This is a genomic window from Candidatus Avoscillospira sp. LCP25S3_F1 (genome assembly GCF_052117125.1).
In the GTDB taxonomy this organism is placed as follows: domain Bacteria; phylum Bacillota; class Clostridia; order Oscillospirales; family Oscillospiraceae; genus Avoscillospira_A.
This window is the reverse complement of sequence record NZ_JBQKJT010000008.1, coordinates 1-115,343: the sequence shown is the minus strand read 5'-3', so window position 1 is coordinate 115,343 and position 115,343 is coordinate 1. Positions and strand designations below refer to the sequence as shown.

Here is a 115,343-nt window from a genome sequence, read left to right as displayed (position 1 = left end):
TGGCAGGAAGCAGTAGCTTGTTTATGGAATTCTGGACAGGAAAAAGCTCCCGGCACTCGATAATCGGGTGGGGAGCTTTCAATTTTGGTAGCTTAATCATACCACATGACGCCATGTGGAATCAAGTACACACCCCGTGCGAATATCCTGTGTATTTCGTGTGAATATCGTGTGTTTTCCTGCGAACTCTGAATCTACAGGTTGGGACCTGCCACAAAGGCATACATATTGGCCAGATTGGTGACGGCAGCATCCCGCTGTTTTCGGACGGCCCAGACGGAAGTGGACATAGCCTGTGCGGCATCCGGCAGGGATTTCTGCTCAAAGTAACACAGACGGATAACCTCCTGCTCTGGGGTGGACAGCAGGCGCAGATGGTGTTCCAGCCGGTGAAGCGTTCGTTCCATAGGGACCAGACGCTCCACCAATTCCTCTACGGCTTCCATATTGATGCGTTCTGCGGCGTCCTGGTAGCTCATAGCGATGTACAGCGTCTTGTTGGAGATCTCGCCGGTGCCATGGCCCATGCCGTCGGATTTGGCAAAGGCCATGGCTTCCATCATCTCCTGGGGAGAGATGGCGGCGGAATGATTCAATTCGTATCGCAGCAACTCGACCTTGCGGAGCAGTTCGGGATACGACCTCAAAAGGGTTTCCACCTGTTTCCGTACCGTTTCTTGCATAGTGTAACCTCCCATTTTTGTTACGAGCAGCAATCCGTGTGAAATTGTAAAAAAGTGGAAAATATTAGGGAAATGGGGTGTTTTGCTGTCATAACCATAGCAGATGCACACTATTTATTCTGTCGAAACAGGGAAATGAACAGGATTTTCTTTTTTGGAAGAACGGTCAATCACGCGGCCTTTTGAAATCGAAGCCCCCGAGCCCGGATGGCCAGTTCCTGGGACAAAAGCTGCAAGGCGCTGAACTCCTCATCCAGCCCGTCCAGCTCCCGGCGCAGGATCGTCTCATAGTGGCGCTTCTTTTCTTCTAGCGCGTCGATCCGTGCGACCCAGCGTTCCAGAACAGCGGGGCTTTGACTACCGCTCTGGATCAGATAACCGGCACGCTCCTGGTAGTCGGCAATCTCCTTCTTGACGGCGGCATAGAATTCCGCTGTCATCTTTTCCCTCTGCCGGGCATCGTCCAGAATGTAGATGGAATTGGCCAGCACGGGCAGCTGGGTCCGGTTCAGACGGTTGATCTCTGCCAGAAAGTCCTCCAGTACGTCCACCCGGCCCATGGTGTGCCGGGGAACGAAGAATAGGTGGCCGTTGATACTGATCTTGGTGGCCTCCAGGGAACGGATGTAGTTGACGCAGATGGTCTCCACCTGCCGCCGGTTAGCGCACGTCTGATACAGCTCAAACAATTCCTCCGCCCGACGGCAAAGGCCGGTGACATCCACATCGGCATCATAAACCAGATTGTCATAGTGGAACGTACAGCTGTCCCGATCGTAACAGATGTTGGCCAGCTTTTCATATTGGTTGGTCTGCCGGTTTACCGTCTCCTTGACCAGTTCCCGGGAGAGAACGCCCCGGGCGGTGCGGCGGTTATCCCGGCAGTAGACCTGGTAGATCTGGGTCTCGCCGTTGCGCTTGCACACAATGCGCTCCCGCACATCGCCGGTGGCGCTGCGGAAAGCGTCGGCAACGGATAAGCGGCTGCTGCCGCCGTAGTGCAGGCCCATGGCATCACAGAGGGCTGCCAGCTCCTCCCGGTTCACCAGCAGGTTGGACAGGGAAAAATACAGCAGCTTGCCCAGCATATGCTGTTCTTCGCCGGCGGCGGCGCCGAGAACGGATTGAAGGGAAATGGGTTGGTTCATAACATCAGGCTCCTTTTCTTGTTTCATTCCATAAATAGTCATCAATGCCCTTGTACGTCAGGGATGCCTTCGCTGGCCAGAAAATGAGACTGAACCGGGATAATGCAATAATCGGCGGCGGCCAGTGCATTGACAGTCAGAAGCTCGTGCTTCAGACCGCAGTCAATGATGAGATACTCATACTGCGGTGTCAACTTCTCCAGCAACTTTGCCAAGATCAGCTCACACGGCTGTCCATTGTCTCGCAAGGTACTGTACTGGGAAATTTGCAGGACCTGCAGCCGGGCAGCGGCATCTGCCAACCGTTTGTTGGCCGGAATCAAGTCTGCACCGATGGGGGTAGATAGGATACAGGAGTCCAGATATCGGTCCAGATCTTCAGGATAATCAATGGCGGCCAGCAGCAGATTGGCCAGGGTACGCAGCTGTTCGCCGGGAGTGAAGCCCAAGGCGGCGGTGAGATTGCCCTGGGGATCATTGTCCAGCAGGGCCACGGTTTTTCCCTTGGCGGACAGTGCGGCAGCAAGGTTTAAAGCGGTTGTTGTTTTACCAACACCACCTTTGGAGTTTGTGATGGCGATGATGGTTGCTCTGCTCATAAAAGTTGCCTCCTTGATACGGAAAAGAGTGGGGCATATGGTGGTGGGGTACCTATTGGGAGCGTACTACAAAGGAATATTTCTGTCAAAGGATTTTTTAAAATACTTTCTTCACTAAAACGAATTTAGAATTTTTATTTTGGTTTTATCTTACAAATAATGTAAAATCTATGACAAGAAAAACAGCTTGACATTGAGAAAATGTCAAGCTGTTTTTAACTGTGATTGCGTGATGAGGGGGGATCAATCGGAAGGGGAAAACCAATTGTCTGCAATTTCCACGGAACGCTCTGTCATATCGCACCCCAGAAACTGAAGGTCAAAAAATTTTCGCCCAATTCCTTTAAAAATAAAAGTTTTAATTTTTTATTTGCGTTGCAATGGGACTCATTTCCAACAGACTTGTCGATTACTCCACCATTTGCTCCACCAATCGCCATAAGACTTTATAAAATTACATAATGAAATATGGCGAAAAACATTTGGAAAAACAGTGAAAAAACATAAAAATTGGAGTTTTATAGAGATAAACTGCAATATAGGTAATTGCGATTAAGCGACGATACCTAATTTCATTTTATCTTATACCTATCCCAAAACTCTTGATTTACAAGGCTTTCTGCTCTCCTCTAAAATTTGCCTACGCCTTTTTACGCCCTCGCATCAATCAGGCTGGCGTAGCTTGTTTCATGTTGCAATGGATCAGCGTTATGGGTAAAAGTTTATTATTGCATAGGATTCTAAGATTCTCAATATCCATTCGACAGGTATGTTGCTACCGCAGAAATCTGGTTATTTTGGAACTATGGGAAACCAGGCTGTATGATTGACAAATGTACTCTAAAACAATATGATAAAGGTACTTTACAAGGAGGAGCCAAACCATGCGCAAGGAGATGGTCGCACAAGCGGTGGAGTTGACCCGCCAGTGCCTGGAACACTATTGACAGGGAGATGCGGAATTTGTCCTATCCCGGTGTGTGGAGGATGTAGTCTGGATTGCGTCGGCACAATCCCAGTTTCTGGAGGGCATCCAACAGGTGCGGGAGGATTGCCGGATGGCCATGCCGCATTTGCAGCGGTGCCATCTGCTGGGGCAGGAGTTTATTGTAATTCAAAACACGGGTAACGCCTGTACCATTGCAGGGCGGTATCTGACGACAACCGATGCAAGTGAGGATTACTTTTTGCAGGTGCAGCAGCGGTGTACATTTGTATGGGAACTGGTGAAAGGGGAGCTGGTGATCCGCCATCTCCATGTGTCCAATCCTATGGGAGAGCTGAAAATCGACCCGGGAACCACGGTGGTCCGGGAAATGGGTTATATGGCCCGCGAATATATGATGCGTCATTACCGTCGACAGGTTGAGATGCGCCGAATCATGGTGCCGGACCGAAAAGAGGGCGTGACGCACTTCCTGGCGCCGGCGAAGATTGTGTCTGCGGCAGCTGACCGCCGGTTCTGCATCATTCAGACAGCCAAAGGAGAGTCCATCGACGCCCGTATGAGCATTGCGGAATTTTCCCAGGCTGCAGGGGCGGGATTTATGGCAGTACACCGCAGCTATGTGCTCAATGTAGATTATATTACCCAGATTCGGCCCTACTGTGCCGTATTGGCCGATGGACAGGAAGTTCCTATCCCGGTAAAGAAATTCCGGGAAGTACGGGAAAAGTTGGCAGTCCATTACAATACGCCATGCGAGGAAAAATAGAAGAGGCAGCGGCCTCTTCTATTTTTTTTACTAAACAGCGAGTCGATATGCCATAAAATAGAAAAAATCAGACAAATTGCATTTTTCATTACGGTAGAATGGTCATCCGTTCCAAAACTATTGACAACAAATAAGGAAAAATTATAATGAAAATGCGAGGATTTAGGGTATTTTTGTCGAAGAAATGTCCGGCTCTCAAAAAAGGCCAATGACGTGGCCTGTTACGGCAGGAGAAAGCGCGGGGAAACGAACGATGTTCCAAGAGAACATACGGCGCGAACGCCGAAAAAACAAGTGGGCCCGCGCCGCCGGCGATCATGCCACGGTCAGCGCCGCCGGCAACGAACAGACCGGGCAGTATATTGACGATCTGGATTTGGAGATGGCGGAGACCATTCGTTTCAAACCGGCACGGGACAAGGCGCAGCGCCTAAAAAGCGTGCGCCCGTCGGCTTGTGCGCCGTGGGAAGAACAACCGCAGCTGTCCGGTGAAGTGGAATTGACCACGGGTCGGGCAGAGGTGGGCTACGACGCACAGAAGAAGGACACGGTTGTCAGCTTTGTCCGTCATGAGAACGATACCCAGGGGCGGGAGGTTCAGGAGAACCGGGCCAGGGTCCGCAATATGCAGGGCCGGGAGCGGTTCCGCAGCAATGACGACTCCTTCTCCGAAGGGGCCATGGAATTGCGGTGCGATGTTGCCAGAACGCCCAGAACCGTTCTGCGCCGGATGGGGCAGATGTCATCCATGGAGGGGGGAGACACCACCATGGACCGGGTGCTGCCCTTTCAGAAAGTGGGACAGGAGCGGAACCGAGTCCGGCAGCTGCGTCAGATGGAGCACGACAGCCAAGACCAGCGCAGCCAGCTCCATACGGCAGCTTCGGGAATTACGGCCTTTGCAGGCCGCAAGCAGCAGAAGCAGGTAGAATTTCGCAAAAAATTTGCCAAAGCCGTGGAAAAGGCCAGGGAAAACCGGCGAACCGACGACTACCAACTTTACATCCGCAAAAAGTGGGAGGCCATGGGAAGCGCCTCTCCACTGCGGACAATGGAGGCGGAACAGACCCTTCCATGGGAGCAGACGCCGGAAACCACGGCGGATGAAGATATCCTTTTTTACAGCAATCCATCTGAATTTGATCAAGAATAGACAGAAAGGAGTTGAACGGATTCTCGGGCACGGCAGCGCTCCGGCGGTTCCGTGACCTCAGGAATCGAAACTTATGGCGGAATATTTGTCCCCCGGCGTCTATGTGGAGGAATTTGACAGCGGCCCGGCCCCCATGCAGGGTGTGGGTACCAGTACGGCAGGCTTTGTGGGCTTGGCCGAGAAGGGACCGGTTTCCGGTTCACCGGTCTTCGTGTCCAGCGCCTCCGACTTCACTCGGAAGTTCGGCGGTTATCTCCAGAAGAGTGAGTTCGGTGAGTACCGCTATCTGGCCTATGCCGTCAACCACTTCTTTGCCAACGGCGGCGCCCGCGCCTATGTTATGCGCGTGGTTCCCTCCGATGCGGCTGTGGCGGCGGTAAAGTGCGGCGATTTGCTGCAATTTACCGCAAAGAACCCCGGCAGCTGGGGCAACCGGATTGTGGTGAGCGTCACGGCGGCCAGCAAGGCCAAGTCCCAGATTCTTGAAGACGGCGGCGAAGGTCGGTACGTTCTGAAAAATGCCGCGGACTTTTATGTGGGCGATGTGGTGGAACTGAACGGCCCCGACGGCCGGGAGTACGGCATTGTCTCTGCGGTGGAAGGCAACAACGTCACCATGGAGAAGCCGTTCAGCGCGGCTGTGGTGGTAGATACGGCGCTTCTGCCCAAGACCACCGTGCGGACCTGCGAACTCAACCTGGAGCTCCATTGTGAGGATACGGTGGAGAGCTATGAGAGCGTTTCGTTCAACATTACCACCCCTCATTTCATTGAAAAGGTTCTGGCCAAGTCTGAACTGGTGGACGTGACGGCCCGCCACAATGAGGAGCCTGTAGCGCCCATCGATCTGGTGAAAACCGCTTCCGGCTGTGACAAAGACACGGTGAAGCTACAGCTGACCGGCGGCAGCAATGGTACCGCTGCGGCGCTCAGCGACGGCGACTTCATCGGCGAGGACAGGGGTCCCGGTTCCCGTACCGGCATCCAGGCGTTCCTGGACAACAGCGATGTGTCCCTGATGGCGGTACCCGGTATCACCGCTCCCAATGTGCAGCTGTCCCTGGTGGCCCATTGTGAAGGACTGGGCAGCCGCTTTGCCGTGCTGGATATGCCCAAGGATGCCAAGAGCGTCACGGAGATCATGGAGCACCGCAACATCGTGGACAGCGATTACTGTGCCATGTACCATCCCTGGCTGGAGGTATTCGATCCGCTGGACAAGCGCAATATGCTGATTCCGCCCTCCGGCTCTGTGCTGGGCATCTATGCCCGCAGCGACAACACCCGCGGCGTCCACAAGGCTCCGGCCAATGAGACTGTGGCGAACTGCACCGGTCTGGCTGTCACCTACAACACTGCTGAGCAGGATATGCTCAATCCCAACGGCGTTAATCTGATTCGGCGGTTCCCGGGCCAGGGCATCCGCGTGTGGGGCGCCCGCACTGCCAGCTCCAAGCCCCAGTGGAAGTATGTCAACGTCCGCCGTCTGTTCATCTTCCTGGAGGAGTCCATCAAGGCCAATACCAACTGGGTGGTCTTTGAGCCCAACGACGAACTGCTGTGGATTCGTGTCCGCCGCACCATCGAAGTGTTCCTGGAGGGCATGTGGCGCAGCGGCGCCCTGGCCGGCGCCACCACGGCCGATGCGTTCTTTGTCAATATCGGCTCCAACACCATGACCCAGGACGATATCGACAACGGCCGACTGGTCTGCGTCATCGGCGTGGCTCCGGTGAAGCCTGCCGAATTTGTGATCTTCCGTCTGACCCAGAAGACCGGCGAATGAGCCGATCCCACGGGATGCAATGTTTACATAAAAGGAGTTGACGTTTTCAGTGCTTCCTTATAGAAATTTTAGATTCCGTCTGGAAATCGACGGTCTGGACGCCGGCAGTTTCAGCGAGGTCAGCGGCTTCGACGCCACCATGGACGTGGTGGAGTATCGGGCCGGCGACGACCCCGCCATCACGCCCACCAAGCTGCCCGGCCTGATCAAGTACGGCAATATCACCCTGAAATGGGGTGCTTCCGAGACCATGGTGCTCTATGACTGGCTTATCGATATCACCGAGGGTACCATTGAGAAGAAGACCGTCACCCTGACGGCCCTGGATGAGGAGGGCTCTCCCGCCGCCTCCTGGCGCTGCATCAACGCCTGGCCGGTGAAGTACACCGCCCCCGATTTCAACGGTACCTCCTCCGAGGTGGCCATTGAGACCATCGAGTTGGCCCACGAGGGTCTGACCAGAACTGACTGAGCAGGATAATGCCGCGTCCCAACGGTGAGGACCGGGGCGCGGCATCCCTTCTATCTGTCAGTCAAGCAGTATGGACGCGCAGCGGCGCGGTACAGTGAGGAGAACGAAACAGTATGGCCTATCAGACGGAATACCCCTTTACACTGCCCAGAGGATATATGGATGAAACGGGAACGGTTCACCGGGAGGGTACCATGCGGTTTGCCACGGCGGCCGATGAAATTCTGCCTCTGAAGGACCCCCGTGTCCAGCAGAATCCCGCCTACCTCAGTGTGGTATTGATGACGCGGGTAATTACCCGATTGGGGTCCCTGCCCGCCATTGACAACAAAATCATTGAAAAGCTGCCCTCTTCGGACATGGCTTACTTGCAGAATCTGTATCAGCAGATCAACGCCATGGAGCCCATCCGCATTGAGGTCACCTGCCCCGGCTGCGGCGAGAAGTTTAAAGTGGAGGTGCCGCCCCTGGGGGAATCGTAAAAAGCTATCCCCTGGATCGTATCTACGAGGAGATAGCTTTTTTGGGATATTATCTCCACTGGGGCTATGAGGAGTTGATGAACATGGAGCACCGGGAGCGGCTGCGCTTCTGCCGGGAGGTCTCCGGCATCAACGATCAGATGAACCAGCAGACACAGGGCAAAAATATCTTCGACGTTTTTTAAGTAAGGAGGACCCATGGACGTACCGTTTTTTGTCACCCGCAGCGGCCACTATGACCCCATTGTGGCGGTGCGATTTATCGTGATGTTCAACGCGGTGACGCTGGGCTTCCAGAGCGTTTCCGGCATCGGCAGCCAGCGGTCGGTGAGCTATGTCAGCGAGGGTGGGCGCAATGATTATCCCATCCTGCTGCCCAAGCCCCAGACCGAGCCCCACCGCCTGACGTTCAAACGGGGTTACCAGATGCGTAAAGCCAGTATTTTGGGACTGCTGGCAGGCTACACGGGGTCCCAGGCCATTGAGGCCCAGAAGGCTCTGGGCCTGATCCTGGTGCTGGATGAACGCCAGAGCATCAAAGCCATTTACTCTTTTATTTCCCAGGGCGTAGTGGAGTGGGAGGTCAGCGACCTGGATGCCACCCGGTCCACGCCCCTCATTGAAACCTTTACCATTACCCACAGAGGATTGAAGAATATCCCGGTCCCGTCGCTGTTTTAAGCCGCGGACCGGCAGGCGAGAGGGGGTGGCACTATTTCGATCGGACGATTTCAGCCGGTGACCGGCATCCTGACCACGGGGGCTGGGCGGCTCCGTCTGACCGGTGACAACGCCGGATTCTGTGAAGCCATCCTCCGGAAACACAACGCAGCCGCGCCGCTGCGGTTGGAGTCCCTGCGCCATGTTCGGCCCAGGGAGGACGCGGCGGCGGAGCAACTCCACCAGCAGCCGTTGGTGGTCAATTTGCTGATGCAGCTGCGGGCGTATTATGACCAGAATAATACATTTCTGCGCAGTCAGACGGCTCTGCACCTCCAGCTGACCAATCAGCTGCGGCAGGTCCTTTCCACCTCTAACGGGGCGGTGCGGGCCAGGGCCGGGGAGATCGAGCGGGCAATCCGTACCAATCTCTACCGGGAGGGGGAGTTCAGCCGGGCCATGGGCCAGCTGACCCAGGAATTAAAAAAAAACGAAAATAGACCCCCGGAGTGGACGGTAAACGCTTCCCGTTCCGGACCGGCGTTTCCGGCGTCTGGACGGCCATCCGGCCGGACGGTTTCCGGCGCGGCGTCCGGGGATCGGTCACAGACGACACCGTCGCTCCGGGTCTTTGCGTCGCAGGAGACTGGACAGAAAACCGCCCCGGCAATCCAGCCAACCGCCATCGTTCGTACGCCGGCAGTTCCGACGGGGGAACGACTGCAATACCGACAGGACCAAACGCTGCCCCAGGCAGCCGGGAAATCGGCAATCCAGCGCGGAAAGGCGCTCCAACGCCCAACGGCTTCCCAGCCCCAGCTGGGAACGCCGGAACAATTGGAGCGGAAGCAAAAACGGACAAAACAATCGACCCAACCGCAGAAGCAACCGGAGCAACGGGTCCAAGGGCAGGCGCAGCCGGAAAAGCCAGTTCAGCCGCAGAAGCACCCGGAACAATCGGTCCAGCGGCAGACGCAAGCAGAAAAGCCGGACCAGCCGCAGAAGCATTCGGAACAAACGGTCCAAGGACAGACGCAACAGCAAAAGCCAGTCCAACCACAGAAGCAGCCGGAACAACCGGTCCAGGGACAGACGCAACGGCAAAAGCCGACCCAGCCGCGAAAGCAGGCGGAACAACCGGTCCAGCCGCAGACACAAGCGGAAAGGCAAATCCCATCGCCAAAGCAGTCGGAGGGACCAATCCGACAGCAGGAGCGAGTGAAGCAATCCGCCCGACAGACGGAGCGGGCAGACACACCGGTTCGGTGGCAGACGCCGGAACCAGCGTTGCAGCCGGAGACAACATCGATAAAACTGGCGCCGCCGTTGGAACACGACAGCCATCCCGGGTCCGGGGTATCTGTCAGTCATGCGGAACCGCCCCAAATATCGATGGAGCATCCCCAAAGTTCCAAGCTGGAACCGGTATACCGGCAGACGTCCGGGAGGCCGGAGGAATCCGATCAGACCGTGACGGAACACCGGCAGCAGCCGGTTCGGGCGGTTTTGGTATCGCCTGTCACACAGAATTTTCACTGGATGTTGTCCGGCGAATTACCGGGTGCCTCGGCGATAGGGGCTGCTTGGGTACGGCAGTCTATCATATGGAGCGGATTGGAACGCGCTCACTGGCATGGTTCGGCTGGATTGGCAGCACCGTTTCCGGGCAATGCTCAGCCATTGCGGTATCGATTTGCTATAGACCATACCACCGCAATCCCCGACAGGTTGACACAATACCGGCAGCCGAGCATGGGAGTAGTCCCGGCCAACATCGTGCAGCCGGTCCAGTACCGAAATATCCTACAACAAGCGGGTATGCTGCCAAGCGTACCAATGCAATACCGGCAGCCGAGCATGGGAGTAGTCCCGGCCAACATCGTGCAGCCGGTCCAATACCGGAGCACTCTGCGACAAGTAGGGATGCCACCTGGCACACCGATGCAAAACCGGCAGCCGAGCATGGGAGCGGTTCCGGCCAACATCGTGCAACCGGTGCAGTATCGGAACATTCTGCAACGAGCAGGAATTCTTCCTGGCATACCGATGCAATACCGGCATCCGAGCATGGGAGCAATACCGGCCAACATCGTGCAGCCAGTCCAGTATCGGAACATCCTGCAACCAGCGGGAATGCTGCCAAGCGTACCAATGCAATACCGGCAACTGAGCATGGGAGTAGTACCGGCCAGCATCGTGCAGCCGGTGCAGTATCGGAATATCCTGCAACAAGCAGGAATTCTTCCCGGCGTACCGGTGCAAAACCGGCAGCCGAGCACGGAAGCAGTTCCGGCCAGCATTGTACAGCCGGTCCAATATCGGAACATCCTGCAACCAGCGGGAATGCTACCCGGCGTACCGATGCAAAACCGGCAGCTGAGCCCGGGAGCAGTACCGGCCAGCATCGTGCATCCGGTGCAGTACCGTATCAAGGGTACCCGGGAGGCGCTGCGGCAGGTAATTGAGCTGTACACAGGCCAAACGCCGCTCATCATCGAACAGTTTGAACCGGCAAGCTGCCAGGTCTGGCGGCGGGACGGCGCGACGCTGCGGCGTCTGTACGGCGGCAGCCGTCACACAGTCACGGTCCTGATGCCGGAGGCCCAGGGCGGGGCCGACGACTATGCGAAGCTATGGAAAATCATCGAGGCGTTCCGACCGGTGGACGCCATCTGCAACCTGGTGTTCCTGCGCCATGAGATACTGCTGGGACAGCATTGCTATCTGGGCATGAACTCCAGGATTGGCGGCAGCAGGGAGCTGGTGCTGGACGGCACCGCTGCCTCCGGCGCGCCCCATCTGGCCGAATTTGTAACGGGAGGAACAAGCGATGAACAATCTGCAATATAGTACCGGTGAGCGCAACCGCTTTTTCTATGGAAAGCTGATGACGCCCCGGGACTTTGAGGACGAGCAGACGTATTTCAACGACAAGCGCCGTCTGGGCAACCGGATGCTTCACGGTACCGGTGTGGCGGCGGGCCTGGGCGTGCTGCTGGTGGACAATCAGACCTTCTCCCTGGAGGCCGGTATGGCCCTGGACTATCAGGGCCGGGAAATTGTGGTCCCGGACCCCTGTGTCAAGCGCATCAGCACCATCCGGGGCTTTGACACCATCCGGGACAGCGGCGACGTCTATCTGGGCATTGCCTACCGGGAGGAGCCCTGCGAAAGCACCTTTTCCGTGGCGGGTTCCGCCGAGGGCAACGGGATCCGTCAGGAGTTTAACCGCATGCGGGAGGGCTATGAACTGTTCCTCACCACCCGGGAACCCAACCGGGCCCTGTTGGGTGTGGACAGCGTGCTCTATGATCTGTGCCGTCTTTACGATCAGGACGGTATCCGCATCACCCTGCAAATTCCCCGCTATGTGAACACCGACGACGTGTTCCCTGTGCGGGTCCTCTTTGAAAAGCGGGAGGTTTCGGCGCCGGTACGCTTTTCCTTCCGTCTGGAAAGCGATCTGTTCCAGGGCCCCAAGGGGGAGAAGTATGTTCAGGTGGAGTACGTCGAAACCGAGGTGACCACCCAGAAAGAACTGTCCCTGGACTATTCCATGCGCTGCGGCAGGGTGCGGGACGACTATACAGAAATCCGTGTTCCCATCGATTCCTTTGCCCTCTATTTTGGCAGCAATCAGGCCGAGGGCCTGACACAGCCCCTGCGCAAATCGGTGGAGGTGACGGCACGTCCCCTGCGGGAGGTGGTGCTGGAAGCCTACTATACCCGCCACTTTGACGAATTTCTGACGGCCCGGGAGGACCAGGCCATCTATCTGGCAAAATTTCATGTGGTAGCCACGCAGAATACCTTTTTGATTGAAAAGGTTGTGCGCAATCCGTTTCATCAATATCTGGCAAATCCACAGATGTTGGAGCTGCTCCAGCATCTGGACCGGGAGCGGCAGGTGGTGCAGAGTCTGCCCATCGTGCCCGAGACCCGGCGGGAGGAAAACGACCGGCAGCCGGACGCAGTGCGCCGCACTGCCGGCGGCGTAGCCACGGTGATGCTGGGTATGTCCCCCAAGGTGGGAAGAAGCTACTTCTCCCACGAATTTATCCACGGACTCGGCGCAGGGGAACTGTGTGTGAACGTGGCAGTGGAAAACACAGAAAACAACGGCAGCAATGAAACGCTGATCTTTGGCGACGGCGTTTTTACAGCCGAGGAATTTTCCCTGGCGGCCCCGGCCTGTTCGGTGGGCGCCATGGTCAATGTGAAGAAAGGCACCTTGCAGCTGGGACTGAAGCTCCTGGAAAAGACGGGCCAGCAGAGTATCCGTCTGCGCTGGTGGGCCTGGCGTCCCCAGGAGGAGACGGTGGAAAAGGAGGAACTCACCGACGGTGTGACGGTCCTCATCACCCCCAATACGGCCAACGTGGAGCCCTTGCAGCAAATCCGCTTTACCGCCCTGGTAGAGGGCAGCGCCACCCAGGAGGTCTTCTGGAGCGTGGTGGAGAAAAACGGCGGCAGCATCGACCGCAACGGCCTGTATACGGCGCCGCCGACGGAGGGCGTCTATGAGATTCAGGCCCAAAGCGCCAAGTACGGCAATATTCGGGCCAGCGCCTATGTGGTGGTCAGCAAGCAGTAACCGCCCGGCATGGTTCGGGCAAAGCGACGGACAGAGGAGGTGAAGGCGTGGCGGAGATTCAGGCGTGTCCGATGCTGCAATATCTGGGAATGCTGGAGCAGTCCCTGTATCTGACGGCTCAGGTGGCCAAACATCCGGGCAGCGAGGAATTGCTGCTGGTCAACCGCATTCCCCATGACAAGCGGAGCCGGACCTTTTTCCGGGACCTCTACGGGGCGTTTTGCCGCCGAGGCGAGCGGTCCGACTTTCTGGAGCTGTTCAGTATGCAGCAGGAGTTTTACGCCGTGTTTCGCTATTGCGAGGGCCCCAGTCTGTTGGAACGGTACGAGGGCTGTCGGGGCGCGGTGGGTAAACGGCTGCAATTGCTGACCACCGCCCTGTTCCAGGTCTATACGGCGGCGGGGAATCTGCCGGAGCCGGTGGTGTGCAGCCTGTTGCAGCCGGAAAATTTGCTGGTGGACGATGTGGACCGGATTTACCTGCGGTATCTACTCTATCCCGAGTTCTTTCTGGAGGAGAGCGGATGCAGCGTGTGGGAGGAAACCGCCTCCCTGATGCAGTTTCTGCTGGGCAGAGAACTGAAAAAGACGTATCACAAAACCCTGCGCACCATCTATAAAAAATGCGGCGCCGGACTGTATCCCAGTCTGCCGGCAATGATTCATGATTTGGAGCAGGCGGCGGAAGAATTGACGGACACGGGGCCGGTGCAGGCGCTCAAAGCGTATGTGCTGCGGAAAAAGGCCCGTCTGGTCCAGCTGTCCTGGGTAGGTATGGTGACGCTGGTCCTCTGTCTGGTAGTCTATCTGATTACCAGCTTCACGGGACGGCAAACCCTGGAGGCCCGCCCCATCTCCGACATTGGCGCCATCACCTATGTGGCGTCCCAGGAGGAGACGGGGGACAGTCTGCTGCTGACGGACCCGCCGGAGGAGCCGGAGCGGGAGAACGTGACGTTTACCGGCGTGCCGGACCCGTCAACGCCCCTCCGTTCGGAGGATTACATCGTTCAGTCCGGTGATACGCTGGACAGCGTTTGTGTTGCCTATTACGGCTCTGCGGCCTACGGGCCGCTGGTGGCCGGATTCAACGGCATAACGGACGATGGCCCGCTGGAGGCCGGAACCATTCTGCGGATGCCGCTGCGGGATCAGCTGGCCCAGTATCAGAAGGATTGAGCAGCGCCCGGGACGGCGGCGCTGTGCGTAGGACAGAAAAAACGGGGAACCGTCCGGGATGAGGGAAACGAGTATGAAATGGATCAAAATAAGTGTCATTGTGCTCCTCGGCGTGGCGGCAGCCCTGTGGTTTGCCGTCACCGGACAGCGGGTGGCCCTGGACGGTACGGAGGCATTTGCCTTTGATGCCGCCGGCAGTCTGTACCTGCTTTCCGACGAGGGGACGCTGACCCGGGTCTCACCGGATGGCCGGCGGCTGTGGACGGTGCAGTTGGACCGGGAAACGGAAGACGGCGATCTCATGCGGTATGAGGATTTGGTCGTGGACCGCAACGGCAGTCTGTACATTGCCGCACAGGCGTATGAGCGCCGGGTGGACGCCGCCGGAGCCGTACAGGAGATCATTCTGACCGAAGCGGTTCAGACCTGGAACAGCCAGGGCCAGCGGCAGGATGATGTGATGCAGGTGGACAAGTCGGCGCTGTCCCAGTACAGCACGGAGCCGTATATTCGCAAGCTGCAACTACAGGGAGAAACCCTGCTGGCCCTGTGCTGTAATCAGGGAGAATTCTCTGTCATTGCCGCCTACCCCTACGGGGAGGAGGAGCCGACGGTTCTGGCAAACTATGACCTGGGAGACCAGGCGGAAGCGGTGGAGGACTGCGCGGCCCTGTCCGACGGCACACTGGTCTGCGCCGACCGGGGCGGCAGCCTGACGGCGTATATGCCCGACGGCAGCAGTCAATCGTTTACGTCCCTGGTGGGCAGCGGCAGTTTGGTGGGCTGGCTGTCGGCGGATGAAAACGACCGGCTCTATTATCTCGACCGCACCAACGGCGCGTACTATGTGCTGAATCCGGCGGACTATACGGCGGAACGGCTGTATAGCCCCGACTCTGTGGTGGACAGCCAAACGGAGACAGCATTCCGGCAGCTTCGGAACGTCCAGGTTGCCGGATACGGCGGGTTGGAAGCAGTGGCGTTCCGGGGAGAGCAGCCGGTGTGGGTGCGCTTTGGCGACCAGACCGGCGTCATCGACAACATTCACCGGGGATGGAGCGGTCTGGAAGTAGCCAAAGTCCTGGGGGTGTTTCTTGGGACGGTGGCAGTTCTGTCCCTGGCCGGGTGGATTCTTGGCGTGGCGTTCAACCGCTCCCGACTGATTGGCCGGATTTTGCTGCGGTTTCTGCCTGCGGTGCTGGTGGTGCTGGCCTTATTGTCCGCCGCCATGCTGCATCTGCTGACCGCGGAGCGAACGGCGGCCCTCCAGCAAAGTCTGGCAGCGGCAGCCCGTGCAGCGGCAGCGCAGATGGACGGCAATGCGCTGGACTGGAACGAACTGCGGCAGATGGATGCGGCCCAGTGGCAGACGCTGCAAGAGCAGCTGGAACAGGCCGGGCAATACGCGGCACAGATTTCTGGAATGGACGAAGTGGGCGTTCTGCTCTATACCCTGGAGGGGGAGGACGGCTACGGCGTCGGTACGACGCTGGAGCGTGACGCGTTCCGGTGGGCTAAAACCCTGTCGCCCCTGCGGATGGAGTTTTCGGAAGAGACGGCGGAGACGATTCTGAATGGCGCGGACCAGGGCAGCAGTGTCTCCTTTGACCGGGGCGGCGTGACCTATATCAGCTGCTTCCAGCCCATTTTCCAGGCGGACGGACAGACGGCGGGCCTGATGGAGGCCCGGGTTCCTCAGCAAAACGCCCTGACCGCCGTCCTGGACCGGAGCCCGGTTTTTTACGGCGCGATCACGGTGCTGCTGTGCGCGGTGGTGCTGGCAATTTGGCTGCTGCTGGTGCTGCTGGGCGCGTTCCGCCCCCTGAAAGAGCTGCGCCGCTGCATCGGGGAGATCAGCGCCGGCCGCTGGAACGTACAGGCCCGGATCACCTCCGGCGATGAACTGGCGGATATCGGCCTGAGCTTCAACCAGATGACGGAGAAGCTGAACCAGTACATTTCCAATATGGTGCTGCTCAATAATGAGTACATCAAATTTACTCCCCGGGAGCTGTTTCAGCTTCTGGGCAAGACCAAGGTCACCGATTTAAATTTGCGGGACAAGAGCATCCGCGATATGAGCCTGTTGTATGTGCAGTTTAGCCTGAACGGCGCGAAACTGGACAGCGAGGCGTACTTTGACCTGATGAATGAGAATTTTGACAAGGTCTTTGACGTGGTGGACCGGAACCACGGCATCATCGAACATTTTGACGGTTCGGGTATGCTGGCGCTGTTTCCGTGGCAGGTCCAGGACGCGTTGAACACAGCCATTGCCCTCAAGGAAACCATGGCCCGGGAGAACAGCGCTGTGGAGTTGAAAATGCTCATTTCCGCCGACGAATTGCTGGTGGGCGTGGCGGGCAACCGGAAGCGCCAGACCATTACGGCCATTTCCGGCACCATCATGGACCTCTATGCCCTTACCAGTCTGATGGAAGAGATGGGGACCCGCTACAGCATTACGGCCCGAGCCGTGGAACGCATCGACGACAGCTGCTATTTCAACTGCCGGGAAATCGGCGCCGGGGACACCGGGCGTCCCAGTCTCTACGAGTTCCTGGATGGCATGGACCCCTATGAGAAGAAACTGCATCTGGTTACCCGGACGTCCTTTGAAGCGGGCATTCACGCCTATGAACAGGGGAACTATTACGAGGCCCGGAAGCAATTTGCCGACGTGCTGCAAACCAATGAGCGCGACACGGTGGCCATGTACTATCTGATGCGCTGTGATGCCCACCTCCGTGCGGAGGCAGCCCAGGGCCGGTGACCGGGAAGGAGACGCCTTATGAATTTCAATTTCTTCAGCCAGGTCTCCAAGGTTGTCGGGCGGCAGATCACCAACATCACTAAGAAGATCACCCGCGCGGTCCAAATGGCGGCCAAGCCCTTCGTCTATTTGAATACCTACGTCCGCGCACAGGTCAAATCCATGACGCGGCGGCCGTCCAGCATGGAGGATTATGTGCGGTTCGGCGCCATCTACCTGTCCAAGCGGTTTCTGGCCCTCAGCGTGGTGGCCGTCGTTCTGGTGGTGACGGTGTTTTCCACCGTAGTCTATCCCTGGCTGGAAGGGCGGCTCTGGACGCCGACCATTCTGCTCAACAGCCGGAAACTGGCCGGGTATACGGGACCGGCCCGCATTGTTACAGAACAGGGGGTTCTGATCTACGACGGCGACGTGGTTTCCGGCGAGCTGACCGGCGCCGCCACCCAGTATGATACAGAGGGGGCTCTGGTGTATTCAGGCCAGTTCCGCAATGCCGCCTATGACGGCTATGGGTCTTTGTATGTGGATGGGGTTCTGCGGTACGAGGGACAGTTTACCGACAACCTGTACAACGGGGACGGACGGCTGTACGACGAAAGCGGCTCGCTGATTTATCAGGGTAGCTTTTCCCAGGGATTGCGCAGCGGCCGGGGCATGGAATACCGGTCGGAGGATCACACACTGCTGTACTACGGCGATTTTGCCAATGACCTGTGGGAGGGCAGCGGCGTGGTCTATGAAGCTGACGGGACAACGATCTGCTACCGGGGCGATCTGGTGGCCGGCCGGTATGAGGGCAACGGCTCCTATTACGAAAATGGAACGCTGATCTATCAGGGGCAGTTTGCCCAGGGGCTCTACGAGGGCACCGGCACGCTCTACGACGAGCAGGGCAATGTGCTCTATCAGGGTGCGTTTTCCAAGGGGCAGCGGCAGGGCGCGGGTACTGTGTACGACGCGTTGGGCTCGCCGCTCTATACGGGAGAATTTCTCGAAAACAACGTCAACTATATGGGCTATCTGGGAGCCACACCGGAGGATATCGCCGCCGCCTTTGGAACGCCCGGCTATACCGCCGTGGAGGGGACATATCAGATTCTGACTTATTTGAACCTGGGGACCGCGTTTCTCTGCGTCGATGACGGGACAGGCCTTTACACCTGCCAAAATGTCCTGGCAGATGTGGAGGAGGGATTTTTGGATATCACCCGGGACAGCAGTGAGGAGGAAGTGACGGCTCTGTTGGGCCAGCGGTTTTCCACCTTGACACTGGACCTGACGGCGGAGCGCAAGACAGCGGCCAGCCAATTGTCGCTGGCGCTGCCCCAGCAGGGCCGTGTGGATAAATACCTGATGAGCAACTACTACATCAAACTCTATTACGACGCGGCGGGGGAGAAGATTCTGGCCGTGGAGTGCGGCGGCTATTGACCGGGAGGTGAGACCATGCACCGTAAGAAACAACGTAATTGGCTGCTGATGACTGTGAGCCTGGCCGCCGCCCTGTCCATTCTGTCCACAGCAGCGCTGGCGGTGCCGGAGGCGGACGACAGCGCCGCCGGAACCGCCGGAACGGAACAGACGGCGCAGGATGCTCCGGCGGCGGACCAGGGTGGAACGGATGCCGATACATCCAACGGAGCGAGCGGCGGCACATCGTCCGCAACGGAGGATACGCAGACAGAGCCCCCGGCGGAAGAAGAAACCACCACAACACCGTCGGACAATTCGGCTACATCGGGCAGTCAGACGCCGTCAGGCAATCAGACGTCGTCGGGTAGTCAGACGTCGTCGGGTAGTCAGGCGTTGTCGGGTAGTCAGACACCGTCGGGTGAGCCGGGACAGGATGCCCAGGGGGAGCCTACGCTGGAGGAACTGCGGGACGAACTGTTGACCATTCTGGGCAACGGGGAGGACACAACAGCCATCCGGGAAAATATTGACCAGATGATTGCCCTGGGAGACCCGGACGGCACGCTGCGGACGTATCTTGAAAACACGATTCAGCTACAGCAGCTTCAATATGAGACGGAGCAGCTGCAAGCGACGCTGGAGCAGATGGAAGCCGCCAATGGCAATCTGGGGGCCATCGGCACAGCAGTGGCGGCGGCCACCAACCCCGATGAGACGCTGCGCCGGGTGGAAGAGGACCTCAGCGAACCGGCGGCGCAGCTGCTGGAAAGCGCCGGATACGACGGTACCGGCGAGTTGGCGGAGTTGGCGGCCCGGTGCCTGAGCTATCTGGACGAGCGGACTGCCGGGGCGGACAGTACCGATGTGGCGGTCATTCTGCTGTGTGCCGGACTGCGGGACGGCGAGTTCCTCGATACCGCTGGGACGGCCACAGCTCAAGACATTATCACCTCCCGCTTTTCCAATATTTTACGGCGATATCCGGCCATATCCGCCGAGGTGCGGCAGAGCATGGAACAGGAGACGGCGGCCATCGTGGAACGCTCCAACAAGGCCGGAGCCATGAATCCGGGTGTATTGGTGGCGGCGGGAACGCCCCTGAGCCTGACCCGGGCGGTCTTTACTTATGACGATACCATTCTGCTGTCTCTGGACGATGCCGCCGCCTTTTTAGGCGGAACCATTGTGGAAATGGCGGACAACGACACGGTGGTGTTACAGGGCGGCGGCGTGGTGCTGGAGATGACCAAGGGTTCCAGCGACGCCTACTGTAATGACCGGCTGCAAAAAATGGAACAGCCCCTGATCCGGTTCGGTCAGACGTGTTATCTGCCCCTGGATACCCTGCTGGAATGCTGCGGGATGGAGCGGATGACCTTGGGCGGCTATGAACTGTTGTATGCGGCCCCCTGAGCCGGGAAGGAGGAACCAATGGCAACGTATTCTGTAATTTCCGACGTGAGCCGCACCATTGTGGAGCTGCTGCAAGCGGAGCTGGTGCCGGAGCCGGTGGCCCAGCGGGAGCAGATCGGCGTCTGCGACCCCCACGACCGGGGAAATTTTGTGGTGGGTATCCATCTCTACGATATTTCAGAGGCGGGGGAAATGCGGTCCAATGGACCGGTGCTCCAACCTGACGGCTCCCAGCGCAATCCGCCGGTGTCGCTGAATCTGTCCATGATGATCTCCGTGGCCAGCAAGGCGGAAAAGGAGACCCGGACATTGGACGAACAGATGATTATGGGCCGGGTCATCCAGGTATTGGAGGACAACAAGCGTCTGCCGGAGCAGTATATGCCCCAGGCGCTGCGGGCCGCCGGCGAGGTGATCCGCGTCAGCCAGGTACAGATGGAACTGGAGGAAAAGACAAAAATCTGGACCATGTTTTCAGAATCCTATAAACTCAGTGTGTTTTATAAAGTCGGTCCGGTGCAGCTGGAATCCGCCGTGGTCACCAAACCCGCCGCCAGGGTTCAGGAGATTCGGCTGGGCATGGAACAGAAGGAGCGGCGGCCATGAGGACTCTGCACCGTCTGTCCGCGGCGTTTCAGCTGCTGGACAGCTGTCACAAGGAACCGGTCCGGGGCGCGTCTATTCTGGTGGATGGCTGCCGGGTCCCCTGCGTGGCCAGAGGAGATGGCGTGTATCTCTTTTCCGATCTGCCGCCCACGGCCCATACCTTTGTCATTGATGCGCCGGGGTATCAGACCGTGCGGCGGACGTTGCCGCCGGTCCCGGCCCATATCCCGGAGGTGGTGCTGATGCCCTGTGCACCGGACAGCCCCAACCTGTCCAGAATTTCCTGTTTCCGCCTGCGGTTTCTGCTGGGGAAGACGCCTCTGGCTAACAGGGCGGTCCGGGCGGAGCTGCTGACGCCGGTGGGCAGTTTGCGGCTGGTGGAACCGGCGAAGCCGGGAGACCGGGCGCTCACCCTGGCGGGCGGCCATGGGCCGGGTATGGTATACCAGCACTGCTGCGTCTCCACGGAACCGGCGGCGGACCTGCTGATCACCGGCCGGGATGCCGATTCCGGGCGGTACGATCTGTGGGAACCACTGGCACAGCCCTTGCAGGCGGGTACGCTGCTGCGCCCTCTGTGGGACCTGGAGACAGACCGGGACGGTGCGGCCATCCTGCCCGCCGTGGGCCTGTTCCTACAGCGGGAGGAAGTGGAATTTGTATTCCGGTACGGGCAGCGGGAGCAGCGGTTCCGGACCGCACCGCCGTCTCCCAGGAAAGAGGCAACCATTGTATGGACAGCAGAGGAGGAAATGGATGGGTAATCAGGTCTGCATGGGCGCCATGTGTCAGTGTACCTTCGGTGCGGCGCCGTCCAGTCTGGTGGTGACGCCGGAAAACAAGGTACTGACCTCTAATTTACCGGCGGCCACTATTATGGACAATGTGCCTATGAAAAATATCATGCCCTTTGGCATGTGCTCGTCCATGGCCAATCCCACCGTGGCGGCGGCCACGGCGGCAGCCATGGGGGTGCTGACCCCCATGCCCTGTGTGCCGGTGATTCCGGCCCCCTGGGCTCCGGGGTGTCCCACGGTGCTCATTGCCAACAAACCGGCGCTGAACAACAGTTCCAAGCTGATGTGCGCCTATGGCGGCGTCATCAGCATCAACAATCCCGGCCAGATGAAGCATCAGATTCCGTAAGGACACCGAACCGGTGGAGAGAGGAGGAACCCCCGTGGCATCCTGGTACGGTCGGTATTTCGACCCGAAACAGTTCGGCGTACCCTACGGCGCGCCGGAGGAGCACCTGCTGGATTTGATTCGGTGGTGCGAACTGCTGCTGACGGCCTATACGGCCTGTTACGCCCCGGTTTCCGGGACACCGGCGGCAGACCCGGCAGCCGAGGAGCCGTCTGTGCTGCGGGACTTTGACAAGTCCCGGTTCCACATCGACAGTCGGGCGGAGGCCACCGCCCGGCAGGGGCGGTTTCTGGCGGCTCAGTATCTGCGGGAAGTGCTGCGCCTGACCGATTTGGAGTGGTTTGGACTGCTACTGTGGCTGCTTCCGGCCTATGATGAGCGGTTCGGCCTGTGGCTGGGCCAGCTGCGTGGCAACCCCAATCTCCGGCAGCCCGGCTTTGATCTGACGGTAAAGCTGTTCCACTTTGCGGACACAGCGGAGGCGGTGTCCCAGTACCACCGGCAGCGTCGGTCGCTGGAGGAGAAGGCGGAGTTCGCCTTTTTGCAGGCCGATGGCAGCCTGGACCGGCGTGTAGCGGATTTTCTGCTGCAAAACGGCGACGCCCGGTGGCGGGCGTCGGGCGTGGAGCTGTATACGCCCGGGGAGGGAGCGCCCCTGCTGCTGCGGGAGCGGGAGGCAGCGGCGCTGGCGTCGGCCATTGCCGCCGACGGCGACCAGCGGGAGACGCTGTATGTGTGCCTGCGGGGCCAGAACGGTTCCGGCCGGTCCACCCAGGCCCGGCGGGTGGCCCAGCTGCTGGACACGGCGGCGGTGTTTTTTGACTGCGCCCAGGCGGTGCATGGCAAACGGGAGACGTTTTTTGCAGCCCTGCGCACGGCGGGGCGGGCGGCCATTCTGGAACAGGGCATGCTGGTCCTGCGTCGGTTCGACTGTCTTCTGGAAGAGCCGGAGACAGCGGAACAGGTGTTGGACACGGCGGGACGGTTTTCCGGCGTAGTGCTGGTGCTGGCCCAGGAGGACACGGTGACGGCGGAGTTGGAAACCGGACGCCGCTGGCTGGACGTGCCGGTGGAGCCGCCCACCAAAGCCGAGAGCATCGCCCTTTGGGGACAGGCCCTGGGAGCGCTGCCTCTGTCAGAACCGGCAGATGGGGCGGAACTGGCCAACAAGTTCGCCTTTACACCGGGGCAGATCGACGGTACCGCCAAAACGGCGGCGGGAATGGCCCTGCTCCACGGTCCTCTGGACCGGCGGCAGCTGACCCGTGCCGCCTACCGGCAGATTTCCCACAAGCTGGGAGAGCATGCCACATGGATTGACGCCCGCCACACCTGGGACCAGTTGGTGCTGGCAGAGACGGAAAAGGAAATGCTCCATATGGCCTGTGACCAGATCCGCTATCAGCATGTGGTCTATGACCAGTGGGGCTTCGACCAGCGTCTGGCCTACGGCAAGGGCGTCAGTATGCTCTTTGCCGGTCCGCCGGGCACCGGCAAGACCATGGCCGCCCAGGTGGTCGCCAATGACCTGGGGATTGAGATGTACAAGGTGGATTTATCCCGAGTGGTGTCCAAGTACATCGGCGAGACGGAAAAGAACCTGAACCAGGTGTTTGAGGAAGCAAAAAAATCCAATGTGATCCTGTTTTTTGACGAAACGGACGCCATCCTGGGCAAGCGCACGGAGGTCAAGGACTCCCACGACAAAAACGCAAACTTGGAGACGGCGTATCTGCTGCAAAAAATGGAGGAGTACAACGGCATCACCGTCATGACCACCAACTACAAGGAGAACATCGACAGCGCCTTTTTCCGGCGCATCAGTTATGTGATTCAGTTTTCCTTTCCCGATACCAAAGCCAGAAAGGCCATCTGGCAGGGAATATTTCCGGCACAGACGCCCATGGAGCCGGATGTGGACTGGGACTATCTGGCGGAACAGTTTGAGATCACCGGCGGCAGCATCAAGAATATCGCCCTGGTGGCCTCTTTCATGGCGGCGCGTGCCGGAGAGGCCGTGGGGATGCGGCACATTGTCCGTGCCGTCAAGTACGAGTTGACCAAACAGGGCAAAATCATGCGCCGGGAGGATTACGGCGAATACGGCTACCTGCTGCCATGACGGCCCATGGAGACAGGACCGGCAACCAAGAAAGGAGCGGCATGGCAATGGACGAGCAATCTTTGACGTATGGAATGAGCGTGCTGGAGGAGATCCGGGAGGCGCTGGAGCCCATGGGGATGACCTTGGAACCGCTGCCCGCAGAGGAGACAAAGGGGATTCCCACCGGTATCATCCGTATGGGCGACGCGCCTGGAGGCTGGGAGATTTCCTGCAATGTGCTTCCCACCCATCGAGAGAACCTTTCCACCACATTTGTACAGTTCTATCTGCCGCTGACACCGGCCTGTCCAGCCCAGCGGGCGGAGTTGGAGCGGTTTGCCGCTGCCTGCAACAGCCGGTTTCTGCTGGGGACACTGTTGGTCTTCCAGGATTGTCTTTGCATGAAATACACCATGGCCCTGGAACCGGCGATTGTGATGGAGGAAGCCCATCTGCGGACGACGGTGTTTGCCTTCTGCCAGCAGGCAGAGGATATTGCACCCCTGGGACAGGCCATTGGTCAGGGAGCGTTGACAGCAGATGAGGCACTGGCGAAACAGGGCGCGTGAGAGGAGGCGGCGCAGATGTTTGAGCAGGAACGCTTTGAGAGCGATCAGAAATCCAAAAGCCTGTTCCGCTCGCCGGATGGACCGGCAGCCGGAATGAGTCGCTTTCGGGTTTCTTCGCCCCATGACCCGGCAGAGATAGCAGCGGAACAGATGGCCGACAGTGTTGTGGGCGGCGGACTCTTTCGATCCCCGGAAGGGGCGGCGGACGCCGGCGGTGAGGCAGACCTGTCCACCATGGACCTGGCGGGGGCCGGAAGCCCGCTGCCCATGGGGCTGCAAGGTTCCATGGAGCAGTCCTTCGGCGCGGATTTTTCCGGAGTGCGGGTCCATACTGGCGCCGGAGCGGATCGGGCCAGCCGGAGCATTTCGGCACGGGCGTTTACCCGGGGCCAGGATGTCTATTTCCGCAGCGGCGCCTATGAACCGGACAGCCAGCAGGGTCAGCATCTCATTGCCCATGAACTGGCACATGTGGCCGCCGGAGATGGCGGCATCCATCGGGATGACACAGAGCCGGACCCCAAAGTGGAGAACCGGGAGAGAGAGAAAAGGTCTTTGGAAATCCGTACGGAAATTTCCGGAAAGGTGGTAGTGGCGGCCAACAACTCAGTGATGGGAGTCGAGTCCATGCAGGCCATCGCCCAGGAAATCAAGGGCGGTACACTGGGAAAAGCGGATCTGGAAAGCAAGAAAAAAAAGATCGATGAGGCGGAATCCGGCCTGGAGGTATATATTCCCGGCCTGCAGGAACTGATGGATGATTATGTTCAGGCAGAGAAAGAACTGTCCAGCGAGGACGCCGCCAAGGAGAGTTTTGTTTACACGCAGGCCCAGAAGATACTGGACCGGATGAAAGATGTAGCGCCCCAGGTGAACAAGGCCAAAGAGAATGTGGAATGGGGCATCGAGCAGGCGGCGATGAAAGAAAATCCGGCCACCGGTTCGCCGTTTCCCGCAACTGTTGACAATATGCTGTCGGACCCGGCCTGCGGCCAATTCTTCAAGGCGGTGGCCGATGTGCGCAAAGGTACAGCCGGCGTGGAGGACTTGGAGGCGAAGAACAACGACGCATTCAACAGTCGGGCAGGCGCCCATCTGCGGGGAGACGTGGCGGAATCTGCTTTGGACAAAGTGGACCGGCAGGTCGGAAAAGCCGAGGCCGTGAACGGTATTGCCAGCGTTGGCTCGGATATGCTGTCCGGTGCAGCGGACATCAATGAAGAACTCGCCAAACAAGGCAAGGCGTCAGAAAATGAACAATTAGGTACAATCAGTTCCGGAACCGGCCTTGTGACGGGAGCGGTGAGTGCTGGAACCGATACGATTGGCCTTGTGACGGGCAGCAAGGCATTGCATGACCAGGAGGCCGAGCGCAAGCGAAAGATTCAGGCAATGCAGGCCAAGAATACAGCCGCAGGCATTGACACCGGCATTGGCTCAGCGGGGGCTGCGGATCACTTGGCCCGTGTTGGCGTCGCCGGTCAGGGCTTCGGGGCGGTGAGCAGTTTGTCCGGATTTGGTTCCTCTATAGCCGACGAGAAAAACAATAAGAAGGCCGGCGACGTTCTGGGGCACATCAGCAGCTTTTCCGGTGTCACCGGCGATACGCTGGGCTTGGCAGCAGACAGCCAACAAGCCAAGGAGATGCGCCAAAAGGATATGATGGCCAAGAAGAGCATCCAGGCCTTGGGCAAGCAGCTGGAAGGAACGATTCCCGCCGCCAACCGGACGGGACGCAGCCGTTTGATTGGCGACGTATGCGAGCGGGTCAAAGGGAAAAAATTCAATGCCACTGCCAAACCGGATGGAACCGGCGGATTGGCGGGCATGATCGATGCGGCCATGGCCGAAGGAACGGGCACTGCCGCCAATGGTCCCGGCCAGGAGGACCCCAGCAAGCCGGAGTTGACCTCTAAGCAGAAGAATCTGCTTACCAGTATGAAAGTGTTGGAGGCCAGCCGTATGGCCAGCAAGGGGGCGGCATCCGATTCCAGAAAAGACGCCTTGTTCAGCACGCTCGGCCTGATCGGAAGCCTCGCCGGCTTGATCGGAAGCTTCCTCAAGAATAAAGTGATCGGCGCTGTCGTCAGCATGGTAGGCAGTCTGTTTGGTTTGCCGGGCGCTGTACGGGATGCGGTGGGAGTTGCCCAGGACAGCGAAAAAAAGCGACAGGACGCCCGCAATAAGGAACGGGACAGCAAGGTAGCCGCCTGCCAGGGCGCCATGATGCAGATGAGCGCCTTGCCTCCGCTATCGTTGGAGGGCCTTCAGACGGCCAAGCAGGAAAAGCTGCCCCTGTCCGCCGGACAGCTGGAGGCAGCAGAACAATATGCCGCTGTTTTCAATATGATTCAGTCGGCTAATGTGGAAATGACGGATTTTCTGTACGCCATTGAGATGGGCGGATTCGGCGGAAAAAATGCCGGTGGTACCGACAGGACAGTGGATCAGAGTCTCATGGCCATGTATCAGAATCTGACGTTTACCTCTTGAGCGCAAAAAACCCGGACGCCGTACTGCGGCGTCCGGGTTGGATGGAACGTAGGTCAGCGAACCTGTGCCAATTCCTCCAGTGAGAGCGTTTTTCCCGCCACAGGCAGCGGGAATCCGGCGTCCTCCTGGGCGGCCAGGGTTGCTTCGTGGGCCTTGGCCAGCTGATCAAAGGCGGAGATGGGATTTTCCTCTGCCAACTTGGCAAACTCCGGGTCTTCCAGACATTTTTGATTGAACTGATCCAGTACCGTGTTGATTTCCCGGTCGGGAAGTGCCATGGAAACCACTCCTTTCCTGTGCGATTATAGCAGAGGGAACAACGACTTGCAATGAATCAGGTGAGAAAATGAAGAAATTTTGTGTACTGCTTCTGAGTGCGGCGCTGCTGCTGACTGCTGGGAGCTGCGCATCAGCCGCCGCTGCCGGAGCCGATGACAAAACCATGAAAATCGCCGTTCTGGATACCGAAGTGGTTTTTGTGGCGGACGACAGCTACACCAACGGCATTGCCATGGCCATCGAGGACCTGAACGCCCTGTACGGTGGACAGGGCTATACCATCAGCTATGAGTTTTACGAGGACGGCTCGGTGTTTCAGCAGGGGATGAAAGCCCTCAACGCCATTCGTTCCGACCCGGAGATTACCGCCGTGGTGGGAACGTCCTCCCTGAATATTCTGGGTGTGGCGGCCGATGTGCTGGACAGCGCCGGAAAGCTGCTGGTGACCTATTACAGCGCGCCGGACAGCCTGTTTACCAACGGCTATTCCATGGTATTCCGCAACGGGTACGGGGAAAGCGACCTGGGGGCGGCCATCGCCGCCTATGCGGCGGAGCGGGAGGATATCAACCGCATCGCCATCTACCACAGTGACACGGATTACGAGCGGACCATGGCGCGGTCATTCCTGCGGGGCGTGGAGGGAACCGGCATGGAGGTGGTAGACGTGACCACCACCACGCCGCTGCAGCCGGAACTGGACGCCATGCTGGCGCGTTGGGAAGCCCTACAGGTGGATACGGTCTTTGTCAGCCAGTATCTGGCGGAGGACGCCTTCGACATTCTCCGTCTGGTGCGGCACCAAAACCCGGAGATGAACATTCTGGGCGATTTCTCCTTTGACTATACCGACTATCTGCTGGCCGACGGCGATGTGAGCGATGACATCTATATTGCCCAGCCGGTACCGCTGGAGTCCAGTGCAAAAGTGGATGACTTCTATGCGCGGTACCGGGAGAAATACGGCACGGAGCCGACCCAGTGGGCGGTGCAGCTGTATGATTCCGTCCGGATGATCGGCGATACAGCCGTCCGCATCGGCAGCACGGACCCGGCCAAGATTGCCGAAGCCCTGCGGCAGGACGGATACGACGGTGTTGGCGGCTCCCTGGCCTTTGACGCCCAGGGACGGCTGACAGGCCGCTCGCCGCAGATCATGGTATCGGACAATGGAAAGTTTTACTTTGTGGAGGAGTGAGCCCCATGGATGCTGAGCGTATTTTTATCAGACGCCCCACAGAACACGACGGGCCGCAAACCTTCCGACGGCCCCGACTGACGCCGCCCGTCACCTGGCTGGCTGCTGCGGTGCTGCTGCTGGCCGCCGCCGGTGTGTTGGTCTGGTGCTTTGGGGGGACGGTGGTCACCAGCGTGCGGGCCACCGGCGTGGTCTTTCCCCAGTACGGCATCGAACAGGTCAACAGCCAGGTGGACGGCCTGGTGACCTATGTGCAGGTGGAAGTGGGCGACACGGTACAGGCCGGGGACCTCATCGCCATTGTGCCCCAGCAGGAGCTGCTGGAGCAGATCGAAGCGGCCCAGGCGGCCCAGGCGCCCCAGGAAGAACTGGACCGTCTGTACGCGGAGTATCAGACGTCGTCCATGATCTATACTGCGATATCGGGCCGGGTGGTGGACCTGGTCCAGGAAGGCAGCGCCATCTCGGCAGGTGAATTGGTGGCGGGCATTACCAGTTCCGACCGCTATTCCAATGAGGCGGAGATTCGCGCCTATGTCCCATCCACCGTGGCCCAGTCCATCAAAAAGGGCATGGAGGTCCGGGTGTATCCCGGCACGGCGGACGGAGAGGAGTATGGCTACGTCCAGGGACTGGTCAGCGATATCTACGACTATCCCATCACAGAGATGGATATCAGCGAGGCGTTGGGCCGGTTCTATACCAGTGAAATCGTACCCCAGAATGAAAACATTGTGGAAGTCCGTGTGACGCTGCTGGCCGGGTCCGAGGAGCAGACGGGCGCCTGGTCCAGAGCCGAGGGCGGCAAATTGGCCATTGAGACCGGTACCCTCTGTGACCTGGAGGTGATTACCAGCGAGATGACGCCTTGGGCGTACATACGCTCCTGAGGAGAGGAGGGAACAAGGGTGAAAAAGCGTCGGCCCATGAGCCGTGTGGAGCTGATCCTGCAAACCAGCCCCACAGAAAATGCTGCGGCAGCGCTGGCAATGGTATTGTCCTGCTATCAGGGGACGGTACCGGCACGGGAACTGCTGGAACGTCCCATTGCCAGTGCCGCCGATCTGGTGACGGAGGCGCGGAAGCGGGGCATCTATGCCCAGGGCTACCGGATGACTCCGGAGGAACTGGCCCAGGCCCCCATGCCTCTGATTGCCCATTGGAACTTCCACGCCTTTGTGGTGGTCACCGGTGTTCGCCACGGACGGGTGTACCTCTATTCTCCTGAAAATGGGCGGCAGGTGTTGACCCGTCGGGCGTTTGCCGAGGGGTTTACCGGTGTGGCCGTCTGTTTTACCGGGGAGCGGGAATCGGAAACACCCCGGCGTCCCAAATCCCAGGGCCGGCGAATGGGCGGTGCGGCGGGACCGGCGCTGCTGGCGGCGGCACAGCTTTGGAGCATTACCCTCTGTCTGGCCCTGGCGGTGCTGACCCGCGGCATTGCCACGCAGCTGTCTTCGCCGCAGACCGGAAGCGGGCGCGCCATCTGCCTGGGACTGTTGGCGGTGCTGGCGTTGCAGGGAGCGGCGGCCGGTGTGCAGGGAATTGTGCTGCGCCGGTATCGCCGCCGCAGAGAGGAACAGGAATGCGGACAATTTCAGCAGTTTTTGCAGGGGGAAACCAGTACCTTTTTTGAGAAAACCAGCCGTTACCGACTGGATGTGGCGGCCCGGGCCTGCAAGGCCGTACCAGCTGCCGAGGCCCAGTCCATGGCATGCCGGTTGCAGCTGGCGGGCGGTATTGCCTGTCTTGCGGTGGTAGCCATGCAGAATTGGACTGCGGGCCTAGCCGCTGCGGTGGTGGCGGCGGTCTTGGCCGCCGTCTGCCATGGCGGAAGGGAACAGGTGTACAGCGATTTGCAGCTGGCCGACCGGGCCAGATTTCTGGCGGCGGAGGAAGCGGCCGAGGACCTGGAAGCGGCGGAGGAACAGCGGCTCGGCGGACAGACATCGGCCCGGTTTCAGCAATGGGTCAGTCTGGCGGGCGCTGTGGAGCGGCCCAGCGCCATATCCCATCAGAGATGGCTCTGGTGGGTGGCAGCCGGTGTCCAGCTGCTGGCGGTGCTGCTGCTCTGCCTGGCGGAAATGACGGCGGGCCGTGCCGGTATGGCGGACTTGGCGGGCTGCATGGCTTTGACCATCGGCAGCGCCCTTTCCATGGGGGCGTTTCCCCGGCTGTTGGAGCAACAGGCCCGCATCCGCTGGATGAACGAAATGACGGCTTTGGTGCGGGGCCGGGATGAGGAAGCGGCAGCCGATGTTCCGATAACGGCCAACAGTCTGACGCTGCAAAACATTTCGCTGCAGCAGGCCGACGGAGACGCTGTGGTGGCCCGTGGTATCACAGTGACGGTACGCCGGGGAGAAATTCTGATGATAGCGGCGGAGGAAGTGGTGCGCCGGGTTCTGGGCCCAGTGGCGGCAGGATTGGAACGGCCCCGGCAGGGGCAGATTTATCTGGGCGCCACGGAGTTGACGGCCCTGGGGGAGCGGAAACGCTGCCAGATGGTGACGCTGCTGGGCGGCGGTCTCCCCATGCCCCAGGGAACGGTGCGGCAGAACATTGCCGCAGGGCGCACCGATATCACCGACTATGCAGTGGTGGAAGCCGCTTCCGATGCCCTGCTGCATCCGAGCATTCTGCGGCGTCGGCAGGGGTACGACACGCCGGCGGCGACGCTGTCGGCGGGGGAACAGGTGCTGCTGGAGGTGGCCTGTGCCTTTGCAAGGGGGGCGCCCGTTCTCATTGCCGACGGTCTGACGGAACGGCTGGACCCGGAGACGGAACAACAGCTGTTCCGCGCGCTGCGCCGCCGGGGCGTCGGTACGGTCGTGCTGACGGAGGACCCGGCCCGTCTGCGTCTGGGTGATTTGGCCTGCCGTGTGGAGCATGGACAGGTCACGCTGCTGGAGCGAAGCGCGTGGATCGATGGGGAGGTGGTCAGCCGTGCATAAAAGTGGTGTACAGACTGCGGCCGCATTCCATGGCATCGAAGCGCTGTTGACCTACTATCATCTTTCCTACAGCGGACTGCCCCCAACGGTGCAGACGCTGGAAATGGCGGTGGAGGTCCTCAACGAGGAAACGGACCTGGTGCTGAGCCGGACAACGTTGGAGGGGGACTGGTACCGCAACGCCGCCGGACCGTTTCTGCTGGAGAACGAAGAGGGCATCGTTCTGGCGGCGCTGCCGGATTGGTGCGGACGGTATTACTTTCTGGACGAGGGAACCGGACGGCGGGTGTATCTCAATGAGACAAACAGCCGACAGTTCCAACGGCGGGCCTATGGTGCGACGGTGGATTTTCCCGGTGAGCGGCTGAAAACGGGAACGCTGCTGCGGCGATTCCTGGGCGGTCTGAATTGGTTTGAGGGACTGCTGTTGCTCCTGTGGGCTTTGCTGCGGGGGGGCCTGTGTATTCTGATGGCACAGCTGGTGTATCGTGCGCTGTCCAATGGTGGATTGGCTGCCGGACGGTCCGGGCTTTGGCAGATTGCCGTGTCGGTGATGGGTATGCTGCTGTTGTTGGGCCTGCTGAGCGTCAGCGGTCGCCGGATGATCCGGAGGGCCGCCGAGAAGGGTGTGCTGTCGGCCATGCCGGCCGTCGGTATCCGGTTGTATGCCGCTGAACGGCTGGACCATCCGGCGGAGACGGCGTTCCAGCTGGCGACGTTCCGGGCCCATGGGGAGCAGTCCATGGTCTGGCTGATGGCCACCGTTTGGAACGCCATCTCCACAGTGGTGATCGCATCGGCCCTGGCGGACAGTTTTCCGGCGGCCTACAGTATGGGCGTCGGGTTTGCGCTGGTCCTGTATGTTGCCGCTGTTTTGACCTATGCGATGACGGCACGGCAGCCGGAGCCTCAGAACGGCGCGGTGTGCCGCCGGGCATGGTTCCTCCAGGCGGGACCGGCGCGGCGGTTGGGAGTAGAGCAACCCTTCCCCTTGGAAGAACGGTCCCATTGCCTGACGCTTCCGGCGTGGATTGGCGGCGCGGCGGCAGCCGTGTTGCTGCTGCCTCTGCTGTATGCGGCTCTGGGACGGGGAATTTCTCTGGCGCGGCTGGCCAGGACGCTGCTGCTGTACTTACCGGTCATTGTGCTGCCCCTGATGGCGCTGTTGGGAGCGGTCCGCGCGGGACAGGGACTGCGGGCGCTGCGCTGCCTGCTGCCTGCGGCGGTACGGCAGCCCAAAGGCTGTGTAGCCCTGCCGCCGCTGGGGAGCGTTTTGGAATTGAAAGACGTAACATTTTCCTATTCCGACGGTGAGACGCCGCTGCTGCGGGGCGTCAGTCTGCGGCTGCATCCGGGGGAGCTGGTGGGCATTCTTGGTGCCACGGGTGCTGGAAAAACGACGCTGGCAAAACTGATGACCGGCATGCTGCGGCCCACCGGCGGAAACATCTACTACGGCGGCATCGAATTGGAACGGTATAATCGGGCCTCTATGCGCCGCCGGATTGCCGGCTGGCAGGGTATGGACATTCTGTTGACAGACAGGATACCGGACCGGCGAGACGCACGCACCTGCGTGGTGTTTGCCGCCCGGTCCGAAGTCCTGGCAGGCTGCGACCGCGTCCTGCTTCTGACGGACGGCATTTTGAAAGAACTCTCATGGGAACAGCAACCGATCAAGAAAGGCAGTGATTCAGACGAGTAGCACCCCCCATAGCGCTTGTCCCCAGATATGTCATCCGGCCCGGTGGAAGGAATGGGTCTTGGGCCGCTACGGCTTCCGGACCTTCCAACCGGAGGACGGTCCGCTGGTGGACCGGTACAGCCAAACCAGCATTTTCTTTGACCTTTCCTTTACAAATTTCTGGGCCTGGGACAAGGTTTTCCACTACACCTACCGGCTGATTGACGATGCTCTGGCTGTGGTATACATCACCCTGGATCGGGTCCCGGCGGCCATTGTCATGCCCGGCCCATCCCGCCGGATCGTTGGAGCCGTGGACCTGCTGACAGAACTGTTTGCCGCCCTGGGACAGCCCCTGCAAATCGAATATGTACCGGAGGAGTGGGTTCCACTTTACCGACAGCTGAACCGCCCCATGGAGCTGTTTTCAGACCGGGATTGGAGCGACTACGTCTATACTGTATCGGACTTTCTCAACCTGGAGGGCGGCGAGAATCGGGGCAAGCGCCGGGAATTGAAACAGTTTACCAGCCGGGGTGCGGCGGAGTTTCGTCCGCTGAACGTCGAAACCTTTGACGAGGCGCTGACGGTCTTCCAGCGGTGGTGCGGCTGGCACAACTGCACGGATTGCTATTACGGCTGTGAACAACGGGCCTTTGCACGGATTCGGAAGCTCTGGAATTACCGGGAATACTATGGCGGCGTCGTCTATCTGGACGGCGAACCGGTGGCCTTTGCTCTGGGAGAGACGTTGGGAAACTGCGCCTGCTATTCCTTTCAAAAAAATGTGGAAAATTTCCGTGGATTGACGTATTATTTAAGTTATCACTGTGCGCAGCTTCCGGGTCATCCGCCCAGATTGAACTGGTGCGAGGATATGGGTCTGGAGGGGCTGCGGGTCAACAAGCTGCGGTACCGGCCCAGCGAGCTGGTCAGCAAATACACGGTGATTCTGCAAACCTAAACCCTGCGAGAAGGGAGAACGACGCTTGAACGCATTTTGGAGGAAATACAGACTTGCCCTGTGCCTTTTTTTGGCGGTACTCTGTACGGCGGCGGTCCTGACCGGACTCAAGGAGCTGCGGCTGGACCCCCGCAGCCGTACCGTGACCATCGGAGACCCCACTGCAATGCTCTATGGAGCGGGCGATCAAACGTATATTATTGCCGGCGGCAGTACCAGTATTCTGGTGCTGAACGAGGAGGGGCAGTATATTCGGACCATTCCCGGCGGCACGCAGGCTCAGGGATTTTACTATGCCCAGACACTGGCGGCTGACGAAGCGGGCAATCTCTATATCCATGACCGGCTTTTGTCCGACAACGGCAAGGATGTGGCCACAGAACGCATTGCGGTCTATAACAGCCACGGCGGCTTTGTGGACTATCTCTATGAGCAGCCCCATGATCTGGACACCGGCGGAGAAAACCGCAACCGGATTTACGGCATGGTCTGGCAGGACGGCGGTCTCTCCTTTGTGCGGGTGGATCAGGACAGCTTTGCCCTGTGCCGCCTCGATGTGGATACGGGAACGGTGACAGAACAGCAGGTCTATGCGTATCCGTCTGCTTACCGGTATTTGATGTACGCCGCCATTGATGAGACGCAGCAGGTCTATTTCAGCGACAAATACGGCTCTATCTGGCAGGCGGAGCCGTCGGGAGACCATCGCTGCATCTATGACGCGTCCGCCCATGGCAATGAAGACTTTTTCAGCATTGCCGCCAATCTGGCCTGCCTGCCCGACGGCAGCATCTGCTTCAATGACATTGGACAGCGGCAAATCTGCCGGATTTTGCCGGACGGCACGGTGGAGCTGGTAGTGGGCCGGGGCGAACCTCTGGCGGAACTGCCGGAGGCGTTCAATGAGCTGCCCATTTACTCCTATATTGGCGCAACGCCCCAGGGGGGGCTGTCTGCCATTTACTGTGAATACACGTATGATACGGCGTCGGAGGATTATGTCTACGACTACTGCGTCTATGCCAGAGACGCCCAGGGACAGGTGCTGTTGAACACCGCCCAGGTTGAGAAAGCGCCGTCTGTCCAGATCAAGGGGTGGCTGGCGGCTGCCGCAGGGGTGATTTTGGCAGCCTTACTGCTGTATGGCGCTGTGCAGATGGTCCGGGCAGGCTGGCTGGGCAAGACGAACCAGAGAACGCGCATTCAGATGGCAGTGATTCTGGCAGCGGTCCTCAGCGCGGCATTGGCCTCCGTTGTTCTGGTTGGCGATTTGAACCAACGGTATCTGGGGGAACGGACCAGTAAGATGACCAATATGGCGGTGTTGATGGCACGGGATTTACAGCCGGAGGACATCCGCAGCATCGATTCCCCGGAGGATTATAACAGCCCCGCCTATCAGCGCATTGACGCGTCGGTGAAGGAAATCCTGCTCAGCGACCTCAATGACGACGGCACCTACTGCACCATCTATCAGGAGCGCAACGGCATTGTCTGCATCATCTATTCTGACGAAGGCTTGAACAATGTGTTCTACCCCATGAGCGGCGTCTTTGCGGGTTCCTACGAGGCAGAAATTTATGAGACTGGGGAATTGCAGCAGTTTTCGGCATTTTCCAGTGCAGAAGGCCACTATGCGTTTACGCTGGCGCCGATTTTTGATGAATCGGGACAGGTCGTCGCGCTGATGGAAGTTGGCACCGATCTCTATGCCTTTACCGCGGCCAATCAACGGCTGATCCGGGAAACGCTGCTGACCGTGCTGATGATTGTGGTAACCTGCGTACTGCTGTTTTCCGAGGCAACGGTGTTCCTGGACGCGCTGCGCCGCAACCGGCAGGAGCGGAAGCAGGGAATTCTGCGGGATGTGGGCATTATCCGTCCCATCGCGTTTCTGATTTTCTTTGCGGGCAATATGTCCACGGCCTTTTTGCCGGTGTACGGCGTGCAGCTGTGGGATGCCTCCATGGGCATGGGACAGGAATTTGCCTCGGCCATACCGCTGTCGGCAGAGGTTATGATGACGGCGATTTTTTCCCTGTTTGGCGGCTTCCTGGTGGACCGTATGGGAACCAAAAGCCTCATTGCGTCCGGCGGCATCCTGTTTATGGCGGGTCTGGCCCTGTGCGGTCTGGCGCCCAATCTGTGGGTGCTGATCGGCGGAAGCGTGGTTCTTGGCATTGGCGAAGGACTGGTGCTGGTGGCGCTGAATACCTTTATCAGCAACTACGGCGAGGAGGAGCAGCGCAATCGGGGATTCTCCGGCTATAATGCGGCCTATCTGTCCGGCATGAACTGCGGCACCGTGGTCGGTTCCCTGGCTGCCGATCAGTTCGGCTACCGGAATGTGTTTTATATGGCCGTGGCGGTTTCTTTGGCTGCTTTGGTGCTGGCCATCGTCTGCCTGCATAAGCAGACCACCCCGGCAGAAGCGAAGGAACAGGAGGAAAAGGGAATCTCTACGCTGCAATTTCTGCTGCGGCCCAGAGTGTGGATTTTCTTCCTGTTCATGCTGATGCCGTATTTGATCTCCGCTTCGTTCCTCAGCTATTTCTTCCCCATCTTCGGTGAGGAACATGGCCTGAGTACATCGTTTGTGGCTATCGCCTTTTTGATTTCCGGCGTCATTGCCATCTATTTGGGACCGACGCTGACGCGGGTCATTTCCCACCGCTTGGGAGATCGGGGCAGCCTGATTCTGGCCAGCGCCATCTATGTGGGGTCCTTTGCGCTGTTTGCCATACGGCCCTCTGTGGGCGCCTGTTTCGCCATCATTGCCATGCTGGCCGTGGCCGACAGCTTCGGTCTTTCCATGCAGGCCGTCTATTTCAGCGCGCTGCCGGAGGTCCGACTGTACGGCGCAGGCAAGGCCATGGGCCTGAACAGCGCCGTGGAAAGCATCGCCCAGACCGTAGGCCCCATGATTTTTGCTGCTGTGCTGATGATGGGCGTAGAGCGGGGCGTCATGGTCCTGGCTCAGGGCATGGGCGTCATGCTGCTGATCTTTGTGGTGTCGGTGATACTGGACCGCAGAAGGGAGAACGTCCGTGGATAACTATGTGCTTCGCTCCGGCGGACCCTCGGATGCACCCGGAATGCGGCCGCTTTGGCAATCATGCTTCGGCGATACAGAGCCGTTTTTCCGCTGCTATGAGGAACGGGTTTACCGGCCCGACAGAGTGGAATTGGCCGTGCTGGGAGAGGAAATTGTCTCCATGGTCACGGTGATTCCCACGGTGTTGCAGACGGCGGCGGGTATCAGAATTCCGGGAGGCTATGTTTACGGCGTGGCCACACTGCCGGAGCACCGGGAGAAGGGACTGGCATCGCGTCTGCTGCAACGGGCCATGGAGCGCCGATTGGGCCGGGATATGGATTTTTTGTGCCTGGTTCCGGATACGCCGGAGCTGTATGCCTACTACCAACGGACCATGGGAGCACGGACGGCGTTTTATGATCGGGAATTTGTGCTGGAATCCGCCGCGCTGGGAAGCGTTCCGGCGCTTTGCCCGGTGCCGGTTACGGCGGAACCATACCGCACCATTCGCGAATGCCGGTTGGTGGGGACCGACCACTTGGATTGGGACGATACGGCCATCGAATTTCAGGAGGAAATCTGCCGCCAGGGCGGCGGCGGGCTCTACCGGTTTGACGGCAAGGTGGCCGGCTGCGCCGCAGCGCAGTATATTGAGGAGGATACGCTGCTGCTCAATGAACTGCTGGCAGCGGAGGAGGACCTGCCGGGCTGTTTGGCCGGTCTTTTAACCCAACTGCCCGCGCAGCGGATGGTGATTCGGATGCCGGCATTTCTGGGAGCGTCGTTGGGTGGAACAGTCCAGCCCATGGGCTGCATGACCGGAGAGTGTGCGCAGACGGGATATCTTGGCCTGGATTTGGCATAAAAAAATAATTGCAGGATGCAGAGTAATGAAATAAGAGCGCATGGGAAGCGGTTTGCCCTGTGACACCGAGCATCCCAACGGAATATAGCGGAACAGAACAGATGAGGGTAAGCACACGGTTGGAGGTGCTTACCCTCATTATAATTTGTCGCTTCATCTATATTGTATGGAGCGCAGAACAGACAGCGTGAAACTACCCCCGGTGCAGGAAAAACCTGTACCGGGGGTATTCTGTAGGATTCTGTTGTCTGTTTTGGGCCGTTTATGGATCAAACATCGACGGATTCTGTGCGGGAACGCTGTACTTTTTGCAGGAAATCGGCAATGCACAGATCCCAATAAACCCAATCATGCAAGCCGTGACCATCGGTAAACTCGACAGAGAAGCCGTTGTTCCGCAAAGTTTCGGCCAGACGCACGTTCATACCATAGTTGGCCGTATCTTCCAAGCCGCAGTAAATGTGGCAATCGGGTTTCACGGGGGCGTCCTTGTGCAGCTGTGCCAGATAAAACACGTCGTCTTCTGTGTTTTTCAGGTTTTCCACACCGTCCCAGATCAGATCATATCGGAAAAATCCAAATCCCATGGCTTTCATTTTCGGTTCCAGCTCAATGGGGTCCACTGCGCCGGAGAAATCGGCAAAGGCCGCGTATTGCTGCGGGCACCGCAGGGCACATTTCGTGGCGCCGTATCCGCCCATGGAGGGGCCTGCAATGTAGGTATCTTCCCGGCGGCGGCTGATGGGGAAGGTGCTGCACACCATCTGTGGCAGCTCCTCCGTCACAAAGGTAAAATAATCCAGGCCATACCGTGCGTTGGTATAGAAGCCGTTCTGTCCCGAAGGCATGACCACGGCCATACCGGCGGCTTCCGCCAACCGTTCAATGGCGGTGTGCCGCAGCCAGCAGCTGTGGTCATCCAACGCGCCGTGGAGCAGATAGAGACAGGGCCAGCGGCGGCCGGGCTGATAGATGGCATCATACTCCGCATGAAGACAGTCATTATCCGGCAAGGTGGGAATCAGAATGTCCACATCCACATGATTCAGCAGCGTTTTGGAAAAGAAATTGACTCGATTTAAAATCATGGTTTTGTTCCTTTGCAGGGAAAATTATTTGGCCTGCTCCCGATCTGCACGGATCAGGGCGCGGATGGCTTCCACGGCGGTTTCGATGGCGGGGCCGGTTTCCCAAGTTGTATCCGTCAGGCCGGTGGCGTTTTCCCGCTCCCGGTTTCTGCACAGCAGAAGAATGGTGGCTGCACGCATCCGGCGGACGCTGGCCACAACAAACAGCGTGGCGCTCTCCATTTCGCTGCCGATGGCGCCGGCCCGCTTCCAGGCTTTCCACTTGGAGAGCAGCTCATCTTCCGTCGGCATGGTTTCCGGAGCATGTTGGCCGTAGTAACTGTCCTTGCACTCCACAACACCCATGGCGGTTTTGTGGCCCAAACGGGCGGCGGCGTCCTTCAAGGCGCTGACCACTTCAAAATTGGGTACGGCGGGGAACTCAATGGGGGCATACTCCCGGCCCGTACCCTCTTTCCGGATGGCGCCGGTGGGAATGATCAAGGTACCGGGAATCAGTTCCGGATCAACGCCGCCGCAGGTGCCGACGCGGATCAGCGTATTGGCGCCGCACATCTTCAACTCCTCAATACCAATGGCGGTGGAGGGGCCGCCCATGCCGGTGGACATAACGGTGACGGTCTCGCCATCGAGTTCGCCGTTCCAGGTGGTGTACTCCCGGTACGTCTGGACATGATGGGGATTGTCCAGATAGGCGGCGATTTTTTCGACGCGGCCGGGGTCGCCGGGCAGAATCACATAGCGGCCGATTTCACCGGGAGCGCATTTGATGTGGTGCATGGTGTGCTGCGTAGTTTCCATGGTGTAACACTCCTAAACGATATAAATTATATGATGATTCATAGGAGCGAATCGCGAGAATCATCCAATTGCACCCATTATAGCACGGGCTAAAGATATTACAATATAAAATGACAAATTTTCAAGGGATTCCCCTTATTGCACAAAAATAGACAATTACACTTGTGCATAATACGATATTGACGGTTGATATGACCATATGTAGAATGTGAGTATGAATAAATTATTAAATGTTTAGGCGGTTATGACATTGAAACAAAACAAAAAGATAATATGTATTGCAAGGGATATTTTGATCATCGAGCTGGGATTGATGATATCATCTTTGGGGACAGCGTTTTTTTACGCGGCGGATTTGGGGTCCTCGGCCATGGCCACATGCTGTGACGGCCTGCACCTGCTGTTAAACATTTCGTATGGTGATGCCAATACGTTGGGCAACGCGGTTTTGCTGGTTGTGCTGTTCCTGCTCAATCGGTCCTATATCAATATTGGTACAGTATTATGTGTGTTTACCATTGGACCGTGGGTGAATCTGTTTACACCGATGCTGCAGGGAATGGCCCTGTCGCAGCTGCCGTTATCCCTCCGAATTCTCTGCGCCGTAGGCGGAACCATCCTGATGGGGGTGGGGCTGGGATTGTATATGGCGGTCAACCGGGGCTTTGGTGCCTTGGAGGGTATCGTCAAATACGCAAGAGAAAAGTACAATGTACCGGTCCGAACGGCCAAAATCATTCAGGACGTGATTTTAGTGGGAACGGGTATTTTGCTGGGCGCCCAGTGGGGTGTCGGCACAGTGATCGGCATTGTATTTACCGGTCCGGTTCTGCAAAAGGCAACACAGAGTTTTTCGCACTTGCTGGCGGCCAAAGGGGTTACGGCAGCACACAACTGAACCTTGTTTTTTATTCCGCACCGCGGATAAAAATTTATAGAAAGTAATGGAGGAAGAACACTATGAAAAAACTGATTTCGCTTTTTCTTGCACTGGTCATGACGATTTCCTTTGCCGCATGCGGCGGAAAGAACACGGACAAGACCGATTCCCAGGGCGCCACGTCCGACAGCGCTGGGAGTGGAGAGGTGATCGAGGCATTTGGCAAGCCGGCCAATGAAATCGGCGTGACGCTGGTACTCAATACCAACCTGGGTGACCATGCCATCTGCGATCTGTCCAACCAGGGTTTACAGGAAGCCGCAGAGCAATACGGCTTCAATCCCACGGTTGTGGAGCTGGGCGGCGATGTGACGCTGCAGGTTCCCACCATGCAGGAGTATGCAGAGGACCCCGACTGCGATATCATCATCGCGGGTACCAGCAACCTGAAGGAAGCGGTCCAGCAGGTGGCCCAGGAGTATCCCGATCAGATGTTTATTCTGTATGATGCGCAGGACGATCTGGGGCTGGAGAACGTGTTCTCCATGGACCATGCACAGAACGAAGGCGCTTACCTGGCCGGTGTGGCCGCGGCGTTGTTGACCACCAGTGATGCGGAGCTGGCCAACCCCGAGAAGATTGTGGGCTTTGTTGGCGGCGGTCAGAATACCGCCCTGGAGGATTACCTGGTGGGCTACATTCAGGGCGTCCACTCGGTCGATGAGGAAATTGACATTCTCGTTTCCTGGATCGGCGACTTCAAGGATACGGCCAAGGGCATGGAGCTGGCGACGGCACAGGCCGACCAGGGCGCGGACGTGATTTTCTCTGTGGCCGGCGTGGCCGGTCTGGGTACCCTCAGCGGCTGCGCCGAGAGCGGTATCTACTCCATCGGCGTGGACAGCGACCAGTATACCAGTCTGATTGAGACCGATCCCACCACGGCTGCCAACATCTGCACTTCCATGTACAAGCAGGCCAACGTCACGGTCAGCAAGCTGCTGGGCATGGCCCTGGACGGCAGCCTGGAGATGGGCACCTATGTCAAGTGGGGCCTGAAGGAAGGCGTGGTCGGTCTGGCCACGGACAACGACAACTATCAGAAGATCTTTACCGACGAGATGAAGGCCAAGATTGAGGAAGTTCAGACTGCGGCCACCAATGGTGAGCTGGAGATCATTTCCGCCATTGGTCTGGATACGGAGACCCTGCAGGAGCTGCTGGCCACCGCGTCCGCGCAGTAAGCAATCCCCAGTGCATCTGAGGCAATCGGAGCACCTTCTGGAGGTGCTCCGATTCTGATAAAACGGCGTAATGCCGGAAGGCGGCACCGTCGATGGTATCGTTCGTATGTTGCGCCATGCAGATTACTACACTTGGAGGCTATCCATGGAAAAAAATATACTGGTGATGGAAAACATCCGCAAAGTTTACTCAAATGGCTTTATTGCCAATGAAAATGTGACATTGGCCGTTGACGAGGGTGAAATTCATGCGTTGGTCGGCGAAAATGGCGCTGGTAAGAGCACCCTGATGAAGGTTCTGTTCGGCGTGGAAAAGCCGGAGGATGGCCGCATCCTTCTGCATGGAAAGGAAGTTCAGATCGACAATCCCAACGTTGCCATTCAACTGGGAATCGGTATGGTCTATCAGCACTTCATGCTGGTGCCCAGTCTGACGGTGGCCGAAAACCTGATCATTGGAATGGAGCCCCGTAAGGGCCGGTTTTTCTACGACGGGCAAAAGGCTGTGGAACTGGCCATGGAAACGGCCAAGAAATACAATTTTGACATTGACCCCACGGCTCCGGTGTCCAGTCTCTCCGTCGGACAGAAGCAGAAGGTGGAAATTCTGAAGGTTCTGATCCGCGGCGCCCGCATCATCATTCTGGACGAACCCACGGCGGTTCTGACGCCGCAGGAGACAAGGGAACTGTTCATCGAACTGAAAGGTTTGAAGCAGCAGGGATACACCATCATTTTTATTTCCCACAAACTCAACGAGGTCACGGAGCTGTGTGACCGGGTCACCGTCATGCGGGCGGGCAAATCCATCTGCGTCCGGAATATCTGTGAGGCCAGTGAGGCCGATATCTCCCGGATGATGGTGGGCCGTGACGTCATTTTGGAAATTGAAAAGGAACCCAAGCACGTGCAAGAGGTGGTTCTGGACGTCCGAGGCATCACAAAATACCTGAATCAGGATAAAAAGATTTTGGACGATGTTTCATTCCGCGTTCGCCGCGGCGAGATTTTGGGCGTGGCCGGTGTGGAAGGCAATGGACAGAAGGAAATCAGCGAGATTATCACCGGTCTGGACCGCAACTTTGTGGGAGAGGCGTATGTGTGCCATCCGCCGAAAAATGTGCGGGATTGCACAGTGCGGGAACTGCGGGAAAGCGGCGTTGCCCACATTTCCGAGGACCGCATGACGTACGGTATCGTTGGCGACGGCAGCATCTCCGATAATATCATTGCAGACCGGTATTATAAGCCGGAATTTCAAAAGCACCACCTGTTGGACTTTAAGAAGATCTACACGCTGTCGGATGAACTGATTAAAGAGTACAAGGTGAAGTGCGACGGACGGGATCAGCCCATTCGGATGCTGTCCGGCGGCAATATGCAGAAGGTTGTGACGGCCCGTGAATTTACGGCCAATGCCTCTCTGATCGTGGCCAATCAGCCCACCCGCGGCATCGATATCGGTGCCAGCGATTTTATTCGCAGACGGCTGGTGCGGCTGCGGACGGAAGGAGCGGGCGTGCTGCTCATCAGCGCCGACCTCAATGAGGTGCTGGAGGTCAGCGACAGCCTGATGGTCATGCACAACGGCCGCATTGCGGCATACTTTGAAAACGCAAAATCCGTCAGCGAGGACGAGCTCGGTGAGTATATGCTGGGTGTCAAGCACATGTCTGACGAGGAAATCCAGGAGGCGATGTACCGTGCATAAAGCCACCACGAAAAAACTGAGAACTCCAAAAGAAATTGAAAAGATGTTCAACACCATTCGGGTGCTGCTGGCGGTGGTCATTGCCATGCTCTTCGCCTTTATGGTGATTCTGATGATCAGCGACGACCCGGGTACCGCTATGTACAGCTTTGTGGTCGGTCCCTTTACTACCCTGCGCCGCTTCGGTGAGACCATCAGTAAAATGATTCCGCTGCTGTTTACCGGCGCGGCTGTGTGTTTCATCTTCTCGGCCAACCAAACCAATATGGCTGTGGAGGGCGGCTTTACCGTCGGTGCTCTGGGCGCTACCATTGTTGCCGTTTATTTCGATATCGGCAGCAGTGTGCCCCATATTGCGCTGTGCTGCCTGCTGGGCGGTATCTTCGGTATGCTGGCCTGCTTTGTCCCAGCCTATATGTATGTACGCTTCAACTCCAAGCCCATCGTCAGCTCCCTGATGATGAACTATGTGTGTATGTACATTGCCATCGGCCTGATTAACCACGCTATGCGTGACAACACCGCCGGTTTCAGCGCGTCTTACAAGTTTGCAGAGACCGCTATTCTGCCGGTGATTGTCCCCGGTACCCCCATTCATTTTGGCCTGATTCTGTCCATCATTGTCATTGTGTTCAGCTACTTCTATCTGTACCGCAGCAAGAGCGGCTATGAAATCCGCGTTATCGGCCAGAACAGTGAGTTTGCCAGATACTGCGGTATGCCCGTGAAGGCGACCATCATGAAGGCACAGCTGATCGGCGGTTTTCTGGCCGGTGTCGGCGGCGCGGTGGAGGTCCTGGGTATGTACACCCGCTTCCAGTATGCCAGTAATACAAACCTGGGATTTGACGGCATCATGGTCGGCATCATGGCCGCCTATAATCCCAAGCTGGTGCCCATCGCCGCGTTCTTCTATGCGTATATCAAGGAGGGCGCCGCGATTCTGGCCCGCTCTTCCGACATCCCCATCGAATTGGTCAATATCATTCAGGCCATTATCATGATGTTGGTCGTTGCGGAGCGGTTCTTCTACAAGCGGAAGCATATCATGATGGTGCGTGCGGCCGAGCAGCAGCTGATGGCACAGAACGCACAGGAAACGGAGGCGGCAAAAGCATGAGCACAATTCTGGAATCCATTTTTTCGGCCAGCTTTTTATTTTCGGTGATCCGCATCACCACCCCGCTGATGTTCGGCGCCATGGGCGCGCTCATCTGCAAGCAGGGCGGCGTCCTGCACATCGCGTTTGAAGCCAGTATGCTGTTTGCGGCGTTTTTCGGCGTTGCAGCCAGCGCCCTGACCCAGAGCCTGTTTGTGGGCCTGCTGGCCGGGCTGCTGGGTGGTATCATTACCATGCTGTTGTACGGCTATTTTACCATTAAACTCAATGCGGCGGCCGTGCTGACGGGTATTGCCCTCAATACACTGGCGTCGGGCGGCACAGTATTTCTAATGTATATTCTCTGCGGCGAGAAGGGTGCGTCCAATTCGCTGCCCAGCCTGGTGTTCCCCAATGTGGAAATCCCGCTGCTCAAGGACATTCCCGTCCTTGGTGAAGCACTGTCGGGCCACAATATTCTGACCTATGTCGCGCTTATTCTACCGATCTTCGTCTACATTCTGATTTTCCGCACGCCGCTGGGTCTGCGCATCCGTACGGTGGGTGAAAATGAGAACGCAGCGGCAAGCGTGGGCATCAATGTCAACCGCATCAAGTACATCACCCTGACCATTGGCGGCGCCGTCACGGCCCTGGGCGGTATCTTCATGTCCATGGGATACCTGTCCTGGTTCGCCCGGGACATGGTAGCTGGCCGCGGCTTTATGGCCATTGCGGCACAAAACTTGGGCAATGCCAGCGTATTGCCGACGTTCCTCACGTCCATCGGTTTCGGCATCGCCAACGCGTTAGCCGTCACGCTGCAAACCCTGAGCTTGCCGTCGGAGATCTTCCAGGCGCTGCCCTATGTGATCACGCTCATCGGTCTGGCGGTTTACTCCTCCTCCATGGGCAAAAAGGAACGGATTATCAGCACCCAGGGACGCAAAAAGCGCCGCGCCTCTAAAGTCAACTGATTCACGAACCATTGCGCTGTATTCGCGGCGTGCCTGTGGCATACCACGGCACGCCGTGCTTTTTCAGCATTTTTTCCACGCAGACCGGCCCCATGGTTGCGATTGGAGTAAATGGTATGATATACTAACAATAATCAGATGAGAGGAGGGCGATTTGTGTCATATTCCACACAGGCTTCTAATCAAGTCTTTCAGTACATAACGGACCATATCAGCGCCGGCGTATGGAAACCGGGAATGAAGATCGATACGGAAGATCAGCTTTGCCAGACCCTCAGTGTCAGCCGCGCTGCGGTACGTCAGGCTATTGAGCGGCTGAGCAGCTTATCCGTCCTGCGGAAGCAGCAGGGCTCCGGTACGTATGTGAACGGTTTTGATCAGGTATCCCTGATGGGAATGCTCTATTATCCGCCCAGCCGGGAGACCATGATGACCGTTCTGGAATTTCGGCGGATGTTTGACTCCTATAACGCGGAACTGTTTGTTGCCCATGCGTCCCAGGAGGAACTGGACGCGGTGGAAGAAAACTACCGGGAAATGGTCACGCTGAAAGATGACCCGCAGAAATTCCAGAGTTATGAGAGCCAGTTTCACCACCTGTTGGCGATTGGTACCCACAATGTGATCATTCAGCAGATCTCCGTGCTGCTGACGGATCTGCTGACGTGGCACCAGGCTATGCAATATGACAACATCGGCCCGGATAACTCCATCTTATGGCACGGACGCATTCTGGAGGCGCTGCAGGAGCGCAACGGCGAACTGGCCAGCTTATACACCCGAATCCACATCGATAATTCCATCGAATATGTGGAAGCACATATCCATACCAAAGCGTAAACGCAATTTTATGGGGATTCAGCGATCATGCCGGTACGGCAGATCGCTGGGTCCCTTTTTTAAATTCATGTGGACACTTGTCCTGTTTATCCTGTGGGGAGTCGATATACTATGATTCAGGAAATCCTCAATCGAATTGCCGGACAAGCGCAGCTGTCCGAACCGCTTCAGCAGGAATTGCGGGCGTTGTTTCGAACCTTTCCGACGGATTGCGACCGGGGTGTACATCTGCTCCGAAAGCGGGCGGGCCAGGTGCTGGTTTATTTGGAGGACCCGGCGGATTCCGTATTCCTGCTGCTGCGAGGAACGGTCAGCTGCATATCCCCCATGGCAAACGGCGCCCAATACCGGTACGCCCAGTTTGCGCCGCTGTTTTTCCTGGGGGAGTTGGAAGCGTTTTCTGCCTGTCCGGTCTATCGGAGCACCGTTGTCTGCAACAGTGCTTGTACCTTTTTGCTGCTGCCGCGGGAGACGTACCTGTATTGGATGCAGCACGATGTGCAAAGTCTCTATGCCCGGACCTGTGCGATCACCACCAACCTCAGCGCCCAGGCCCGCATGGAGCGGGAGCGGCTGTTCTGCACGGGCCTGCAAAGGCTGGCGGTCCATCTGATAACCAATGGCCGGCAGGAACCGGGCAAACCAACGCGGTACACGCTGCGCCAAACGCTGCAAAGCATTGCCGACAGCATTGGCAGCAGCGTCAAGACGGTTCAACGTGGGCTGACACAGCTGGTTCAATGCGGCGCCATTTGCCGCGAAAGAAACCGGGTTTGTTTCAACGCGGAACAGTACGCCATGCTGCTGGCCCTGGTGTTTCCAGACGAGGCGGCGACGGAGGAGAGTACCCGGTATCCAACCAAAACAGAATCCATGGATAAAGGAGTATGCCGTCATGAATGATTTTGTCTACGAAACTGTAACGTCCACCCATCTGAACTACCACCAGAAGCTGGCGGCCCTGTGCCATGCGGCAGAGGATACGCTGGATGTTCTGGAGATTCCGGAGAAATTCCGCTACTATCAGGACCACGGCGCCTTGTGCGACATGAACGAAGGCCATGCTCCATACCGTCCCCGGTATGTGATGGTGGATTTCGAGAAGTTTGTAAAGAACGGAAGCAAATTTTTGAAGATTGCTCCGCCCAAGACGCTGGATCAGCTGATCTGGAGTCTGGAGGTGCTGTACCAGTACATTCCCTCCATTACCACCAAGCCGGTGTACCTGGGCAATCTGGACACGCTGATTGAACCGTTTCTGGACGGTGTCAGCGACGAGGAAGCTTTGTATCAACTGCGGTACTTCCTGGGCTTCTGCAACCGCGTCATTGCCAACGCCTATTCCCATGCCAACCTGGGGCCCAAGGCGACCCGGGCCGGACGGCTGCTGTTGCAGCTGGAGGCGGAATTGCAGCTGGAAGTCCCAAATTTTTCTCTAAAGTACGACCCGTCCATCACCCCCGATGACTTTGCGGAGCAGGCGGTGCTCTGCTCCTTAAAGTGCGGTAATCCGGCGTTCTGCAACGATGCCATCCACAGAAATACCTATACCTTGGACTATGGCGTTTCCTCCTGCTACAATGTGCTGCCTCTACGGGGCGGTGCGTACACCCTGTCGAGACTGGTGCTGCCGCGGCTGGCAGCTATGGCAACCTCTGTGGAGCACTTTATGGAAACGCTGCTGCCGGAGGCCTGCCAGGCACTGGGCGAATATATGAATGCCCGCATTGCGTTCCTGGTGGAGAAATCCGGATTCTTCCAGTCGGACTTTTTGGTACAGGAAGGTCTGGTGGAGCGGGAACGCTTCGTTGGCATGTACGGCGTGGCCGGTCTGTGTGACTGCGTCAACCGGCTGCTGGCCGACCGGAATCTACGGTATGGCCGCGATGCGGAGGCCGATGATCTGGCTGCCCGCATTATGGCGTATATTGAGGACTTTGTGGCCAAGTTCCCGGCGCGTTACTCTGAGATCGCCGGCGGCCATTTCCTGCTGCACGCACAGGCGGGTCTCGCCACTGATGAGGGTGTGACCTCGGGCGTGCGCATTGTGGTGGGCGACGAACCGGAAAATCTTTTAGACCATTTCCGCCACTCCGCCCGGTTCCATGCTTATTTCCCCACTGGATGCAGCGATATCTTCCCCTTTGACCATACGGCGGAGCGAAATCCGGCCGCCCTGGTGGACATTATAAAAGGTGCGTTCCAGATCGGCGACAAGTACTGTGCGTTCTATGGAGCAGACGGCGATATGGTACGGATTACCGGCTATCTGGTCAAGCGTAGCGACTTGGAAAAGTACGACAGGGGAGAAGTGGTGCTGCAAGATAACGTCATCAACGGCAGCAGCAACTACAAGCTCAATCGGCTGCATGCCAGAAAGGTCCGGTCGGTGGAATGAACAAAGCCCCAGTCAACAAAATTTTGCCCTACAGTGTGGTGGATGGTCCGGGCAACCGGGTGGCCATCTTTTTACAGGGGTGCAATTTGCGCTGTGCGTACTGCCACAATCCGGAGACGCAGACGCTGTGTACAGCCTGCGGCCTCTGCGTGCCGGTTTGTCCCAACGGCGCATTGGAACAAACGGAGACGGGAATCCGCTGGCAGCCGGAACGCTGCTGCAAGTGTGATCGATGCATCCAGACGTGTCCGCAGTTCAGTGATCCGCGGGTCCGGTGGATGACACCGGAGATGATGATGGAGCAGGTGCGTCGCAGCATTCCGTTTATTCGTGGTATCACCGTTTCCGGCGGAGAATGTACGCTGCATCCCGCGTTTCTGACGGAGTTGTTTACACTGGCCCATGGGGAAGGATTGACTTGCCTTCTGGACAGCAACGGAATGTGTGACCTGTCTGCGTCTCCGGCACTGATGCAGGTCTGTGACGGTGTGATGCTGGATGTCAAGGCATGGGACAGCCGCGTGCATCAAGCATTGACTTCCAAGCCGAATGATATGGTCAAAAAGAACCTGCGGTATCTTGCGGCCCGTGGGCTGCTGACAGAACTCCGTGTGGTGAATCTGCCGGGACAGGTGGACGTAGAGGCTGTTTTACGGGGCATTCCGGTGCTTTTGGGCCGGGAAACCGTGGCAGACATTCCACTGAAATTGATCCGGTTTCGTCCTATGGGGGTACGGGGACCGGCGGCGCAGATGTCCTCGCCCACCACGGCAGAAATGGAGCACTGGGCCCAAATAGCGGCCCGAGCGGGCTTCGACCATATCAGTATCCTGTAACTGCAAAACCAATGTGGAAATTGACAGAACAAAGAGGTATGAGATGAACCGCATTTTCTTGTTTGTATTGGACTCTTTCGGCATCGGCGCCCTGCCGGATGCCGCGCAGTTTGGTGACCACGGAGTGCATACGCTGGCCGCGTGCGTATCTTCCGGCGAACTGCACATTCCGAATCTGACTGCCGCCGGATTGGGAAATATCGATGGTGTTGATTGCCTGCCCCAGGTCCAGACGCCGACGGCGGCCTATGGAAGGATGGCCGAAGCCTCCATGGGTAAGGACACGACCATTGGTCATTGGGAGATTGCCGGTATTGTGTCGAAGCAGCCGTTGCCGACGTATCCCAATGGCTTCCCGGAAGAGATTATAGAACCGTTTTGCCAGGCGACCGGCCGGGGTGTTCTGGGCAATATTCCCGCCTCCGGTACGGAAATCATCGCTCAGTACGGTGACGAGCACATTCGTACCGGAAAATTGATTGTGTACACATCGGCGGATTCTGTTTTTCAGATTGCGGCCCATGAAGAAATCCTTCCACCGGAGGAACTCTACCGCTATTGCCGGATTGCGCGGGAGCTGCTGCGAGGCAAGCATGGCGTGGGTCGTGTGATTGCGCGCCCGTTTGTCGGCACGTCCGGAGCATATCGGAGAACCGCCAACCGTCATGATTTTTCGCTGGAGCCGCCGGCAGAAACGATTCTGGACGCACTGCGGGATACGGGGCATGATACCATTGCAGTCGGAAAAATTTTTGATATTTTTGCAGGAAAAGGCATTACGGAGCATGTGTATACATCATCCAACCGCAATGGCATGGAGCTTGCCATGCAGTATGCGCAGAAAGACTTCCACGGACTGTGTTTTGTCAATTTGGTGGATTTTGATATGCTGTTCGGCCATCGGAGAGACCCGGTCGGATACGCCCGCGCCCTGTCGGAATTTGACGCCTGGCTACCCGGTTTCCTGAAACAGATGGGCGAGGAGGACTTGGTAATCCTGACGGCTGATCACGGCTGTGATCCATCGTATCAAGCCACTACCGACCATACCAGAGAGTATGTACCGCTGCTGATGTTTGGGAAAAATGCGGCGGGCAAGCAGCTGGGAACCAGAAGTAGTTTTACAGATGTTGCGGCCACTATTGCAGAGCGATTTGGAATTACTTACGCAACGCCGGGGGAGAGCTTTCTGATAAAATCCTGAGTGTTCCTATTCCAATTGATACCCCAAAAATGAATTCTGAAAAACCTTCGGTGCCATTTCGGCATGGAAGGTTTTTTGGCATCTATAGCTGTTGTATATAATTTGTAAAGATTGACAATCTGTAGTTTTCTTGTCAGGATAACTATTATAATATGGAAGTAAACATGTGTTGCTGTGAATGGGAAAGGGGTTGCAAAAGAGAAAAACTCCGTTATACTACCATATAAAACAGTATGATTCTTATGAAAGGAAGACGATGCCGTGGGAATGAAAACACCAAAATTCCAGTTTCATCGGCCGAACCGGGCGCTGCTGGAAGCGACGCTCCAGGAAGAGGGGCACCGCATGGCGGCGGTGGCGGTCCATTTGGCGTGGCAGCTGGGACTGCTGCGGCAGGAGATCCACGATCTGACCTGGGAGCAGGTGGATTTTACATCCTCTGTGGTCCGCTTGCCGGACCGGGAAATCCCCATGTCACCGAAGCTACAGGTCTATTTGCAGGAATTGCAGATGGAGCGCAGGAACGTCTCCGGTCCGGTGGTGCTTTCCGACAGAGACCGGCGGCAGCCTACAGAACAGCATCTGTCCTTTGTTGTGCGGCGGTTGATGAATGAGATCGGGCAGGAGCAGGTACGGCTGTTGGATTTGCGCTATGACTATACGGAACGTCTGCTGCAAACCCACAGTTGGGAATATGTCAGCCGGGTGGCTGGGATGGATGTCCGGTCTTTGCAGCTCCACTTTTCTCGACCGGATGATTGCTGGTCGGAGCCGGAGGAAGAGGAGACGGCCATTGACGCGCAAAAGTTACAGAAGATCATCGAAAACGAGGGCTACAGCGCGGTTGCCGTAACGCTTCGATTGGCCTGGCAGCTGGGAGTGCCCAAAACCGTGATCCACTCGCTGCAATGGGACATGGTGGACTGGCAGACTGGGACTTTGAATGTGGCAGGGGAAAAGCGTCGCATGCCGCAGGAGCTGTGTTCCTTTTTAAAGGAGCTGGAAGCCAGAAACCGTCAATGGTCGGACTATATTCTAATTTCCGACCGGGCGCATAAGGAGATTGAGCCGTCTCATTTATCTCGCATGGTCCGGGCGGCATTGGTCCGGGGCGGATGCCCGAAGGTGACCATGCCCATGCTGCGGCGGGATTGGGAGATGCAGGCCCGTTGGGCCAAGCCCATCCGTACCTATCTGGAACACCACGGTCGTATGGTACGGCGGGAGGTCATGGAGCTGCTGAATCTATCGGGAAACCATGCCAACCGGGTCATGCAGTGGCTGACAGAACGGGGCGTGGTGGTGACATCGGGCAGAAGCTACTATTTGGCAGGTACGATCGTGCCGCCAGACCAGCAGAAGGAAGTAATTTTGGCTTATCTGGCCAATCATCCGGGGTGCCGGTGCGGCGAGCTTGGAAATCTGCTGGGGCTGGCGCAAAAGCACTGTCTTACCGTGCTGCAAAAGCTGATGGCACAGGGCTTGATCGAACGAAAGAACAACCGATATTATGTCACAGAACCGTAATTTTGTGAAAAACTGTGTTAGTAATGTTTCTTAATATTACAGTTAACATTCATAAAAATAAATCAAATAGATATTTTAAACGAAAAAACCACGTTGTATGACAAAAAGATTAAAAAGGGGGGGCCCCCGTTTACAAGGGGGGCGGGATGTGGTAAACTTTATCATGCAAAGGGACGAGACGTTCCCTGGCAGTCTCCGGCGTAGATACGGGTAGGCTAGCCACGGTATGTATACCGGGCGGCACGGGGACGAATTGTACCTTTGACAATTTTTATAAGGAGGAATTCCTAGAATGAAGAATCTGAAGAAGGTTCTTGCACTGGTTCTGGCTATGAGCACTGTGTTCGGTCTCAGCGCCACTGCCGGTGCAGCAGCTACCGATTTCAACGATTACAATGAAATCGGTAACAAGGAAGCTGTTGAGGTTATGGCCGCTCTGAATGTCATCGGCGGTAACAACAACGGCGACTTCAACCCCGACGGCTACCTGACCCGCGCTGAGATGTGCAAGATGGTGTCCTACGTCATGAACGGCGGCAAGGCTCCCGTTCTGAGCACCAGCGCTACTCCCAGCTACAGCGACATCAAGGGCCACTGGGGTGAGGCTTACATTGAGTATGCCACCAGCATGGGTATTGTTGGCGGTGTCGGCGGCGGCAAGTTCTCCCCCGACAGCAGCCTGACCGGTACTCAGGCCGCTAAGATGATGCTGACCGCTATGGGCTACGACGCCACTGTGTTCGGCTTCGGCGGCACCGGCTGGGACGTCAACGTCAACCGTTACGCCAATGAGGCTGGCCTGTATGACGACCTGTCCGACATGCAGCCCAACCTGCCCATCACCCGTGACCAGGCTGCTCAGCTCATGTACAATGCTATGCAGGCTACCATGATGAAGCGCAGCTGGTCCCTGAACCCCGCTACCGGCGAGCAGACGGAGAGCTACAGCCAGTGGATCATCACCAACAACGATGGCACCACTACTCCTGTTACCCTGCTGAGTGAGAAGTACAATGGCGCCATTCAGATTGGCTACATGAGCGACTTCTCCTATGACTCCGTCAAGAACGAGTGGACCTACACCTTCGACTCCACCACCAACACCTTCGGCGGCAACAGCATCACCGCTCAGAACAAGATCAACAATGGCACCACCCAGAAGTCCAGCGTGGATTACACGGATCTCTTCGGCCAGCAGGTCAAGGTGATCTATAACACCAAGGACCAGAAGGTTACCTACGGTGTCTACGCCAACGACAGCTCTGTTGTTGCTACCGGCGCTACCGGCAATGTTGAAGATGTCAACAACACCGCCAACACTGTCACTGTGTCCGGTAAGGACTACAAGCTGAAGGACAGCGCAAGCAATATCAACGTCTACAACGTTGGTAGCACTGCCTATGCCACCGGCTCCGATACCAGCGTTCTGAAGCTGGCCGGCCTGAAGACCGAGAAGAGCGCTTACGACTTCAAGCTGGTTGACAACACCGGCGACGGCAAGATCGACGCTGCTATCTGCACTCCCATGACGGTTGCCAAGATCAACTATGTGGGCAAGGATACCGTGCAGTTCAGCAACGGCATCGGCTCCGTGAAGATCGACGACCTGACCACCTATAGCGGTTATGCTGCTGGCGATTGGGTTTACTACATTAAGGCTGCCAACTCTTCCACTGAGAAGGATACCATCGTGAAGGCTGATCTCAAGACCGGCACCATCGACGGCGTCCGCGGTGGCGACACTGTTACCGCCTACACCGAGTACCAGATCGGTGGTACTTGGCTGGCTGCCAGCAACGTCAACCCCTACAGCGCCAACATTGTGAAGGCTGAGGTTGGTGACACTGTGGAGTATGTCTCCCTGGGTTCCACCATCTTCTACAGCAAGATCACTGATGTTGCTGCCACCAGCAAGAGCATTGCTATGGTTGTGACCGCTGGTACAACTAGTGCTACTAACGGCCTGACTAACGGCGAGCTGCAGGCTAAGCTGCTGTTCGCTGACGGCACCAGCAAGACTGCCAAGATCACCAAGATTAACGGCGCTTCTGTGGGTACTGCTGATGTGAGTACTCTGAATGACCTGATTGGCACTCTGGTTACCTATCGTCCCGACGGTTCCAGCTATGAGCTGACGACTGTGAGAAACGATTCCAACCCCAGCGACAATGTTAACGATGCCAACCTGGCTGGCTACAAGGCCCTTGTGATCGCGAACCCCGGCTACAACAATGGCAAGGTCAATGGTCAGGAACTGGCTGACGATGCTGTTGTGTACTTCTTCGGCAGCACCGTGGGCGTTGGCGCCAGCAACAAGGCTGATGTCTACACCGGCAAGGAGATCAAGAACACTTGGGGCACCGCTACCAAGGCTCTGACTACTTCCGTTCTGACTCAGGAAGTCAACGGCTTTACCTATGCTAAGGTCGCTGTGATTGTTGATCCCTCTGGCCTGCCCGAGATCACTGCTGGCTCCAACTACGGTTATCTGTCTGCTCAGACCTACCGTACCACTGAGGACAACAAGACCTACCTGAACTTCACCATCCACACCGCTAACGGCGAGCTGAAGGCCAAGGCTGAAAGCACCGACGCTCCCAACACCTATCCGCAGGGCGCTGTCATCACCTATGACGTTGTCTCTGACGGTGTGATCAAGAACGTCAACCTGGCTAACGTTACCACCGGTATGGTCACCGGCTGGGACGGCGACTCCAAGATCGCTTTGGACTACACCTCCAGCGAGGTCAACGCTAAGGACACCACTGTGCTCTATGTTGACTCCGACAAGAAGATCGGCGTTGAGGGCGGCTCCATCCAGAAGGCTGCTGACATGAACGGCGACGGCACTGCTGATCAGGCTAACGTCCGCTACATCCTGGCTGCCAACCATGTTGTGCTGCTGGTTGTTGATGTCAACAACGAGATGAAGGCTAACCCTGTTAGCGCTACCGCTTCTGTCACCACTGAGACTGCTCTGAAGGACGCTCTGAAGTACGACAACATGACCGTTACTGTGAGCGACAATGTCAGCGTGACCGGTGGCCTGCACCTGAATGGCAACACCGTGAGCGTTGCCAGCGGCAAGACCCTGACGGTTGACAACCTGTACCTCGAAGGCGGCAACCTGGCCGGCGCTGGTTCCGTGAATGTTACCAACACCACCTACATGGGTTCCACCCTGTCCGTGGCCAACTTCACGACCGTCAATGCTGATATTGCCTCTGGTGCTTCCATGGTTATCAGCGGCGGCAACGTCACCATCACTGGCAACGTGACTGGCAGCGGCAAGCTGACTGTCAACAATGCTGCGGTTGTTACCATCACTGGCTCTGCTTCTGTTGTGATCGTTGTTAACAACACCGCTAGCGTGGCTGTTCATGGCGGCATGACCGGTAGCGGCACCATCACCAACAATGGTACTGGTACTGTTACCAACAACGGCACTGGCGTTTACAAGAACAGCCAGGACACCACTACTAAGGCTGTCAAGGTTGTTAAGTAAGCATAACTGCTGAACCGTCCTAACGGACACCCCGACCCCCGGGCTTCGGCCCGGGGGTTTTTATTGTTTATCCCTTAATGTTTTACAAATCGGTAATTTTCTGGTATAATACCGAAAGACTACTAATGGTTTGGAGGGAAACAACTATGAATCAATCCCGCGCTGCAAAATATGTGGCGTATTTAGTAACTGCAATTATAATGATTGCTTTATCAGTTACTGTGTTATTTGCAGCCTGCTTTGTTCTGGAGACAGAAAAGAAGGTGGCTCTTTGCTCGACTGTGGCTATTGTGGCCATCTGTGTTACGCCTCAGTTCCGTCGTCGTCTGCGGGAACAGTGCAGTATTTTCTTTTTGCTGGTGACAGCCTATATTTTACTGGCAGGTGCGTCCACATTTTACGCCTATGCGCCGAAATTTGCTCTATCGGAGTTTTCACGCCTTTTGGCAGCCTACGCTGTTTTTCTGGCGGTGTTCTCATTTGCCAAACGAGAGACATTCCCCAACGTCGCTGCAGTATTGTGTGGCGCTACCAGTCTGTTAAGCCTTCTGCATCTGGATGCTGCTTCTGCAGGACTAATAGCCCATGATATCATGCGTAAGTTTCAAATGTGGACGGGCGGCTATACCAACGACCAGTATGGTCAATATACTTATGGATACAATGCAATTGCAGGCCGAGTTTCAGGTTTGTTTGGTAACTCTAATTCTATGGCAACCATGTGTGCTATTGGTATTTTCTTGGCGTTATATTTGCTATTGCGCGCCACGGGTTATCGACGTTTGCTGCCATGTGTTGCGCTATTAATTAATGCTGTGACCTTCCTCATGTGTATCAGCTTGGGGGCGACTATGTCACTTGGATTGACCGTTTTACTGGTACTGTTATTTCTACACGGCGCGTATAACCGCTTGAATTTTTTACTGGTGACCTTGGAGACATTAGCTGTCTCTGACGCAGTTGCTACGCTAAGTTTTTCGCATATGGGAAACAATGCGACTGGCGGATATCTGGTGCTAGTATTTTGTGCGATTGGCAGTATTGTGCTCTTTGGGGTGGATTGGCTGCTTCGGCCTCGAGTTGTAGAGCTCCTCAGCAAAAGAATTAAAGCTCTTTTACTTGGCCTAATAGTTCTTGTGGTTTTATTAGGGGCTGCTGGCCTAGTAGCATTTACGCAGACTTCCAATGTGGTACTACAGGGAGAAGAGTCTGTCTATAAGCGTTTTTTTCCTGGCACCGGTTTGTGTGAAATTTCTTTGCAGATAGAAGGGAACGCCAATTTATGGATTGCTAGCACATCCAAGGCCGAAATCCTTATGAAAGAAGCAACCGTGCTGTCAGATGCTCCCTATGAAGGACCAGTAGAAATTGAGATCCCAGAGGATGCCATTGAGCTACAGATCATTGTAAAACCCGTTGAAAGCGCTGCAGTGACTGTACATAGCATTTCCTATTCTGGTTCAGAGAAATGTGGGAGTCTCGCTGCAGGCTATCGTTGGATTTCTAATGAAATGATGGAGAGATTTCAAGGCTTGACTACGAACCATAGCGCCATACAGCGCTTGATCTTTATGCAGGATGGCTTGAAAATGTGGAAGCAGAATCCGGTTTTTGGACGAGGTTTAGGTGGCTTTGAAAATGGGCTGGCATCGGTTCAGAACTTTTTTTATGAGACCAAATATGCCCATAATCACTATATCCAGGTGCTCTGTGATCTTGGATTGGTGGGATTACTGCTGTTCGTTTCTATGCTGGGCGTTGCCATTCACAATCTCTGGTTATTGCGTTGTACGACAGGAGAGAATGAGGCGCTGATTCCAGCTTTGCTGGGGGCAGTGCTGATTTTTGCAATACACAGCGGGCTTGAAATATCTGCATCTATGGCGGAAGTGTCTATTTTGGCGTTTGGTACATTCGGGCTAGTGGCATACAGCTCACCAGTGCTTGCCCCAAGGAAACACTATGGAAGAATCATCGCATTGGCAGGATCTATTGGTTTGGGGATTCTATCGACGGTCTATGGTTTTTTTCTGGCTCAGAATGCCCGCGCTACTGAAATGGTTCTGGGGGAAACAGTTACAACATCCCAGCTGAAAAAGTGTGTACAAATGGATGTATTTGAGGGGGACGATTACCGTTTGACCTATGTGGTTGCTGCTATGTCAATTCAGGATGAAGAAGTATATCAGCAGGCGGATATCTATGCGGATGAACTTCAGGCTGCAAACTCCAATGCAGTGGGTCCTTACTTGACTGAATACTATTTGCACCGCGGCAACTATGAAAAAGCTAAGGCTGCATCGGATAAGTTCCTTGTCTATACACATTCTAATGTAGACAGCTGGAATTCACAATTTCATATTTTTGAAAAGGCTATAATGTCCGGAGCCGACGTAGAGCAAATGCAGGGTATTGTGCTGGATACCTATGGGCAGTTCGAGAGTGTTAGTCGAGAACAACTGGACCATCCACTTCTTGATAGTCGCAGTTTATCCTTTATGACAAGAATTTTCTCTACGGAAGGTACGGTGGAGCAACGTGTGAATATGCTTCTTGTTGACAGCCGGTATTTACCAGATCTAAATGAAAATGGTCAACCGGACAGTGCGGAAATTGTAGCTGGTGAGGTGGTGTGGGACAAAATGGGTGGATTTACCAATACATTTGTGGAAAACAGTACCATTCGGTATCAAATTACACCAGCACAAGGTGGCACTTATACACTAACAGCAGAAACGAGCAATCCGGAAGGGCTTAGCCTAGTTATAGAGAACTATGAATCTGAGTATACGTATACAAATAACAGTGTCAGCCTTCAGTTTGTCATTCCAGAAGAGATGGCGGAAGAGGAATTTAATCTGGTTATTTCTTTGAAACCTGGAGTTTCTGTAGGTCGTATATTCGGAATACGAGCATCGAATTGACTAGTTGGTTTTGCTCCCCAAATCTATACGTGCTGACTAGACTATCAACCTAGTCGGCACGTATTTTAATAAGATACTGACTATTGACAGGCCAGTATCTAACACTCCGGCAAGGATAATCCATTTGACATTGGGACGATTAGGAGATATAATAAATAAAATTGTCGAGATTTTGCATAAGGGGTATAAAGATGAAGTTGCTGCATCAAAAGTGGTTTTATGTGATAGCGGACGGCATTTTATCGATACTGACATTTTATATGGCAGCAATTTTACGGTTTGCAGGTGTGGTTGACCCGGAATATCTTGTACACATGCCTAGTGTAGCTGTGGTTGCAGCCGGAACATTGATCCTGGGAGGCCTCCTTTGTGGAACATACAACAGCCTATGGAGTTATATGGGCTTTGATGAGATGTTCCGGCAGTTGGGGGCTGCTTGTGTGTCTGCCCTTGTTTTGTTTATGATCAAGTTAATGGGTGCTGTGCCGATTTCCGGCTCCATGGTCGTGATCTATTGTGTACTGGCATTTTTCTTCACTACCGCAGTCCGAGGACTGTCCCGGTTCAGCCGTTGGTGTGGCGCTCGCTGGGAGATTCATACCGGAAAAAGTTTGCCGGCCGTTGTAGTAGGCGCCGGCAACGCCGGTTCTGTGGTTATCCGCCGTCTTCAAGACAGCCCCATGGAAGGCTTTTATCCGGTGGCTCTGGTAGATGATGATCCCATGAAGCAGGGACGTCGGATCAGCGGAATTCCGGTGGCTGGTCCTGTCAGTAATATTGCAAAAGTCTGTGACAAATACGGTGCAAAACAGATTGTCATTGCTATTCCCACGGCCACGGAGGAGCAACTCAATCATATCCATAAAGTGTGCGCCACAACCAAACTGCCGGTAAAGCTGTTCCAAAACGTCAATGATATCGACGACTATTTTCGTGGCAACAGCAGAGCTTTGCGGGATATCTCCATTGAGGATCTCCTGTTCCGTGATACAGTAAAGCCCAATATGGCGCCGGTCTATGAGTTTCTCCGTGGAAAGTGTGTGCTGGTCACCGGTGGCGTCGGCTCCATTGGTTCGGAGATTTGCTGCCAGGTACTGGAGCATGGTTGCAGTCATCTGGTAATCTTTGATATCCACGAGAACGGCTTGTTTGCCATCAATGAGGAATTGAAAGAGAAATATCCGGCGGATCGCTACTCTCTGTGTATCGGTTCGGTGCGGGATGAGAAGCGCTTGGCAGAGCTGATGGAGCGGTTTCACCCAGATATGGTGTTCCATGCGGCGGCGCATAAACATGTTCCAATGATGGAACTAAACCCTATGGAGGCCATCAAAAACAACGTCTTTGGCACAAAATATGTGCTGGAGGCCTGCGCTGCCTACGGTGTCAAGCGATTTATTTTGATCTCTACCGATAAAGCTGTCAACCCTACCAACATCATGGGCGCTACCAAGCGTATGGCCGAATTGCTGGTGCAGAGTATGAACGGCCAGGGTGGCTGCGAGATGGCGGCAGTCCGTTTTGGCAACGTGATGGGTTCCAATGGCTCCGTGGTGCCGACCTTCCGTAAGCAGATCGAGGCAGGTGGACCTGTCACTGTGACCGATAAGGAAATGCGCCGCTATTTTATGACCATTCCAGAGGCAGTATCTTTGGTTCTATCCGCTGGAACGCTGGCTAAGGGCGGCGAGGTGTTTGTGCTGGATATGGGTAAGCCTATCAAAATCTATGATTTGGCATGCAGCATGATCCGGCTGGCCGGCTATGAGCCGGAAAAGGATATTCCTATTAAGATCATCGGTTTAAGGCCGGGCGAGAAGCTGTTTGAGGAAATTGCTCTGGACAATGAGATCGTAGACCATACAAGCCACGATAAGATTTTTGTGCTACGCAACCATTACGCAGGACTTCAACTGCCCATTGAGGAGTTAAAAGTACAGTTGCAGAATCAAAATGGGCAGGCTGCCCGTAATTTGGTATTTACGACCATAGAACAAGCAAGGGGATAGAATGCATGAATCAGATTCCATTTTCACCGCCGGATATTACAGAAAAGGAAATTGCAGAGGTGGTGGACACACTCCGTTCCGGATGGATCACTACTGGTCCCAAGACAAAACGATTTGAGCGGGAGATTGCGGCATTTTGCGGTAATTCTTATGCAGTCTGTTTAAATTCAGCCACGGCCTCTATGGAACTGACCCTGCGGCTGTTTGGCATTGGCCCGGGCGATGAAGTCATTGTCCCGGCCTATACTTATACGGCAACTGCCAGCGTGGTGGCGCATGTGGGCGCTACAATCGTCATGGTGGACTGTGCTGACAATTCCTATGAAATGGATTATGAGAAAATGGCTCGAGCCATTACAAGCCGTACGAAGGCGATCATTCCCGTGGATTTGGGCGGAATTCTATGTGACTATGAACAAGTGTACCGGATTGTTTTGGACAAAAAATCCGTCTACCAACCGTCTAATGCATTGCAAGAAGTGTTGGGACGCATTCTAGTTCTGGCAGATGCTTCCCACAGCTTTGGTGCAGAGGCCGGCCAGCGCCGTTCCGGTAATTTTGCGGATTTTTCCGCGTTTTCTTTTCATGCCGTGAAAAATTTGACCACAGCGGAAGGTGGTGCGGTCACCTGGAGAGATGATCTGGGACTGGATGGAAATACAATCTATCGACAATATATGCTAATGAGCCTGCACGGTCAAAGTAAAGATGCATTAGCAAAAACGCAGTTGGGGGCATGGGAATATGATATTGTGGCGCCACTGTATAAATGCAATATGACCGATATTATGGCGGCCATCGGACTGGCACAGCTCCATCGCTATGGCTCCATGTTGGAGACGCGGCGCAGTTTAGTCAGTCAGTACAATGCCATGCTGCATGGAGCCTGCGTGCAGCCTGCACATCATTTGCGACCGGACAACACTTCCAGTTGCCATTTGTACTTGACACAGCTACAGGGTAAAACCCTTGGGGAACGGAATGCGGTTATTGAAAAACTGGCAGAACAGGGGATTTCTACTAATGTACATTATAAGCCACTGCCTCTGCTGACAGCATATCGCAATATGGGCTTCCGTATGGAAGATTACCCTAAAGCGTATGCCAGGTATGAGACGGAGCTGACCCTGCCGCTATATTCAACCCTCACTATGGAGCAAGTGGAACGAATCTGCCGGGAAATTCGCACAATGGTGAGGTAATAATATGGCAATAGATGAAAAACTGATAGCTGCTGCGGTGGAATGGGATGTGATTAACTGGTCACGTGCGGTTCGCTTCTGGGATATTGAGAGTAAGCTTAAAGGAATCCAGAAGCCGCTATGTCTGGATATTGGAGCACGCGATGGCGGATTATCTTTGCTGTTTGCATCCTGTGGCTGTGATGTCAACTGCACGGACTTGATAAATCCTATGAAGAGTGCGTCAGTATTGCATAGAGAATATGGGGTAGACCATAGGGTTTCTTACCATGCCTTGAATGCATTGGAACTGTGTGAAGAGAGCAAATATGATATAATTTGTTTCAAAAGTGTTTTGGGCGGTGTTGGGGCCAATGACAATTATGCCGCTCAGAAAAAAATGATGGATAACATCTATCGGGCATTAAAACCGGGTGGATGGTTATTTTGCGCAGAAAATCTTGCAGCTACAGCAGTTCATCAGTTTCTGAGACGGCGGTTTAACGCTTGGAGCTATTGGAGATATGTGACAGTCAAGGAGATGTTGGATTTTTGTACTCCATTCCACAATGTTTCATATCAATGCTACGGCCTGTTGGGTGCAGTTGGACAGACAAATGAACAACGAAATTTTTTGGCACGGATTGACAGTAAATTGGATAGATTTTGCAATGAGAATAGTCGTTACATCATCTCTTTAAGTGCTCAAAAATAATGTAATCTATGTAGAACTGGAGTATATTTATGATTGAGACCCCGCAGAAAATACTTCTTGTTCTTCCAAGTAGAGGAACCTTGAGAAGAAAACGGATTTTTGATATAGTTGGAGCTTTCTGCGGCCTGCTTGTACTTAGTCCTATTTTTTTGCTTGCGGCCTTGGCGGTCCGCTTAAGCTCACCTGGCGAGGTCTTTTTTCGGCAGGAGCGTATGGGGCTGGGAGGCAAGCCATTTGTTATATATAAGTTCCGCACAATGCGGAAAGATAACGCCGGACTGAAGATCACAACCAGCGGCGATAGCAGAATTACACCAGTTGGACGGATTTTGCGAAAATCAAAATTAGACGAATTGCCGCAGCTATTCAATGTCCTAAAGGGTGACATGAGTTTTGTGGGACCCCGGCCAGAGGTAAAGGAATACACCGATTTATATACAGAGGAAGAAAGACAGGTTTTTCTGGTGCGGCCCGGCATCACCGGCGTAGCTTCCATCCGTTATCGCAACGAGAATGATGTTTTGGCCGCAAGTACTGATCCAAACTGGACATATATTCATGAAATTATGCCGGAAAAGCTGCGGTTGGATTTGACGTACATCCCTAAGGCCAGTGTGTGGTATGATATACAACTGATTTTTGAAACCTTTGCGGTAATTGTAAAAGGTTGATGGAAAGGAAACTATGGAAGCATGAATATATGGCTCATCAATCACTATGCAGTACCGCCACAATACTATCCATTGGCCAGACAGACTTATTTCGCAAAGCACCTCATGGCTATGGGGCATACTGTCACGATTTTTGCTGCCAGTACAGTTCATAATTCCAATCAGAATCTGATTACCGATGGAAGTAAATGGCAGGAGGATACGGTAGACGGCGTACACTATGTCTATATCAAATGCAAGGACTATTATGGGAATGGCCTGAAGCGAGTCTATAATATTTGCGAATTTGCATGGAAACTGCCTGGTGTTTGCAAACACTTTCCCAGACCGGATGCCATTGTAGCCACCTCTATGCCGCCTACATCTTGCGCTGTTGGTATCCATCTGGCCCGCAAATATCAATGTAAAGGTATTGCGGAAATTGCGGATCTGTGGCCGGAATCCATCGTGGCGTACGGCATTGCCGGCCCGAAAAATCCAGCTGTGATTGCGCTGCGAAAGCTGGAAAAATGGATTTATAAAAAGGCCGATGCCGTTGTTTTTACAATGGAAGGGGCTTACGATTATATTGAGGAACAGGGATGGGAGAAAGAAATTCCGCGGTCTAAAGTGTACTATATCAATAATGGGGTGGATTTGGAACAATTCTATTACAATCGCGACCATTATCAAATTGAGGACGGGGATTTGCAAAATCCTGATATCTATAAAGTAATTTATACTGGGTCCATTCGCCAGGTAAATAATCTGGGACTGCTGTTGGATGTGGCAAAGCAGATAGAGGATCTCTGCGTGAAATTCCTGATTTGGGGCGACGGCAATGAACGCGAAATGTTGGAACGCCGTGTGCTGGAGGAGGGGATTCACAATGTGATCTTTAAAGGAAAAGTGGAAAAGAAATATATTCCTTTTATTGTCAGCCAGGCGGATATTAACTTGATTCACGGCGGGCACAGAGGAGAAGCTCTGTTTCGGTTTGGTATTAGTCCCAACAAGATGTTTGACTGTTTTGCCGCGGGAAAGCCCATTATTATGGATGTTTCTGCAAAATATAATCCGGTGGAACAATTCCAGGCGGGAATCTGTTTGAGGTGTGCAGCCGATCTGCCCGAGGCGATTTCACATATTCGGCAAATGCAGGAATTAGAATATGATGCCATGTGTGATAATATTCAACAAGCTGCAGCACAGTTTGACTTTCAAATGCTGACAAAGAAATTACTACAAGTCATTGATGAGGTGAAATAGAGAGATGAATTTTACCTATGAGGCGTACAAAGCTATGATTTCTTTGCTGCGTGAACAAGGCTATGAGATCAGTTCTTACCATAATTGGGAAAACACAGAATCTTGTGTAATTCTGCGCCATGATATTGATTATTGCCTGGAAGATTCTCTGAAGCTTGCGCGCTTAGAAGCAGAGATGTCTGTGAGCAGTACCTATTTTGTGTTGTTGACCAGTGATTTTTACAATATTCTCTCCCCGAAAAGTCTGCATATTTTACAAGAGCTACAGCAAATGGGCCACGAAATTGGGTTACATTTTGATGAAAAAGCCTACGCCGAATCCGGTTCGGATGAAACCATAGCGCATATTTTACAGGAACGGGATATTTTGTCAGCCGCTTTGGATACTGACATTCAATGCGTATCCATGCATCGCCCGTCTAAGACGACGTTAGAGGCCGACTTAAAAATTCCCGGTATGGTAAACTCGTACGGTCAGACTTTTTTTCATGAATTTAAGTATTTATCCGACAGTCGTCACCGCTGGAGGGAGCCGGTACTGGATATACTAAAGGCCAAAAGCTACGATCGGCTGCACATCTTGACCCATGCCTTTTGGTACCGGGAAACAGAGGAGACGATGCGGGATACTGTAAAACGTTTTTTACAGTCTGCTACGGCAGAGAGATACGATCAAATGATGGATAACATTACAGATTTAGAGAAAATCATAGGCAGAAATGAGATGATTCAGAAGTGATCACTATTTTGGATATTTTGGTGTATCTGGACGCTGAGCACATCCCATATACATTTTCCGGTGACTCTGGAATTGCGGTTGACGGCTTTTCCTCCCTGTCCCATTATCGGGAGGGAACATTTACCTGGATTAAAAAACAGGGAAATATCCCTGATGGACAGGACCTTTCCGAACTGCGGCTGGCATTTGTCTCAGAGGAAGTTGAGGCGGATCAGATTCCCAATGTCATCCGTACTACAATGTCCAAACGAGCATTTTTCGGTACCATTGAGCATTTTTACGACAAACCGGAGGAACGTCCTGCCATTGGTCAGTTTACCTATATCGGTCCTAAGGTAAAGCTGGGTAAAGATGTGAGAATCGGACATAACTGCACGCTGGATGGCGACATTACCATTGGAGATCACACGGTGATTTGGAACAATGTAACAATCATCAATCGTGTTTCCATTGGCGCATACTGTGAGATACAATCCGGGGTTATCATTGGACATTCCAGTCTGGCATATACGGAAAATGAGCAACACGAAAAGGTGTTTATCAAGCATTATGGCGGAGTGCGCATTGGAGATCATGTCTATCTGGCCAAGGGCGTCAATGTGGATCAAGGTACCATTGATGATACAGTCATTGATTCGTGGTGTGCCATTGATTGCAAATCCGCCGTATCGCATAATTGCCAAGTTGGATACGGAACCACGTTAGCTATGCAGTGTATTTTCGGTGGAAGTACGCAGGTGGGTGAAGGTTGTTATTTGAGTCGGGCAACCACACGGGAGCAGACCCATATTGGCAACGGTGCTACCGTGGGGATGGGTTCCGTGGTCACCCGCGATGTTGCCCAGGGGCAGATGGTAGTGGGATATCCAGCAAGACCATTTTTACCGGGAAAGAAGTGAAGGAAATGCAGTTTATCGATTTGAAGGCACAGTATTGTGCATTAAAGACAGAAATTGACCACAATATCCAAACGGTGCTGGACACAGGGGTATTTATTGGCGGCCCCTATGTAAAAGAATTGGAGAGCAAGCTAGCCGCGTTCGTGGGCCGCAAGCACTGCATCACCTGTGCCAACGGTACCGACGCATTGCAGATTGCCTATATGGTAGCCGGTATAGGGGCCGGGGACGCGGTATTTTGTCCGGATATGACCTTCATCTCCTCTACGGAACCAGCTAAGATGTTTGGTGCGACGCCGGTGTTCTGTGATATTACGCAGGATACATACTGCCTTTGCACGGAGAGCTTGGAACGGCAGATTCAAGCCGTTCTGGCGGAAGGAAAGTTGACGCCGAAAGCCGTTGTGGCGGTGGATATTCTGGGCAATCCCTGTGATTATGACGCCATTACAGCTATATGTGAACAATATGGTCTTCTTTTAATTGAGGATGCGGCACAGAGTTTCGGCGCAGACTATCACGGGAAGAAATGCTGTGCGTTCGGCCAAATTGCTACTACCTCCTTTTTCCCTGCCAAGCCTTTGGGCTGTTATGGAGACGGCGGCGCCATCTTTACGGATGATGACGAATTGGCCGATGTGATGCGCTCCATCTGCGTCCACGGCAAGGGGCCCGGCGGTAAATACGATAATATTCGGGTGGGCGTCAATTCCCGCTTGGACGCCATACAGGCGGCAATATTGCTGACCAAACTGAAAGCGCTGGCGGAGCATGAGATAACAGCGCGGCAGGTTGTAGCCAAGCGCTACTCCCAAGCCTTTGAGGGGAAACTGAAAACACCCTTCGTGGCAGAAAACTGTGTCAGCATCTGGGCGCAGTATGCCCTGTTGGCGGCGGATACTGCCCAAAGAGACAGGATTGTAGCACATTTGGTGGCCATGAACATCCCAAATATGATTTATTACCCGACCCCACAGCATGCTTTACCAGTATTCCAAAACGAACCGCACTATGCAGAGACATTTCCCAATGCCAATGACTACTGTGCTAGAACGTTTTCTCTGCCTATGCATCCCTATCTGAGCGAAGCAGAGCAGCAGCGGGTGATCAATGCCGTTTTGGAGGTGCTCTGATGGAGCAAGACTATTTCGTGCATGAGTCCAGCTATGTGGATGAGGGCTGCACCATCGGAAAAGGCACAAAGATCTGGCATTTTTCCCATATCATGAGCGGCTGCACCATCGGTGCAAACTGCAATATTGGTCAGAATGTGGTAATTTCTCCAGGCGTAACCTTGGGAAATGGCTGCAAAATTCAAAATAATGTTTCTGTGTATACTGGCGTCATTTGTGAAGACGGTGTGTTTCTGGGGCCTTCCTGTGTATTTACCAATGTGATCAACCCACGGGCCTTTGTGGAGCGTAAGAGTGAATACCGGAGAACCGTGGTGGGCAAAGGGGCCAGTATTGGCGCTAATGCAACCATTGTTTGCGGACATGATATTGGAAAATACGCCTTTATCGGTGCAGGCGCTGTGGTAACAAGAGATGTACCGGATTATGCTGTGGTATACGGGAATCCGGCTCGGGTTCATGGCTATGTTTGCAAATGTGGAAACAGCCTCTCCTTTGAGGAGAACCGGGCACAATGCCCCTGCTGTGGTGCACAGTATGACTATCATGCTGACAAAGTAACTTTGACTGAATCAAACAAAAAGGAGAACAAACAAAATGACGAATCTGGAAAAGTATAATAACGCTTTTATCAACGCCCTGCAGGTCGAGGAGTCCGAGCTGGCTGGTCTGGAATATCAAGCGGTATCCGGCTGGGATTCTGTGGGTCATATGCAGCTGGTGGCCGAGCTGGAGGACGCTTTCGATATTATGATGGATACTGACGATATCATCGATCTGTCCTCTTATGAAAAGGGCAAGGAGATTCTGAAGAAGTACGAAGTGGAAGTGTAACGTTCCACAGAAAGGAGGGATACCATGGAGCGGTTTTTTCTGGATGCCATTGGAGAATACGGTGAACGCTGCGCACTGATTTCAGAGTCGGCGCGTATATCCTATCAGGAACTGGATGCGCTGGCCAAAGCCATCGTCCGCCAGATTCCTGCCCGTTCCCTGGTATTCTGTATTTGCACCAATCAAGTGGCTGCGGTGGCCGGCTATGTTGGATTTCTGCAAAAGCGCATCGTTCCCATTATGTTGAGCAGTTCCATCGATGCTAAACTGTTTGAACATCTCTATGCGGTGTATCGTCCGGCGTTTCTCTGGTGTCCCAGTGAGTTTGCCAATCAACATGGCCAGGAAGTCTGGTCTTATGAGGGATACCGGCTGTATCAGACGGGAGAGCCCGCCCCAGCAATGAATGTGGAGCTGGCGCTGCTGCTGACCACATCGGGCAGTACCGGAAGCCCCAAGTTCGTCCGACAAACTTACCGCAACATTGAGGCCAACACAAGATCCATCGTAGAATATCTTTCGATTGACGGATCGGAACGGGCCATCACCACCCTGCCATTCAACTACACCTTTGGTCTGTCCATTGTCCAAACCCATCTGTATGCCGGCGCGTCTGTGATTCTCACAGACCATACGATTTTTGACAAGGCGTTTTGGACCATGGTCAAGGAGCAGAAGGCAACCAGCTTTGGCGGCGTGCCGTATACATTTCAAATGTTGGATCGATTGCGGTTCCTGCGTATGGAACTGCCGGAACTGCGCTATGTGATTCAGGCAGGCGGCGCGTTGGGTAGGGAATTGCATGAGAAATTTGCCACCGGCCTACAGGACAAGGGCAAGCGTCTGGTAGTCATGTACGGCGCCACGGAAGCCACAGCTCGCATGAGCTATGTGCCGGCAGAACGTACCATTGAAAAAGCTGGCAGTATTGGCATTGCCATTCCCGGTGGACGGTTTGCCATAATAGATGTGAACGGCCAGGAAGTCTCGGAGCCCGATACAGTGGGCGAGTTGGTATATTACGGCGACAACGTGACCATGGGTTATGCGGAGAACCGGGACGATCTGGCCAAAGGAGACGAGCGCCACGGGCGGCTGGAGACCGGCGACATGGCCAAACGGGATGCGGATGGTTATTACTATGTGGTGGGACGTAAGAAACGCTTCCTCAAGCTCTATGGAAACCGGGTCAATCTGGTGGAGGTGGAGCAGCTGATGGCCCAGGCCGGGTATGAAGCGGCCTGTGTAGGTGAGGATGACCATATGCGGATCTATACGACCTCCCCCGACACCGACGGCGCTGTGCGTTTCGTGTCAGAAAAGCTGGGAATCCATGCCGCTGCCTTCTCTGCCATTCACATTGCGGAGATCCCCCACAATGAATCGGGAAAAGTGTTGTATTCGGAGTTGAAATAACATGCTGGACTACGAAGAAACTTTCAATCTGGAGCCCTACGGTCTGCCCCAGGCGGAAAAAGAGCGGCGCTATGCACAGTGGATGCGGGAGCTTTCCTCCTACCATCGAGGCTGCTGCCAGCCGTATGACCGCCTGTGCCGGGTACTGGGAGAGGAGACGCCGGCGTTGCCGGTTCGGATGTTCAAGGAATTTGATCTCCGCTCTGTGGCTGCCGATACAGTGGCCAAAACCATGACTTCCTCCGGTACCACCGGTCAACGGGTGTCCAAAATCTATCTGGATCGGGAAACCTCTGCCAGACAGACCAAGGCGCTCAACAAGATCGTCACCGATTTTTTGGGAAAAAAGCGGCTGCCCATGCTGGTCATCGACTCCAGTGCTGTTCTAAAAGATCGCCGGATGTTCTCAGCTCGGGGCGCAGGGATTCTGGGATTTTCCATGCTGGGCCGGGATATGACCTACGCTCTGGACGAAAATATGGAGCTGAATCTTACGGTCATTGAGGAATTCCTGCAAAAACATACCGGTGAGAATATTCTGCTGTTTGGCTTTACCTTTATGATCTGGCAGCACTTTGTGCAGCCTTTGCTGGCTCTAGGCAGCCCGTTACGGATGAACGGCATTATGATTCATGGCGGCGGCTGGAAAAAGCTCATCGACCAGGCGGTAGACGCCGATGCCTTTCGACAGCAGGTCCAGGCCGCCTGCGGCGTTGACACGGTGCTGAACTATTACGGCATGGTGGAGCAGACCGGCTCCATCTTCATGGAATGTCCCCATGGACATCTCCATGCGTCCATTTTCTCTGATGTGATCATCCGCGATCCGGCGGATTTTTCAGAAAAGAAAACAGGGCGCGGCCTGATAGAATGCAGGTCCCTGCTGCCGACCAGCTATCCGGGGCATATCCTTCTGACAGAAGATGAAGGTGAAATCCTAGGCGTGGATGACTGCCCTTGTGGACGGCTCGGCAAGTATTTTAAAATCTATGGCCGCATCAAAGGTGCGGAAATTCGGGGGTGCAGTGATACGTATGAACGGCGTTAAGTTTGTAGTCGGCTCAGAGGCGGTGTCACGGACACCCCTTCAGCCGTTTTCGGAGGAAGCTGTGGCATTCTTGTCCCAGCTGTCCAAGAATTTGCTGCGGGTGCCGGAAGCGAGACGCTATCCTGATATTACAGCATTTGGCTTCTGGTGCCGCAGGGCCAATCTCCAGTCCATGGAGACATCGTATGCCGATGCGTCCGTACGGCTGGGCCGGGGATTGTGCCTGCATATTGCACCCGGCAATGTGCCCATTAATTTTGCATTTAGCTATGCATTTGGTCTTCTGGCCGGCTGCTCCAATCTAGTGCGGCTGCCCAGCAAGCCGTTTCCACAGGTGGACTTGGTGTGCCGGGAGATTGCGGCGCTGCTGCCGCAGTATCCGGAGATTGCGGCCCGGACGGCCATGGTGCGCTATCCGGCTAGTGATGAGATCACAGCCCATTGGAGCCGTCTGGCAGACGCCCGCATCATTTGGGGCGGCGACGGCACGGTAGAAGCCCTAAAAGCCCTGCCCAGCAGTCCCCGCTGTGTGGATGTGTGCTTTGCCGACCGGTATTCCCTCTGCTTGCTGAACCCCAAAGCCATCGAACAGGCGGCAGAGCAGACGGTGGAATCCTTGGCGGAGCAATTCTACAACGACACCTATCTGATGGACCAAAACGCCTGTTCCAGCCCGCAGTTGGTGGTATGGACAGCTGAAAATGCTATGGGCCGGGAGCGGTTTTGGAATGCCGTGTTCCGGGTGGCAAAGCAGCAGTATGTTTTGCAGGACGCCGTCAGTGTGGACAAGTATACCCAGCTTCTAAGCGATATTCTGCGCCGCGACGTCGTATATAGCGTATGGAAACGGGAAAACATTCTGTATGGTGTAGAGCTTTCCGCGCTGCCGGAGGATGTGACGGAACTGCGTGGCAAGAGCGGATATTTCTATGAATATATGTTGCAGGATTGGGCCGAGTTGGAACAGATCGTAACGGAAAAATACCAGACGGTCACCTATTTCGGATTGGACGCCGGAGAAATCCGCCGCTTTGTAATAGAGCACCGTCTGCGTGGCATTGACCGGATCGTACCGGTGGGCAAGGCCCTGGATATCGGAATTGTTTGGGACGGCTATGACCTGGTGCGGACGCTGTCCCGGCAAATTGAAGCGGTATAATCAATAAGACGTGGAGAGGGAGCAATATGTTACAAGGAAAAAACGCAGTCATTACGGGCTGCATGCGCGGAATCGGCTTGGAAACCATGCGGTGCTTTGCAGAGCACGGCGCTAATATCTGGGCCTGTGCACAGCATGAAGATGAAACCTTCTTGCAGGAAGTCGCCGCATTGCAGGAGCAATATGGCGTATGGATCCGGCCGATTTACTTTGACCTGCTGGATGAAGTGCAGATCAAGGCCGGCGTAAAAGCCATTATGCAGGATAAAAAGCCAGTGGATATTTTGGTTAACATTGCCGGTATGACCCACAATGCGCTGTTTCATATGACCACCATGGATGCATTTCAAAAGGTGTTTGCAGTGGATTTCTTCTCTCAGATGTTGGTTTCACAAATGGTTACCAAGCTGATGCTTCGCAGCGGCGGCGGTAGTGTTGTCAGTATTTCGTCGATCACTGGTCTGGACGGTAATCCCGGTCAGGTGGCATACGCTGCGGCGAAAGGTGCTCTGGTTTCTGCTACCAAGACCATGGCGAAGGAGCTGGGTGCCAGTAATATCCGCGTCAATGCGGTGGCACCCGGCGTGATCGATACGGCTATGACTCAGGCGCTTACCGAGGAGCAGCGCCAAGCTCTGCTGCATCCTGCGGATCTGCCTCGTCTGGGTACAACGCGGGAAGTTGCTAATGTAATCGCTTTTCTGGCGTCCGATCGGGCATCGTATATTACGGGACAGGTCGTACGGATCGATGGCGGCATCGGATAAGGAGATAGTATGGAAAAGATTTTGATGGGAAAGAACTGTGTCATTACCGGTGCCCGCCGCGGCATTGGACGGGCTGCTGTAGAGGTGTTTGCACAGAACGGCGCCAATGTGTGGGCTTGTGCTCGCCGTCAGGATGCACAGTTCGAACAGGAGATGGCACAGTTGGCGGAAGAGAGCGGCGTGTGGATCCATCCTGTCTACTTTGACCTGGCCGATGAAGCGGCCACCAAAGCGGCGGTTAAGACGATCATGTCGGAAAAAATCCCGGTGGATGCGGTGGTTAATATTGCCGGCATTACTTATAACGCGCTGTTCCAGATGACCAACCGATCCTCTCTGGAGGAAGTCATGCAGATCGATTTTGTTGCGCCGTATTTCTTTACCCAGTCCATGGTGAAACTGCTTCAGCGCAATCCCAGTAAAAACACTTCGATAGTCAATATCTCTTCGTCTGCCGCGCTGGACGCTAATTCGGGCCGCTCGGCTTATGGCGCCAGTAAGGCAGCGCTACTCTGCGCCACAAAGGCCATGGCCGAGGAATTGGGCGCTGTAGGTATCCGCGCCAACAGCATTGCACCGGGAATTACTGACACGGATATGGTAGGGGAGAGCATGACGCCTGCAGTGATTGAAGAGACTGTGGCACAGACAGCGCTGCATAGAATGGGCCGCCCGGAGGAGATTGCCCATGCTGCCGCATTTTTGGCCAGCGACCTCTCCTCCTATGTGACGGGACAGGTACTTCGTGTGGATGGAGGAATGTGAATCCTATGTTGGAACACAGCCGAAAAATTGAACTGGAGCAGATGGCCCATAGAATGCGGGTGGCTACCATAGAGCTGGCCCATCGTGCCGGAAAAAAAGGAGCCCATCTGGGCGGCGCGCTTTCGGCCATTGAGATTATGGCGGCACTGTATGGATATGCTATGAATATCTCCTATGATAACCGAATGGCGCCGGATAGGGACAGATTTCTTTTGAGCAAGGGACACGGATCGCTGGCATACTACACAGCGCTGTTTGAATCGGGACTGATCTCCCGGGAAACGCTGGAGTGCTTTGAACAGAATGGCGGACCTTTACCGGGACAACCCGTCCGAAATTTGGGGCTTGGAATCGACACGTCCAGCGGCAGTTTGGGCATGGGTCTGTCTATTGGCGTAGGTCTGGCTGTGGCGGCCAAGCGCCAGAACCGCAGCAATTATGTCTATGTTCTGCTGGGTGACGGCGAGTGTAATGAAGGAGCGGTCTGGGAAGCAGCCATGAGCGCCGTGCATTTCTCCACAGAGCGACTGATCGCAATTGTGGACTGTAACCACATGCAGAGCGACGGAAGATGTGAAGATGTATTCCGTACCGCACCGCTGGAGCGTATGTGGCAAGGCTTCGGTTGGGAGACGCAAATTGTCAATGGTCACGATATCAGTGCGCTTTGCGCTGCATTGGACCGCTGCAGAGAGGCGCAGCGCCCCAGTGTTATCCTGGCCCAGACGGTAAAGGGGAAAGGTGTAAGCTTTGCGGAGAACGCCAAGGGCTGGCATCACGGAATTCTGACCGACGAGCTGTATGAACAGGCAATGAGTGAGGTGTGCCATGGCAACATTTGACCGGAAACTGATTCGGACCCTGTCCATGTTGGGACAGCGGGGAACCTGTGGATATATGTTGACAGAACTGGCTCCGCAGTACGAGAACTTTTTGTGTATGACTGCTGATCTCTGTACCACATCCGGTTTGGACCGCTTCGCAAGCAGCTATCCCGATCGGATGCTGAACATTGGTATTGCCGAGCAGAACATGGTGGGCGTTGCAGCGGGACTGGCCATGGACGGGTATCAGGTATTTGCGAGTACCTTTGCCACGTTTGCCTCTATGCGTGCGGTGGAGCAGCTGCGTACCATGCTGGCCTATATGAATTTGAATGTGAAACTGATCGGCATGGCCAGCGGGTTTTCCATGGGGTTCTTTGGAAACACCCATTACAGTATGGAGGATTTAGCTATTACGCGAGCCATTCCTAATCTGAAGGTCCTAGCTCCCGCAGATGCGCTGGAAACAGCAAAAATGATGGAACTGCTGGTACAAGAGGAATCTCCCTGCTATATTCGCCTCACCGGCGCTGGCAATATGCCTATGGTATATCGAGAGGACTATGATTTAACACTGGGAAAAGCAGTTACACTGCGTGAAGGAAATGAAGTGTGCATCATAGCTACCGGATCCATGGTCTATCAGGCCTGTCAAGCCGCAGATGCGCTGGAGAAAAGCGGCATTCGATGCCGGGTTCTCAATATGCATACGATTAAACCGCTGGATACTGAGGCCGTTCAAGAGGCGCAGGATTGCCGTCTAATTGTAACCTGTGAGGAACATAGCGTTCTGGGAGGTATGGGAGGAGCAGTCGCCGAGTATCTGGCGGAGCACGGTGCAAAGGTCCCGCTTATGAGAATTGGAATTGAAGATTTTTATCCCAAAGCAGGAGAATACAACTTCTTATTGGAGCAATGCGGGTTGACAAGCGCTAAAATACAAGAGCGGATCCTTTATAAAATTTCGCAGTTGTAAGCGGAAGAATTACAAAGCTGGGAGCGTAACATGAAAGAAACATTGCTGAAAAAAATAGAAACTAGAACACTGATCTGCGGCGTTGTAGGCTTAGGCTATGTGGGTCTGCCTCTGGCGGTGGACAAGGCCAAGGCCGGTTTTACTACCATTGGTTTTGATGTGCAGCAGGAAAAGGTGGATCTGGTCAACTCCGGCCACAACTATATTGGTGATGTAGTGGATGCCGACTTGCAGAAGCTGGTGGCTTCCGGCAAACTGCGTGCAACCTCGGATTTCTCCTTTGTAAAAGACGTGGATTTTATTGCCATCTGCGTCCCCACGCCGCTGGACAAGCACCAGCAGCCGGATATCAGTTATGTCAAAAATTCAACCATCGCCATTGCTGAGCATTTAAGGCCCGGCACCATGGTGGTTTTGGAATCCACCACCTATCCCGGCACCACCGAAGAACTGGTGCGTCCGCTGCTGGAACAGGGCAGCGGCCTCAAGTGTGGCGAGGATTTCTACCTGGGCTTTTCGCCGGAGCGGGTGGATCCGGGTAACCTGGTTTACAAGACTAAGAATACGCCCAAGGTGGTCGGCGCTATTGGCGATGACGCCCGCGAGGTGATTGCGGCGGTCTATTCCGCATTCCTGGAAGGCGCAGTCCATACGGTTTCGTCGCCTGCTGTGGCGGAGATGGAGAAAATTCTGGAAAATACCTATCGTAATATCAATATTGGCCTTATCAATGAGATGGCCATTCTCTGCAATCGCATGGGCATCAGTATTTGGGAGGTCATCGACGCCGCCAAGACCAAGCCCTATGGTTTCCAGGCTTTCTACCCCGGTCCCGGTCTGGGCGGTCACTGCATCCCCTTGGACCCCTATTATCTCAGCTGGAAGGCCAGAGAATTTGGCTTTCATACTTCTATGATCGAAGCCTCCATGATGATCAACGACCGTATGCCGGAATACACGGTGGAGCGGGCCGGCAAAATCCTCAACCGGTATAAAAAGGCTCTCAACGGTTCCCGTGTACTGGTGCTGGGTGTGGCCTATAAGCAGGATATTGACGATTACCGGGAGAGCCCTGCCATCCGTGTTATCGAGGAGTTTGAAAAGACCGGCGCCCAGGTGGAATTTTACGATCCCTTTGTGCCGAAATACAAGGAAAACGGCGTATGGCATGAGAGTATTCCGGCTTTGACACCGGAGGCTGTCCGGACATACGATCTGGTGGTCATCACAACAGCCCATACCAACGTGGAGTATCAGATGGTGATTGATTGCGGCGTACCGGTATTTGACTGCAAAAATGTGACCAAAACTCTCTGCCGGACTGATACAGTCGAGGTTTTGTAAGAAAGGTATCCGATTCCATGAAGATTTGCCATATGACAAGCGCCCACAGCCAGGGAGACACTCGCATCTTTGTGAAGGAATGCTCGTCTCTGGCCAAAGCGGGCTACGAAGTTTATCTGGTCATACGCGGAGAAAGCGGATTTCAAAACGGCGTGCATATCGTGGGTGTGGGACAGCCGACCGGTGGACGGGTATCTCGCATGACCGCGTTTGCACGGCGGGTCTATGAAGCTGCGCTGAAGCTGGATGCAGATATTTATCACTTTCATGACCCGGAGTTGCTGCCATATGGGCTGAAGCTGCATCGTAAAGGGAAAAAGGTTGTTTTCGACAGCCATGAGATCTATCCAGCACAGATCCGCACCAAGCAGTATTTACCGCGGCCGCTCCGTGGCACAATTGCCTTTTTTTATCAAAAATATGAGCAGTATGTTTGTAACCGAATTGACGGACTGATTTACCCGTGTACCCTAACAGGCAAAGAGAATGATCATACACAGTGCCAGCATATGGCACTGATCAATAATGTGCCGATATTGGAAGAACTATATGATCGATATGATGCCGAAGCACACAAAGAGGAGCGAAGCATCTGCTATATTGGTTCCTTAACAAGAGAGCGGGGAATATCCAATTTGGTGCGTGCAGCAGAAAAGGCCGATTGCACGTTATATCTGGCAGGTGATTTTTCCACGCCGGAGTACAAGGAGGAGGTGCTGTCTGCACCTAATGCGGCACAAATTCAATATGTTGGAAAGCTGAACCGGGATGAAATCCGTGAACTTCTAATGCGGATGCAAATCGGTATGGTAACATTGCGAAACATAGGCCAGTACCATGCAGGAAATAATCTGGCTACCAAAACGTATGAATATATGAGTCTTGGAATTCCGGTGATTCAGAACCATTCGGCCTACAACGATCGCGTAATGGAAAAGTACCGGTATGGTATTGCTGTGGACCCGGATGATATTGATGAAATTGCCAATGCCATTCAATATCTTCTTGACCATCCCGAGGAAGCAAAGCAAATGGGGCTCAATGGCCGAAAGGCCGTCCGAGAGGAATTTAACTGGGGCGTGGAAGAAGAAAAATTACGCAAACTCTATCAGGATATTTTAGGGGAGAAGCAGTAATATGAAATATGTTTTGATCGGCTGCGGCCGTATTGCTACCAATCATATCAAAGCGGTCTTGAATAATGGACTGGAATTTGCAGCCGTTTGCGATGTGTTGCCGGAGGCCATGGAAAACCTTCTGGCCAAGCATGGATTGCAGGAAAACGCGGACATCCGCCGCTATACTGACTACCGGGAGATGATCGACCGGGAGCAGCCAACTCTGGCGGCCATTGCTACGGAAAGTGGGATTCATGCGGAGATTGCCCTGTACTGCATTGAGCACGGCGTCAATGTTATCATTGAAAAACCTATGGCTATGTCCATGACTGATGCCGATGCCATAGTGGCGGCGGCGGAGCAGCACCATGTCAAGGTCTGCGCCTGCCATCAAAACCGGTTCAACCCGGCAGTCCAGGCCACCCGTAAGGCATTGGAGGCGGGCCGCTTTGGCCGCCTGTCCCATGGTTCTATCCATGTGCGCTGGAACCGCAACAAGGGCTACTATGACCAGGCACCCTGGCGCGGCACCTGGGCCCAGGACGGCGGCTGCATGATGAACCAGTGCATCCACGGTGTCGATTTGCTCCGGTGGATGATGGGAGACGATGTGGTAGAAGTCTATGCTCAAACGGCGCAGCAGTTCCACGACTATCTGGAGTGTGAGGATGTGGGCATGGCAGTGGTGAAGTTTGCCAACGGCACCATCGGCACCATTGAAGGTACTACCAACGTCTACCCCAAGAATTTGGAGGAGACACTGTATCTCTTTGGGGAAACTGGTACGGTGAAAATTGGTGGTACATCTACTAATAACATCGACGTCTGGCAGTTTGCCGATCAACAGCCTGAGGATGATAGATTACAGGGAATGCAGGAGGCCACCAGCAACGTCTACGGCAACGGCCACACAGCTGTCTATGCCGATGTGATGGACGCCATTACGCGGGACCGTGCGCCCTATATCGATGCCAAGGCCGGACGGCGTGCCCTGGAGATGATCTTGGCTATGTATCAGTCTGCGGCTACGGGAATGCCTGTGAAGCTGCCGCTGCGTGATGTAGCGTCTACCGATTTTTCGGGCCACTTTGATTCCAGCAAGCAGGAGTCCTGACACATGAAATTGAACATAATTTTTCAAAAGATAAGACAGAGTAAGCTGGCAGAACGAATTCAGGGATCTAGATTGGTTATGACAGTGGATAGGTTAACGGCTGTTTGTAAAAGAAATCCCGTTCCTATACAGTGTATTTTTGCATTGGTTTACCGTCTTGTTCTGGATGCTGTATATTTAACTGCGCTTTCTCCTGTATACACGTATGCTGGCTTTACGACAGATATCTTTGTGCTCCAATATATCTTATCATGGCTGGTTGTACTGATCCTAATGCCGATGATTGTAAGCATACAGCAGAAAGAGCAACGTCCATCGTCAATTCTGGTAACACTCCTTAATTATTTGTACTTTATTCCTATGACTTCCTATATAGGATGCAAGGGAAGCACATTTGGTCTGTTAATTGATGCAACTATTTATTGGACAGTATTATTAACAATAGAGATTAAACTTCCTACAATACAGCTGAAGCGGCTCCAACTTCATCATACAGACCAGCTATTTAAGTGGATTACTCTTGCTGCAGTGGTGTTGGTGATGGCAGTTTCTGGCTACTACACCGGTTTTCGAGTCAAATTGAATATGAGCGACGTGTATACGGTACGGGCGGAGGCAGCTGCTTATTCAATGCCCGTTCTAATTAGTTATGCATTGTCCATGATGAAGGTTCTGCTACCCATTATAATTTTGTATTGGCTACAAGCAAAAAAATGGTTGAGAGTGCTCGCACTTTTGATAGTATATGTGTTTTATTATTCTATAGCAGCACAAAAATCTGTCTTTATGTTGCTGTTTTTAATGTTAGGCGGATATTTTTTCTACCGCAATTGGATGATGCGTTACTTCGGCGCTATTTTGTCCGCAGGTGTTTTAGTTTGTGGTCTGCTGTATTCTATGTTTGGCATTTTAGACCCAATGTCTTTGCTGGTACGTAGATTGATGTATCTTCCCGTGCAATTGAGCGAAGTATATCGAGAGTTTTTCTCGTCGAATCCATTGGACATGTTCCGAGAAAGCATTGTGGGAAAATTGGGTTTTGATAGTATGTATTCTGACGGAATACCAAAAGTTATTGGCGAGTTTATGAATACAGGTTCCAATGCCAACAATGGTATGCTAGGTGATATGTATGCGAATCTTCCTACAGCGATTGGTGTCTTCATTATGCCATTTGTTGTAATTCTTTGCTTCCGGCTCCTGAATATTTGTGCTGAAAAATTACCGACAGCAATTACCATTAGCATTTGTGTCAACTATGGAATTGGCTTTGCAAACGGTGCTTGGAGCGCGATATTGCTTTCGCATGGACTTTTATTAGCCTGTTTTTTGCTTTATATTTTTCCGATAAAAAAAGGAGCCATATCAAAATGAAATATCAAGAATTGACTATTCAACAAATTCCTCGGGCAATCATGCGCCACTGGAAGTTGGTATTGATGTCAACTGCGCTGTTTCTGGTGATCGGAATCTGTGTAGCCATTGTATTCTCACCAATGGCCAGTGCAGAGGGAACGGGTACAGCAGAGACATTTCAGCTTGAAGCATTTAATCCAGAAAAAATCGAATTAACCTATTATAATGATTTTTACTCTTATTTAGTAACTCAGCAGAGTTATTTATACACTTATTTGGATGCTGTTCGGTTGGATTCTACCATGAAAGCGGAACAAGTAGTGGAGCTGGAGGATTTTCTGAAAGAGATTAATCAGTATAATGAGGAGAATTTGAAGGAGATTATCTCGAAGCTAAATAAGCCGCATAGTCTTTATGTACCGGATACACTACGGAAAGAGGCTATCGATGAATACTCCATCCTGTTGGAGAATACCCAACAGGAAATGATTAGATCAGAACATGCCAATCAGATGATACAGGCGATTGGCGGGCTGAGTACTGCAGATACAGCGATTAATGAAACATATGCCACTTTGCTAAACGTAGCTGCACAATATGGCCAATTACAGTTGAATCTAAATCAATATGAAGAGAAGCTCGATATGCTGAATCATCAATATACTGAAGTTCAAAAAGAGAGTAAAAATCTGGAGAATATGCTGTTAAATGCCCAGGAAACCTTACAAATTCTTGTGGACAATGGCAATACCTTACTGGCGAAAATTGCAAATGAAAACCATATTAATTTGACAATCAATCCGACGGAAGAGAATCTGGAAGTATTCATCGATCATACGAATCGTATGGCAACGAAAGAGGAAGCATTTGCTGCATTTGTAGTGCTGTTTGGTATGATTGGCATTTGTGCAGGATGTTATATAGCACTGTGCAGAGAATACCATTTTTTAGATAAACAATCAGAGAAAACAACCAAAGGAAATTGAAATATGGGGCGTTCAAGACTCCAAAAGAACCTCCTGTCTGTAGGGGGAATTTTAATATGTTCAAAACTACTTGGATTTGTAAAACAGATGATACTTGCTGCCACATATGGAGCAACGATTGAAACAGATCTGATTGGATTATCATATGGATTTATTGGGGATGCGCAATATATGTTTGTACAGGTGCTATTGACCTGTATAGTCCCTGTTTATTTTTCAGCCCAGGAACGTAGTCAGCAAGAGGCAAAGATATTTGCAAGGGACACACTAACGGTGGCAACTGCAACTGCTGTATTGTTGTCAGGGCTCATTATAGTGACCTCTCCATGGATATCTAGGCTTTTGGCACCAACTTATTCAGAAACACTGCTCCTAAAATTGGAAAACTATATTTGCATTTTTGCGCCGCTTTTAATTTTTTTTATCTGGAGTGGTGTCAGCCATGCACTTTTAAATGCAGAAAAACGGTTTACTGCCGGCCAGATGGAGGGGCTGTACCAAAGCATTATTTTGAGTATCATTGCACTTACCACGGCATCCCAACTTGGAGTAGACGGACTAAGTACTGGATATTGGATTGCAGGTGTTATTACAGCAGCAATTTTATTACTACAAGCAAAAACGTATATTGCACCATTTCACTGCCATAATCCATTTCACAATCCAAATGTGTGTAGGTTGTTAAAGATGGTTGCGCCTCTCCTTGTTGGATATAGTGCTGTGTATGTTAATCAAATGGTCGACAAAATTTTAGTATCAGGTTTGGAATATGGAACTGTAACAGCAATGAGTTACGCTGCGGTACTCAGTAATTTGGTAGGTACGTTTATTTGTTCTATTTGTTCTGTGCTTTATGCACATATATCAGAACAGATAGCAAAAGGGAATCAAAAAAATGTGGTGAAGTTGGCCGAAAGCTCTACTTGCTTGTTTACATTGCTGATGCTTCCAATTTCGGTCATTACTATATGCCAAGCAAAGGATATCATTTCTATAGTATATGGTCGAGGTGCATTTGGTGAAAAGGAAGTAAAATTGGCAGCATTTGTACTGGCAGGTTATGGATTTAGCTTTATTCCACTTGTTTGGAGAGAAATATACAGCCAGCTACAGTATGGAAGCCAAGATTCTAGACATCCAACCCAAAACAGTGTCATTGGTATTGTGATTAATATTATATTAAGCATTGCGCTGTGCCTGCATTTAGGCGTATTCGGTGTTGCAGTTGCTACCAGTATTTCGGTTTGTGCTATAGGAATACTAAACATGATTACCTCACGACATGTGGTACAGGAATTATCTTTTGGCTGGCTTAGAAAATCTGTGATCTTTCTGCTGATAGGAGGTATTGCTTGTACAATAATTTGTGAAAAGCTAAGCATGCTGTTAGTGGAGTATTCTGCAATATTCCGCTTTATTGTAATTACGATAACAGTAATGTGGATTTATGGCATTATAATTCTGCCGTTACTGTGGAAGCTTGGATATCTTGAAGAATTGCGAACACGTAGAAGGGGTCAGAGAAAGGACTAGCACATGTGTGGTATTAGCGGCTATTTGAATACTGAACGTGGTGTCAATGTTTCGGTTTTACGACGGATGACGGATGTCATACGGTATCGTGGTCCGGATGATGAGGGCTACGCACTGATAGGATCAGGTAAAACCAGGTTGTACGGCGGTAAGGATACCATGGGTGAAGTGGGGCTGCCTTTACTGGATGATGCTCATGGAACAGCGGCATTTCTGGGTTTGGGACATCGCCGCCTGAGCATATTGGATCTGAGTGTGGGCGGCCATCAGCCAATGTATTTGCCCGATCGGGATATTACATTGACGTACAATGGTGAGCTTTACAATTATGTTGAACTGCGTGCGGAATTGGAGTCATTGGGTTATGGATTCCGTACCCACAGTGACACGGAAGTGCTCTTGTATGCGTATTGTGCATGGGGTGAAGACTGCCTGTCGCACTTCAATGGCATGTGGGGATTTGCCCTCTGGGATGGCAGGGAAAATAAACTGTTCTGCGCCCGGGACCGATTGGGGGCCAAGCCCTTCCATTATTATCGGGACGGAAACCGCGTTTTGTTCGGCTCAGAATTAAAACAGCTGTGCCAGGACGATACAATTACGCGGCGCTTTGACCAGCCGTACCTGGCTGCCAATTTGATGTATCGCATCAGTGATTATAATGACCGTACCCTCATTGAAAATATGCGGGTGCTGCGGCCCGGGCACAAGCTGGTTGTGCAGTTGAATGCATACTGCACGCAAATCACATCGATGACGGTGTCGCCATATTGGACCCTACAGGTTCATTATGATAATACAGTGCCAGAAGAGCAATGGGATGAAAAAGTCGCGGAGGAGTTTTCGCGCTCCTGCCGATGGAGAATGCGCAGCGATGCTCCGCTAGGCGCTCTGTTGTCCGGCGGACTGGATTCGTCCTGCATGGTTGCTGAGATGTGCAGTCAAATGGCGGACCCCAAGGAGCTTCAAACCTTTACAACCAGCTATCCCGGCGACAAAACGTGTGATGAGTGGTACTATGCCAAACTTGTCAACCAGTCCTGCGGCTGTATGGGAAATCAAATCATTCCTACTCCAGACCAGCTGGAAAAACGGTATGAAGAGATAATTTGGCATGTGGAAGGCTTGGCAGGGTTGTCTCTGATTGGAGTAAAGTACCTTCTGGACGTGATATCAGGACGTGGAATTAAGGTCATTCTCAATGGACAATGCGGCGATGAGCTCATGCTGGGATATGAGCGGTACTATGCCTTCTTCTTTTCGGCCTTACTTCGCTCGGGACAGCTGGGCAGGATTTGTTCAGAGTTTGGATTGGCCAACAAGCATTCTAAACTAACCTTTAAAGACTTGATTGGGTACGCGGCGTACTTCAATATAGCAGTTGTCCGTAATCAGAGGCAGTGGCGTCGAGCGACTCAGTTTGTCCGTGAGGACCTGCTACAACAACGGGACAGGGAAGAACTGCAGGAGCTGCTGTATCCGCACTCTTTGGAAAAGCTTCAGTACAACGAACTGACAGCTACGCAGTTACAGCATATTGTACGGTTTGACGACAGACTCTATATGTCCGCCTCACTGGAGAGTCGAATTCCCTTCATGGATTACCGCTTTGTGGAGCTTGCATGTCGCATTCCGCCAAAGTACAAGATTCAAAAAGGATACACGAAATATCTGATGCGAAAAGTTTTTGCCGAACGTTTACCCAAAGAAGTTGTATGGCGTACCAATAAAATGGGATTTGGCGCACCGGTATCTGACTGGGCCCAGCAATTTTCTCGGGAGTACTTGCTCGATAATATTTCCAATGCAAAAACAGCACAGTATTTTAACTGTAAAAGTTTGGAAACTATTGCGCGTAACAATCAATTGGGTCAGGCACTATTCGATTTTTTGACTGTAGAACAGTTTGCGCGGCAATTCAAAATTAGTTAAGATTTAACTGAAATGACTGATCAACAGGCATGGTTTGCAGTACTTGATCAAAATGCTTGTGTCATTGGTGCATTCTATGTAACCGTCAAACCCAGGTAAGCGTCAAATTTAACCACAACTTGTTCCAGTGTGTGCAATATGAAACAATACCTCCGTGTAGTGTCGGAAAGTGTATAGTAGTGTCGTATACTGCCAGCGAAGAGGAAACATTTTTCATAAACAGTGTGCTACCAGCATACACCGGGTAGTATAAAGTGGCACAGTGGATACAGATCGTATCCGAGTGTCGAGACAGCGGCATGAGTATCCGGCAATGGTGTCAGGAGCATAGCGTCAACATTTCGCCCTACTACAAATGGCAGAGAAAAGTGTATGCTATGGCCAGGACACAGTAAGAAGTACAGTTTGCAGAGGTGATGTCGGTACAGGCGGTATGCACCGGTCGTGTGGCTGTCACGATTCGAATCGATGATATGGAAGCAGATGTTTACAGCAGTGCGGATGCTTTTATCGTGGAAAGGTTCTCCGGATTCTGAAATCATGCTGAGTGACTTTACCGGAGCTGACAAGTGTATACGCCTGTGGCTATACAGATCTGTGCTGGGGAATCGATGGTCTGGTTGCACTGGTTCAATAAGAATTCTGGGCTGTGTGTGCTTTATAGAGACGGGGGTGCGGACAAATCTTGGACCGCTATGCCGAAAAGCCAAGATGACGTCTATACTCCATCGGACTGAGCCCACCCAGTGACAATCTAATGCGTTTTTGATTGTACCAATTGATATAGCAATCCAGCTCCAACTGGAAAGTTTCAAGGGAAACACTTACCCAAGATTGGCCATAAAATAGTTCGTTTTTCAGCCGGCCAAAGAAACCCTCACGAGCTGCGTTATCTGGGGAACAGCCTTTCTTCGACATCGAACGCGTAAAACCAGCCTGGTTCATTCGATCAATCCATCCAGGCCAGCGGTAATGGCAACCCCTGTCTGAATGAATGATCGGACAGCAATCCTTGGGCAGATCTGCAATTACCTTGTCCAGCATAGTATTGACCAAATCCGCGTTTGGGTGAGAACTAGTTGTCCATCCTACCACCATTCCATCGAAGCAGTCAATCATGGCAGAAAGATATAATTTCCCCGTTGAAAGGCCAAATTCTGTGATATCCGTCAGCAGTTTTTCATATGGTCGATCCGCATGGAAATTACGCGAAATGACGTTTTCCACTTCTGGTGTGATTTCCCACATGTAAGAGCTGTATTTCCTTTTTCTGGGGATAATAACAACCAGATTTTCCTCTTTCATGATCCGCTGGACAATTTTTTCCGAGCGTGCAATTCCCTCGCGTTTTAGCGCCAGATGAATCCTTCGATAGCCATAGACCGCTCTGTTTTCATGGAAAAGGGCTGTAATTTTTTCCCGACAGGACAGATATTTGTCCGGCCTGTTCATTGCAGCTTTCTGATAATAATAGCTGCTTTTGGCCATCTGGAAGTGGGTCAGCAGAGTCGACAGTGCATATTTCTCCTTTAAGGCGTCGATTATCACTGCCTTTTCACGGTTTCTGAGTGCTGTCAGATCGACGCCTTGGTCTTTTTTTAAGACTGCAATGGTCTATTTCAGAACATCTACTTCAAACAACAGATTTTGAACCTGTGCTCGAAGCGCCTCCATTTCCTCAGATTGCGGCAACATATGATTCTGGGGTAATGGTTCTCTTGGTATGTTTTTCCTCTTTGCTATCAGACCGACCATCCCATACTTTAGGTAGTTCCTCCGCCAGACATAAATGCTCATGCGGCTATAGCCAATTTCTCTTGATACATATTCTACATCTTCACCCAGTTCAAAGCAACGACGTAGTATTTCATATTTGAATTCTGCAGAAGGATGCCTTGGATGCTCTGGTGTGTTGCACCGATGCTCTGCATTTTCAGAAACATCTGTTGTGCGGCCATGCCTGTTTTCCAGTCCGGCTTTCCTGCGCTCGTACCGACGATAAAGTGCCGATTCGCTTGGGTATCCCAACTGCCGGATTACCGCAGTGATTGATCCCAAGCGCGCATACTCCTTTAAAGCGCGCTTTTCTTGCTCTTTTGTGTACATAAAGTTGCCTCCTTCTGGAGTCCAACTTTTCCTCCACACCCCCCAACAGTTCCCAATGCTGTGTAAACTCCATTTGGAATACAAATGGAGCAAAATTTATTTGTGGTGGCAGCAGACTTGTCTGGCTGCCGGTAGCGTCAACAGTTGGGTCTGTTGATATAGGTAAAATATGGGCTGAGAATATGATTTCTCAGCTCATATTTTACCTTTGCCAACAGGCCCCTTATTGTACTTGATCGCTATTTGTGACAAAATATTGATAAGGTACAATAGATAAGGTACAATAAGTATTGCAAATTAAAAAGTAGATAAAAATAGACATGGTTTGCAGATCTCTGGTAGAATGAAGTCGCGATACACCATTCGAAAGGAGATAGTAAACCATGTCTGAAAAGATTGTACAGCTAAACGAGGAAGTAATCAAGGGTCAAATCAGAGAGCTGGTGCGAGGTAGCGTAGAGGAAACCCTTAACGAGCTGCGGGAGGCCGAGGCGCAGAAATTGACTCAGGCAGCCCGGTATGAGCGCAATGAGCAGCGCCAGGGCTATCGCAGCGGCCACTATAGCCGCAACCTCACCACCACTTCCGGAGATGTGACTCTCAAGGTGCCCAAGCTCAAGGGTATCTCTTTTGAGACTGCCATCATTGAACGGTGCCGTCGCCGCGAAAGCAGCGTAGAAGAAGCCCTGAACGAGATGTACCTGGCAGGCGTATCTGTCCGCCGTGTAGAAGACATTACCGAGGCCCTGTGGGGCAGCAAAGTCTCTCCCTCCACCATCAGTGAATTGAACAAGAAGGCGTATGTCCACATTGAGGATTGGCGCAACCGCCCCTTGCAGGGTGGACGTTATCCGTATGTCTATGTGGATGGGATCTATCTGCGCCGCAACTGGGGTGGAGAGTTTGAAAATGTAGCAATTTTGGTGGCGATTGCGGTCAATGAGGATGGATACCGTGAGGTATTAGGTGCTGCTGAGGGCATGAAAGAGGACAAGGACAGCTGGGGCAGTTTCTTTCAATGGCTCCGTGGCCGAGGTCTGGACGGTGTGCAACTTATTGTTGGCGACAAATGTCTCGGTATGCTGGAGGCTGTGGGCGAAGTATTCCCCGAAGCCAAATACCAGCGGTGTACCGTCCACTTTTACAGCAATGTGTTCTCCGTTACGCCTCGCTCCAAGGTGAAGCTGGTAGCCAAGCTGCTCAAGGCAATCCACGCCCAGGAGAGCAAGAAAGCAGCCCGAGAGAAGGCCAAAGCTGTGGTAGAAGAACTGCGTGCTATGAAGCTGAAAGAGGCGGCTAAGAAGGTGGAGGAGGGCATTAATGAGACGGTTACCTATTGCGATTTCCCCCAGCGAACACTGGATTCACATCCGAACCAACAATGTCATTGAACGGTTGAATCGGGAAATCCGCCGCCGCACCCGTGTAGTAGGTAGTTTCCCCGACGGTAACTCTGCTCTGATGCTGGTATGTGCCCGGCTGCGCCATGTGGCCGGCACCCAGTGGGGCAACAAAAAATACATGAATATGAAGCATCTGGAGACTGCTGCTGAGGATGCCTCCATTGCTGGCTGACTTCATTCATGCCAGAACTGCAAACCAAAGTGCGAAAAACTGTTGACACTACTAAAATATTCGGTTTTTTTCCTTATTTTTGCAGAAAAATATTGACGTCTAAGGTGAAGTGAAATGAAAATTTTTTCTGCCGGGACGGTGTGATTAGAGAATTTCTGCGCAAAACAGTATAAAGTTTTCTGTTTTTTTAGATCGGATTTGCGTTTTTGTCTATAATCTGGTATAATTTGAAAGAAACAGAATGTATGATACCTTTGCATCTCCTGCAGGGGAAGCAATCTACTCCATACGGGAATAGAGAAGGGGTGATACCGTGAGGCGAATCAAACAAATTCTGGGGCTTGCCCTGACTGTGTGTATCTGCGTATCCTGCACCGTGGCGGTGCGGGCCGGGATGGGGCAGAAGACCGTGGTTCGTGTGGGGTTCCCTATGCAGTACGGTATCTCCTATCTGGATGACAACGGCAAATACGCCGGATATATGGTAGACTATTTGGAACAGCTGAGCCTGTACACCAACTGGGATTATGAATACGTCACGGTGGATGGGGATTTGAATACCCAGATTGTCACCTTGATGGAAATGATGTTGGACGGCGAAATCGATATGATGGGTACGATGAACCGTAGCCCGGAATTGGAGGAGATTTTCCTCTATCCCAGTTACAGCTACGGCACCACCTACACGGCTTTGACCGTCCGAGAAGACTCAGCGTGGGTTGAGGACGATTTTTCCAACTGGAACGGCATGAAAATTGCCACTTCAGAGGAGCAGACTCAGCGCATGGAGCAGTTGGAGCAGTTCGCACAGCTCAACGATTTTACTTATGAAGCCGTTCCGTATGATTCCATGGCGGATGCCATAGAGGCGGTGCGATCGGGTGAGGCGGATGCCACCTTGCAGGTGGACATTGCCATGTTGAATAATTTCCGCAGTATAGCACGGTTTTCTCCTACACCGTACTACTTTGCCTTGTATCGTGAAAACCACCAGTTGCTGCAAACGCTTAACACAGCCCTGTATAATCTGAATCGGGCTTATCCTCACCTGCAAACGGAGCTGTACGATGAGTATTTTTATTCCTATGGTCACTTTATGCTGTCGGAGGACGACAAGCGGCACATTGCCCAAATGGGTACATTGAAGGTGGCGTTCTGCGACGGCAACGCGCCGCTGCAATACGTCAAGGACGGGAAGGTGGGCGGCATGGCCGCCACGTTCTTTGAGGAGTTTGCAAAGGCCACAGGATTGCAATATGAACCGGTCATTGTGGATTCGTGTGCCCATGGTATCGAATTGATTGAGGCCGGAGAAGTGGATTTGATTGCCTGTGCGGCCAGCACCTCCAGCTATATCGCCGTGGACGGTATCCAGTTCTCCCTGCCGTATTTCAGCGGCAGCAGCCTGCTGGTTTCTTCGCCTATGGCTACCGATCCGGCGGACTACGACACCCAGCGGTTTTATACCAACACCCAGAAGGTCCTCAACAGCCTGCGAAAAGGGGAAATGGGGTATGCGCGTTTGGACACCTACTCGGTCAACTACTATCTCCAAAAGAAGGTATTGTATGATGATCTGAAGGTGGACTGGTCCAGCAGCAAGAATGTTTCCTATTGTGTGGGTGTCACCAGCCGGGTCCCCAGCGAACTGCTGTCCGTGTTTAACCACTATATCAGCGCCCTTACGGATGTGGAAAGTCAGAGTATGTTCTACCGTGCCGTGTCGGAGAAGGTGGAATATACCTTTGCGGAATGGCTTTATGTATATAAGTTCTATCTGATCGGGGCCGCTGTCGTGCTGGGACTGGCAGTTTGCCTGTGCTTGCTCTATCGGTACGGCAAGAAGGCGCGACACGAGATGGCGTTGACGCAGCAGCAGCTGGAACAGCTATCCCGCTATGATGCGTTAACCGGTGCCTACAATGGCGGAGAATTTCGTAGCATGTTGGGGACGGCTTGCAGTCAGAAGATTCCCATGGTGCTGGTGGCGTTGAATCTTCGGAACTTTAAATATATCAATGAGACATACGGTATGTCTACGGCGGACCAATTCCTATGTGGGATCAAACGTTGTCTGGACAGCATCCAGCAGCCCGGCGAGTTTTTCTGCCGCCAATCGGCCGATGTGTTTTATATTGCACTGCGGGAAACGGAGCCGGGAAAGGCGATGGCTCGCATTGAGATGCTGCAAAATCGGATTCAGCGGACGGCAACCACGCTTTTGGGGCAGTATCCTGTTTCCATCTATTGCGGTGTTGTGCTGACGGCGGCAACGCCGGAGCCCTTCTCTGCGTCGGCTAAGCATAATTACATGATGGCGGCTCTGGCCCAGGCCAAGAAAAGCCAGAAAGAGAACGTTTGCATCTATGATCAGAAGCTCCATAAGGCTGAGCAGACCCGGCTCTATGCGGAGAGTAATATGCACCGGGCGCTGGAGCAGGAGGAATTCCAGCTGTATTTGCAGCCGAAAATCGACCTCACCACCGGCCTGTTGACCGGCGCCGAGGCCCTGGTACGCTGGCAGACTAAGGACCGGGGGATGTTGTTCCCCGACCAGTTTATCCCGCTGTTTGAAGAAAACGGGTTTTGCGTCCAGCTGGATCTCTATATGGTGGAGCATGCCTGTAGGCAGCTGCGGCGCTGGATGGATGAAGGAATGGCGCCAACCAATATTTCTGTCAATCAGACCCGGCTGTTGTTTGCCAGCGAGGGATATGTAAACAAACTCCTGGCCATTACGGAGAAATATGGCATATCGCCGCAATATATTACGCTGGAAATTCTGGAAAGTTTGGTTCTGGACCATGTGGACCACATCAATGCCTGTATTGAAGAATTGCGTGCAGCGGGGTTCCGAATTTCCATGGATGATTTCGGCAGTGGCTATTCCTCACTGAATACCCTGGGACGGCTGAAAATTGACGAATTAAAACTGGATCGACTGTTCCTTATGGGGGCGGCCAAGGACACGGATGGCAGCCAACGCAAGATCATGGCCTGCATTTTGGAACTGGCGAAACAGCTGCACATCAGCACGGTGGCGGAGGGCGTAGAGACCCGGGAAAATGAGCAGATGATGGTGCAGCTTTGCTGTAATTATGGCCAGGGTTACTATTACAGCCGACCGCTGACCATTGAGGATTTTGAGCGGGATTTCCTAGAGCCGTATTCTCAGCACGTCCAGGCTGGTGTCCGTTGAGGACATGATTGCGATAAACAGTATACAAGGGGCGTGACGCCGGTAATGCGTCACGCCCCTTGTATCGTGCATAGATATCATTGGCGTTGCTACAGCGCTTTGGGGGCGCTGTTTTCATAGGTGACGTACTGAAATCGGATGCCATTTTCCTCAAAAATCTCCGACTGCTTCATGATATGCCAGTTGGGCAGCTGGTCCAGATTGGGAAAGAACCGGTCGGCCGCCGGAGCGGCAAAGGTTTTCGTCACCTCGGCCGTCCGGCAGTAGGGGAGCAGCAATTCATACACCGACGCGCCGCCGATGACCCACAGTGTTTCCTGTGGAATGGATCGGCAGCGGTTCAAAAGGCTGTCCAGATCGTGGCATACCGCAGCACCGGGAATGTCCAGGGTGGTGTTGGTGCTCAGTACCAGATTGTCACGATGTTTCAGGGGCTTGCCGCCGGGGAAGGTGGCAAGGGTTTTGCGGCCCAGAATCACCGTCTGGCCGGTGGTCAACTGACGGAACCGCTTCAAATCGGCGGAAATGCTGACCAACAGCTCATTTCCCAGTCCGATGCCCCAGTTCTCTGTGACGTTGACAATACAATTCATGCAGATACCTCAAATGGCGACGGGGATTTTTTCCGAGAAGGGAGAATACTGATACCCCTCCAGGGAGAAGCTGTCCACGGTGAAGTCGTAGAAATTGTCAATGCTCGGGTCCATGATAAACTTGGGCGCCGGGAAGCTTTCATTCTGCAACATTTTTTCCACCATGGGGACATGGCGGTCGTAGATGTGGCAGTCGGCGATGACGTGGACCAGTTCGCCCACCTGCAAGCCGGACACCTGGGCCATCATGTGGGTCAGCACGGCGTACTGGACCACATTCCAGTTGTTGGCTGCCAGCATGTCCTGGGACCGCTGATTCAAAATGGCGTTGAGGGTATTGCCCGATACGTTGAACGTCATGGAATAGGCGCAGGGATACAGGCCCATTTCGTGCAAATCCTCGAAGTTGTAGATGTTGGTCAAAATTCGACGGCTGTGGGGATTGTGCTTCAAATCGTACAGTACCCGGTCCACCTGGTCAAACATGCCTTCTTTATATTGGTGCTTTACGCCCAGCTGATAACCGTAGGCTTTGCCGATGGTTCCATTTTCGTCGGTCCAGGAATCCCACACATGGCTGTTGAGCTCTGAAACCCGATTGGATTTCTTTTGCCAAATCCACAACAATTCGTCGATACAGGATTTGAAGGCTGTCCGCCGCAGCGTCATAATGGGGAATTCCTCGGCCAGATTGTAACGGTTTACCACGCCGAAGGCTTTAACCGTATGGGCCGGGGTGCCGTCCTCCCAGTGGGGGCGCACGTCGTAGTCCGTGTCCCATACCCCATGGTCCAGAATTTGCCGGCAGGTGGCTCTATAGATATCGTCTGCTCTGCTCATACCATCCCTCCAAAAGTCAGTTTTTCCGAGTATACCATGCCGGCAGTGCCGGAATGGTATATCGCCATACGTTTCGGTTGCCCCGTCCAGGGCGAGAAAAACGGCTTGAAATTAAGGTAGAAAAGCCGCGTGCGGCTATTATATCACAGATTGTGTCACCGGTCTATCTTGCAAGAGATTCAAACAACTGTTATAATACAATAGATTTTAGATAAAGGAAGTTAGTTATGGAAGAACAGATGCAGACGTTTCAGGATCTCGGCCTGTCCGACGAGATCCTGCAGGCCCTGGAAAAGCGGGGATACGGGTATCCCACCAAAATCCAGGCCGAAGCCATCCCGCCTCTGCTGGCGTGGAAGGATGTGATTGCAAAAGCACCCACGGGCACCGGCAAGACCTTTGCTTTTGGCATCCCTCTGATTGAGCACATCGACGCGGAGAGCGACGATCTTCAGGGGCTGATTCTGGCCCCCACCCGAGAACTGGCCCTGCAAATCGGCGACGAATTGCGGAGCCTGCTGACCTATTATAAGAACATCCGCGTGGCGGTGGTCTACGGCGGGCAGAAAATCGACACCCAGATCAAGGCCCTCAAGAAGAACCCCCAAATTGTTGTGGCCACCCCGGGACGGCTGATGGATCATTACCGTCACCGCAACCTGCGGCTGGATAAAATCCACACGGTGATTCTCGACGAGGCGGACCGGATGCTGGATATGGGATTTTTTAAAGATGTCACCGGCATTCTCGACAAAATCAAGAACAAGAAGCATATGGGCTTGTTTTCGGCCACCATCTCCCAGGAGGTCATGACCGTCAGTTGGATGTACCAGCGGGACGAGGTGGAAATCACCGTCCGGCCTGACGCGGAGAACAAACCGGATATCGACCAGTATGCCATCACCTGTTCGCCCTTGGCCAAGACGGAACTGACGCTGCGGCTGCTGCGGACTGTGGCCTGTGAACGGGCGATTATCTTCTGCAACACCAAGGCCATGTGCCAGCGTCTCTCCGACGACCTCAAGCGGGCTGGTGTCAGCGCTGAGTGCATCCACGGCGATATTCGACAGCAGCAGAGAGAAAAGAACATGCAGGCGTTTCGGGACGGCAAGGTGGCCGTGCTGATTGCCACCGATGTGGCCTCCCGCGGCATCGATGTGGACGACGTGGACTGCGTCATCAACTTCGACGTGCCAGAGGAGAATGAGTATTATATCCACCGTATTGGCCGTACCGGCCGTGCCAAGCGCAAGGGCATGGCGTGGTCCATTCTGGGGACTTTTCCGGAGCAGGCCAAGCTGGAGGAGATCGCGAAATACTCCCATTTCAATATCCAGAATATGAAATTCGATGATGAGGGCAATCTGGTCACCTACGAGGTGAAAAAGCCCCCTGTCCGGAAGCGGTATCGCTGATGACGGCGGCGGAGCGGGGATTGGTGCTGCTGTGCTGCACCCTGGGCGACAGGGCTGCAAAGCCCCTGACCATGGCGCAGTTTCGGGAGCTGAGCAGCCGCGTGCAGACGGCGGAGCGGCAGGGCGTACCCGATGATCCAGTGGATGAAACGCTGCTGGAGCGATTGGGCTACAGCGGCGATATGGCCCGGCGGATTGTCTACCTGCTGAACCGGGAAACGATGCTGGAGACGTATCTGGAGGACGCGCTGGAGGTGGGCTGTTATCCGGTGACCCGGATCAGTCCGTCCTATCCCCAGACACTCATCCATAAACGGGGTGCGTCCCGTCCGCCCGTATTTTTCTGCGTCGGGAATGATCGGCTGCTGCAAGGCCCATTTCTCAGCGTGGCCGGAGCCAGAAGAGCGGGGGAAGCGGCCCTGGAATTTGCCGGTCAGCTGGGCCAACTGGCGGCACGCACTGGGCGGGTTCTCGTCACCGGCGGCGCTGACGGCGTCGACTGGGCGGCGGCGGACGCCTGTCTCCGGGCCGGAGGCAGTACCGTTGCCATGATTCCCGACGCCCTGTTGGACCGGGCACACCTGGCCGGGGAACACCATCTGCTGTGCAGCGAGGGCGGCTACGATCTGCCCTTTACCACCCCCCGGGCCATGATGCGCAACAGTTATATCCATCAGATGGGGGAGCAGACCGTGGTGGTCCAGGCAGCCTTCGGTAAGGGCGGCACCTGGCACGGCGCTGTGGAGAATCTGCGCCGCCGGTGGTCTCCCCTCTATGTATTCGATGACGGCTCTGCTGCGGCCCAGGCATTGGTGCAGCAGGGCGCCGTCCCCATCCGTGATGTTATGGCGCTGGACCATGACGCATAAATCTGTACCATTCTGAATCTCATAACGGAGGTAGTATTCATGTGTGGAATCGTTGGATATGTGGGTAAGGAACAGGCGGCACCCATTCTGCTGGACGGCCTGCAAAAGCTGGAATACCGGGGCTACGACTCCGCCGGCGTCTGTATCGGCAACGGGAACCAGCTCCAGGTGGTCAAGGCCAAGGGGCGTCTGGCCCATCTGGCTGAACTGACCGACGGCGGAAAGTCTCTCCACGGTACTGTGGGCATCGGCCACACCCGTTGGGCTACCCACGGCGCACCGTCCGATGAAAACAGTCACCCCCACGCCGCCGATCAGGGCAAAATTGTGGTGGTTCATAACGGCATCATCGAAAACTACCAGAAGCTTAAGGAGATGCTCCAGGCAAACGGGAAGCGGTTCCACTCGGAAACCGATACGGAGGTAGTGGCCAATCTGGTGGAATATTTCTATGACCAGGGCTTTGACTTCAAAATGTCGGTCCGTAAGGCCGTGGAGCGCATCGAGGGCAGCTATGCTTTGGGTATTCTCTGCCGCGACTATCCAGGCACCATTATCGCCGTTAAGAAAGATTCCCCGCTGATTTTCGGTTTTGGCGATGGCTGCAGCTACATTGCCTCCGACGTACCCGCTATCCTCAAGTATACCCGCGATGTGGCGTACCTCAACGATGGAGACATGGTGATTTTTACCGACCACGACGCCCTGTTCTTCGATGGGGCGGGGGACCCCATCACCAAGACGCCGGAACACATCACCTGGGATACGGAGGCCGCCGAAAAGGGTGGTTATGAGCACTTTATGCTCAAGGAAATCCACGAGCAGCCCAAGGCCATCCGTGATACCCTGTCGCCCCGGATGAAGGACGGAACAATCGTTTTGGACGATATCACGCTTACGGCAGACTATCTCAAGAAGTTGCGCCGCGTCTATGCTGTGGCCTGTGGTTCGGCGTACTATGTGGGTGTTCAGAGCAAGTATATCATTGAAAAGCTGTGCCAGGTGCCGGTGGAGCCGGTGTTGGCTTCGGAGTTCCGCTACGCCGATCCGGTGCTGGGGGAGGATACTCTGGTGCTGATTATCAGCCAGTCCGGCGAGACTGCCGACACGCTGGCTGCTCTGCGGCTGGCCAAGGAGAAAGGGGCCCGGACGCTGGCCATTGTCAACGTGGTGGGCAGTTCCATTGCCAAGCTGGCCGACGACGTCATCTACACCTGGGCCGGTCCCGAAATTGCCGTGGCTACCACGAAAGCCTATTCCACCCAGCTGGCTGTGGTGGATTTGCTGGCCCTCTATATGGCCCAGTGCCTGGGGACCGTGGAATCCGAGCGGTTCAATTCCCTGTATGGAGAACTGCAAAGCCTGCCGGAAAAGGTGGAGCAGGTCCTGGACACCTCGGTTATCGAGAAAATCCAGTACTACGCCTCCCGCTACTTCAACAACCGGGATGTGTTCTATATCGGTCGCAATCTGGACAGCGCCACCTGTCTCGAGGGCAGTCTGAAGCTCAAGGAGATCGCCTATCTTCACTCGGAGGCCTACGCCGCCGGTGAGTTGAAGCACGGCCCCATCTCGCTGATCGAGGACGGTACGCTGGTGGTAGCCATCGCCACCAACCGGGCACTCTTTGACAAGACCATGTCCAACGTCAAGGAGGTCAAGGCCCGTGGCGCGGAGGTCCTGGGCTTGACGGTGCCCTCCTGTGAGGAAGAGATTCACAAGACTGTGGACAGTGTGGTGCTCATTCCGGAGACCGACACGCTGTTCCAGCCGAACCTGTCCATTGTGCCCCTCCAGTGCTTCGCCTACTATGTGGCGCTGATGCGGGGCTGCGACGTGGATAAGCCGAGAAATCTGGCAAAATCTGTCACAGTGGAATAAACAAAAACTGCCCATGGATTCCGTCTGGACTCCATGGGCAGAATTATAAAAAATTACCAATGATGAAACACAGAATTGGAGGCATCCTATGTTTGAAGGATTTCGACCGGAAACCATTGATTTTTTGTGGGGTATCCGGTTCAACAATGAAAAATCCTGGTTTGAAGCGCATAAACAGGAATATGTTGACTATTTGTATAATCCCATGAAGGAATTGGCGGCGGCAGTGTACGAGCCGTTGCAGGCGGAGCCGGGTCTGGCGCTCCATGTGTCGCGAATTTACCGGGATGCCCGGTATGCCCACGGACGGCCCTACAAGGACAGTCTGTGGTTCAGCGTCCGCCACGACAGCGAAGCCTATTGGGCGGAAAAGCCGTGCCTGTATTTTGATCTGAATCCTGAGGGGTACGGCTTTGGATTCGGCGTCATCTATCCTAGGGCAGAGGCCATGAACCGGTTTCGTCAGGCGGCGGCAGAACGGCCGGAGGCATTTTTAAAGCTGGTGGCAGAGACGGAAGCGGCAACGGGCTTTTCCGTTTCCGGCGACTGCTATGTACGGAAAAAGCCCTGTGACGACCCGCGGATTGCTTCAGTGTACCAATGGAAAAATCTGCTCTGTCACGGACGATATCCGGTGGATGAGGCCCTGTATCAGCCGCACTTGGCTTTGCAGGTACGGGAGGCGTTCCAGGGATTGCTCCCGCTGTATCGGTATTGTATGACGATTTTCTGAAATCAATTGCGCCGCCGGAATATTCCGGCGGCGCAGGATAGAGCATGCTTAACGGTCGTCATGGCGAGGGGAGTTTTTGACGACTTCAATGGCCTCACAGATGGCGGCGACAACATCAGCCTTGTACTGTAATTCGTAACCGCTGATTTTTGCCAACATTTGCCCTTTGCGGGTTGCCACATAGCGAGGCGGCACGTGATTGAGGGCGTAGGCTACCACATCGGATGTGCAGGCGTCGCAGGTACAACAGTCCCGAACCTGCATCATCGTAATTGCGTTTTGCACCACAATATCCTCCATAAGATTTCTGTATTCCAATGCCATGACAAGACCCTCCCAGGTTCAATTTCCTGAGTTCATTATACCGGCATTCGACGAAAAAAACAATTCCTAAGTTTTCACAAGGAAAAGTCTCGCCGGATTGGGTGAAATCAACGGGTGTGGAACGTCCCTTCCCGGGTCATATTAGACAGGGCGGAGCAAATACAAGTAGGGAAGGGGAACTGGGAATGAAACGATGTAAGATTCGTGTGACCATGGCGGCAGTGATGGCCCTGCTGTTGGCTACGGCGGCAGCGGCCATGCCCCAGACGCTGGTGGCAGTGGGAAGGACGGTGGGCATCCGGTTGGAGACCGACGGCATTCTGGTGGCGGAGCTGGAACCGGGTGGACCGGCGGAACAGGCGGGACTGCGGTCCGGCGATGTCATTGAGACCGTCAACGGCACCGAGATTACCAGCTGTGAGCAGTTTCAGAGCATGCTCCAGAGCTGTGACGGCAGCCCGTTGGATTTGGCCATTGCGCGGGACGGCAAAGACGCCGAAGTGACGGTTGCGCCGACCCGCAGCGCGGGCGGCTGTCATCTGGGCGTGTCTGTGCGGGATTCCATGGCCGGTATTGGTACGGTCACCTATTATGATCCGACCACCGGCGCTTATGGCGCCCTGGGCCACGGTGTCAACGATTTGCAGTCCTTGGTGCTGCTGCCCGTAGAGTCCGGCGAGATTCTGCCCTCCAGCGTGGTGGAAGTCCGTAAGGGCGTCCGGGGGACACCGGGCCTGTTGAAAGGCGCGTTTGATACCTCTACGACGCTGGGAACCGTGGAGCGCAACACAGACCACGGCATTTTTGGACAGTGCAGCGGCCAGTTGGGCGGGATGCCGCTGCCGGTAGCCACTGCCGAGGAGATACAGACCGGCAAGGCCACGATTTTATCCAATGTCCAGAATACCAATGTGGTGGAGTACGCGGTGGAAATCACACGTCTGGACCCCACGGACCAGTCTGGCCGTAATCTGGTGCTGACCATCACCGATGACCGGCTGTTGCAAACCACCGGCGGCATTGTCCAGGGCATGAGCGGTTCGCCGATTCTCCAGAACGGCAAGATTGTGGGTGCCGTTACGCACGTTTTAGTCAATGATCCAACAAAAGGCTATGGAATTTCGATAGAGAATATGCTGGAAGCTGCTGAATAATTGGCATACTGTTTCAATCTGTTGTCCCTGCCGACAATCGCTGGTCGTGCGATTGATCGTAGGGACAACATTTTTTCTTTCATTTTTTGCTTTTTTACGATATGATACTATAAAGGAGGGGCGGTTATGAAAGTACGTATTCGGACGCTATGGAAAGTACCAGTCTTTTGTATGATAGCCAGTTGTGTGAGCTTCTACATAACGGTCTATCTTGGCAGCCACTTTTTCACAGTGGAGACGGTAGGGGCCGATGGTGTTACCCAGGTTTCTGCCGATCCAGTGCGCTCAGCAATATTTAATGCTGCGTTATTCCTGATTGTATTGCTGGTTGGCGGTTTGTGGGTGCTGCGCTCCATGACCAGAAAAGAGATCGCAGTCTCTGCCGGGATTACATCTTTCATTTATTTGCTGATTGTTTTGGCGCAGCTCTATCTTCCGAACTTCCCGCTTTCATGGAGCATGATCCTTGCATACGTTCAAACTTGGACGAGTACAATAGCGTCATTTCTGCTAAAATTGACGGATAACCTCACGCTATCTGTGATTGGTTCCTCTTTTGCACCGCTGCTGTTTATCCTGTTCGGAAGAAAACCAAATACATAATTTTCAGGGGAAGATGTGAATGGACAAAAGAACAAAGGTGAAATTGATTACAACCATTATTTGCATGCTTGTCAGCGTATTTGCCCTATATACATTTATTTTTGTTGCAGACGTTTCCAGGGGCTGGAGAATTGCGTTAATCATCATCGCAATTTTCTGGATATTTTCCGGACTGTCCAATCTTATGGAATACTGCGGAAAGAAACAATAGATAATGGATAAGTAAGCAAACCGCCCACACCGTTTGATGTGGGCGGTTTGCTTATCGATGTACCTTTTCCCGAATCCGGCAGCCGATATAGGAAACGGCAGCCATCAAAATAAAACAAACAATATAAGCCACAAACACACTGGAAAACCGGACAGTCAGGGTAAATCCGAGATTTAAAACAGGAAAGTAAAAAAATTGTGTTACCAATCCGATCCAATTGGACCAATAGGCCCGTAATATCAATTCCTGCACTCCCAGCAGCATCAGATTCAGCGCTGCAAACAGATTGAGAAAGAGCAAAACCTATTTTGTTTGGGTACCCTTTCGATTGCACAGAAAGGCCGGAAGACCCCAAAACAGCAGGAACAGTGTCGCAATCCATCCCAACGGCAGCAGCGTGTCGGGGTGTTCCAGCATATACCAATTCATGGCATAGCCCAGTAGATACGGAATTGCGCTCAGGAGCACCAGAAGAATTGTCATGGCAAACGCCCCCCTTACTCTGGTTCAAGCATAGTATACCATAGCACGCAAAAGATGAAAAACAGAATCGTACCGGTGCTTATCCGGTGACGCGGGATTTCATCTGCTGCTTTTTCTGATACATGTTTCGGTCCGCTTCGTTGAGCATCGGTTCAATGGGCGCATAATAGCCGATGGCGTAGCCTATGGCGAGGGACAGTGGAAAGGGCCTGGTCAGATTCTTTCGGTTGATGGCCAATTCCAGACTGGAAAGGGAAGCAAGGACTTCCGTTTCGCTGATGTGCTCCAACAGTACTAAAAATTCGTCGCCGCCCATACGATAGCAATCGCCCAAAGACGCGAAAATATCGAGAACACATTCCGCAGCGTCGCTGATCAGTTCGTCACCGGCGATGTGGCCCATGGTGTCGTTGGCTTTTTTCAGATTGTTGATATCCATCATGAGACAGGCGCAGGAGCCTTCCAGCACGGAGGATTGACCAATCCGGTCTTCAAAAGCGGTACGGCTTTGGAGCCGGGTCATCAAGTCGGTGCTTGCCAGCTTTTGATAATATTGCAGCCGTGATGCCTTAATCAATTCCCGGTACACATAAAGGACAGCCACCACCAGCAGGGACAGCACAAACAGCAGGACGCCCACGCTGAAAAAGATGATGTACCCGTTGCCCGTATGCAGGTAATAGTCCACCAGGCCGGTGACGCCGCAGCAGCCCAGCAGCAGGAAGCCTACCAACAGGATATACACCTCCCGGCGGGACTCGGTCTTCCGGCGAGTCAACAGGAACCAGGGTACTGCCAGCAGGGTCAGAACCATCAAAATATGCGTGAGAAACAGCGTCTCATGGAGTTGGGCCACCCCCAGGGCCTGGAGCAGGCCCCGAAGCGCCAGATCTGCCAGATGGAGCCAGGTCAGAAGCCGCAGGTACCTGGGCTCCCTCGATGCGAGACTGCGGATAAACAGCAGCAGAAACAAGGGAAGCAGCATAAAGGAATAGTGGGACAACAGGCTCATAACAGCCACGCGGCTTGTAAAAAGCTGGGCAACGGGGGTGCCCGACGCCACCCAGACGCCCATGAGCACCACCAGAATCCCCAGATACCGCAGGGCCCGGGGATGGCCCTCCCGCAGCAGCAGCCGGGTCATCAGGGACAGGGCCAAAATGATGCCGCCCAAAATCAGAAACAGAAAGGCAAATATCAGAGGCGGTGTGCTGATCTGACGATAATAGAGAATCACGTCGCTGCGATTGCCCATCAGCACCATCAACTGGTCGGAGGAACTGGAAACCGTCAGTTCCGCACCCGACGGGTCCTCATCCGGCAAAGCAATCCAGTGGATCATACCCACGTTGTCAAAGGTGCTGGATTGGTAGTTGTAGAGAAGCCGGCCGTCCAGCTCCACCGTAAAGGACGCGCGATTGGCGGAAATGGTACAGATGGGTTGATTCCAGGCGTACTCCGGCAGGGTCTGATGGTAGACGGTATGGCCGTTTTCCTCCAAGGCGCCGGCAGCGGTGAGCTGAATCAGCAGGGGCTGTGCCTCCATGCGGTACACAGCGGGCCGCCGCAGAGCCTGGACAAACACGGCGGCAAAGGCCAGAAGCGTCAGCGCCACCAGAACAATATGCAGTACAACAGAGGAAATCCGCGCTTTGGACATGAACTGTACCCTCTTTTTCCTGTAAAAAAATTTGAATGTTTCTAATTTGGTTATATCATATTTTTTTCCACTGCACAAGGGACAACTGCCACATGTCGGTAAAAAAACACCCGGGACGCCAAGGCATCCCGGGTGAAAAACAAATCAGAATGTCTCCTTGTGAACCTTGGACCAGTCCAGGGACTCCAGGGAACGGGGGGCCGGATGGGACGCCGCCACGCCCAGGGACAGCATGGCTTCCAGACGATACCCCTCCGGGTAGTGGAGCAGGCTGCGGATGTAGTCCTCGGTGTCGCGGCCGTCGGGGGCTTTGCGCAGACGGCCCTGCACCCAGCAGCTGCCCAGGCCCAGGGCGTCGGCCATCAGGTGCATATTGGACATGGCGATGGAGCAGTCCTCGATCCACACGTCGCACTTGGCCTCGTCGGCCACCACCACAATGGCGCAGTCGGCCTTGGCCAGCATCCCGGCTCCGGCAGTGCGGCAGCGGGACAGATGGGACAGCGTCTCCTTGTCCCGCACCACGATAAACTCCCACGGGCACAGGGAGCGGCTGCTAGCTGAGAGCAGGCCCGCCTGGAGAATCTTCTCCAGTACGTCGTCCGGTACCGGCTCGCCGGTGTAGGAGCGGACGCTGTGACGGTGCTGCAACAGGTTCATCAGTTCCATAATAATGCCTCCTATGAGTTATAAAAAATAGGGAAGACTGGGTATTGTGATGGGATAGCGTTCCGACTGCCTCCGCAACAATGCGAAGCATGGATTCAGAGCAAAAGAAAAATTTCCGGACAGGGATTCCAAGGGAATCCCTGTCCAAATTAAAGTTTTACTCAATTTTTTTCAAAAAATTGTAGGGTCCAGGGGCAAAGCCCCGGTCGCGCCTCGCAAGGCGCGAAACACCCCCGACACTGCACCCCTTACTCCGCGTGGACCGCGTCCTTGGGGCAGCCGTTCAGGCAGACGCCGCAGCGGCGGCATTTGCCCTCGTCGATGTGGAAGGGCTTTTTCTTTTCGCCGGAAATGGCGTCCACGGGGCAGTTCCGGGCGCACTTGGTGCAGCCGATGCACTCGGATTCCTCAATCCAAATACGGCGGTAGTAGGGGCGTTCCTTGGGCGCGCCGTTCTCGTCCACCAGGGAGATGACGTCCACGGGACATTCCGGGGCGCAGAAACCGCACTCCTTGCACTTTTTCGGGTCAATGTAGCAGCTGTGGCTGTCGGTGACCGGCGCGCCGTCGGCCTGCTGCTGGTAGTGGGGGTCCACAATCTCCACCGCGCCGAAGGGACAGGCCCGGTAGCAGGCCTGACAACCTACGCAGTATTGAACGTTGATTTGATAAGCCATGATCGGTTCCTCCTTCCCTTACGCGCCGTAGAGGTCGGCAATGACCTCATCCATGCCGCCCAGCCATTCCAGCGTCTCCTTGTAGGGCTTGCCGTCCATATCCAGCCACATGGCTTCATAGAACGTGTCGATGCCCTGGTCCACATTGTGGGTCACACCGGCGTTGGCGCCGGACTCCAGCGGCGGCTTGCCGATGATCTTGTCGCTGAACTTGAAATCGCCCCGCTTCCAGCCCTCGCGGACGTTGAAGGCGTTGCGCATATGGAAAATCCGCATGCCCACCATATGCCGCTCCATGGGCGTATAGGTGAAGCCGGTAATGGCTTCCAGGTAATCCCACTTTAAACCGGCGATGGGGGAGTCGTACATGTGGCAGTAGCAGCAGCACTCGGAGAACATGTTCTCGCTCTTGAGCTTGGCGGCGGTGAAGCCCAAACCCCGCTGGTTGTAGCGCGTCTCCTTGTCCTTGCCTCGGAGCGCACCGCCTAGGGGACTCTTCATGTGGCGGCCCGGCGTGGGCTCGATGGCCCCTTCGATCAGATACCAGGGGGAGTTGCGCGGGTCGTGAAGGGCCGACTCGATGCCGCCGATGGTGAACAGATACTCGTGGCCCTTGCCCAGCAGGTCGGCGGCGTACTGGGTGCCGTTGGTGAGAATCCGGCCGATCTCGCCGTCAAAATTGCACATGGCTTCGGCCACGGCCTCCATGGCCTCCGGGTCGCCCCACTTGTAGTCGATGCCGTTGAGCTGCTCCCGGGTCAGAACGCCCTTTTCATAACATTCGCAGGCCCAGGACAGGGTGTTGATAAAGGCGATGGCGTCAAAGCCGTACTCGTTGGTCAGATAGTTGATGTACACCACGGCATCCCGGTCGGAGTTGAGCATATTGGAGCTGAGGCCCGCCTGGGACTCGTACTCGGGACGGGACGCACCCCGCTTGGGCAGTTTGCCCTTGGGGTCGTTGATCTCATAGGTCGCGCCGCAGCCCAGGGGGCAGCAGTGGCAGACGTACCGCTTGGACTTGTAACCGGTCTCATAGGCGGGTTCATAGATGGCGTTGCCCTTGTCCAGGGGATAGTCGGCCTCGTAAGTGCTGGACCAGTTCTTGACGCCGGCGTCGTCGATGAGCAGCATGGCTTTCATCTGGCCCGGCGTGCCCCAGTTGCCCCAGTCTCGGACCTCCTTGTTGGAGCCGTGGAGCATGTCGTCGGCCACTTGGCGGTTCAGTGCCACCAGCTTCGCCTTGTCGTAGATGGGCACCTCCTGGTCGCCCCGGACCACCACGGCTTTGAGCTTCTTGCTGCCCATGACCGCGCCGGTGCCGCCGCGGCCCGCCGCCCGGTGCTCGTCGTTCATGACGCAGGCCATATGGCTCATATGCTCACCGGCGGGGCCGATGATGGCGGCGTTCATGTCCTTACCCACCTCGTCCCGCAGAATCGTCTCCACCTCGATGGTGCGCTTGCCCCACAGGTGGGAGGCGTCGCGGATCTCCACTTCGCCGTTGTTCAGGTACAGATAGACCGGCTTGTCGGAAATGCCCTTGACGAACACGCCGTCAAAGCCTGAGTGGCGCAGCTGCGCGCCGAAATAGCCGCCGGAATTGGCGTCGTTCCACATGCCCGTCACCGGCGATTTCGACACCACCATGTAACGGCCGCCGAAAAACGCTCGGGACGCGCTCATGGGACCGCTCATAAATCCGATCATGCTCTCCGGGGCGAAGACATCGGTGTGGGCCGGCATTTCGTCGTAGAGAATCTTGGCGCCGATTCCGTAACCGCCGATAAAGTTTTTGGCCAGCTCCTCGCTGAGGGGCCGCACTTCCCAGGTGCCGGTGGACAGGTCTACAAAGAGCAGCTTGCCCATGTAACCATACAGCATCTTTCCTACTCTCCTTTACATCGTTAAGGCTTGGGCCGGTCGTCACCCGCCCAGCAGGGTCTTCATGAGAATGAGACGATCTCCGTCGTGCAGGACTGCGTCGCCCTGGCAGTGACGGGAGTTGCACAGGAGCATATGACTGCTCAGGACTTCCGCCGCCGTGCGGGAGCCGGTGAGTCCCTGCCGCTCCATGGCGGTGACGGCGTCGGCGGCGGTTGCCCCGTCAGGCAGTTCCAACCGCTGGCCGTCGGGCAGACGGGGCAGCAGCATGCTTTCCACGATCAGTTCGATCTGCATGGGTATCCTCCTTTGCATGGAAACAGGGTATTCGTAATGCGAACTTTATGATTGCATTATAAACATCTGTATGGTAGCATAATGTTCATAGAACTGTCAACCGGATTGGAAGATTTTTAGCGACTATCACAAAAAGGAAGGGATGTTATGGAGCAGAACCGTCAATCGATTTCCGCCACACTGGTGCGGGGCCTGCTGGAATCAGGCAAAACCACCTGGATTCAGCGGTTTTTGGCGGAGGACCCGTTGCCCAAACCGGTTTTGGTCATCGCCTGCGAAGAGGGAATGGAAGAACTTCAGCCCATGGATGGCGTCCACTGTGTCTATATCGACGGGGAAGCGGACATGACCAGGGAACGATTTCTCGCCCTGGAAGATCAATACCGACCAGCGTCCATTGTCATTGAGTGCAATGCCATGTGGCGGGCTGTGGGCTTTGCCATGCCGCTGCGGTGGCGGCCGGAGCGGACCGTGGCGTTGCTGGACGGCTCCATGCTGCCCGTTCAGCTGAGCAACTTGCGGGCGTTTCTGGGACCGGTGCTCAGCCGGTGCGACGAAATCCACGTCAATCGGCTGCCGTCGCCGGAGGCTCTTCGTGGTTGTAAGGCCAGTCTCCGGGCGCTGCTGGAGAATCCCAAAGTGGTGCGGCTTCACTGTGCGGACGGGGAGCACGGCCTGGACGATGTGCCGGATGACGTACCCTATGACCTGGACCAACCGGTGGTGACCATTGCCCCGGAACACTTTGTCTACTGGTTTCACGACTGCCGGGACCACCCGGACCGCTACAACGGGAAAGTCATTGCTGTGGAAGGTACCGTCAAACGAGGCCCACAGCTGGGGCCGGGGGAATTTGCCATTGGCCGCATGGCGATGACCTGCTGTGAGGCGGATATGAGCTTTTTGGGCTATTTGGCCCACTATGACGGCATAGAAACGCTGGAACGGTTCGCCTATGTGGCCGTGGAAGCCCGGATGACGTACCGGTATCTCCGCCAATATGACGATGTGGCGCCCTATCTGGAAGTGCTGCGGCTGACGGAGCACCGGCCCCAGCAGGACTATGTCAGTGCTATTTTCTAGGGAGGGCTTGTATGAGACCCCAATATGAACGGAATTTCCCGGCCATTTCGGTGGAGGAACAGGAGACATTACGGCAAAAACACGTCCTGGTTCTGGGTTGCGGTGGCCTGGGCGGGTATTTGATTGAACTGCTGGCCCGTCTGGGGGTAGGGCGGCTGACGGTAGTGGACGGCGACTGCTTTGAACCGTCCAATCAGAACCGCCAGCTCTACAGCACCCCGGCCCGCCTGGGCCGGTCCAAGGCCCGAACGGCGGCGGAGCGGGTGGGGGAGATCGCACCGGAGACAGCGGTGGAACCGGTGATGGAATTTTTTACGGAGGACAACGCCGACGCGCTGGTGCGGGGTGTTGATCTGGTGGTGGACGCTCTGGACAACCTGCCCGCCCGGCTGCTGCTGGAGGATGTCTGCGACCGCCACAATGTACCCTATGTCCATGGAGCCATTTTGGGGTGGAATCTTCAGGTGACCACTGGCTTGCCCTGTTCCCGGGTGCTTCATGGGTTGTATGGGGGAATTTCACAGCAGACACCCGACGACCCGGCTTATAAAACCAGCCTATCCATGACACCGGCTGTCTGTGCTGGGATGCAGGTTGCCGAGGCGTTGAAGCTGCTGACCGGCCGGCTACCGGCCTTGGCAGGCAAATTGCTGTTGCTGGATCTGCGGACCATGGAGCAGCGTATGATCACACTGTAGGGAAGCGGGGCATCATCCGACGGATGATGCCCCGCTTTTTTTATTTTTTAAGGGTAATCGCGATAATTTGTTCACACTGTGAAACTATACTATTATGATGGTAAAATCGATAAATCCTGCAAAAAGATCATGGCATAAGAAGTTTTTATAAAAAAGTACAGTTATCACGATAACTTTACAGAAGCGTATAGAACACGAATTTTGTAAAAATCAATGGAGAATTCCCCGTGAAGTGCAACGAAATTTTCATGTCCTATTTGTGTAAAAGGTATAAAAGTTGCTGGAATTCCATCAAGTTGACATGGCGATATTGACAATCTCTGGGGAAAGGGGTACAGTGATGTTGCAATGAATGTCACATTGCAAACTGACATTTCACATAGTGAACGAGAAAGGAGGTCGTTATGCAGCCATGGAGTGAGGCCCAGGAGTCTCTTTATGGAGAGCAGACACGGCTGACTCTGGAAAATATGACCTTTTCCGGCGTGCCCCTGTCTCGGTATCCCGCATATCTGCGGGCAGCGGCCCAGGTAAAGGCGGCATGTGCCAGGGCAAATGCCCGGGCGGGATTGCTGCCCCCGGAAAAAGCGGAGGCCATTGAAGCGGCCTGCCGTCAGATTGGTTCCGGCCGGTACGACAACCAGTTCCCTGTGGATGTGTACCACGGCGGCGGCGGCATCGGCATCAATATGAACCTCAATGAGGTCATCGCCACGTTGGCCGGTGGGGACGTCCACCCAGTCAACGACGTCAACTGTTCCCAATCTACCTCGGACGTCTGCCATACGTCCCTGCGGCTGGCCTTGCTGGAGGGGCTGGAGACCCTGGACGAGGAAATCCACCTTTGGGTGGAGCAGTTGGAGGAATTGGCCCGGCGCTTTGATCCCGTGCCCACCATTGCCCGCACCTGCTGGCAGGACGGCATGCAGATTTCTGCCGGGGCGTTGTTCTCCGCCACAGCCTCGGCCATTGCCCGGCAGCGGAAGGAACTGCGCCGGTGGCGGGAAACGCTACACGAAATCAACCTGGGCTGGACAGTCATCGGCGATGGAACCGGTGCTCCCAAAGCCTATCGGGAGCAGATTCTCCCAGCCCTGCGCGCCGTCACCGGACGGGCGTTAACCTGGCAGGAAAACCTGCTGGACGCTGCTGAGTACCCCGACGATGTAGCCGCCGTCTCCGCAGCTGTCACGCGACTCAGTCAGATTCTGGCCAAATTTTCCCGCGATCTGCGGCTTCTGTCCTCAGGCCCCGACACGGGCCTCCGGGAGATGCAGCTGCCCGCAGTCCAGGCCGGTTCCTCTTTCTTCCCCGGCAAGGTCAATCCGGTGCTGCCGGAAATGATGATCCAGTGTGCTATGCTCATTGAGGGAAGCGACGGTATCATCCAGCGGGCCGTGGGCCTGGGAGAAGTCCACATCAATCTCTGGGAGGAGCTTATGGGCTTTTTGCTTCTGGAGAGCATCGACCGTCTGCGCGCCGCCATGGAGCGGCTTCGGGTCCGGTGCGTCGCGGGCATCGTCCTCAACGAGGACGTGTGCCGGAAGTACGCTGCCGCCCGCATCCCGCAGATCGTCGCCTACAAGGAAACCTACGGTTACGCCTACCTGTCCAAACGCATCAAAGCCGAGGGACTGGAAGCCGTCACCGCAGATTTACAGCGCAATCCGCTGCCACACGGCGGCGAGCGCTGACACTCCCGCATCTTACATACCAACTACCAATTTCACAAATCATTATTTAGGAGGTTCCCGCTATGAAAATGAGAGCATCTGTTATGACCGGCGTCGGCAAGCCCCTGGAAGTCCGCGAAGTCGAGCTCCACGAGCCCAAGGCCAATGAGGTTCTGGTGAAGATCCGCGCCACTGCTGTCTGTCACAGCGACCTGAACGTGCTGGAGGACCCCACCACTCCCATTCCCCAGGTCCTGGGCCATGAGGGTGCCGGCGAGGTCGTGGCCGTGGGCCCCAACGTCACCACCTGCAAGGTGGGCGACCATGTGGTCCTCAGCTGGGTGCCCTACTGCGGTACCTGCGCCTACTGCCGCGCCGGTAAGGTGAACCTCTGTGAAGCGGCCTTCGGTCCCATGTTCGGCGGCACCCTCATGGACGGCACCCCCCGTATGAGCATGGACGGCGGCCCCCTGTATCACTGCTCCCTGCTGTCCACCTTTGCTGAGTATACCGTGGTCCCCGAGATGAGCTGCGTTAAGGTGGCCGATGAGATGCCCTTCGCCCAGGCCTGCATGATCGGCTGCGGCGTGGCCACCGGTTACGGCGCAGCCGTCCGGGCCGCCAAGGTGGAGCCCGGTTCCTCCGTGGCCGTCTTCGGCATCGGCGGCGTCGGCGCCAACGCCCTCCAGGGCGCCCGCATCGCCGGCGCGTCCAAGATCATCGCCTGCGACATCAAGGACGACAACCTGGAGCTGGCCAAGAAGTACGGCGCCACCGACACCGTCAACACCATGACCGTGGCCGACGTGCCCGCTGCCATCAAGGAGATGACCGACGGCCTGGGCGTGGAATTCGCCATTGACTGCACCGGCAACACCAAGGTTGGCTCCATGGCCTTCCAGTCCGGCCGCAAGGGCTCCACCACCGTGGTCATCGGCGCGTATCCCGCCGACGGCACCCTGGCCCTGCCCTCCGGCTCCTTCCACCGTTACGGCAAGATTCTCAAGGGCAGCTTCTACGGCGACGTGAACCCCTTCAACGACTTCCCCAGAATCGCGCAGCTGTACCTGGACGGCAAGTACGATCTGGACAGCCTGATTATCGAGAAGATCGGCCTGGAGGACATCAACCGGGTCTTCGACATCTTCCACGATCCCAAGGGCAAGAACATGGGCCGCTACGTCATCGAATTCGACTGATTTTTTTAGCGGCGGTGCGGGACAGATCGGCTGCGGCCCTCGCCGGGCCTGCTTCGCCGGGTCCGCGCTGTGGCTGCTTGCCATACATCCAGTATGGCGGCGCATCCACACCTTGTCCCGACGAACCATTCCGCGCCGAGTCCTCTTGCCGGTCTGCCCCTTACCGCCTTTGCGCTTGACCGGAAGGGACTGCAAGGATGAGACGGACCGGGCAGGGAAGTGCATATCAACCATAAAAATTCTGGCCCCGGATTCCTGGGGAATCCGGGGTCAATGGAAAGTTTTACTCGATTTTGGGCAATCCGCCGCCCGTTGTCAAAAGTTGTCGGCGAGGAATTTTCTGTCAGGGCAAGACGCGGCTTTGCAGGCATACTGGATGTATGGCCAAAAGCCACACCGCAGCCATGGCGGAAAAGGCCCGGCGACAACCGCCGACACACGGGTGGGGGATTGCCCCATACAAAAAATCGCAGGGGGTTTGGGGGACGGCGTCCCCCAAGGATAAGAGGCGTTACCGATTACAGCAGCTCCGCGCCGATTTCGGCGCAGGCGGAGAGCAGCAGAGGCGCTACGTCGATCATATTCTGCCGGGTGAACCGAGTATCGGGACCGCCGATGCCTAAAAAGGCCACCAGCTGTCCATCGGCGTAGATGGGCGCGGAAATGCCGTTTTCGCCTGCGCTCCATTCATTCTCAACGGTGCCGTAGCCCCGCTGGGCGGTAAGCCGGACGGCTTCCCGGACGGCTTCCAGGTCCTCCACAGGCTGCAAGGAAAAGCTCAGGGGCTGCTGACGGAGCAGCTGCTCCAGCTCCCGGGGGGGGAGGTTGGCCAGCAGCACTTTACCGTTGGAGGTGTTCCAAAGGGGCGTGATTTGATTGGTGTAATCCTTCAGCCGGATGCTGAGGGGGGAATCCATCTGATAGACGACCAACGTCCCGCCGGCGTGGGGGACGCTGAGGATCAGGGATTCCTGGGTATGCGCCACCAGCCGCTCCATGGCGGGCTGGGCGCGGCGAATCAGGGCCGCGTACCGCCGCTGGGGCGCGGTACACAGCATGGTGGACCCATAGCCCAGATCATAGTCCTTGGTCTTTGGGTTGCGACAGAGAAAGTGATACTTCTCCAGGGTGGAGAGAAGCCGCCAGACGGTGGTGCGGTTGAGTCCCGTCCGCTCACAGAGAACGGGCAGGGATACAGGACCGTCTTCCTCACCGATCATCTGTAATAAATACAGTGCGCGCTCCACAGACTGGGCGCCGGCGGCACTGCGTTTTTCGGCCTGAGCCGGGGGTGTTTGTGTCGATGGTGACAAAATGCCTACCTCCCATGGCTCCAACAGCCCGGTGGCGTCGGAGCGAGTTTCCCCTATCATATCATAGCTTTTGACAAAAGAAAAGCACTATGAGCAAAAAGTTCAATACATGAACAATCCCAATGACATAGCAAGAGGTGGATACCCATGCGAATCGAGCACGATTTCCTCGGCCAGATGGAGCTGGAGGATCAGGCGTATTACGGCATACAGACGGTGCGGGGCGTGCAGAACTCCAACGTCACCGGCCACACCTATGGTGAGGACGGTATGAAAGTGGTCCGGGCCATGGCCCGCATCAAGAAGGCGGCGGCTCTGGCCAATGAGCAGATCGGCGCCCTGGACGAAAAGCGGGCTTGGGCCATCGGCGTGGCGGTGGATGAGGTCCTGGCCGGAAAGCTGGACGACCAATTCCCCGTGGACATGGTCACCGGCGGCGGCGGCGTCAGTATCCATATGAACCTCAACGAGGTTCTGGCCCACCGGGCCTCGATGCTGCTGGACGGTATGGAAGTACACCCCAATACCCATGTGAACATGGGACAGTCCACCAATGATGTGCTGCCATCGGCCATGCTGCTGACGACCCACAGTCTCATTCTGGAAGTGGTCAAGGCTGTGGACGTGTTGGCGGAAGCGGTAGCCGAACGAGCCGAGGCATTCAAAGATGTGGTCAAGCTGGGCCGCACCTGCCTCCAGGACGCCATGCCTGTTACCGTGGGCCAGGAGCTCAGCGGCTGGCACAGCTTCCTGGTGCGCCACAAGCAGTTGCTCCAGTACCGGGCCGAGGAATGTCTGGCACTGCCTCTGGGCGGTACTGCCGTCGGCACCGGCGTGGGGGCCATGCCCGGCTACGTGGACGCCGTGTACCCCCATCTGAAAACCCTGACCGGTTACGACGTGCAGCCTGCCGACAATTTCTTTGACGCCATGCAGTTTGCTGACGAGTATGTGCATGTGTCGGCCACGTTGAAATCACTGGCCGCCGGCGTTTCCAAAATGGCCTCGGACCTGCGGATTTTGTCCTCCGGCCCCCGGGGCGGCTTCGGAGAGCTGCGGCTGCCGGCGGTGCTGCCGGGCTCGTCCATCATGCCGGGCAAGATGAATCCCATCCTGCCGGAACTGATGATCGAGATTTATCTGCTGGTCCATGGCAACGATGCCGCTGTCACCATGGCCGCCGAACGGGGCGAGCTGGACCTGAACGTCTGGGAGGCCGTCATCACCAAGTGCATCCTGGAATCCTGCCGCCTCCTGCGCCGGGGCCTGCCTAGGTTCGCCCGGGACTGCATCGCGGGGCTGTCGGTCAACGAGGCCCACTGCCGCCGCCAGGCGGAGACTTCCGCCGCCATCGCCATGGTCATTTCCGCCGTCTTCGGCTATGAGACCGGCTCCGCCGTGGCCCGCCAGGCCCTGGAGGACAACAAGACCGTGGCCCAGGTGGCCGTAGAGCAGGGGCTTCTGGACGCTGATACGGCCAAGCGGCTCCTGGACCCGTCCCTCATGACCCACGGTGATTCCATGGCAGACGCCATCGCACAGCTGCGCCGCACGGTGCAGAACCCATCCGCATCCCCTAAAGAATCCGGCTGACGGGCCGAATGTAAGAAGGAGGAGAATCATCCCATGAAGAAAAAGTTTACCATCCGACCGGCGGTCCTGCTGGTCCCGTCCCTGATCTTTATTGTGGTCATCGCGTTGTCCCTGGGCATTGGCCAGGCCTTCACCGATACCCTGACCAAGGGCTTTGAGGTATTGCAGTACAACCTGGGCTGGGTGGTCAGCCTGACCATGTTGCTGTTTGTGGGCTTCGTGGCTGTGGTCATTTTCCATCCCATCGGCAAAATCAAACTGGGCGGCCCCAACGCCAAGCCCAAAATGTCCTATTGGCAATGGTTCGTCGTGGCCCTCTGCGCCGGCATCGGTACCGGTGTCGTGTTCTGGGGCGCTGTGGAACCGCTGCTCTTTACCTTTGAGCCCGCCCCCAGCCTCCACCTGGAGCCCGGCAGCAATGAGGCGGTCATCTGGGCCATGAGCACCACGTTCCTCCATTGGACCCTGACCCCCTACGCCATCTATGTGGCCTTCGGCCTGGTTCTGGCCTACGTCATCCACAACATGCGCAAGCCCTTCAACGTCTCCTCGGGCCTGATTCCCGTGGTGGGCGACAAGCTGGCCAAGGGCAAGCTGGGTACCTTCATTGATATGCTGACTTGCTTCGCTCTCATTGGCGGCGTCGCTGGTTCCTTGGGCTACGGCATCTTGCAGCTGTCCACCGGCGTGGATATTGTTTTCGGCATCGAGCCCACCAAGTTCGTCTACTTCATCGTGGCCGTGATCATCTTCGCCGCCTACACCTCCACCGCCGTCAGCGGCCTCAACCGCGGCATCATGTGGCTGGGCGACAAAAACGCATGGTTCTATGTGATCCTGCTGCTGTTCCTGCTGATCTGCGGCCCCGCCTCTTACATCTTTAATTTGCTGACCCAGTCTCTGGGCCACTACTTCAACAACTTTATCGAGTCCATGACCTTCACCGCCCCGTTCCCCGACAGTGAACTGTGGCCCCAGTGGTGGGATCAGTACTGGTGGGTGGACTGGCTCAGCTACGGTCCCCTCATGGGTCTGTTCTTCGTCCGCCTGGGCTATGGCCGGACCCTCCGGGAGTTCGTCGTGGTCAACTGGGTTATGCCCTCTATCTTCGGCTTCATCTGGTTTGCCATCTTCGGCGGCACTGTCCTCCATGCGCAGATTTTTGAAGGCGTCGATTACTACTCCGTCTACCTGGAAAAGGGCATGGAAGCCATGACGCTGGAGGCTTTCAACGGCGTGCCCTTCGCTCCCGTTGTTAAGGCATTCATGCTGTTGATCATTGCTGTGTCCTTCATCACCCTGGCCAACTCCATGATCTCCACCATCGCCTCCATGAGCATCAAAAACAGCTCCGAGAATGAGGAAGCGCCTTTTGCCCTCAAGCTGTTCTGGGGCCTGCTCATCGCTGCGGCCGCCCTGGTGTTCACTATGGCCGGCGGTGTGGACGGCGTCAAGATGGTCAAGACTTTCGCTGGTTTCCCCATCGTATTCCTGGGATTGGTTATGATTATCGGATTCATCATCTATATGGCAAAGCGACCGCGGGATGCTTCGGGCAACTTTGAGTATGAAGAAGCCATTGCCGATGCGCCAGACAACGGTGAACCCTGCGCGCCTCCGTCTCCCACCATGGAGAAGCTGAAGGCGTGGATTCACAAGAAGAAATAGGGTACTTTCCAAGAGGCGCTGCTTCAGCAGCGTCTCTCAGTCTGTCGAAAAAGTCCAGCGAAAGCTGGGCTTTTTCGTTTGTAAGAGGTATAATAGCAGCAGGTGGTGAGAAAGATGCTGGAACGTGGGAAGATGGATCGCAATGTGATAGAGATGGTGGAAATAGATAGCCTG

The 115,343-nt window shown here is 54.7% G+C and carries 95 protein-coding genes and 1 pseudogene; 78 read left to right on the top strand and 18 right to left on the bottom strand.

Going from position 1 to position 115,343, the window contains the following annotated elements:
• Positions 1–194: 194 nt before the first annotated feature.
• From ACTQ33_RS09160 to ACTQ33_RS09150, 3 genes are all read right to left on the bottom strand, one after another.
• Positions 195–683: a hypothetical protein gene (locus ACTQ33_RS09160; RefSeq protein WP_441464104.1), complete on the bottom strand. Its 489-nt coding sequence runs from the start codon at positions 681–683 to the stop codon at positions 195–197.
• Positions 684–853: 170 nt separating this feature from the next.
• Positions 854–1,831, bottom strand: a complete 978-nt coding sequence (locus tag ACTQ33_RS09155) for a DUF6744 family protein (RefSeq protein WP_441464102.1) — start codon at positions 1,829–1,831, stop codon at positions 854–856.
• 41 nt (positions 1,832–1,872) lie between these two features.
• A complete protein-coding gene (locus tag ACTQ33_RS09150; RefSeq protein ID WP_441464100.1) occupies positions 1,873–2,430 on the bottom strand; it encodes a ParA family protein in 558 nt (185 codons plus the stop codon).
• Positions 2,431–3,488: 1,058 nt separating this feature from the next.
• On the opposite strand from ACTQ33_RS09150, the gene ACTQ33_RS09145 reads away from it, so the two are divergent.
• The 19 genes from ACTQ33_RS09145 (at position 3,489) to ACTQ33_RS09055 (ending at position 26,987) form a co-directional block, all read left to right on the top strand.
• Positions 3,489–4,145: a LytTR family transcriptional regulator DNA-binding domain-containing protein gene (locus ACTQ33_RS09145; protein WP_441464098.1), complete on the top strand. Its 657-nt coding sequence runs from the start codon at positions 3,489–3,491 to the stop codon at positions 4,143–4,145.
• Positions 4,146–4,398: 253 nt separating this feature from the next.
• The gene (locus ACTQ33_RS09140) at positions 4,399–5,298 is read left to right on the top strand and encodes a hypothetical protein (RefSeq protein WP_441464096.1); all 900 of its coding nucleotides are present in this window, start codon (positions 4,399–4,401) and stop codon (positions 5,296–5,298) included.
• A 73-nt stretch (positions 5,299–5,371) separates the two neighbouring features.
• Entirely contained in the window at positions 5,372–7,084 is a 1,713-nt protein-coding gene (locus tag ACTQ33_RS09135; RefSeq protein WP_441464094.1) for a phage tail sheath family protein, read from the top strand.
• Between the two features lie 49 nt (positions 7,085–7,133).
• Positions 7,134–7,556 (top strand): phage tail protein, encoded by a 423-nt coding sequence (locus tag ACTQ33_RS09130; RefSeq protein WP_441464092.1) that lies wholly within the window; start codon positions 7,134–7,136, stop codon positions 7,554–7,556.
• A gap of 113 nt (positions 7,557–7,669) precedes the next feature.
• A complete protein-coding gene (locus ACTQ33_RS09125) occupies positions 7,670–8,038 on the top strand; it encodes a phage tail assembly protein (RefSeq protein WP_441464090.1) in 369 nt (122 codons plus the stop codon).
• Entirely contained in the window at positions 8,032–8,223 is a 192-nt protein-coding gene (locus ACTQ33_RS09120) for a DUF6760 family protein (RefSeq protein ID WP_441464161.1), read from the top strand. The genes ACTQ33_RS09125 and ACTQ33_RS09120 overlap by 7 nt, the downstream gene beginning before the upstream one ends.
• A 13-nt stretch (positions 8,224–8,236) precedes the next feature.
• Positions 8,237–8,719, top strand: a complete 483-nt coding sequence (locus tag ACTQ33_RS09115) for a phage tail protein (protein ID WP_441464088.1) — start codon at positions 8,237–8,239, stop codon at positions 8,717–8,719.
• A 57-nt stretch (positions 8,720–8,776) separates the two neighbouring features.
• Positions 8,777–11,548, top strand: coding sequence for a hypothetical protein (locus tag ACTQ33_RS09110; protein WP_441464086.1), 2,772 nt, complete (start codon positions 8,777–8,779; stop codon positions 11,546–11,548).
• Positions 11,529–13,292: a hypothetical protein gene (locus ACTQ33_RS09105; protein WP_441464084.1), complete on the top strand. Its 1,764-nt coding sequence runs from the start codon at positions 11,529–11,531 to the stop codon at positions 13,290–13,292. Before ACTQ33_RS09110 ends, ACTQ33_RS09105 begins: the two co-directional genes overlap by 20 nt.
• Positions 13,293–13,339: 47 nt before the next feature.
• Positions 13,340–14,470: a hypothetical protein gene (locus tag ACTQ33_RS09100; RefSeq protein ID WP_441464082.1), complete on the top strand. Its 1,131-nt coding sequence runs from the start codon at positions 13,340–13,342 to the stop codon at positions 14,468–14,470.
• Between the two features lie 73 nt (positions 14,471–14,543).
• Positions 14,544–17,243, top strand: coding sequence for a HAMP domain-containing protein (locus ACTQ33_RS09095; protein WP_441464080.1), 2,700 nt, complete (start codon positions 14,544–14,546; stop codon positions 17,241–17,243).
• An 18-nt stretch (positions 17,244–17,261) separates the two neighbouring features.
• Positions 17,262–18,674: a hypothetical protein gene (locus ACTQ33_RS09090; RefSeq protein ID WP_441464078.1), complete on the top strand. Its 1,413-nt coding sequence runs from the start codon at positions 17,262–17,264 to the stop codon at positions 18,672–18,674.
• Between the two features lie 15 nt (positions 18,675–18,689).
• Positions 18,690–20,069 (top strand): stalk domain-containing protein, encoded by a 1,380-nt coding sequence (locus tag ACTQ33_RS09085; protein ID WP_441464076.1) that lies wholly within the window; start codon positions 18,690–18,692, stop codon positions 20,067–20,069.
• A gap of 18 nt (positions 20,070–20,087) precedes the next feature.
• Positions 20,088–20,675, top strand: a complete 588-nt coding sequence (locus ACTQ33_RS09080) for a DUF4255 domain-containing protein (protein WP_441464074.1) — start codon at positions 20,088–20,090, stop codon at positions 20,673–20,675.
• The gene (locus ACTQ33_RS09075; RefSeq protein WP_441464072.1) at positions 20,672–21,439 is read left to right on the top strand and encodes a carboxypeptidase-like regulatory domain-containing protein; all 768 of its coding nucleotides are present in this window, start codon (positions 20,672–20,674) and stop codon (positions 21,437–21,439) included. Before ACTQ33_RS09080 ends, ACTQ33_RS09075 begins: the two co-directional genes overlap by 4 nt.
• Entirely contained in the window at positions 21,432–21,821 is a 390-nt protein-coding gene (locus ACTQ33_RS09070; RefSeq protein WP_441464070.1) for a DUF4280 domain-containing protein, read from the top strand. The genes ACTQ33_RS09075 and ACTQ33_RS09070 overlap by 8 nt, the downstream gene beginning before the upstream one ends.
• 34 nt (positions 21,822–21,855) lie before the next feature.
• Complete coding sequence (locus ACTQ33_RS09065) at positions 21,856–23,943, top strand: ATP-binding protein (RefSeq protein WP_441464068.1); 2,088 nt, start codon at positions 21,856–21,858, stop codon at positions 23,941–23,943.
• A 47-nt stretch (positions 23,944–23,990) separates the two neighbouring features.
• Positions 23,991–24,494 carry a hypothetical protein gene (locus tag ACTQ33_RS09060; RefSeq protein WP_441464066.1) on the top strand — a complete coding sequence of 168 codons (504 nt, stop codon included), beginning with the start codon at positions 23,991–23,993 and terminating at the stop codon, positions 24,492–24,494.
• Positions 24,495–24,509: 15 nt separating this feature from the next.
• Positions 24,510–26,987 (top strand): eCIS core domain-containing protein, encoded by a 2,478-nt coding sequence (locus tag ACTQ33_RS09055; protein WP_441464064.1) that lies wholly within the window; start codon positions 24,510–24,512, stop codon positions 26,985–26,987.
• Between the two features lie 53 nt (positions 26,988–27,040).
• On the opposite strand, the gene ACTQ33_RS09050 is transcribed toward ACTQ33_RS09055, so the two are convergent.
• Positions 27,041–27,265, bottom strand: a complete 225-nt coding sequence (locus ACTQ33_RS09050; RefSeq protein ID WP_441464063.1) for a hypothetical protein — start codon at positions 27,263–27,265, stop codon at positions 27,041–27,043.
• Between the two features lie 68 nt (positions 27,266–27,333).
• Here ACTQ33_RS09050 and ACTQ33_RS09045 point away from each other — a divergent pair, with 68 nt between their 5' ends.
• Genes ACTQ33_RS09045 through ACTQ33_RS09015 form a run of 7 tightly spaced genes read left to right on the top strand, consistent with a single transcriptional unit; the run spans position 27,334 to position 37,968 of the window.
• Positions 27,334–28,464, top strand: a complete 1,131-nt coding sequence (locus ACTQ33_RS09045; RefSeq protein WP_441464062.1) for an ABC transporter substrate-binding protein — start codon at positions 27,334–27,336, stop codon at positions 28,462–28,464.
• Between the two features lie 5 nt (positions 28,465–28,469).
• Positions 28,470–29,354, top strand: coding sequence for an HlyD family efflux transporter periplasmic adaptor subunit (locus tag ACTQ33_RS09040; RefSeq protein ID WP_441464060.1), 885 nt, complete (start codon positions 28,470–28,472; stop codon positions 29,352–29,354).
• Positions 29,355–29,372: 18 nt separating this feature from the next.
• Positions 29,373–31,418 (top strand): cysteine peptidase family C39 domain-containing protein, encoded by a 2,046-nt coding sequence (locus tag ACTQ33_RS09035; protein ID WP_441464059.1) that lies wholly within the window; start codon positions 29,373–29,375, stop codon positions 31,416–31,418.
• Positions 31,411–33,123 carry an ATP-binding cassette domain-containing protein gene (locus tag ACTQ33_RS09030; protein WP_441464057.1) on the top strand — a complete coding sequence of 571 codons (1,713 nt, stop codon included), beginning with the start codon at positions 31,411–31,413 and terminating at the stop codon, positions 33,121–33,123. Before ACTQ33_RS09035 ends, ACTQ33_RS09030 begins: the two co-directional genes overlap by 8 nt.
• 58 nt (positions 33,124–33,181) lie before the next feature.
• A complete protein-coding gene (locus tag ACTQ33_RS09025; RefSeq protein WP_441464055.1) occupies positions 33,182–34,066 on the top strand; it encodes a phosphatidylglycerol lysyltransferase domain-containing protein in 885 nt (294 codons plus the stop codon).
• A 25-nt stretch (positions 34,067–34,091) separates the two neighbouring features.
• Positions 34,092–37,121 (top strand): MFS transporter, encoded by a 3,030-nt coding sequence (locus tag ACTQ33_RS09020; RefSeq protein ID WP_441464053.1) that lies wholly within the window; start codon positions 34,092–34,094, stop codon positions 37,119–37,121.
• Positions 37,114–37,968 carry a GNAT family N-acetyltransferase gene (locus tag ACTQ33_RS09015; protein ID WP_441464051.1) on the top strand — a complete coding sequence of 285 codons (855 nt, stop codon included), beginning with the start codon at positions 37,114–37,116 and terminating at the stop codon, positions 37,966–37,968. Before ACTQ33_RS09020 ends, ACTQ33_RS09015 begins: the two co-directional genes overlap by 8 nt.
• Positions 37,969–38,237: 269 nt before the next feature.
• On the opposite strand, the gene ACTQ33_RS09010 is transcribed toward ACTQ33_RS09015, so the two are convergent.
• Together ACTQ33_RS09010 and udp are read right to left on the bottom strand one after the other, a co-directional pair.
• Positions 38,238–39,056: an alpha/beta hydrolase gene (locus ACTQ33_RS09010; protein WP_441464049.1), complete on the bottom strand. Its 819-nt coding sequence runs from the start codon at positions 39,054–39,056 to the stop codon at positions 38,238–38,240.
• A gap of 24 nt (positions 39,057–39,080) precedes the next feature.
• A complete protein-coding gene (udp, locus tag ACTQ33_RS09005; protein ID WP_441464047.1) occupies positions 39,081–39,857 on the bottom strand; it encodes a uridine phosphorylase in 777 nt (258 codons plus the stop codon).
• A gap of 244 nt (positions 39,858–40,101) precedes the next feature.
• Here udp and ACTQ33_RS09000 point away from each other — a divergent pair, with 244 nt between their 5' ends.
• From ACTQ33_RS09000 to tnpA, 38 genes are all read left to right on the top strand, one after another.
• Positions 40,102–40,755 (top strand): YczE/YyaS/YitT family protein, encoded by a 654-nt coding sequence (locus tag ACTQ33_RS09000; RefSeq protein WP_441464046.1) that lies wholly within the window; start codon positions 40,102–40,104, stop codon positions 40,753–40,755.
• 62 nt (positions 40,756–40,817) lie between these two features.
• Positions 40,818–41,981 (top strand): BMP family ABC transporter substrate-binding protein, encoded by a 1,164-nt coding sequence (locus ACTQ33_RS08995; RefSeq protein ID WP_441464044.1) that lies wholly within the window; start codon positions 40,818–40,820, stop codon positions 41,979–41,981.
• Between the two features lie 145 nt (positions 41,982–42,126).
• The gene (locus tag ACTQ33_RS08990; protein ID WP_441464042.1) at positions 42,127–43,692 is read left to right on the top strand and encodes an ABC transporter ATP-binding protein; all 1,566 of its coding nucleotides are present in this window, start codon (positions 42,127–42,129) and stop codon (positions 43,690–43,692) included.
• Entirely contained in the window at positions 43,685–44,812 is a 1,128-nt protein-coding gene (locus ACTQ33_RS08985) for an ABC transporter permease (protein ID WP_441464040.1), read from the top strand. The genes ACTQ33_RS08990 and ACTQ33_RS08985 overlap by 8 nt, the downstream gene beginning before the upstream one ends.
• On the top strand, positions 44,809–45,768 hold the full coding sequence (locus ACTQ33_RS08980; protein ID WP_441464038.1) for an ABC transporter permease: 960 nt from the start codon (positions 44,809–44,811) through the stop codon (positions 45,766–45,768). Before ACTQ33_RS08985 ends, ACTQ33_RS08980 begins: the two co-directional genes overlap by 4 nt.
• 156 nt (positions 45,769–45,924) lie before the next feature.
• Positions 45,925–46,608 (top strand): FadR/GntR family transcriptional regulator, encoded by a 684-nt coding sequence (locus ACTQ33_RS08975; RefSeq protein WP_441464037.1) that lies wholly within the window; start codon positions 45,925–45,927, stop codon positions 46,606–46,608.
• A gap of 111 nt (positions 46,609–46,719) precedes the next feature.
• Positions 46,720–47,511 carry a Crp/Fnr family transcriptional regulator gene (locus ACTQ33_RS08970; RefSeq protein WP_441464036.1) on the top strand — a complete coding sequence of 264 codons (792 nt, stop codon included), beginning with the start codon at positions 46,720–46,722 and terminating at the stop codon, positions 47,509–47,511.
• Positions 47,504–49,006, top strand: coding sequence for a YjjI family glycine radical enzyme (locus tag ACTQ33_RS08965; RefSeq protein ID WP_441464035.1), 1,503 nt, complete (start codon positions 47,504–47,506; stop codon positions 49,004–49,006). Before ACTQ33_RS08970 ends, ACTQ33_RS08965 begins: the two co-directional genes overlap by 8 nt.
• A complete protein-coding gene (locus ACTQ33_RS08960) occupies positions 49,003–49,842 on the top strand; it encodes a YjjW family glycine radical enzyme activase (RefSeq protein WP_441464034.1) in 840 nt (279 codons plus the stop codon). The genes ACTQ33_RS08965 and ACTQ33_RS08960 overlap by 4 nt, the downstream gene beginning before the upstream one ends.
• 43 nt (positions 49,843–49,885) lie before the next feature.
• Complete coding sequence (locus ACTQ33_RS08955) at positions 49,886–51,046, top strand: phosphopentomutase (protein ID WP_441464032.1); 1,161 nt, start codon at positions 49,886–49,888, stop codon at positions 51,044–51,046.
• A gap of 267 nt (positions 51,047–51,313) precedes the next feature.
• Positions 51,314–52,573, top strand: coding sequence for a hypothetical protein (locus tag ACTQ33_RS08950; RefSeq protein WP_441464030.1), 1,260 nt, complete (start codon positions 51,314–51,316; stop codon positions 52,571–52,573).
• A 292-nt stretch (positions 52,574–52,865) separates the two neighbouring features.
• Entirely contained in the window at positions 52,866–56,078 is a 3,213-nt protein-coding gene (locus ACTQ33_RS08945) for an S-layer homology domain-containing protein (RefSeq protein WP_441464028.1), read from the top strand.
• Between the two features lie 146 nt (positions 56,079–56,224).
• Positions 56,225–59,002 carry an O-antigen ligase family protein gene (locus tag ACTQ33_RS08940; RefSeq protein ID WP_441464026.1) on the top strand — a complete coding sequence of 926 codons (2,778 nt, stop codon included), beginning with the start codon at positions 56,225–56,227 and terminating at the stop codon, positions 59,000–59,002.
• Between the two features lie 191 nt (positions 59,003–59,193).
• Positions 59,194–61,011: a polysaccharide biosynthesis protein gene (locus ACTQ33_RS08935; RefSeq protein WP_441464024.1), complete on the top strand. Its 1,818-nt coding sequence runs from the start codon at positions 59,194–59,196 to the stop codon at positions 61,009–61,011.
• Between the two features lie 5 nt (positions 61,012–61,016).
• Complete coding sequence (locus tag ACTQ33_RS08930) at positions 61,017–62,213, top strand: DegT/DnrJ/EryC1/StrS family aminotransferase (protein WP_441464022.1); 1,197 nt, start codon at positions 61,017–61,019, stop codon at positions 62,211–62,213.
• A 4-nt stretch (positions 62,214–62,217) separates the two neighbouring features.
• On the top strand, positions 62,218–62,907 hold the full coding sequence (locus ACTQ33_RS08925; RefSeq protein ID WP_441464020.1) for a class I SAM-dependent methyltransferase: 690 nt from the start codon (positions 62,218–62,220) through the stop codon (positions 62,905–62,907).
• Between the two features lie 29 nt (positions 62,908–62,936).
• On the top strand, positions 62,937–63,578 hold the full coding sequence (locus ACTQ33_RS08920) for a sugar transferase (protein ID WP_441464018.1): 642 nt from the start codon (positions 62,937–62,939) through the stop codon (positions 63,576–63,578).
• A gap of 21 nt (positions 63,579–63,599) precedes the next feature.
• Positions 63,600–64,826, top strand: coding sequence for a glycosyltransferase family 4 protein (locus ACTQ33_RS08915; protein ID WP_441464016.1), 1,227 nt, complete (start codon positions 63,600–63,602; stop codon positions 64,824–64,826).
• A gap of 4 nt (positions 64,827–64,830) precedes the next feature.
• Positions 64,831–65,565 carry a hypothetical protein gene (locus tag ACTQ33_RS08910; RefSeq protein WP_441464014.1) on the top strand — a complete coding sequence of 245 codons (735 nt, stop codon included), beginning with the start codon at positions 64,831–64,833 and terminating at the stop codon, positions 65,563–65,565.
• Positions 65,562–66,464: a DapH/DapD/GlmU-related protein gene (locus tag ACTQ33_RS08905; protein ID WP_441464012.1), complete on the top strand. Its 903-nt coding sequence runs from the start codon at positions 65,562–65,564 to the stop codon at positions 66,462–66,464. Before ACTQ33_RS08910 ends, ACTQ33_RS08905 begins: the two co-directional genes overlap by 4 nt.
• A 5-nt stretch (positions 66,465–66,469) precedes the next feature.
• Complete coding sequence (locus tag ACTQ33_RS08900; RefSeq protein WP_441464010.1) at positions 66,470–67,597, top strand: DegT/DnrJ/EryC1/StrS family aminotransferase; 1,128 nt, start codon at positions 66,470–66,472, stop codon at positions 67,595–67,597.
• Complete coding sequence (locus tag ACTQ33_RS08895) at positions 67,597–68,217, top strand: acyltransferase (protein ID WP_441464008.1); 621 nt, start codon at positions 67,597–67,599, stop codon at positions 68,215–68,217. The genes ACTQ33_RS08900 and ACTQ33_RS08895 overlap by 1 nt, the downstream gene beginning before the upstream one ends.
• Positions 68,195–68,431 carry an acyl carrier protein gene (locus tag ACTQ33_RS08890; protein WP_441464006.1) on the top strand — a complete coding sequence of 79 codons (237 nt, stop codon included), beginning with the start codon at positions 68,195–68,197 and terminating at the stop codon, positions 68,429–68,431. Before ACTQ33_RS08895 ends, ACTQ33_RS08890 begins: the two co-directional genes overlap by 23 nt.
• Before the next feature lie 24 nt (positions 68,432–68,455).
• Entirely contained in the window at positions 68,456–69,847 is a 1,392-nt protein-coding gene (locus tag ACTQ33_RS08885) for an AMP-binding protein (RefSeq protein ID WP_441464004.1), read from the top strand.
• 1 nt (position 69,848) lies between these two features.
• Complete coding sequence (locus ACTQ33_RS08880) at positions 69,849–70,895, top strand: LuxE/PaaK family acyltransferase (RefSeq protein WP_441464003.1); 1,047 nt, start codon at positions 69,849–69,851, stop codon at positions 70,893–70,895.
• A gap of 61 nt (positions 70,896–70,956) precedes the next feature.
• Positions 70,957–72,054: an acyl-CoA reductase gene (locus tag ACTQ33_RS08875; protein ID WP_441464001.1), complete on the top strand. Its 1,098-nt coding sequence runs from the start codon at positions 70,957–70,959 to the stop codon at positions 72,052–72,054.
• Positions 72,055–72,080: 26 nt separating this feature from the next.
• Positions 72,081–72,821 carry an SDR family NAD(P)-dependent oxidoreductase gene (locus tag ACTQ33_RS08870; protein WP_441463999.1) on the top strand — a complete coding sequence of 247 codons (741 nt, stop codon included), beginning with the start codon at positions 72,081–72,083 and terminating at the stop codon, positions 72,819–72,821.
• Positions 72,822–72,830: 9 nt separating this feature from the next.
• Positions 72,831–73,586 (top strand): SDR family NAD(P)-dependent oxidoreductase, encoded by a 756-nt coding sequence (locus tag ACTQ33_RS08865; protein WP_441463997.1) that lies wholly within the window; start codon positions 72,831–72,833, stop codon positions 73,584–73,586.
• A 5-nt stretch (positions 73,587–73,591) separates the two neighbouring features.
• The gene (locus ACTQ33_RS08860) at positions 73,592–74,428 is read left to right on the top strand and encodes a transketolase (protein WP_441463995.1); all 837 of its coding nucleotides are present in this window, start codon (positions 73,592–73,594) and stop codon (positions 74,426–74,428) included.
• Complete coding sequence (locus ACTQ33_RS08855) at positions 74,415–75,386, top strand: transketolase family protein (protein WP_441463993.1); 972 nt, start codon at positions 74,415–74,417, stop codon at positions 75,384–75,386. Before ACTQ33_RS08860 ends, ACTQ33_RS08855 begins: the two co-directional genes overlap by 14 nt.
• Before the next feature lie 30 nt (positions 75,387–75,416).
• Entirely contained in the window at positions 75,417–76,730 is a 1,314-nt protein-coding gene (locus ACTQ33_RS08850; protein WP_441463991.1) for a nucleotide sugar dehydrogenase, read from the top strand.
• Between the two features lie 32 nt (positions 76,731–76,762).
• Positions 76,763–77,866: a glycosyltransferase gene (locus ACTQ33_RS08845; RefSeq protein ID WP_441463989.1), complete on the top strand. Its 1,104-nt coding sequence runs from the start codon at positions 76,763–76,765 to the stop codon at positions 77,864–77,866.
• Between the two features lies 1 nt (position 77,867).
• The gene (locus ACTQ33_RS08840; RefSeq protein WP_441463987.1) at positions 77,868–78,962 is read left to right on the top strand and encodes a Gfo/Idh/MocA family protein; all 1,095 of its coding nucleotides are present in this window, start codon (positions 77,868–77,870) and stop codon (positions 78,960–78,962) included.
• 3 nt (positions 78,963–78,965) lie between these two features.
• Complete coding sequence (locus ACTQ33_RS08835; RefSeq protein WP_441463985.1) at positions 78,966–80,336, top strand: hypothetical protein; 1,371 nt, start codon at positions 78,966–78,968, stop codon at positions 80,334–80,336.
• A complete protein-coding gene (locus ACTQ33_RS08830) occupies positions 80,333–81,304 on the top strand; it encodes a hypothetical protein (protein ID WP_441463983.1) in 972 nt (323 codons plus the stop codon). Before ACTQ33_RS08835 ends, ACTQ33_RS08830 begins: the two co-directional genes overlap by 4 nt.
• A gap of 3 nt (positions 81,305–81,307) precedes the next feature.
• The gene (locus ACTQ33_RS08825) at positions 81,308–82,837 is read left to right on the top strand and encodes a lipid II flippase MurJ (protein WP_441463981.1); all 1,530 of its coding nucleotides are present in this window, start codon (positions 81,308–81,310) and stop codon (positions 82,835–82,837) included.
• Between the two features lie 3 nt (positions 82,838–82,840).
• Positions 82,841–84,769 carry an asparagine synthase (glutamine-hydrolyzing) gene (asnB, locus tag ACTQ33_RS08820; RefSeq protein WP_441463979.1) on the top strand — a complete coding sequence of 643 codons (1,929 nt, stop codon included), beginning with the start codon at positions 82,841–82,843 and terminating at the stop codon, positions 84,767–84,769.
• A 254-nt stretch (positions 84,770–85,023) separates the two neighbouring features.
• Positions 85,024–85,164, top strand: coding sequence for an IS66 family insertion sequence element accessory protein TnpA (gene tnpA / locus ACTQ33_RS08815; RefSeq protein ID WP_441463978.1), 141 nt, complete (start codon positions 85,024–85,026; stop codon positions 85,162–85,164).
• A gap of 298 nt (positions 85,165–85,462) precedes the next feature.
• Here tnpA and ACTQ33_RS08810 read toward each other — a convergent pair whose 3' ends face one another.
• A complete protein-coding gene (locus ACTQ33_RS08810) occupies positions 85,463–86,380 on the bottom strand; it encodes an IS3 family transposase (protein ID WP_441464159.1) in 918 nt (305 codons plus the stop codon).
• 3 nt (positions 86,381–86,383) lie between these two features.
• Positions 86,384–86,875, bottom strand: coding sequence for a transposase (locus tag ACTQ33_RS08805; RefSeq protein ID WP_441463976.1), 492 nt, complete (start codon positions 86,873–86,875; stop codon positions 86,384–86,386).
• A gap of 383 nt (positions 86,876–87,258) precedes the next feature.
• Here ACTQ33_RS08805 and ACTQ33_RS08800 point away from each other — a divergent pair.
• A pseudogene (locus tag ACTQ33_RS08800) lies at positions 87,259–88,450 on the top strand (IS256 family transposase).
• Between the two features lie 313 nt (positions 88,451–88,763).
• A complete protein-coding gene (locus ACTQ33_RS08795) occupies positions 88,764–91,649 on the top strand; it encodes an EAL domain-containing protein (RefSeq protein ID WP_441463974.1) in 2,886 nt (961 codons plus the stop codon).
• Between the two features lie 89 nt (positions 91,650–91,738).
• Here the strand turns inward: ACTQ33_RS08795 and ACTQ33_RS08790 are convergent, their stop codons facing one another.
• Complete coding sequence (locus tag ACTQ33_RS08790; RefSeq protein ID WP_441463972.1) at positions 91,739–92,242, bottom strand: dihydrofolate reductase; 504 nt, start codon at positions 92,240–92,242, stop codon at positions 91,739–91,741.
• Positions 92,243–92,251: 9 nt separating this feature from the next.
• Positions 92,252–93,082 (bottom strand): thymidylate synthase, encoded by an 831-nt coding sequence (thyA, locus tag ACTQ33_RS08785; protein WP_441463970.1) that lies wholly within the window; start codon positions 93,080–93,082, stop codon positions 92,252–92,254.
• A 227-nt stretch (positions 93,083–93,309) separates the two neighbouring features.
• Between thyA and ACTQ33_RS08780 the strand changes: the two genes are divergently transcribed.
• The 4 genes from ACTQ33_RS08780 (at position 93,310) to ACTQ33_RS08765 (ending at position 97,980) form a co-directional block, all read left to right on the top strand.
• A complete protein-coding gene (locus ACTQ33_RS08780) occupies positions 93,310–94,497 on the top strand; it encodes a DEAD/DEAH box helicase (protein ID WP_441463968.1) in 1,188 nt (395 codons plus the stop codon).
• Complete coding sequence (locus tag ACTQ33_RS08775) at positions 94,497–95,366, top strand: DNA-processing protein DprA (protein WP_441463966.1); 870 nt, start codon at positions 94,497–94,499, stop codon at positions 95,364–95,366. The genes ACTQ33_RS08780 and ACTQ33_RS08775 overlap by 1 nt, the downstream gene beginning before the upstream one ends.
• Positions 95,367–95,405: 39 nt before the next feature.
• A complete protein-coding gene (glmS, locus tag ACTQ33_RS08770) occupies positions 95,406–97,247 on the top strand; it encodes a glutamine--fructose-6-phosphate transaminase (isomerizing) (protein ID WP_441463964.1) in 1,842 nt (613 codons plus the stop codon).
• Between the two features lie 88 nt (positions 97,248–97,335).
• Positions 97,336–97,980, top strand: coding sequence for a DUF2461 family protein (locus ACTQ33_RS08765; RefSeq protein WP_441463962.1), 645 nt, complete (start codon positions 97,336–97,338; stop codon positions 97,978–97,980).
• 48 nt (positions 97,981–98,028) lie between these two features.
• Here ACTQ33_RS08765 and ACTQ33_RS08760 read toward each other — a convergent pair whose 3' ends face one another.
• Complete coding sequence (locus ACTQ33_RS08760) at positions 98,029–98,304, bottom strand: late competence development ComFB family protein (RefSeq protein ID WP_441463960.1); 276 nt, start codon at positions 98,302–98,304, stop codon at positions 98,029–98,031.
• Positions 98,305–98,489: 185 nt separating this feature from the next.
• Here ACTQ33_RS08760 and spoIVB point away from each other — a divergent pair, with 185 nt between their 5' ends.
• Positions 98,490–99,458 carry a SpoIVB peptidase gene (gene spoIVB / locus ACTQ33_RS08755; protein WP_441463958.1) on the top strand — a complete coding sequence of 323 codons (969 nt, stop codon included), beginning with the start codon at positions 98,490–98,492 and terminating at the stop codon, positions 99,456–99,458.
• 126 nt (positions 99,459–99,584) lie between these two features.
• Positions 99,585–100,061, top strand: coding sequence for a hypothetical protein (locus tag ACTQ33_RS08750; RefSeq protein WP_441463956.1), 477 nt, complete (start codon positions 99,585–99,587; stop codon positions 100,059–100,061).
• A 514-nt stretch (positions 100,062–100,575) separates the two neighbouring features.
• On the opposite strand, the gene ACTQ33_RS08745 is transcribed toward ACTQ33_RS08750, so the two are convergent.
• The 6 genes from ACTQ33_RS08745 to ACTQ33_RS08720 all read right to left on the bottom strand — a co-directional run bounded on the left by ACTQ33_RS08745 (position 100,576) and on the right by ACTQ33_RS08720 (position 105,942).
• Complete coding sequence (locus ACTQ33_RS08745) at positions 100,576–100,755, bottom strand: hypothetical protein (protein WP_441463954.1); 180 nt, start codon at positions 100,753–100,755, stop codon at positions 100,576–100,578.
• A gap of 79 nt (positions 100,756–100,834) precedes the next feature.
• Complete coding sequence (locus ACTQ33_RS08740; protein WP_441463952.1) at positions 100,835–102,415, bottom strand: GGDEF domain-containing protein; 1,581 nt, start codon at positions 102,413–102,415, stop codon at positions 100,835–100,837.
• 144 nt (positions 102,416–102,559) lie between these two features.
• A complete protein-coding gene (locus ACTQ33_RS08735) occupies positions 102,560–103,084 on the bottom strand; it encodes a nitroreductase family protein (protein WP_441463950.1) in 525 nt (174 codons plus the stop codon).
• Positions 103,085–103,332: 248 nt separating this feature from the next.
• Positions 103,333–103,761: a 4Fe-4S binding protein gene (locus ACTQ33_RS08730; protein ID WP_441463948.1), complete on the bottom strand. Its 429-nt coding sequence runs from the start codon at positions 103,759–103,761 to the stop codon at positions 103,333–103,335.
• A gap of 18 nt (positions 103,762–103,779) precedes the next feature.
• Positions 103,780–105,645 (bottom strand): aldehyde ferredoxin oxidoreductase family protein, encoded by a 1,866-nt coding sequence (locus ACTQ33_RS08725; protein WP_441463946.1) that lies wholly within the window; start codon positions 105,643–105,645, stop codon positions 103,780–103,782.
• Positions 105,646–105,687: 42 nt separating this feature from the next.
• Complete coding sequence (locus ACTQ33_RS08720; RefSeq protein ID WP_441463944.1) at positions 105,688–105,942, bottom strand: hypothetical protein; 255 nt, start codon at positions 105,940–105,942, stop codon at positions 105,688–105,690.
• 147 nt (positions 105,943–106,089) lie between these two features.
• Between ACTQ33_RS08720 and ACTQ33_RS08715 the strand changes: the two genes are divergently transcribed.
• The 4 genes from ACTQ33_RS08715 to ACTQ33_RS08700 all read left to right on the top strand — a co-directional run bounded on the left by ACTQ33_RS08715 (position 106,090) and on the right by ACTQ33_RS08700 (position 110,595).
• On the top strand, positions 106,090–107,025 hold the full coding sequence (locus ACTQ33_RS08715) for a TIGR03943 family putative permease subunit (RefSeq protein WP_441463942.1): 936 nt from the start codon (positions 106,090–106,092) through the stop codon (positions 107,023–107,025).
• Between the two features lie 11 nt (positions 107,026–107,036).
• Positions 107,037–107,723, top strand: coding sequence for a HesA/MoeB/ThiF family protein (locus ACTQ33_RS08710; RefSeq protein ID WP_441463940.1), 687 nt, complete (start codon positions 107,037–107,039; stop codon positions 107,721–107,723).
• A gap of 404 nt (positions 107,724–108,127) precedes the next feature.
• Positions 108,128–109,417 carry a lyase family protein gene (locus ACTQ33_RS08705; RefSeq protein ID WP_441463938.1) on the top strand — a complete coding sequence of 430 codons (1,290 nt, stop codon included), beginning with the start codon at positions 108,128–108,130 and terminating at the stop codon, positions 109,415–109,417.
• A gap of 62 nt (positions 109,418–109,479) precedes the next feature.
• On the top strand, positions 109,480–110,595 hold the full coding sequence (locus ACTQ33_RS08700) for a Zn-dependent alcohol dehydrogenase (RefSeq protein WP_441463936.1): 1,116 nt from the start codon (positions 109,480–109,482) through the stop codon (positions 110,593–110,595).
• A gap of 518 nt (positions 110,596–111,113) precedes the next feature.
• On the opposite strand, the gene ACTQ33_RS08695 is transcribed toward ACTQ33_RS08700, so the two are convergent.
• Positions 111,114–111,908, bottom strand: coding sequence for an IclR family transcriptional regulator (locus ACTQ33_RS08695; RefSeq protein WP_441463934.1), 795 nt, complete (start codon positions 111,906–111,908; stop codon positions 111,114–111,116).
• Positions 111,909–112,055: 147 nt separating this feature from the next.
• On the opposite strand from ACTQ33_RS08695, the gene ACTQ33_RS08690 reads away from it, so the two are divergent.
• Complete coding sequence (locus ACTQ33_RS08690; RefSeq protein ID WP_441463932.1) at positions 112,056–113,501, top strand: lyase family protein; 1,446 nt, start codon at positions 112,056–112,058, stop codon at positions 113,499–113,501.
• A gap of 33 nt (positions 113,502–113,534) precedes the next feature.
• Positions 113,535–115,169: a BCCT family transporter gene (locus ACTQ33_RS08685; protein WP_441463930.1), complete on the top strand. Its 1,635-nt coding sequence runs from the start codon at positions 113,535–113,537 to the stop codon at positions 115,167–115,169.
• Positions 115,170–115,343 lie beyond the last annotated feature (174 nt).

Bases quoted from the DNA above. Each gene is read 5' to 3' on its own strand.
- ACTQ33_RS08825 (WP_441463981.1), top strand. From the start codon at position 81,308: ATGGGGCGTTCAAGACTCCAAAAGAACCTCCTGTCTGTAGGGGGAATT.
- ACTQ33_RS09055 (WP_441464064.1), top strand. From the start codon at position 24,510: ATGTTTGAGCAGGAACGCTTTGAGAGCGATCAGAAATCCAAAAGCCTG.
- ACTQ33_RS08710 (WP_441463940.1), top strand. From the start codon at position 107,037: ATGAGACCCCAATATGAACGGAATTTCCCGGCCATTTCGGTGGAGGAA.
- ACTQ33_RS08855 (WP_441463993.1), top strand. From the start codon at position 74,415: ATGGCAACATTTGACCGGAAACTGATTCGGACCCTGTCCATGTTGGGA.
- ACTQ33_RS09070 (WP_441464070.1), top strand. From the start codon at position 21,432: ATGGGTAATCAGGTCTGCATGGGCGCCATGTGTCAGTGTACCTTCGGT.
- udp (WP_441464047.1), bottom strand. From the start codon at position 39,857: ATGGAAACTACGCAGCACACCATGCACCACATCAAATGCGCTCCCGGT.
- ACTQ33_RS08780 (WP_441463968.1), top strand. From the start codon at position 93,310: ATGGAAGAACAGATGCAGACGTTTCAGGATCTCGGCCTGTCCGACGAG.
- ACTQ33_RS09105 (WP_441464084.1), top strand. From the start codon at position 11,529: ATGAACAATCTGCAATATAGTACCGGTGAGCGCAACCGCTTTTTCTAT.
- ACTQ33_RS08970 (WP_441464036.1), top strand. From the start codon at position 46,720: ATGATTCAGGAAATCCTCAATCGAATTGCCGGACAAGCGCAGCTGTCC.
- ACTQ33_RS08720 (WP_441463944.1), bottom strand. From the start codon at position 105,942: ATGCAGATCGAACTGATCGTGGAAAGCATGCTGCTGCCCCGTCTGCCC.
- ACTQ33_RS08740 (WP_441463952.1), bottom strand. From the start codon at position 102,415: ATGTCCAAAGCGCGGATTTCCTCTGTTGTACTGCATATTGTTCTGGTG.
- ACTQ33_RS08925 (WP_441464020.1), top strand. From the start codon at position 62,218: ATGGCAATAGATGAAAAACTGATAGCTGCTGCGGTGGAATGGGATGTG.
- ACTQ33_RS08995 (WP_441464044.1), top strand. From the start codon at position 40,818: ATGAAAAAACTGATTTCGCTTTTTCTTGCACTGGTCATGACGATTTCC.
- ACTQ33_RS08980 (WP_441464038.1), top strand. From the start codon at position 44,809: ATGAGCACAATTCTGGAATCCATTTTTTCGGCCAGCTTTTTATTTTCG.
- ACTQ33_RS08845 (WP_441463989.1), top strand. From the start codon at position 76,763: ATGACAAGCGCCCACAGCCAGGGAGACACTCGCATCTTTGTGAAGGAA.
- ACTQ33_RS08750 (WP_441463956.1), top strand. From the start codon at position 99,585: ATGAAAGTACGTATTCGGACGCTATGGAAAGTACCAGTCTTTTGTATG.
- ACTQ33_RS08880 (WP_441464003.1), top strand. From the start codon at position 69,849: ATGCTGGACTACGAAGAAACTTTCAATCTGGAGCCCTACGGTCTGCCC.
- ACTQ33_RS08685 (WP_441463930.1), top strand. From the start codon at position 113,535: ATGAAGAAAAAGTTTACCATCCGACCGGCGGTCCTGCTGGTCCCGTCC.
- ACTQ33_RS09040 (WP_441464060.1), top strand. From the start codon at position 28,470: ATGGATGCTGAGCGTATTTTTATCAGACGCCCCACAGAACACGACGGG.
- ACTQ33_RS08775 (WP_441463966.1), top strand. From the start codon at position 94,497: ATGACGGCGGCGGAGCGGGGATTGGTGCTGCTGTGCTGCACCCTGGGC.
- ACTQ33_RS09090 (WP_441464078.1), top strand. From the start codon at position 17,262: ATGAATTTCAATTTCTTCAGCCAGGTCTCCAAGGTTGTCGGGCGGCAG.
- glmS (WP_441463964.1), top strand. From the start codon at position 95,406: ATGTGTGGAATCGTTGGATATGTGGGTAAGGAACAGGCGGCACCCATT.
- thyA (WP_441463970.1), bottom strand. From the start codon at position 93,082: ATGAGCAGAGCAGACGATATCTATAGAGCCACCTGCCGGCAAATTCTG.
- ACTQ33_RS08960 (WP_441464034.1), top strand. From the start codon at position 49,003: ATGAACAAAGCCCCAGTCAACAAAATTTTGCCCTACAGTGTGGTGGAT.
- ACTQ33_RS09060 (WP_441464066.1), top strand. From the start codon at position 23,991: ATGGACGAGCAATCTTTGACGTATGGAATGAGCGTGCTGGAGGAGATC.
- ACTQ33_RS08835 (WP_441463985.1), top strand. From the start codon at position 78,966: ATGAAATTGAACATAATTTTTCAAAAGATAAGACAGAGTAAGCTGGCA.
- ACTQ33_RS08940 (WP_441464026.1), top strand. From the start codon at position 56,225: ATGAATCAATCCCGCGCTGCAAAATATGTGGCGTATTTAGTAACTGCA.
- ACTQ33_RS08805 (WP_441463976.1), bottom strand. From the start codon at position 86,875: ATGTACACAAAAGAGCAAGAAAAGCGCGCTTTAAAGGAGTATGCGCGC.
- spoIVB (WP_441463958.1), top strand. From the start codon at position 98,490: ATGAAACGATGTAAGATTCGTGTGACCATGGCGGCAGTGATGGCCCTG.
- ACTQ33_RS08915 (WP_441464016.1), top strand. From the start codon at position 63,600: ATGAATATATGGCTCATCAATCACTATGCAGTACCGCCACAATACTAT.
- ACTQ33_RS08700 (WP_441463936.1), top strand. From the start codon at position 109,480: ATGAAAATGAGAGCATCTGTTATGACCGGCGTCGGCAAGCCCCTGGAA.
- ACTQ33_RS09050 (WP_441464063.1), bottom strand. From the start codon at position 27,265: ATGGCACTTCCCGACCGGGAAATCAACACGGTACTGGATCAGTTCAAT.
- ACTQ33_RS09045 (WP_441464062.1), top strand. From the start codon at position 27,334: ATGAAGAAATTTTGTGTACTGCTTCTGAGTGCGGCGCTGCTGCTGACT.
- ACTQ33_RS09155 (WP_441464102.1), bottom strand. From the start codon at position 1,831: ATGAACCAACCCATTTCCCTTCAATCCGTTCTCGGCGCCGCCGCCGGC.
- ACTQ33_RS09095 (WP_441464080.1), top strand. From the start codon at position 14,544: ATGAAATGGATCAAAATAAGTGTCATTGTGCTCCTCGGCGTGGCGGCA.
- ACTQ33_RS09085 (WP_441464076.1), top strand. From the start codon at position 18,690: ATGCACCGTAAGAAACAACGTAATTGGCTGCTGATGACTGTGAGCCTG.
- ACTQ33_RS09160 (WP_441464104.1), bottom strand. From the start codon at position 683: ATGCAAGAAACGGTACGGAAACAGGTGGAAACCCTTTTGAGGTCGTAT.
- ACTQ33_RS09000 (WP_441464046.1), top strand. From the start codon at position 40,102: ATGACATTGAAACAAAACAAAAAGATAATATGTATTGCAAGGGATATT.
- ACTQ33_RS08735 (WP_441463950.1), bottom strand. From the start codon at position 103,084: ATGGAACTGATGAACCTGTTGCAGCACCGTCACAGCGTCCGCTCCTAC.
- ACTQ33_RS08945 (WP_441464028.1), top strand. From the start codon at position 52,866: ATGAAGAATCTGAAGAAGGTTCTTGCACTGGTTCTGGCTATGAGCACT.
- ACTQ33_RS08840 (WP_441463987.1), top strand. From the start codon at position 77,868: ATGAAATATGTTTTGATCGGCTGCGGCCGTATTGCTACCAATCATATC.
- ACTQ33_RS08860 (WP_441463995.1), top strand. From the start codon at position 73,592: ATGTTGGAACACAGCCGAAAAATTGAACTGGAGCAGATGGCCCATAGA.
- ACTQ33_RS08955 (WP_441464032.1), top strand. From the start codon at position 49,886: ATGAACCGCATTTTCTTGTTTGTATTGGACTCTTTCGGCATCGGCGCC.
- ACTQ33_RS08760 (WP_441463960.1), bottom strand. From the start codon at position 98,304: ATGGCATTGGAATACAGAAATCTTATGGAGGATATTGTGGTGCAAAAC.
- ACTQ33_RS08865 (WP_441463997.1), top strand. From the start codon at position 72,831: ATGGAAAAGATTTTGATGGGAAAGAACTGTGTCATTACCGGTGCCCGC.
- ACTQ33_RS09150 (WP_441464100.1), bottom strand. From the start codon at position 2,430: ATGAGCAGAGCAACCATCATCGCCATCACAAACTCCAAAGGTGGTGTT.
- ACTQ33_RS08885 (WP_441464004.1), top strand. From the start codon at position 68,456: ATGGAGCGGTTTTTTCTGGATGCCATTGGAGAATACGGTGAACGCTGC.
- ACTQ33_RS09145 (WP_441464098.1), top strand. From the start codon at position 3,489: ATGGCCATGCCGCATTTGCAGCGGTGCCATCTGCTGGGGCAGGAGTTT.
- ACTQ33_RS08705 (WP_441463938.1), top strand. From the start codon at position 108,128: ATGCAGCCATGGAGTGAGGCCCAGGAGTCTCTTTATGGAGAGCAGACA.
- ACTQ33_RS09080 (WP_441464074.1), top strand. From the start codon at position 20,088: ATGGCAACGTATTCTGTAATTTCCGACGTGAGCCGCACCATTGTGGAG.
- ACTQ33_RS08935 (WP_441464024.1), top strand. From the start codon at position 59,194: ATGAAGTTGCTGCATCAAAAGTGGTTTTATGTGATAGCGGACGGCATT.
- ACTQ33_RS08950 (WP_441464030.1), top strand. From the start codon at position 51,314: ATGAAAACACCAAAATTCCAGTTTCATCGGCCGAACCGGGCGCTGCTG.
- ACTQ33_RS08765 (WP_441463962.1), top strand. From the start codon at position 97,336: ATGTTTGAAGGATTTCGACCGGAAACCATTGATTTTTTGTGGGGTATC.
- ACTQ33_RS08990 (WP_441464042.1), top strand. From the start codon at position 42,127: ATGGAAAAAAATATACTGGTGATGGAAAACATCCGCAAAGTTTACTCA.
- ACTQ33_RS09010 (WP_441464049.1), bottom strand. From the start codon at position 39,056: ATGATTTTAAATCGAGTCAATTTCTTTTCCAAAACGCTGCTGAATCAT.
- asnB (WP_441463979.1), top strand. From the start codon at position 82,841: ATGTGTGGTATTAGCGGCTATTTGAATACTGAACGTGGTGTCAATGTT.
- ACTQ33_RS08850 (WP_441463991.1), top strand. From the start codon at position 75,417: ATGAAAGAAACATTGCTGAAAAAAATAGAAACTAGAACACTGATCTGC.
- ACTQ33_RS08895 (WP_441464008.1), top strand. From the start codon at position 67,597: ATGGAGCAAGACTATTTCGTGCATGAGTCCAGCTATGTGGATGAGGGC.
- ACTQ33_RS08790 (WP_441463972.1), bottom strand. From the start codon at position 92,242: ATGAATTGTATTGTCAACGTCACAGAGAACTGGGGCATCGGACTGGGA.
- ACTQ33_RS08890 (WP_441464006.1), top strand. From the start codon at position 68,195: ATGACGAATCTGGAAAAGTATAATAACGCTTTTATCAACGCCCTGCAG.
- ACTQ33_RS08965 (WP_441464035.1), top strand. From the start codon at position 47,504: ATGAATGATTTTGTCTACGAAACTGTAACGTCCACCCATCTGAACTAC.
- ACTQ33_RS08920 (WP_441464018.1), top strand. From the start codon at position 62,937: ATGATTGAGACCCCGCAGAAAATACTTCTTGTTCTTCCAAGTAGAGGA.
- ACTQ33_RS08725 (WP_441463946.1), bottom strand. From the start codon at position 105,645: ATGCTGTATGGTTACATGGGCAAGCTGCTCTTTGTAGACCTGTCCACC.
- ACTQ33_RS08830 (WP_441463983.1), top strand. From the start codon at position 80,333: ATGAAATATCAAGAATTGACTATTCAACAAATTCCTCGGGCAATCATG.
- ACTQ33_RS09115 (WP_441464088.1), top strand. From the start codon at position 8,237: ATGGACGTACCGTTTTTTGTCACCCGCAGCGGCCACTATGACCCCATT.
- ACTQ33_RS09125 (WP_441464090.1), top strand. From the start codon at position 7,670: ATGGCCTATCAGACGGAATACCCCTTTACACTGCCCAGAGGATATATG.
- ACTQ33_RS08690 (WP_441463932.1), top strand. From the start codon at position 112,056: ATGCGAATCGAGCACGATTTCCTCGGCCAGATGGAGCTGGAGGATCAG.
- ACTQ33_RS08900 (WP_441464010.1), top strand. From the start codon at position 66,470: ATGCAGTTTATCGATTTGAAGGCACAGTATTGTGCATTAAAGACAGAA.
- ACTQ33_RS09075 (WP_441464072.1), top strand. From the start codon at position 20,672: ATGAGGACTCTGCACCGTCTGTCCGCGGCGTTTCAGCTGCTGGACAGC.
- ACTQ33_RS08730 (WP_441463948.1), bottom strand. From the start codon at position 103,761: ATGGCTTATCAAATCAACGTTCAATACTGCGTAGGTTGTCAGGCCTGC.
- ACTQ33_RS08910 (WP_441464014.1), top strand. From the start codon at position 64,831: ATGAATTTTACCTATGAGGCGTACAAAGCTATGATTTCTTTGCTGCGT.
- ACTQ33_RS08715 (WP_441463942.1), top strand. From the start codon at position 106,090: ATGGAGCAGAACCGTCAATCGATTTCCGCCACACTGGTGCGGGGCCTG.
- ACTQ33_RS09135 (WP_441464094.1), top strand. From the start codon at position 5,372: ATGGCGGAATATTTGTCCCCCGGCGTCTATGTGGAGGAATTTGACAGC.
- ACTQ33_RS09140 (WP_441464096.1), top strand. From the start codon at position 4,399: ATGTTCCAAGAGAACATACGGCGCGAACGCCGAAAAAACAAGTGGGCC.
- ACTQ33_RS08870 (WP_441463999.1), top strand. From the start codon at position 72,081: ATGTTACAAGGAAAAAACGCAGTCATTACGGGCTGCATGCGCGGAATC.
- ACTQ33_RS08930 (WP_441464022.1), top strand. From the start codon at position 61,017: ATGAATCAGATTCCATTTTCACCGCCGGATATTACAGAAAAGGAAATT.
- ACTQ33_RS08745 (WP_441463954.1), bottom strand. From the start codon at position 100,755: ATGACAATTCTTCTGGTGCTCCTGAGCGCAATTCCGTATCTACTGGGC.